Below are 115,343 nucleotides of genomic sequence, written 5' to 3'. Positions count from 1 at the left end.
TTCGATCGCCTTGCGCACGTAGCGGTCGTCGACCAGGTCGCGGGCGACATGGGCGGGATCCAGGTTCTTCAGGAAGGCGTTTTCGCCCAGGACGTAGGTGTCCTTCAGCAGCGACACCAGTTTCTCGGTGTAGCTGGGGTAGGGATAGGGACGGAAATCGATGCGCAGTTCGTTCCAGTCGGCGTGGCGGATGGCGCCGCTCTTCGCGTAGGCGGCGTCGCGCTCGGCCGAGGGCAGCAGCACGCGCGCCAGGGTCGAGGCCTCGTGCGGCGTGTAGGCGGCCGGGTTGTTGCGCGCCAGGATCTTGACCGTGTCCTCGCGGTGGCCGCGCACCCAGGCCTGGGCCTGGACGATGCCGTTGACCACTTTCTGCGACCATTCCGGGCGTTCCTGCAGGTCGCGTTCGTGCATGGTGACCACGCAGCAGGCGTGGTTGCGCCAGACGTCGCCGGTAAAGCGCCAGACCTTGCCCACGCCCAGCTCTTCGGCCTTGGCGTTGAAGGGTTCGGCCACGATGTAGCCGGAAATCCGCTTGCTGCCCAGGGCGGGCAGCATGTCGCCGGGCGACATGACGACCAGTTTCACCTGCTTCTTCGTCGGCTCGCCTTCGTTGATGAATTCCAGTCCGGCCTGGCGCAGGATCGCCTGCAGCACGATGTTGTGCACCGAATACCAGAAGGGGATGGCCACCGTGGTGCCGCCCAGGTCTTCCAGCGTGTTGACGTCGGGCAGGACGGTCAGGCAGGAGCCTTCCGTGTGGTTCCAGGCGACGACTTTGGCGGGCGACTTGCTGCCGTAGCGCGACCAGATGGTCATGGGCATCAGCAGGTGGACCACGTTGACCTGGCCGCTCAGGAAGGCTTCGACGATCTGCGACCAGCTGCGAAAGCGCCGGGGCTGCTCGACCTTGAGCCCCTGCTTTTCGAACAGGCCGTTGTGATGGGCGACCAGCAGCGGCGTGGCGTCGGTGATCGGCAGGTAGCCGATGCGCACGGGCGCGTCGGGTTCGGCGGCGTGGGCCGCGCGGCCGGCCTGCAGCAGCGGCAGCGCGCCGGCGGCGGTGAACATGGCCGACAGCTTCAGGAACTGGCGCCGGCGGGCCAGGGTATTGTCGGCGTCGCCGCAGCAGGAATCGAGCAGTTTGAATCGTGTCATTGGGGTCTCGGTGGGCGGGCGCTGCGCAGGGTCTGCAGGATCCGGACGCGCAGGCTGGTCAGTTCGTCGGTGGTTTCGTCCCGGGGGTGGGGCTGATCGACGGACCATTGGCCGATCAGGCGGCCGGGCTGGCCGCCGATCAGCAGGATGCGGTCGGCCAGCAGCAGGGCCTCGTCGATGTCGTGCGTCACCAGGATGGCGGCCGCCTGATGCTGGGATCGGATCTGCAGCAGCAGCGACTGCATTTCGTGGCGGGTGACTTCATCCAGGGCGCTGAAGGGCTCGTCCAGCAGCAGGATGCGGGGCGCGCGGGCCAGCGTGCGGGCGAGAGACGCCCGTTGCGCCATGCCGCCCGACAGTTGGTCTGGGTAGCGGGACCGGGCGGATTGCAGCCCGACTTCGCTGATGGCCTGCTGGACGCGCTGCCGGCGGGTGTCGTCGTCCAGCTTGGGCTGGTGGCGGAAATCCAGGCCGAAGGCCACGTTTTCTTCCAGGGTCAACCAGGGCAGCAGGCTGGGATCCTGGAAGACCATGCCCAGGGCGGGCGACGGGCCGGTCAGGCGCTGGCCGCCCAGCCGGATTTCGCCCGCCTGGGAAGGCTGCAGACCGGCCAGGACCCGCAGCAGCGATGATTTTCCCACGCCGCTGGGGCCCAGCAGGGCGATGATCTCGCCGGCCCGCAGGTCCAGGGAAAAGTCGGCCAGCACGGGGGCGGCGGCCCGCTGGCCGGCCGCCGCGTAGCCCAGGGTGATGTCCTGGATGCTGAGCACGCAGGCAGGTGTCGCGGCTTCGGCTCGGGGCAGGGAGGCTTCGGCGCGCATGGTTCAGGCCGCCTGGCGCTGTTCCAGCGCGTGGATTTCCTTGCGCAGGTGTTTCAGGGCGGGGGTGACGATGGCCACGAACAGGGCCTCGCGCAGACGGCGCTGGGCCGGGCTGCTCATCAGGTAGCCGGCGGCCCCCGCGTGCAGGGCGGCCGACTGGGTGGCCCGCAGGCTCAATTCGGATCCCAGGGCGCGGGCGCGCAGGACGTTGAGCAGCGGCGCGGCGGGGCCCTGGCGGGCCAGGTCGCGCGTCTGCGCCAACAGTTTTTGCAGGGCCGCTTGCAGATCGTCTTCCTGGTCGTCCAGGTAGCAGTTCACGTGGGGCAGGCGCTGGTTGGTGGCGTGGATGGTGTCCAGACTGGCCTGGACCAGGCCCGCGCCCATGCCGATCTGCATCAGCAGGAAGCCGGGTTTGAAGCCCTGCACGTAATCGTCGAAATGTTCCGGGCCGGACAGCACGTCCTGGGGAGGCACGAAGACGTCTTTCAGGCGGACGCCGTAGGTGCCGCTGCCTTCCAGTCCCGCGAACGTCGGGCAGGCGCGCAGCGTCAGGCCCTCGGCGCCGGGCGGGATGGCGAACATGACGTAGCCGCCGTCATCCAGGGCCGCCGCCACGATCAGCAGGTGATCTGGCCCCAGGTTCGAGACCCAGGGCAGGGCTCCGCTGATGCGATAGCCCTCGCCTTCCCGGCGGCCGCGCAGATTGATGCGTTCGATGCCGGCCAGGTGCTTGACGGCGTTGGACATGCCGGTGCCCGCCAGCAGGCTGCCGCTGGCGACCGCCTGCAGGTAGCGGTCCTTGGCTGCGGCATTGTCGCTGCGATGCAGGTACCAGGCGCAGGTGGCCTGGCACCAGGCCAGAAACGCGGTCGATCCGCAGGTGCGCGCGACCCGGGCGATGATGTCGATCTGGGCGGGCAGATCGCCGCCCAGGCCGCCGGCCTCGACCGGCAGGGCGGCGCCAAAGCCGCCCAGACGGCCCAGGGCCTGCAGGAATTCGCCGGGGTACAGGCCCTTGTCGATGGCTTCGACGTGGGGGTCCAGCGAGTCGCGGATCAGTTGATCGATCCTGCCGTCCGTGTCGGCAGGCAGCACTGCGTGTGTCATGGTGCGTCCCTGTCGTTCAGGCGTAGGCCTGGAGTTCCGGGTTGATGGGGGTGCGGGCCAGATTGTTGGCGTAGTTGCACAGGGTGGCCAGGCTGACGCCCAGGACCACGTCCAGGGCCTGGGCGTCGGTGTAGCCCGCGGCCCGCAGGTCGGCCAGGGCCCGGTCGTCGACCTGGCCGCGGTGTTCCAGCACCTGCAGGGTGAACTGGGCCAGGGCGTTCAGTTTGGGATCGGACAGGGCCTGGGTGCCGCGCAGGGCGTCGATGAATTCCTGGGGCAGCTGCAGTTTCTTGGCGGCGATCTTGGTGTGGCCGGCGACGCAGAAGCCGCAGCCGTTATAGGTGGCGGCAGTGATCTGGACGATTTCGCGTTCGGTGGGGGTGAGGCTGTTGCGGCCGTTGATGGCGCCGACGACCTGGTAGGTTTCCAGGGCGGTGGGGGCGTTGGCGAGGACGCCCAGGAGGTTGGGCAGGAAGCCGCTGGCTTTTTCGGCGGAGCGCAGGCGTTCCTGGGCTTCGGCGGGGGCGGATTCGACGGACTGGATGGGGAGACGGCTCATGGTGAATGAAGTGGGCTAGGTTTAGACCTGTTCATTCTATGGAGCCGGGTTCTAATAGCGAACGACTATAAGAATATTAAATTATTCAGATTTGGAATATAGAGGGCGTGTGGGGGAGCTCGTGGGTGGGAGCTCGTGGGTGGGAGCTCATGGGTGGGAGCTCATGGGTGGGAGCTCATCGCCGTGGCGAGGGGGCTGCGGGGACCGGTCGCGATTTGGCGGCTGCGCCGGAGGTGGACGAGTGAGCTCCAACAGCCCCCGCAGCCCCCTCGCTACGGCGATTGACGAGGATTGTGGCGGTGCTCTGGCTGCGCTTTGGCGGGCGGCTCCCGATGGCGGCGTTTGCCTCAAGGACAGTCATGTCCTTGACGCTGGCAGAGCGCTTAGAGCGCTTCGATTTCCGTCTGGATGTCCAGCCATTCCTCTTCGGCGGACTGCAGGGTCTTGCTGAGTTCGCCGTGTTCGGCCAAGAGGGCGGGGCGCGTGTCCTTATGCGCATCCGTGTAGAAGGCGGGGTCGGCGATCAGGGCGTCCAGTTCGGCCAGCCGGGTCTGGGCGCGGGCCATGGCGTCCTCGACTTTTTTCAGGCGGGTTTCCAGCGGCTTGCGGCGGGCGGCCAGTTGCTGGCGGGCCTGGGCTTCTTCGCGGCGCTGGGTCTTGCGGTCGGTGGTCGGGGCGGCGGTGGCGCGGGCGGCCTGGTTCTGCTGGGTCTGGCGCTGCTGCAGCCAGTCGCGGTAGTCTTCCAGGTCGCCGTCGAAGGGCTGGATGCCGCCGTCCGCGACGATCCAGAAGGTGTCGACGGTGGTGCGCAGCAGGTGGCGGTCGTGCGAGACCAGCAGGACGCTGCCGGGGAATTCGGCCAGGGCGCGGGCCAGGGCTTCGCGGGTGTCCACGTCCAGGTGGTTGCTGGGTTCGTCCAACAGCAGCAGGTTGGGCTTGCGCCAGACGATCAGGGCCAGGGCCAGCCGCGCTTTTTCGCCGCCCGAGAAGGGGGCCACGGGCTGGTTGACCATGTCGCCGCCGAAGCCGAAGCCGCCCAGCATGTTGCGCAGTTCCTGTTCCCGGGTGTCGGGGGCGATGCGGGCGAAGTGCTGCAGCGGGCTGGATTCGGGGTCCAGGACGTCCAGCTGCTGTTGGGCGAAATAGCCGATTTCCAGGCCCTTGGCGGGCTGGACCTGGCCGGCCAGCGGGGCCAGTTCCCGGGCCAGGGTCTTGACCAGGGTGCTCTTGCCCGCGCCGTTCACGCCCAGGATGCCGATGCGGCTGCCGCCGCGCACCATCAGGCTGACGTCTTTCAGGATGGTGCGCGGTTCGCCGCCGGTCGGGCCGGCGTAGCCCAGGGCGGCGTCTTCCAGGCGCAGCAGCACGTCCGGGGTCTGCACGGGATCGGGCAGGCGGATGTCGATGCCGGATTCCACGGCCAGGGGGGCCAGGGTCTGCATGCGGGCCAGGGCCTTGACGCGGCTTTGCGCCTGTTTGGCCTTGCTGGCCTTGGCCTTGAAGCGGTCGATGAAGGACTGGAGGTGGGCGGTTTCCCGGGCCTGTTTCTGGCGGGCCAACTGGTTCTGGCGCAGGCGTTCGGCCCGCTGTTCCAGGAAGTCTTCGTAGCCGCCCTTGTAGCGGACCAGCTTGCCGTTCTCGAAGTGCAGGATGACGCGGGCGACCGCGTTCAGGAACTCCGTGTCGTGGGAAATCAGCAGGACGGTGCCCGGGTAGCCGCCCAGCCAGCGTTCCAGCCACAGCATGGCGTCCAGGTCCAGGTGGTTGGTGGGCTCGTCCAGCAACAGCAGGTCCGACGGCGCCATCAGCGCGCGGGCCAGTGCGATGCGCATCTGCCAGCCGCCGGAAAAACTGGCCACCGGCCGCGCCCATTCGTCGGGTGCGAAGCCCAGGCCGGCCAGCAGTTGTTCGGCGCGCGACGGGGCGCTCCAGGCCTCGGCTTCGACCAGGGCGGATTCCAGCTCGGCGATCTGCTGGCCCTGGTCGGGATCCAGGGCGGCCCGCCGCGCCTGCAGGTCGCGCAGGTGGCGGTCGCCGTCGATGACGAATTCGCGGGCGGCGCGGTCCGTGTCGTGCAGGATCTGCTCGACGCTGGCCAGCCGCCAGGCAGCGGGAATGTCCAACGATCCGGAGTCCGGGTCGATCTGGCCTTGCAGCAGCGCGAAGAGCGACGATTTCCCGGCGCCGTTCTTGCCGACGAAGCCCACGCGCTCGCCCGGATGCACGACGAATTCGGCGTCTTCCAGCAGGACCTTGACGCCGCGCCGCAGGGTCAGGCCGGATGCGCGGATCACGCCGCCAGCTGCGCGCGGCGCAGCAGCAGGATCTGGTCGCTGGCGGTCTCGGTGCTCAGCCAGATGGGATCCAGATCCGGGAACGCCGCCTGGAAGTGCGCCTGTTCGTGGCCGATTTCCAGGACCAGCAGGCCGTCGGGCGTCAGATGGTCGGGGGCCTTGTCCAGGATGCGGCGCACCAGGTCCATGCCGTCCGCGCCGCCGGCCAGGGCCATGCGCGGCTCGTGCCGGTATTCGGGCGGCAGGGCCGTCATCGCCTGGCTGTTGACGTAGGGCGGGTTGCAGACGATCAGGTCGTAGCGGCGATCGGCCGGGATCTGCGCGAACAGGTCGCTGCGCAGCGCCTGCACGCGACCCTGCAGTTCGTGCAGGGCGATGTTGGACTGGGCCACCGCCAGGGCGTCGGGCGAGAGGTCGACCGCGTCGACCTGGGCGGAATCGAAGGCCAGGGCCGCCAGGATCGCCAGGCAACCCGAGCCGGTGCACAGGTCCAGCACGTATGTCACGGCGTCGGGATCTTCGATCCAGGGCGTCAGCTGTTCGGCCAGCAGTTCGGCGATCGGGGAGCGCGGCACGATGACGCGCTCGTCCACCAGGAAGCGCTCGCCCTGCAGCCAGGCCTCGCCCGTCAGGTAGGCGGCGGGCTTGCGCGAGGTGACGCGTTCGTGGATCAGGTCGACGCAGCGCAGACGCTCGCGCTCCAGCAGCCGGGCATCCAGGAAGGGCTCCAGGGTGTCCAGCGGCAGGTGCAGGGTGTGCAGCAGCAGGTAGACGGCTTCGTCCCAGGCATTGTCGCTGCCATGGCCGAAGACCAGGTTGGCGCCGCGAAAGCGGGTCACGGCCCAGCGCAGCAGATCGCGCAGGGTCAGCAGTTCGGTGTGGGGAGAAGCCATGGTTGGACGGGTGCGTTCCGGTGGAGCAGGGGCCGGGCCGGCGCGGCGCGGATCAGCCGCGTTCCGTGTCGGGCAGCAGCGTTTCCAGGACCCTGCGGTAAATGTTCTTCAAGGGGACCAGATTGTCCAGGGGCAGGCATTCGCCCACCTGGTGGATGGTCCGGTTCAGGGGGCCGAATTCGACGACCTGAGGGCACAGGCGGGCGATGAAGCGGCCATCGGACGTGCCGCCGGTGGTCGACAGTTCCGCCCGCGCGCCGGTCTCGTCCGAGATGGCCGATTGTAGCGCAGCGCACAGGGGGCCCTGCGGCGTCAGGAAGGGCAGTCCGCTGATGGTCCAGGCGATGTCGTAGTCCAGGCCGTGGCGGTCCAGGACGGCGATGAGCCGGGCCTGCAGGTCGTCCGGGGTGCTGGCCGTCGAGAAGCGGAAATTGCAGTCGATGGCGGCGATGCCGGGAATCACGTTGCCGGCGCCCGTGCCCGCGTGCAGGTTCGAGACCTGGAAGGTCGTGGGGGGAAAATAGTCGTTGCCTTCGTCCCAGCGGATCGCGGTCAGTTCCGCCAGGGCGGGGGCCAGTTCGTGAATCGGGTTGCGGGCCAGGTGCGGGTAGGCGACGTGCCCCTGGACGCCGCGCACGGTGATGCGGGCCGACATCGAGCCTCGGCGCCCGTTCTTGATCGTGTCGCCCAGGCGGTTGGCCGAGGTGGGCTCGCCGACGATGCAGTAGTCCGGCTTTTCGTCCCGGGCTTCCAGCACGCGGCAGACGTGCACGGTGCCGTCGGTGGCGGGGCCTTCCTCGTCCGAAGTCAGCAGCAGGGCGATGGAGCCGGCATGCTTCGGGTGGGCGGCGATGAATTCCTCGGCGGCCACCACGAACGCCGCCACGGACGTCTTCATGTCGGCGGCGCCGCGGCCCACCAGCATGCCTTCGGTTTCGGTCGGTTCGAACGGGGGGCTGGGCCAGGCGGCCTCGGGGCCGGGCGGTACGACGTCGGTGTGGCCGGCGAAGACCAGCAGGGGCCTCGCCGCGCCGCGCCGCGCCCACAGATTGCTGACGCCGCCGCTGGGCAGGGCTTCGCAGGAGAATCCCAGGGGCCGCAGCCGCTCGGCGATCAGGTCCTGGCAGCCGGCGTCGTCCGGCGTGACCGAGGGGCGGGCGATCAGGGCGCGGGTCAGCGCGCGGACGTCGGCATCGGCCATGGCTCAGGCCCTCAGCAGCTCGTTGATGCTGGTCTTGGCGCGCGTGCGGGCGTCGACGCGCTTGACGATCACCGCGCAGGCCAGGCTGTGGCTGCCGTCCGCGGAGGGCAGGGAGCCCGGCACCACGACGGAGCCGGACGGCACCCGGCCGTAATGGACCTCGCCCGTGGCGCGGTCGTAGATCTTCGTGCTCTGCGAGATGAAGACGCCCATGGCCAGGACGGAATTCTCCTCGATGATCACGCCTTCGACGATTTCCGAACGGGCGCCGATGAAGCAGTTGTCCTCGATGATGGTCGGACCGGCCTGCAGGGGTTCCAGCACGCCGCCGATGCCCACGCCGCCCGACAGGTGCACGTGGCTGCCGATCTGGGCGCACGATCCCACCGTAGCCCAGGTGTCCACCATCGTGCCTTCGCCTACGCGGGCGCCGATGTTCACGTAGGACGGCATCAGGACCACGTCGGGGCCGATGTAGGCGCCGCGCCGCACCGTGGCCGTGGGGACGACCCGGAAACCCGCCTGCTGGAAGTCGGCCGGGGAATAGTCCTGGAATTTCAGGGGCACCTTGTCGTAGTACAGCTGGGGGGACTGGCCCATCACCCGGTTGTCCGACAGCCGGAAGGACAGCAGCACGGCCTTCTTGACCCACTGGTGGACCTGCCATTGGCCGTCGATCTTTTCCGCGACGCGCAGGGATCCGTCGTCCAGGCCCGCCAGGGTCTGTTCGATGGCCTGGCTCAGGTCGGCGGGCGGCTGGCCGGGACGCAGGGATGCCCGGTCTTCCCAGGCGGATTCGATGAGGTTCTGGTGGGCGGTGTGCATGATGGCGGGGCGGGTTCCGGGTCGCGGGGAAAAGTCGAACCGACGATTTTATCAGTGTGTCCCTTGCGCGTCGGCCTCGCGTTCAATTGGCTGTCAGGCGGCGTCCAGCCCCATCTGCCAGAAATCGATTTCCAGGCGGGTGGCGTCATGGAAGAGGCGAGCCAGTTCGTCCAGCCGGCGCGGGGACTGCTCCGCCAGGCGCGCGTCCAGCCAGCGGCGCTCTTGGTCGGCGGCCGCCTGGAATTCTTCGCCGGCGTACATGTCCAGCCAGGAGGCGTAGGGATTCCCGGCCCCCTGGACCGTGAAGGGCTGGTCGCGCAGCCACAGGGCGATGTCCGCATAGCCGATCAGGCAGGGCGCCAGCGCCACGTGCAGGTCCAGGAGGTCGCCGCGCAGGCCGGCGTCCAGCACGTAGCGGGTGTAGGCCATGGTCTGGGTCGCTTCGGGCAGTTCCGCCAGTTCCGTTTCGGGGATGCCCCATTGCCGGCAGTAGTCCACGTGCAGCTGCATTTCCAGGTCGACGATGGCTTTCAGGCTGTCGCAGCCCTGGCGCAGTTCGCCGATGTCGCGGCTCTTGTAGACCGCCAGCCCCCAGGCGCGGGCGAAATGGATCAGGAACAGGTAATCCTGCTTCAGGTAGTGGCGGAACGCCGCGGCCGGCAGGGCGCCCGCCGCCAGCTGGCGCACGAAATCATGCCGGCAGTATGCCAGCCAGCTGGCTTCGTGGCGCCGGATCAGGGTGTCGAGCGAGGCGGGGGTATGGCTGTGTCGTGTCATGGCGTCAATCCGATGTCGGGGGTTGGGCGGCAGCAGTACACTAACGCATCCTGGACCGGCCTGCATTTCCCGCACGACGGTTTCGTTGCGGATCCCCGCGGCCCCATGTGCGCGGGCGCGGATTCAAAGGCCATTTCCACCATGACTTCGGCGACGTTCTCGCTCTTTCTGCTGACCTTTTTTCTGGTGTCGCTGACGCCGGGCATGTGCATGATGCTCTCGCTCAGCCTGGGGATGACCGTCGGCGTGCGGCGCACCGCCTGGATGTGGGTGGGGGAACTGGTCGGCGTGGGCACCGTCGCGGCGGCGTCCGTGCTGGGCGTGGCCACCGTGCTGCTGCAGTACCCGCCGCTCTTCACCGCCTTCAAATTGGGCGGCGGCGCCTATCTGGTGTGGCTGGGCATCGAGATGTGGCGCTCCAGGGGTTCGCTGGCCATTCCCGAAGTGGCCGATGGTGCGCGTGCCCCGCGCCGCCTGCAACTGGCCACGCAGGGGCTGGTGACGGCCATCGCCAATCCCAAGGGCTGGGCCTTTTTCATCGCCCTGTTGCCGCCCTTCCTGAATTTCGACCAGCCGATGGCCCCGCAGCTGAGCCTGCTGCTGGCCATCATCCTCAGCATGGAACTGTGCTGCCTGATCCTGTATGCCATGGGCGGCTCGGTCGCCCGCGCCCTGCTGGCCCGCCGCTCCAACGTACAACTGATGAACCGCGTCTCCGGCGTGTTGATCGCCGGCATCGGCGTCTGGCTGATGCTGGACTGACGCCCGGGCCGGCGGCCGGCCTATGAGGCCGGGTGCTGCTGGTGCAGGTCGCGCAGCGCCTTGCGGATCACCTTGCCGGTGGTCGTCATGGGCAGCGCGTCCATGAACTCGATCAGGCGCGGGTATTCGTGGGCGGCGGCGCGCCGCCGGACGTGGTCCTGAATTTCGGCGATCAGCGCGGCGCTGGGCTGGAAGCCTTCCTTCAGCACGATGCAGGCCTTGACGATTTCGGTGCGCTCGGGGTCGGGAACCCCGATGACGGCGGCCATCCGCACGGCCGGGTGGCTGATCAGGCAGTCTTCGATCGGTCCCGGGCCGATGCGGTAGCCCGCGCTGGTGATGACGTCGTCGCCCCGGCCCTTGAACCAGAGATAGCCGTCCGCGTCGCGCATGCCGCGATCCCCGGTGACCAGGAACTCGCCGATGAAGGCATCGGCGGTGGCGCGCGGATTGGCCCAGTATTGCAGGAACATCACCGGGTCCGGGCGGCGCACGGCGATGTGGCCTTCGGTGCCGTCGGGCACGACTTGGCCGCGCTCGTCGATGATCCGCACGTCGTGGCCGGGCACCGGCCGGCCCATGGCCCCCGCGCGCGGCTCGAACAGGGCCGAGCATGAGGACACGATCATGTTGCACTCGGTCTGCCCGTAGAATTCGTTGATCGTGACCCCCAGGGTCTTGCGTCCCCAGTCGATCAACTGGGCGCCCAGCGTTTCGCCGCCGCTGGCGACCGAAACCAGCCGCAAGGCGCCGTATCGTTCCGGCGCGTCCAGCGCGCGCAGCATCTTGAGGGCGGTGGGCGGCAGGAACGTATGGCTGACCTGGTGCCTGGCCATCAGCCGCCAGGCCTGTTCGGCGTCGAATTTGCCGAAGCGGTGCGCCAGGACGGCGACACCGTGGTGCCATGAGGGCATCAGGACGTCCATCAGGCCGCCGATCCAGGCCCAGTCGGCCGGCGTCCACATGAGGCGCGCCCGGTCGGGGAAGAAATTGTGCGAGATCTCGACCCCCGGCAGGTGCCCCAGCAGCATGCGGTGGGCGTGCAGCGCGCCCTTGGGTTTGCCGGTCGTGCCCGAGGTGTAGATGATCACCGCCGGGTCGTCGGCCAGGGTGTCGTGCGGCGTCAGGACATTGCCCTGCTGGGATTCGATGGCGCCCCAGAAGGCGTTCTCGTCCTGCCGCGCGGCGTCGATGTTCAGCACGCAGCGCAGTTCCGGCAATGCGTCCCGGATGGCCGCGATCTTGCCCATGCCTTCCGTGTGGGTGACCAGCGCCCGCGCGCCGGAATTGCCCAGCCGGTATTGCAGGGCATCGGTGCCGAACAGCGTGAACAGGGGCACGGCGATGGCCCCGAGCTTGTAGACGGCCAGGTGGGACAGGGCCGTTTCCAGCGACTGGGGCAGCAGGATGCCGACCCGATCGCCGGGCTCCACGCCCCGCGCCCGCAGCGCCAGGGCCAGTTCGTCGGACCAGCGTTTCAGCTGATCGAAAGTGTATCGGTCGGGCGGCGAGTCGCCGCGGTCCACGATCAGGGCGAGACGACCGCTGCCGTCGGCCCATCGGTCACAGACGTCCGTGCCGATGTTGTAGTGCGCCGGGATGGTCCAGGAAAAATCCTGGCAGGTCCGGGCATAGTCCTCTCGCGCCTGAAGCATGTCGGTCTCCGGTCAGCCTTTCAGCAGGGCGCAGGTCGATTCGGATTCGGGTCCATAGACCGATTCGGCCGGCAGCGTGCGCACGATGTTGTAGTAATCCCACGGGGCCTTGGACTGGTCGGGTTTCTTCACTTGGGCCAGGTACATGTCGTGCATCATCAGGCCGTCCTTGCGCACGTAGCCGTTCTTGACGAACATGTCGTTGATCTTGTGGGACTTCAGGTACTGCATGATGGCGTCGCCATCGTCAGTGCCCGTGGCCTTGACGGCTTCCAGATAGTTCTTGGCCACCGAATAATCGCCCGCCTGCAGGAACGAGGGCGCGCGCTTGTGCTGGTCGAAGAAGCGCTTGGACCACGCGCGGGAATCGTCGGACTGGTTCCAGTACCAGGGCGTGGTCAGGTACAGCCCCGCGGTGTTCTCCAGCCCCAGCGAATGGATGTCGTTGATGAACACCAGCAGGCCGGCCAGCTTCATGGTCTTGGTGATGCCGAATTCCTTGGCGGCCTTGGCGGAATTGATGAAGTCGCCGCCCGCGTTGGCCAGGCCCAGCACTTGGGCACCCGAGCTTTGCGCCTGCAGCAGGAAGGAAGAAAAGTCGGAGGTGGCGATCGGCGCGCGCACGGCGCCCAGGACCTTGCCGCCGTCCTTCTTCACGACCTTGGCGGTGTCCTGTTCCAGGGAATGGCCGAAGGCGTAGTCGGCCGTCAGGAAGAACCAGGTCTTGCCGCCTTCGCGCACCACGGCGGAACCGGTGCCGTTGGCCAGCGCCATCGTGTTGTAGGCGTAGTGCACGGTGTAGGGCGTGCATTTTTCATTGGTCAGCTGGGACGAGCCTGCGCCGATGGCGATGAAGGGTTTTTTCTTTTCAGCGGCTACGCCGGCCATGGCCAGGGCCGTGGCGGAATTGGTGCCGCCGATCAGCATGTCCATGTGCTGGGTGTCGAACCAGTCGCGGGCGCGGGCCGAGGCGATGTCGGCCTTGTTCTGGTGGTCGGCGGTCAGCAGTTCGATCTTTTTCCCGTTGATCTCGCCCCCCATGTCGGCGATGGCCATGCGGATGGCGTCGGCCCCCGCCTGCCCGTCGATGTCGGCGTACACGCCGGACATGTCGGCGATGAAGCCGATGCGGATGACGTCATCCGAGATGCCTGCGGCGTGGGAAGGCAGGCTGACGCCAAGGCCGAAGACGGCCATCGCGGCCGCCAATGCGGTCTTTTTCATGTGTTTGTCTCCTGAGTTTGCTGTTTTTTTCCGCTTGCGCGGCGCAAATCACAATACCAGAGGCGTGGCGGCGCTGTCGAGAATTCCGGCGATCCGGCGCACAATGCCCATATGGATCGACGAGAACAGAACGACGCAATGGATAGGCCCTTGGACGTTGCCGACCTGGAGGCCCTGAAGGCGGCCCGTCGGCTGCTGGAAAACCCCGGCCTGGCGGCCCGCATGACCGACCTGATCGGCGCTCCCATCGAAAAGGGCCTGGGCATGCTGCCCGCCAGTTGGCATGGGCGGATCGCCGATCTGACCAGGACGGCGCTGAGCAAGGCGGCCGATGCGGCCATCTTCACCTTGGAGGATGTCCCGGGCGGGGGCAGCAGCGACAAGTGGCACAAATGGGGCGCGGCGCTCAGCGGCGGGGTGGGGGGATTCTTCGGCATCGCCGGCCTGGCCGTGGAGCTGCCCGTTTCGACGACCTTGATGATGCGCTCCATCGCGGCCATCGCCCGCAGCGAGGGCGAATCGCTGCGGGACGCCGATACCCGGCGGGCCTGCCTGATGGTCTTCGCCATGGGCGGCCGGGCGGATGCCGATGACGCCGCCGAAAGCGGCTACTACGCCGTGCGCGTGGCCCTGGCCCGGGCCGTCGGCCAGGCCGCCGATTATCTGGGCGCCAAAGTGGCGGCGGACAAGGCGGCCGCGCCCGCCATGGTCCGCCTGATCTCCATCGTCGCCGACCGCTTTGGCATCCAGGTCACGGAAAAGGTCGCCGCCCAGGCCGTCCCGGCGCTGGGCGCCGCCGGGGGCGCGGTGATCAATACGCTGTTCATCGACCACTTCCAGGACGTGGCGCGTGGACATTTCATCGTCCGCCGGCTGGAACGCAAGTACGGAGAGGACGCGGTGCATGCGGCCTACCTGGCTCTGGAAAGCCGCTGAAACAGGCGATATTGTCTATGTTCGATTTCAAAGAAACATCGGAAAACTTCGGCAGGGCCCTGGAAACCACGGTCCAGGGCCTTGTCGACGAGTACCGGCCCCAGCTGAAGCAGGACGTCGATGATGCGATCAAGAGCGCCGAGCGGTCCTTCGAGGCGGCCGCGGCCGCCGGCATCGACAGGCTTTCCGGCGAATTGAACCGGCAGATCGACCATCTGAAGCGGCAGACCGACGATTCGATCCTGTTGGCCAGGTCGGAGATGGCCGCGCTGGTGTCCGATTCCCTGAGTCAGTTCAAGCGGCGCATCGTCGGGCCGGCCGTATGGCTGGTGTGTTTTCTGCTGATGGCCCTCGCAGGGACGGTCGGGTTCCTGTTGGGCGCCGCCTGGTGAGCTTTCAGATCGGTCTTGTTCACGTGTTTGTCTCCTGAGTTTGCTGTTTCTTGCCGCTTGCGCAGCGCGAATCGCAATGCCGAAGGCATGTCGGCGCCGTCGAGCGGGCGATCTTGCGAGGACATCTGTATTTCCCTGTAACCGCAGCCTTCTCTCCAGAGTGATGCATCGCGGGGCTGGCACCACGGCCAGGGTCGAATTGGCACTACCGGCGGGTACTTCCGACACTTATCATCAACGAGAGCCGCCTGGTTGGTTTTGCGAGCGGTGCGAAGATCATGAGACAGGATGCCCCGGACGGAGCCCCGACGTCCGGCAGGCATAAGGAGACAAGGAAATGATTGGAAGCAAATGGGCCATCCTGATCGCCACCGTCATACCTGCTATCGCCATATTGGTGGGAATCCCGGTAATCAGCGGCTACGAATATACCGTGCTGGGAATACCGTTGGTATTTTTCTGGCTATTTTGCTGGTTGCCATTGACGACGCTTTGCATGTGGTTGTCATGGCATTATTTCGAGCGGGCGCACTACCGCAAGATCGAGGGGGATGAAAAATGATTGCCCTCCTGTTTGGACTGATCATTGCGGGATCGGTGCTCGTCGCGTATGTTGGCAGATCCGGCGCGGCCGATGGCACGCCGCTGGGCACGCTGATTGCGGGAAGGTCCCTGCCGAGCTGGCTGATATTCTTCCTGGCGGTCGGCGAAATCTACAGTATCGGCACGATGCTCGGCTTCCCCGGCGGCATATATGCGAAAGGCGCATCATATGGGATATGGTTCATCGGATATATCCTGATGGGCTATATATTCGGTTATTTTCTGGCGCCTCTGGTATGGCGGGCGGGGAAGGCCTATGGCGCGGTGACTGTGCCGGATGTCATGTATGGGCATTACCGGAGCCGTTTTCTTGAGAAACTTTCCGCAGCCACCTTCGTGCTTGCGTTGTTCCCGTGGGCGATCTTTCAGTTCATAGGGCTGCAGGTCGTCCTGAGCGAGCTTGGGCTTCAGCTCACGCGCCTGGAAATTGTCGTGGGGACGGCGATCATTGCGTTCCTCTACGTGTTCGCATCTGGAATGCGCTCGACGGCCCTGGTGACCGTGGTCAAGGACACGTTCATGTTTCTTGGCATCGTCCTGGCCGGGATCGCAGTCGTCATCGCGGCGGGCGGCCTCCATGGCGTGTTCGAGGTCTCGCAACATAAGCCCGAGCTCGGGACTGTGACCAGCGGCGCGCTCGTGTTCGCCATGACGACGATCTTCGTGCAGTCCGTGCAGTTCTACATGACGCTTCCTGCGCAATTCCTGTTTTCCGCCAAGTCCGAGTCTTCGATCAAGAAGTCCGTGATATGGATGCCGTTGTACATGCTGATGTATCCGCTGCTGGTCTTCGTCGCTTATTACGGCGTGGGCCATGCTCCGAACTTGGCGAAAGCGGATCGCGTGTTCCTGGTCGTGGTGAGGGATCTCGCTCCGCCCTGGATCGTCGGCCTGATCGCGGCCGGGGCCGGCCTGGCGGCGCTGATTGTTCTGGCTGGAAATTCCTTGATGTTTGCCGGCGTCTTCAGCCGGAACCTGTGCCCGTCCATGAAAGAGGCGGAGACCTCTCGTAGTCTCAATATGGTCATGGCGGCATTTCTGATCATCACCGCCGCGTTATCGACGTTTGCTTCGTCGATCATGCTGACGTTTCTCACGCTTGCGCTGGCGTTGACGACACAGCTGGTGCCCGCCTGGTTTGGCGTCATGTTCTTCCGCGGCCTCAAGTCGGGCGCATTGTGCGTCGGCATGATCGTGGGATGCGCGATCGTTGCCTGGTTTTATTTCAGCGACACGAATATTGGAAACATCAACTCGGGTCTGGTGGCGCTCGTTGCCAACTTCGCAATATCTTGCTTGCTCAGCGTCGTCATGGAGAAGGGCGGGGCTGTGGAACGTCCGGTGAATATGCGCGGGGTGGAAATTCTTTCCGGCCGGTTGAAGTAGCGTCGCTTTGCATGCTGGCCGCGATAAAACGCGATATAGATGAAGGATGGGAATTCATATGAGTGTTTCAGGGGATGAAATGGATTTTGTCCTGAGCAATGTCCGCCTCGATGGACATCGCGATGCGCTGGATGTCAGGGTGGGTGGCGGAGTCATCCAGTCCATAGGCAAGCATTCCGCCATTGATCCAGGCGTGCCGAGGATCGACGGGAAAGGGGAGTTGCTCCTGCCGGGTCTTGTCGACAGCCATTGCCACGTCGACAAGACGCTCTGGGGCGGCGAGTGGGTTCCACACTCTGCGGGCCCCTCCGTCGCCGAGCGAATCGCCAACGAGCGCGACCGCCGTTTTGAGGTCGGTTATCCTTCCATGGAAAGGACCCTTGCGCTGCTCAGGCAAATGTCCAGTTGCGGGACGACGCACATCAGAACGCACACGGATGTGGATCCGGACATTGGTTTGCGTGGCATCGAAATGGTGCGGGAAGCAACGCGACTGCTGGAGGGCGCCATTGATGTCCAGCAGGTGGCGTTCCCGCAGCAAGGGATTGTCGCGAGGCCCGGAACCGAAGAACTGCTCAGGGAAGCCGCCAGAAGCGGAATGGTCTCGGCGATCGGAGGCGTGGATCCGGCGGGGCTGGATCGCGATCCCGGCGGCCATCTCGATGCCATCTTCCGAATCGCGTGTGAGGCGAATATCGGGGTGGACATCCACCTGCATGATCCGGGCGACCTGGGCATATGGGAAATGTGGCGGATTATCGAAAGGACACGCAGCTTCGGCATGTCCGGAAGGGTCGCAATCAGCCACGCCTTCTGCTGGTCGGGAATGTCGGGGCCCGTGCAATCCGCCGTTCTTGACGCTCTGGCCGAATTGGATATTTCCATTGTCACGTCCGCCCTCTTCAGCTTGCCCGTTCCGCCCGTTCGCGCTTTTCATGATCGCGGGGTGACGCTTGCGTGCGGGAATGACGGCATTCGGGATCTCTGGTCTCCATATGGCACGGGCGACATGCTCGAGCGCGCCATGCACGTCGCATTCCGTTCCGACCTCAGGAGGGACGAGGATATAGGCCTGGCGTTGGACTGCGCGACTCGCAATGGTGCGCGGATGCTGGGAATCGACCATTACGGGCTCGATGTCGGCTGCAATGCGGACATGGTCCTGGTCCCGGCGGACCGTGCCGCGGAAGCGGTGGTCATGCGTCCCGCGCGTTCCCTGGTCTTCAAGGGCGGCAGGATCGTGGCGGGCAAGGATAAGGATGATCGCCGAATCGAGGGAGACCCGAGATGACTTTGCTGTTGGGACGCGGGGATATCAGCAGGCTTTTGGACATGCCGGACGTGATCGAGGCTGTCCGCCAGGCCCATATGGAGCATGCTCGCGGACACGCGATGCAGGACCTATGTCCGACGTTTTCCGTCGAAGGGTCCAAGGCGGCGCTGCTGCCCATGATCGCCGCGAGCGACTCGGGCGGCATGGCCGTGGCCAAGCTGCTGGTGGACAATCCCGGCAACGGGAAAAATGGCTTGCCGGTCCAGCAATCGACGATCATGGTCATTGACATGATCACCGGCAAGTGCGACGCGATACTTCACGGCGGCACCCTGACGGCCTTCCGGACGGCGGCGGCGTCCGCGGTCGCCAGCAGCGTGCTGTCCCGGCCGGATAGCCATGCGCTGGGATTGATCGGGGCGGGGAATCTGGCGAGAACGCATCTCGAGGCGATTTCCCTGGTGCGAGACATCCGCGAGGTTTTCGTCTGGAGCCGCACGGCTGACACCTCGGCGCGCTTTGCCGCGGATGCCCGGGCGCAAGGATTCAGCGTGGCCGTGTGCGACAGTCCGCGCGATGTCGTTCGCCGTTCTGACATTCTGTGCACATTGACGCCGTCGCTGGAGCCGGTGGTGCAAGGAGAGTGGTTTTCCGAAGGCCTGCACGTGAACGCGGTGGGCGCGCCGCCGCGGTCCGATCATCGCGAGATCGATTCGGCGGGCATGAAGCGAGCAAGAATCGTCGTGGATGATTTGGCGTCGGTGCTGGCCCATTCCGGGGAAATCCTGATTCCATTGGCGCAACGCGAGATTTCGGAGGCCGACATTTCCGCCGAGCTTGGCGAGATCCTGATCGGTGAGAAACCGGGCAGGGAGCGCGCCGACGAGATCACCGTGTTTGATTCGGTCGGCGTCCCGATTCAGGATATCGCCACCGTCAGGCTTATCCTGGAAAAGGCCCGCAACACGGGCTGCGGAGTGGAAATCGACCTCAACAAGGCATGATCCGGCATGCTCGAAGGCCTTGAGCATATTGTGTCGGTATCGGGCCTGATCCTCTTCGCGGCCGGAGGGACGAGACTGATCGGCATGCCGATCGAAAAGGGGCTGGATATGCTGCCCGCCGGCTGGCGCGGCCGGATTGCCGGCGTGGCCCGGGTGGCATTGAGCAAGGTGGCCGATGCGGCCATCTTCACCTTGGAGGATGTCCCGGGCGGCAGCAGCAGCGACCGGTGGCACAAATGGGGCGCGGCGCTCAGTGGCGGAGTGGGGGGCTTCTTCGGGATCGCCGGCCTGACCGTGGAACTGCCGATTTCGACGACCTTGATGATGCGCTCCATTGCGGCCATCGCCCGCGGAGAGGGCGAATCGCTGCGGGATGCCGGCACGCGCCAAGCCTGCCTGATGGCCTTCGCCATGGGCGGCCGGGCGGATGCCGACGATGCCGCCGAAAGCGGCTACTACGCCGTACGCGTGGCCCTGGCGCGGGCCGTCGGCCAGGCGGCCGATTAATTACCTGGGCGCCAAGGTGGCGGCTGACAAGGCGGCGGCGCCCGCCATGGTCCGCCTGATTGCCGTTATCGCCGACCGCTTCGGCATCCAGGTCGCTGAAAAGGTCGCCGCCCAGGCAGTTCCTGCGCTGGGCACCGCCGGGGGCGCGCTGATCAATACACTGTTCATCGACCACTTCCAGGATGTGGCGCGTGGACATTTCATCGTCCGCCGACTGGAACGCAGATATGGAAAAGAGGCCGTCCATGCGGTCTACATGGCCTTGTGAAATGAGTGATGTGCGGTCAAAAGTGATTGAGTACACCTCTGTTCGTTCCCATCAATTCCCCAGTGGCCGCCGATATCCCGCCCCTTGATTGCCGCCGCACTCCGTCCTTCGCTGTCTTGAGCAGGATCCTGAGTGTCCGCGTGGCGGCGTGTCGCGCCGCAATATAAGCCCCAATAGCCAATTCGGATTGTATCAGTGTAAACACCTATAGCTGCATTAGTGTCAACAACAGTGTCCACGACTACAATCGGAATCGTTGTCTATGAGAAATTACATGACGGTATACGAAATTTTCAGATTTTCGTAATCCGCCTCTTGCTATCGATCCGCTTCGTCGACGTGCCGACGAAGCCAGTAGATGAAGGAGCTCATATGAAAACCACGTCCAGCTGGGCTAGGAAATTGCTTGTAATCTCCTGCCTGAGCGCAGCACCGATCATGGTGTCTCTCTGCCCTGCGACCAGTGTGGCAACAACGATTACAGTCGTGCCCGAATCACCGCTGAAATCGCTGGATCCAATCATCACGCCGGCGTATTTCATCAGAAATTTCGGCTACATGATCTATGACACGCTGCTCGCGCTGGACGCGGACGGCAAGATACAGCCGCAGATGCTTGATCACTGGAAAGTTTCCGATGATGGTCGGACATACACAATGACCTTGCGTAAAGGCCTTCTGTGGACGGACGATACTCCGGTGACTTCAGATGACTGCATTGCCTCAATCAAAAGATGGGCCATACTGGACAAGACCGGCCAGATCATGGACAGCTTGATGGAGAGCATGACGAAGCTTGATGGGCAATCATGGCAAATGCGGTTCAAGGTCCCGACTGACATCGCCTTGCGCGGCTTGTCCAAGCCAAGCGGCGTGCCTGCCTTCATGATGCCGGAAAGAGTAGCCAAAACACCGGCAGACAAGCAGATCACTGAAACCATAGGTTCAGGACCCTTCAAGTTCGTCAAAGAAGAGTTTTGCCCCGGGATACAGGCGGTATTCGCTAAAAACAAGAAATATGTGCCCAGGCCGGAAAAGCCGAGCGGATTGGCGGGCGGTAAGGTGGTCTACGTTGATGAAGTGAAGTGGATTGGGATGCCTGACAGCATGACAGCCATAAATGCACTGGTCAACAAGGAAGTGGACCTGATAGAACGGACAGATTACGATTTTCTTCCGATGCTGGAGCAAAACAAAGACATCAAGGTCATAACGGCCCACCAGCTGGACCAGCAGCCGATTGCACGATTCAATTTCCTACAGCCGCCATTTGACAACAATAAGGTGCGTCAAGCTGCAATGATGGCCGTGAATCAGAAAGATGTTCTGCAGGCCATGGTGGGAAATCCAAAATATTATGAAACCTGCTATACCGTCTACGGTTGCGGCAACCAATACGCGAGTACTGCTGGCAGCGGCGAGTTCGGAAGGGGAAACATTGCGAAGGCCAAGGAAATTCTCGCGAGCTCCGGGTATGACGGGACACCGATTGTTCTGTTGCATCCTACGGATGTGGGCGCCTTTTCGAAATCGGCTCCGGTCATTGCTCAGGAATTACGCCAGGCAGGTTTCAAGGTCGACATGCAATCCATGGATTGGCAAAGTGTGAACAATCGCAGAACGTCCAAGGCCAGTCCGGCTGACGGTGGGTGGAACATGTTCACGACGGGTATCGGAGTTGTGGATGCTCGTTCTCCATTAAGCGCCTTCACGATACCTGCGAATGGAAGCAAATCTTGGTTTGGTTGGCCGGATATTCCAGAAATAGAACAGTTGCGTAATAAATTCGCGAGGTCGTCGGACCCAGCCGAGCAAAAGGCGCTCGCGGATGAAATTCAGGAGAAAGTGTTGAGCAACGGGGTCATCTTGCCTCTTGGCCAGATTTCACTGCCCCTTGCCGTATCGGCCAAGCTGCAGGGCGTTCTTGAAACCTATGCACTGGTCTTCTGGAACATCAAGAAATCAGATTGATACGATCCAATGTATCGCTTCATAATCAGAAAACTCATCAGTACGGTAAGCGTAATTCTTATCGTGTCGATCATCGTTTTCGCCATGCTCAGGGTGGCTCCGGGGGATCCCGCGACGATCATTGCAGGAGATGGGGCCACCGTTGAGCAAATCGAGCAAATACGAAAGTCACTGGGGCTCGACAGGCCCATGCTCGAACAGTTTACGATCTGGTCGGGTTCTGTGCTGCATGGCGATTTTGGCAAGTCATTGATTTCAAACCAACCCGTGGCAGGCCTGATCCTCGATCGGTTTGGCGCAACGGTGGCAATATGCGTCACCACGATCCTGTTTTCGATCCTGCTTGCCATACCAATTGGCGCACTCGCGGCATGGAAGCAGGGTGCCATAATTGACCGATTGATAATGGCAGCGTCGGTTACTGGGTTCTCAGTCCCTGTATTCATTACAGAATACTTGTTGATATTGCTGTTCTCGATGACTCTTCGGTGGCTCCCGGTGCAGGGATACGTGCCGCTTGGTGATGGCCTGCTCCCTTTTCTGAAGCATATAATCTTGCCGGTGGCAGGGTTGAGCACCATTTATATTGCGCTCATTGCGCGCATAGTGCGCACCAGTATTCTGGAAGTGCTGAATGAGGATTATATAAGAACCGCCCGTGCAAAGGGATTGCCCGAAAGTGTGATACTGTTCAAGCACGCGATGGGAAATGCAGCGGTGCCAATTGTCACTATAATCGGTGTCACAGTGGGCTTACTGCTTGGCGGGGTTGTAATCACAGAGAGTGTTTTCAATATACCAGGGCTCGGGCGCCTGGTGGTCGATGCAGTGCTGGCTCGGGATTATCCAGTCATTCAGGCCGTATTGATTCTTTCTTCGATGGTATATGTCCTGATCAATCTGGTGACGGATGTGATCTATTCCTTAATCGACCCAAGAATTCAATACTGACGAACTTCGTGAATTTCGAGAGCATGGCGGTACAGGATGAACGGCATGGCTGAATTACAACTAGCAGAACAATCTCAGTTGCGAAAGGCCTTTCGAGGCGTGCCAACTTTCCTGGCCGTGATGACTCTGTTGGTGCTGGTCGCGGTTGCGGTTTTTTCACCAGCCATTGCTCGATTCGACCCCAAGTTCATTGACCCGTTCGCCAGGCTGATGCCGGTCGGTAGTGAACATTGGTTCGGCACGGATGGCTATGGAAGAGACTTGTTTTCCAGAGTGGTCTACGGATCACGTATCTCGCTGTCGATCGGTTTTATCGCTGCAGCCATGGCCATCTGCACGGGGCTGACACTAGGCGTCTTGGCTGGATATTTCAGGAGGCTGGACGGTTTGATCATGAGCGTCATGGATGGGATCATGGCCATACCCGGAATTCTTCTGGCTATCGCTTTGGTGGCTCTGTCGGGCGCCAGCCTAGTGACGGTATTGGTCGCCGTAACTATACCTGAAGTCCCGCGAGTCACCAGATTGGCACGCAGCATAATGCTCAGCGTACGTTCGGAGCCTTACGTGGAGGTTGCGGAGACTCTGGGGACCAGGGCGTTTACCATTATGTATCGGCATATGATTCCGAACGCTATTCCTGCACTGATAGTGCAGGGCACGTATATATTCGCCACCGCGATGCTTACGGAGGCAGCGCTGAGTTTTCTCGGTGCAGGCATACCACCCGAAGTCGCTTCGTGGGGAAATATCATGGCCGATGGTCGTGCGTATTTCATGCTGCGCCCTGGGCTGATACTGTTTCCAGGGGTTTTTCTTTCATTGGCTGTATTAAGTATCAATATATTGGGGGATATACTGCGTGATGGACTCGACCCAAAGATGGCTAGAAAGATCTGATGCTGGTGATGCATCAGAAATATGAAATCTCACGTTGGTGCCAATTCCAATGACCCATGATCTCATCCTCGGGGTAGAGAATCTCCATATAGCAACTACGCGTCATGCCGCGCGTAGCCTCGTGGATGGGACGTCCTTCAGTGTCAGTGCCGGTGAGACGCTGTGTATCGTCGGCGAATCTGGGTCGGGAAAATCCCTTACCGCCCTTGCAATCATGGGCCTGCTGCCGCGAGGGGCGCTGGAAGTGACGGGCGGGGAAATCCGGGTCGTGGGAGAAAGTGTAATTAAGGCTCCTGCACCCACATTGCGCAAGATGCGCTCGACGGTCATGTCGATGATCTTTCAGGAACCAATGACCGCTCTGAACCCTGTGCAACGCATAGGATCGCAGGTTGAGGAAGTGCTGGCACGAAACACCGGACTCGACAGGCGTCAACGTAGGGCGCAGGTACTCGCGATGCTGGAGTCTGTCCACCTGCCGGATCCAGTGCTGATCTTTAATTCATATCCGCATCAACTCTCTGGTGGCCAAAGGCAGCGTGTCATGATTGCCATGGCCTTGATCCTGAAGCCCAAGCTGCTGATCGCCGATGAGCCTACGACAGCGCTTGATGTCACGACTCAAAAACAAATTCTGTCCCTTATCAAGGAATTGCAACACGATCAAGGTACTTGCGTCTTGTTCATCACCCATGATTTTGGCGTGGTTTCCGATGTCGCCGATAACATTCTGGTAATGTGTAAAGGGCGCCAGGTCGAGATGGGCTCGCGATTGTCGATACTTTCGTCACCTACTGACGGCTATACCAAAATGCTGCTGGAGTCGGTGCCCGGCCTCGTTGCCAAGGGCCGTACAATTACATCCGAGAGCGTTCGGTTGCGTGTTTCCGAGCTGTCGAAGACATATCGTTCTGTGTCTCTCTTTGGCGCAGGCCGATCGGTAAGAGCCGTTTCGGAGGTCTCCCTGACCTTGCATAGCAATGAAATAATGGGAATAGTTGGTGAGTCCGGTTCGGGGAAATCCACGGTTGCGCGTTGTCTTGTCCGACTGCTGGATCCCAGTAAAGGTGATATTTTTGTGAAATCCACGAATATTGCCCGCTTGCCCAAATCGCGCTTGCGAGCAATACGGCCGGATATCCAGATCGTCTTTCAGGATCCATATCGGTCTCTGAATCCGAGACAGAGAATCGGCAAGTCTTTGATAGAAGGCTTGCTGAATTACGGTGTTTCTAGGCAGGACGCACTGTCGAAAATATCCGATGTTCTGAAACTGGTCGGCTTGGACGATTCTATCCTGAATCGGTTTCCACATGAATTTTCCGGAGGACAAAGGCAACGGCTGTGCCTGGCGAGGGCCGTAGTCATGGAACCTAGTATTCTCATCGCAGATGAGGCAGTGTCAGCGCTTGATGTATCCGTCCAGGCGCAAGTGCTGCAACTATTGAAACAGGTCAGGGAGCGCACTGGAATCGCAATACTCTTCATAACCCATGACCTCAGAGTTGCGGCGGAAATTTGCGACTCAATCATTGTCATGCAAAATGGCCGAATCGTAGAGGCGGGGAAGTCTGATGCAGTCCTCTCGGTTCCAAGGCATGAATATACGAAAAATTTACTTTCCTCTGTGCCGGGCCGTGATTGGGATTTCCAAAATTTTCGCCCCTTTGGCGAGAAAAGGGCGGCTCACTCTGCGCTCGGGGACTTGCGCGCGTGAGTTTTCTTGCTTGTCAATGAATCTTGCCTTGATTCGGTGCGGACTGAAGAGGTCATGTCACAGTTCGCACACGCGGGTTTGAGCACTCACGTGAGGTTTTACAGATGTCAGAACTGAACCTGGACACGATCACCATCGAATCCGCCGCTCGGGCTCTGAGGGAACGTTCTATCAGCGCCGTGGAATTGACAGAGGCTGTGCTGCAACGAGCGCGGAATTCAGAGAAGGACGTCAATGCGTATGCATATCTCTGCCCGGAAATTGCCTTGGCGGCAGCACGCAAGGCCGATGAGCTGATTCGGAGCGAGCGGTTTCTGGGGCCGTGCCATGGCATACCAATTGGTGTTAAAGACCTGATCAGCACATTCGACATGCCGACTGAAGCCGGTTCCGAGTTGTTCAAGGGGCACATGGCGCTTCGGGATGCGCGGATCGTCAAGTGTTTGCGTGATTCGGGAGCGATAATCCTGGGAAAACACCGCACGCACGAGTTTGGGTTTGGCATGAATGAGCCGATCACCCGATCCGCCTGGGCGCCTGAGTATTACGCGGGTGGCTCGACGGTCGGCGGTGCCGTTTCCGTGTCAGTCGGCAGCTCGTTGGCCGCCATCGGGACGGATGGTGCGGGGTCAATACGAAAACCGGCGGCGATCAACGGCTTGGTCGGACTGAAACCCACCTACAAACTGCTCGACAATGAGGGCGTCTTCCCTGGCGCCGGGTCGTTCACTCATCTGGGCTGGATCACGCGTTCCGTCTACGACGCCCAGTTGATTTTTTCGGTGACGACAAACCAGCCGGTCCCGCCACGCCTGGATGACATCAAGGGTTTGAGGGTTGGGTGCCCGTCCTACTTTTTTAAGGATATTCAGGCAGACATCGGGAAACTCGTTAAGCGCTGCCTGGACATCTTCGCAGATGCCGGAGCCGTAATCGTGGAATTTGATATTCCCGAACTCTATCGCAGCGCGTCGATTCACCACATGCTGGGACTTTACGAAGCCTATGGAGGACACAAGCGCTGGATTGAGGAGTCTCCAATGTTGTATCACCCGGACTCTCTGAAGTTCCTGAAGGGTGGGGCGGATGTGGGGAGCGAGCTTGCCGAGACCATGCGCACGGAGCGCGCAGGGATGCTGCACCTTATTGATGCTGTATTCGATACGCATGGCATTGATGTGATATGTTCTCCCACGCTGGCCTTGTCCCCCGTCAAGATGGTAGACATGGTGCCGGAAAGGCACCTGGCTGCCTATACGCGATTGACCGTGCCATTCAACGTGTCCGGCCAGCCTGCCATCAGCATACCGTGTGGCCTTGATGACTTGGGAATTCCGGTGGGCTGTCAACTGGCCACAAGGTCCCACACGGACAGCAGGCTGCTCGAGATTGCCTCTTTCCTGGAGGCTCGCCTGGGCTGGAAGCCTCCCGCTTTTGCTTACTGATTGGTTCCCGCGATTTATGGTGGGCCATAGCGGACTTTATTATCATCATTCAGAAAACTAACCTGTTTCAGCGGCCCCAGAGGAAGCGAAGAAGTGATGAATTCGAGCTCTACTGTGCTTGGGGCTGGCGTCTCCAGGCAAAAAATCGCGGCGAAACAGCGTGCGCGAACCGAGCAGCAGAACTCTTTATCTACCGACGAAATCTACCAGAAGGTCTATGTGGCTGTTTTGGAATACAGGCTGCGCCCTGGCACCAAGCTCGCGGAGAGCCGGCTGGCTGCGATCTTTGGATGCAGTCGAACACGTGTGCGTGAAGCGCTTGCCAGGCTCGCTAATGAAATGGTCGTCGAACAGATATCGCAACGAGGCGCCTTTATCGCGCAACCCTCGGTCGAGCAGGCCAGAGATGTTTTCGAGTTGCGCCGCATCATGGAGCCTGCAATACTCAAGCGCCTCATCGAAACCTTGACGGCGGAAAAAATTGCAATTCTGCGCGCCCATCAGCAGCTTGAAATTCAAGCGCGCGCACTCGGTGATAACCCGAAAGTCATACGTCTGGCGGGAGATTTTCATCGGTTGCTCGCGGAATTGGCCGGCAATTCGGTGATGGCGAGCAACATGCGTCAGCTGACCGTACTGACCTGTCTGGCCATCTGCCTTTACAACGCTCCCGTGCCCACCAGCTGCCGCGCGGATGAGCACGGCCAGATGATCGATGCGATCGAGTCGCGCGACCTGGAAGGCGCCCAGTTACTCATGGCTAACCATTTGGATCACATCGAAGAAAGTCTCAGGCTCGATACCGACTTGGCCGAGCCCGATCTGGAAGCGATCTTCCGCATGTAGAGAATCGGCCGGGAGAGAGACGTGTGCGCGTTACATGCTCGAAGACGCGCATCAGAAGCTTGAAAATTGGGGACAGGATTACAATCATTTTCGACCCCATTCGGCCCTGGCAGATGTCGCGCCAGCCGTGTTCGCACGTCAGTTCGCTGGCGTGTACGACATGCCGGATTCTCCACGTTAGGCCTGCCCATGTCGTGGGAGGTGGTCACAGCCTTCAACAAGGGGGCCTGCTGGAGTATGGGTTTTAGGCGGAGGGGAGGACCGTCCCCGCGCCGCCGGCCAATTTCTTGATCTTGGCCATGGGGCTCAAGGCGAACCAGGCATCGAAGGTGCCTGCAAGCCGCTTGTCGCCCGTGAGGGCCAGGCGGCCCGTCTTGCGCGCCTGGGCGATGCTTGTATAGCCGAGCCATACTTCGGTCAGCGTGCGCAGGTCCGTGGATATATAGAGATCCACTTCGTATCCCGGGTCAATGGTGCACAGATCGGCCTCCCGGCCCTTTTCGGCGACCAGCCAGTAGCAGCGTCGCCTCGGTCGTCACCCAACGCTGCCCCCATGCGCCAGCCGCCTCCACAATGGGCCGCAACTCTTTGCCGGCGGCGGTCAGGCGGTATTCGCAGGCGTTGATGTCGGTGGCAACGGGACTGCGGACCAGGATGCCGCCGGACTGACGCGCGTCGTAGTCCCCGGCGGGAGCATCGGCTTGGCGAACTGGACCCCCAGGGGGCTGATACTGTTCAGGGTCGCGCGTCGGTTCCTCCCCTCAAATATCCCCCCAGCCGCCGCCGATGGCGCGGATCAGCTGCACGGCCGCGTGCGCGCGCAGGCCGTCCAGTTCCACGACGGCGCGCTTGCGCTGCAGCACGTTGCGGTCGGCGTCGATGACTTCCAGGTAGCTGACCGACCCGGCTTCGTACTGGGCCTTCGACAGCTCCGCCGCGCGGGCGGCGGACGCCACGGCGGAGTCCTGCACCTCGGTCTGCTCGCCCAGCAGGCGCAGCGCGGACAAGCCATCCTCGACTTCCCCGAAAGCCTTGAGCACGCTTTGCCGGTACAGGGCCAGGTCCTCTTCGTAGCGGGCGCGGGCGCGGTCCACGCCGACCTGGCGCCGGCCGCCGTCGAAGATCGGCAGCGACAGCGCCGTTCCCAGCAGCGGGCCGAGCACGAAGCTGCGGCTCGACCAGCGCAGCAACTCGTCCAGTTCGGAAGACTCGAAGCCGAACGTCCCGGTCAGGGCGAGCTGCGGGAACAGAGCGGCCTTCGCCGCGCCGATCCGGGCATTGGCGGCCGCCAGCGCCCTTTCCGCGGCGGCGATGTCCGGGCGCCGTTCGAGCAGGGAAGAGGGCAGGCCGGCCGGAATGGCCACCGGGATCCTGGCCAGGGGCTGCCTGGGCAGCGAGAAGTCGGCGGGCGGCTGTCCCAGCAGCAGCGCCAGTCCATGCTCGGCGGCGGCGCGCTGCCGCTGGACGCCGAGCGCTTCGGCGCGCGCGGCCGCGAGTTCCGAGCGGGCTCGCGCGACGTCGAGTTCGCTGATGTCGCCTTCGCGAAAGCGGGTCTCGACCAGGTCCAGGCTCATGCGGCGCAGGGAGATCGTGTGCTCGTAGAGCAGGGCTTCGCCATCCAGTTGCCGGATCAGGAAATAGTTCTGGGCGACGTCGGCCTGCAGCGCCAGCAGCACGGACTGGTACAGGGCCCGGGCCCGCTGGGTGTCGGCGCCGGCCGCATCGACTTCCGAGGCCACGCGGCCGAAGAGATCGACCTCGTAGGACAGGCCGGCCTGGGCGCGCCAGAGCGTGGCTGTCCCGCCCGCGCCGGCGGCGCCTCCGGCCGCCTCGGAGGCGCGTTGACGGCTGGCGCCCAGCCCGGCCGTCAGTTCCGGAAACCGTCCGGCGCGCGCGCCCTTTTGCATGGCGCGCGCCTGTTTCACGCGCGCGGCGGCGGCCTGCAGATCCTGGTTCGCCTTCATGGCCTGTGTTTCCAGGGAGTCCAGCGCCGGGTCCCTGAAGATGGCCCACCAGCGTCCGCGCGCCAGATCGTCGGCCGGCTGGGCCTGTTTCCAGCGCTGTCGTTCGGCCGCGCTCAGGCGGGCCTCCTTGAAGGCGGCGGGTGTTTCGACGGCGGGCCGTTCGTACTTGGGGCCGACGGCGCAACCGGCGAGCAGGGCGGCCAGCAGGCCCGAGGCGGCGGCGAGAGAGATGCGTGTGATCATGAGCGGAGTTCCACGGTGGGGTTCGCGGCGGGGACAAGGGGGGCGGGGCCAGCGAACGCGGCGCGCCGGGCCGTGAACCGGCCGGCGAGCGTGCGCAGCAGCACATAGAACACCGGAGTCAGGTACAGGCCGAACACGGTGACGCCCAGCATGCCGAAGAAGACGGCGATACCCATCGCGTGACGCATTTCCGCGCCGGCGCCCGTGGACAGCACCAGAGGCACGATCCCCATGATGAAGGCGATGGAGGTCATCAGGATGGGACGCAGGCGCAGGCGGCTGGCTTCCCGGGCGGCCTGCGCCGCGGACATGCCCTGCGCTTCCAGTTCGCGCGCGAACTCGACGATCAGGATGGCGTTCTTGCAGGCCAGTCCCACCAGCACCATGAGCCCGATCTGTGTGAAGATGTTGTTGTCGCCCTGGGTCAGCCAGACGCCGGCCAGGGCCGCCAGCGCGCTCATGGGCACGATCAGGATGACCGCCAGCGGCAGGGTCAGGCTTTCGTACAGCGCGGCCAGCACCAGGAAGACCAGCAGGACGCTGATGGGAAACACCCAGATTCCGGCGTTGCCGGCCAGGATCTGCTGGTAGGTCAGGTCCGTCCATTCGAACTTGATGCCCTTGGGCAGCGTCGATGCCGCGATGCGCTCGGCGCTGGCCTGGGCTTCCCCGGAGGAATAGCCGGGCGCGGGGCCGCTGTTGATGTCGGCGGCCGTGTAGCCGTTGTAGCGCACCACCATCTCGGGCCCGTAGGTCGGCGTGAGCGACACCAGGGAGCCCAGCGGCACCATGGCGCCGGAATCGCTGCGCGTCTTCAGCCGGAGAATGTCCTCGGGGCTGGACCGGAAGGGCGCATCGGCCTGGGCCTTGACCTGGTAGACGCGTCCGAAGCGGTTGAAGTCGTTGACGTAGAGCGAACCCAGGTAGATCTGCATGGTGTCGAACACGTTCGTGACAGGGACGCCCAGCTGCTTGGCCTGGACCCGGTCGAGATCCACGTCCAGCTGCGGCACATTGATCTGGTAGCTGGAGAATGCCGGCCCCAGCTCGGGCGTTTGCGCCGCCTTGGCCAGGAAGGCCTGGACCGCGTCGTTCAGGCGGTCGTAGCCCAGTCCGGCCGTATCCTCGACCTGCAGCTTGAATCCGCCGACCGTTCCCAGGCCCATCACCGGCGGCGGGGGGAAGACCGCGGTGAAGGCTTCCTTGATGCCGGAAAACTTCTGGCTCAGCGCGGCCGTGATGGCCTGGGCGGACGTCGCCGCGTCCCGGCGCTTGTCGAAGTCGTCGAGCGTCATGAAGACGACAGCCGCGCTCGAACTGTTGGTGAAGCCGTTGATCGACAGGCCCGGGAATGCGACGACGTTCTTGACGCCCGGCTGGGCCAGCGCGATGTCGCTCATGCGCCGGACCACGGCGTCCGTGCGTTCCAGCGATGCGCCGCTGGGCAGTTGCGCGAAGCTGACCAGGTACTGCTTGTCCTGTCCGGGCACGAAACCGCCCGGGACGACATAGGCGACCCCCGCCGTCAGCGCGAGCAGGACCAGATAGACGCCCAGGGTCGCGCCCTTGCGCCGCACGACCGCGCCCACGCCTTGCGCATAGCCGTCGGAGGCCCGCCCGAACGCGCGGTTGAAGACGCGGAAGAAGCCGCCCAGGACGCGATCCATGCCCCGCGTGAGCGCGTCGGGCCGGGCCCCGTGAGGTTTCAGCAGCAGGGCCGCGAGCGCCGGCGACAGCGTCAGCGAGTTGAATGCCGAGATGACCGTCGAGATGGCGATCGTCATGGCGAACTGCTTGAAAAACTGTCCGCTCAGACCCGTCATGAAGGCCAGCGGCACGAACACGGCGACCAGCGTCAGGGCGATGGCGATGATCGGCCCGCTCACTTCGCGCATGGCGCGGTAGGTGGCGTCGCGGGGACTGAGGCCGGCCTCGATGTTGCGCTCGACGTTCTCGACGACCACGATGGCGTCGTCCACGACGATGCCGATCGCCAGCACCAGGCCGAACAGGGACAGCGCGTTGATGGTGTAGCCGAAAGCCAGCATCAGGGAGAATGTGCCGATGATGGAGATGGGCACCGCGAGCAGCGGAATGATGGACGCGCGCCAGGTCTGCAGGAAGACGATGACGACGAGCACGACCAGGGCGATGGCCTCGAGCAGCGTCGATATCACCGCCTCGATGCTGGATCGGACGAACTGCGTGGGATCGTAGACGATGCGGCTTTCGAGCGAGGCCGGGAAATCGGCCGACAGTTCCCGCATGGTTGCGCGCACGGCGTCGGAGATCGCCAGCGCGTTGGCGCCCGGAGCCTCCATGATCGCCATGGCGACCGCCGGTTTGTTGTCCAGCAGCGATCGCAGGGCGTACTCGGATGCCGCGAGCTCGATGCGCGCCACGTCGCGCAGCCGGGTGACGCCGCCGTCCGGGGAAGACTTCAGGACGATGTCGCCGAATTCCTCTTCGGTCCGCAGGCGGCCCTGCGCGTTGACCGAAAACTGCATCGCGACGTCGGGACCGCTGGGCGCCGCGCCGATGACGCCCGCGGCCACCTGCACGTTCTGCTCCCGGATCGCGGCGACGACGTCGCTGGCGGTCAGGCCGCGCTCGGCGATCTTGGTGGGGTTCAGCCAGACGCGCATGGCGTAGTTGCCGGCCCCCCAGAGCTGCACCTCGCCCACGCCCGGGATGCGCGCCAGCTTGTCCTTGACGTTGAGGACGGCATAGTTGCGCAGGTAGGTCAGGTCGTAGCGCTGGTCGGGCGAGACCAGATGCACGACCATGGTCAGGGTGGGAGTCGCCTTGATCGTCGTCACGCCCAGGCGCTGGACGTCCTCGGGCAGGCGCGGCAGGGCTTGCGCGACCCGGTTTTGCACGAGCTGCTGGGCCTTGTCGGGGTCCATGCCCAGGTGGAAATTGACCGTGACCGTCAGGTTGCCGTCGCTGTTGGCCTGCGACTGCATGTACAGCATGTTCTCGACCCCGTTGATGGCCTCCTCGAGCGGCGCCGCCACCGTTTCGGCGATCACCTTGGGGTTGGCGCCGGGGAACTGCGCCCGCACGACGACCGAGGGCGGCACGACTTCCGGGTATTCGGAGATCGGCAGGCGGAAGACGGCGAGCAGGCCGGCCAGCAGGATCAGCACGGAGATGACCGCCGCGAAGATCGGCCGGTCGATGAAGAATTTGGAAATGTTCATGGGGCCGCTCAGGATTGGTGCTGTCCGTCCGGCGCCGAGCCGGGCAGGGAGATAGCGCCGCCCGCCGCGAGCGCGCCGTCGTCGGCGCTGACCGGCTTGGGCGCCACGGTGTCGCCCGGCCGGATGCGCTGCAGGCCGTTCACGACGACCCGGTCGCCCGCCGCCAGGCCGCTGCGGACCACGCGCCAGCCTTCCCGGCCGGCGCCCAGGGTCACTTCCCGGTAGGCCGCCTTGTTGGCGTCGTCCACGACCATGACGAAGCGCTTGGCCTGGTCGGTGCCGATCGCCTTTTCCTGCAGGAGAACGGCTTCGTGGGGCGCGCCCGCGTCCAGGCGGACCCTGGCATAGAGGCCGGGCCTCAGGAGGCCGTCCGGATTGTCGAACAGCGCCCGCACCCGGATCGTCCCGGTCCGGGGATCCAGGCTGTTGTCCAGGAACGCCAGCCTGCCGCGGCGGGGGTAGCCCTGTTCATTGGCCAGGCCCATGGACACGGGGACGGCCGCCCCGGCGCCCGCGGCGGCCGCGCCGTTCATCTGCAGGAAGGTCTGCTCGTCCACTTCGAAGGAGGCGTAGAGCTGCGACACGGAGACCATGGTGGTCAGGGGACGCGCGCCGCCGAGGCCGACGACATTGCCTTCGGTCGCCTCGGCCTTGGAGACGCGCCCGCTGATGGGCGCGACGATGCGGGTGTGCTCCAGGTCGAGGCGCGCCGACTGCAGCGCAGCCCGGGCGGCCTGCACGCGGGCGGCCGCTTCACGGGCCGCATTGCGCTTTTCCTCGAAATCCCGGCGGGCGATCGCGTTGCCGGCGAGCAGCCGCTGGCCCCGGGCCAGGTCCGCGCCGGTGTAGGCGGCCTTCGCCGTGGCCGCCGTCAGCTGCGCCTGCGCCTCGTCGACGGCGGCCTGGTAGGGACGCGGGTCGATGGTGAAGAGCGGGTCGCCGCGCCGGACCAGCGCGCCGTCCTTGAAGTGGACCTGGGTCAGGGTGCCGGACACCAGGGGTCGGATCTCGACCCGGTCCACGGCTTCCAGGCGGCCGGAATATTCGTGCCAGTCCGTGATCGCCTGGTAGCGGATCGTGGCGACGTCCACCTGGATCGCGGGCGCAGGGGATGGCTGGCCTGCGTCGGCGAGCGTGCCGGCGCTCTCGCGCATGAGCAGGAAGCCGCTGGCGAGCAGCAGTCCGGCCAGCGCGAGGGCGGCGTGTCGTGCGTGGAAAGAAAACATGACGGGATTCCTTTTGAAGAGTGCGCTATTATTTGTTATTCGCAAATTTGGATAAATATCCAGTTTTTGTCATCACTATTCAAAAGAAACAAACAATGGCGCGCGGCGGACCCCGCATCGCGCCGGGAGTACGGATATGGATCATCTTCAGGCCATGCGGGTCTTCACGCGGGTCGTCGACGCCAACAGCTTCACCCTGGCCGCCGACAGCCTGGACATGCCCAGGGCCACCGTCAGCACGATCATCCGCAAGCTTGAAAAGCACCTGGGGGCGCGGCTGCTGAACCGCAGCACCCGCCGCCTGAGCCTGACCCCGGACGGCGCGTCCTACTACGAACGCTGCGCCGGCATCCTGGCCGACGTCGAAGAGGCCGAATCGGTCTTTCGCGATCGCGCCCGGGGCCCGCGCGGCCGCCTGCGCATCGATGCGCCGCCCTCCCTGGGCCGGCTGGTGCTGATTCCCAAGCTGTGCGATTTCCACCAGCGCTACCCGGACATCGAGCTGGTCGTCGGCCTGAGCGACCGGCCGGTCGACATGGTGCAGGATGCCGTCGACTGCGTGCTGCGGATCGGCGACCTGCAGGATTCCTCGCTGATCGCCAAGCGCATCGGCGTCTTCAAGAGCGTGACCTGCGCGGCGCCGTCCTATATCGAACGCTACGGAAAGCCGGCGGCCATCGAGGATCTGGACCGTCACCGGGCGGTCAACTATTTCGTGGCGCGGACCGGGCGCAACATCGACTGGAGCTTCAAGGTCGGAGACGGGATCGTGAACGTTCCGGTCAAGGGCTCGCTGTCCGTGAACGATGCCGACGCGTACGTCAGCGCCGGGCTCGCGGGGTTCGGCATGATCCAGCCGCCGCGCTACATGGTCGCGCCGCATCTGGATTCCGGCGAACTGGTCGAGGTCCTGGAGGCCTGGTCGCCGCCGCCGATGCCGATTTCCGTCGTCTACCAGCAAAGCCGCCACCTGTCCTCCAAGGTCCACGTGTTCGTCGACTGGATCACGGAAGTCTTCCAGGGATGCGTGCTGATGAAGAAATGCGCGGACGGCTATCCGCTGGACCAGGATTGCCGGTTCGCGGCCGATCTGGCGGCGTCGCACGGGCTGCAGGAGATGATGGAGCGGCGCAATCTGCTGGAAAGCGCGCTTTAGCCGGCGGGCGAAGCGCCCGCGGATGTATGATGGAGTCGCGTGGTGCGAACGGAGAGACTTGAACTCTCACGCCTTGCGGCGCCAGAACCTAAATCTGGTGCGTCTACCAATTCCGCCACGTTCGCTAGGTTAGCCGGACATTATAGCTTGAAACCCCAGGCGCCCCGGCGCTTCTACGCCGGGCCCGACTTTCCGCTAAAATACCCCGTTTACTGTCCATTACTATCAATAGGTTCCGAATGCAGCCCGTGGTTGAAAAACTGTCCGGCCTGGAGCGCCGTGTCGATCTGAGCGTTTCTGTCGCCGACGTTGAAAAAGAAGTCCAGGCACAACTCAAACGCGTCGCCCGCACGGCCAAGGTCCACGGGTTTCGTCCCGGCAAGGCTCCGCTGTCCGTGATCGAGCGCAGCCATGGCCCCTCGGTGCGCTATGACGTGATCAATTCCCAGATCGGCAAGTCCCTGGACAAGGTCATCGCCGACGCCAACCTGCGCGTGGCCGGCTCTCCCAGCCTGGAACCCAAGCTGGACGGCGCCGCGGAAGGCGTGATGGAATTTTCCGCCACGTTCGAGGTCTACCCGGAAGTCGAACTCCCCGATCTGTCCACCCTGAAGATCACCCGCAGCGCCGTGCAGGTGGGCGATGCCGAAGTGCAGAAGACCATCGACATTCTGCGCCGCCAGCGCACCATCTTCCGGGCCGCCGCCGACCGCGCCGCCCAGGACGGCGACCGCGTCACGCTGGATTTCGCCGGCACCATCGACGGCGTGGCCTTTGACGGCGGCACCGCCAAGGACTTCCCCTTCGTGCTGGGTCAGGGCCGCATGCTGCCCGAATTCGAAGCCGCCGCCACGGGCCTGAAGGCCGGCGAAAGCAAGACCTTCCCGCTGAATTTCCCGGCGGACTACGGCAGCGCCGCCGTGGCCGGCAAGCAGGCTGAATTCACCATCACGGTGAAGGAAGTCGCCGAACCCGAACTGCCCGAGATCGACGCCGATTTCGCCAAGTCCCTGGGCCAGGCCGAAGGCGACGTCGACGCCTTGCTGGCCGAAGTGCGCGGCAACGTCGAACGCGAAGCCCAGGCCCGCGCGAAAAGCCGCACCAAGGGCAGCGTGATGGACGCCCTGGCCGCCGCCTGCGCCTTCGATCTGCCCAAGGCGCTGGTCGACAGCGAAGTCGCCAGCCGCACCGCCGCCGCGCGCGAGGAACTGAAGCAGCGCGGTCTGCCCAATGCCGATTCCATTCCCATCCCGGAAGACACCTTCCGTCCGGAAGCCGAACGCCGCGTGCGTCTGGGCCTGCTGGTGGGCGAACTGATCAAGGCGGCCGATCTGAAGGCCAAGCCCGAACAGGTCCGCGCCCGCATCGAGGAATTCGCCAAAAGCTACGAACAGCCCGCCCAGGTCGTGGCCTACTACCTGTCCGATCGCCAGCGCCGCGCTGAAATCGAATCGCTGGTGCTCGAAGACAATGTCGTCGATCACGTGCTGGCCGCCGCCCAGGTGACGGACGAAACCGTCGACTTTGATACCTTGATGGGAACGCGTTGATGTCCAGGTTCACCGATTTCTATGCATCGATGTATGGGGGCGAATCCGTCACCCCCACCGGTCTGGGCTACGTGCCCATCGTGATCGAGCAGTCCGGTCGGGGTGAACGGTCCTACGACATCTATTCGCGCCTGCTGCGCGAACGGGTGATCTTCTTCGTGGGGCCGGTCAACGACCAGTCGGCCAATCTGGTCGTCGCCCAGCTGCTGTTCCTGGAATCGGAGAACCCCGACAAAGACATTTCCCTGTACATCAACTCGCCGGGCGGGTCGGTGTACGCGGGCATGGCCATCTACGACACCATGCAGTTCGTCAAGCCGGCCGTCTCCACCCTGTGCACCGGCCTGGCGGCCAGCATGGGGGCGTTCCTGCTGGCAGCCGGCGAAAAGGGCAAGCGCTATGCCTTGCCCAATTCCCGCATCATGATCCACCAGCCTTCCGGCGGCGCCCAGGGGCAGGCGTCCGACATCCAGATCCAGGCCAAGGAAATCCTCAGCCTGCGTGAACGGCTGAACAACATTCTGGCGGAGCGCACCGGGCAGGACATCGAACGCATCGGCGTCGACACGGAACGCGACAATTTCATGTCCGCCGATGACGCGCAGGCCTACGGCCTGATCGACAAGGTCTTGGTTTCGCGCACGAACGAAACCAAATAAGTATGGGTTTGCCATGACCGAGAAAAAAGGATCCAGCGAGGACAAAGCCTTGCATTGTTCCTTCTGCAACAAAAGCCAGAGCGAAGTCCACAAGCTGATCGCGGGTCCCTCCGTGTTCATCTGCGATGAATGCATCAGCCTGTGCAACGACATCATCCGCGACGAAAAGCAGGAAGCCGCGCGCGATGCCGTGCGCAACGAACTGCCCACTCCGCAGGAAATCAAGACCTTCCTGGACGGCTATGTGATCGGTCAGGAAACGCCCAAGCGCAATCTGGCCGTGGCGGTGTACAACCACTACAAGCGCATCCGGTATTCCGACGCCAAGAGCGGCGACGTCGAACTGTCCAAGAGCAACATCCTGCTGATCGGCCCGACCGGCTCGGGCAAGACGCTGCTGGCGCAGACGCTGGCCCGCATGCTGGACGTGCCTTTCGTCATGGCCGACGCGACCACGCTGACGGAAGCCGGCTATGTCGGCGAGGACGTCGAGAACATCATCCAGAAGCTGCTGCAGAACTGCAACTACGAAGTCGAGAAGGCCCAGCGCGCCATCGTCTACATCGACGAAATCGACAAGATCTCGCGCAAGTCCGACAACCCGTCGATCACGCGCGACGTGTCCGGCGAAGGCGTGCAGCAGGCTCTGCTCAAGCTCATCGAGGGCACGGTGGCTTCCGTGCCGCCGCAAGGCGGGCGCAAGCATCCCAACCAGGATTTCGTCCAGGTGGACACCACCAACATCCTGTTCATCGTGGGCGGGGCCTTCGACGGTCTGGAAAAGATCATCCGCGACCGCAGCGAACGCTCCGGCATCGGGTTTTCCGCCACGGTGCGGGCGCGCTCCGAGCGCGGCGTGGGCGAACTGTTCGCCGAGGTCGAGCCCGAGGACCTGATCAAGTTCGGCCTGATTCCCGAACTGGTCGGCCGCCTGCCGGTGGTCGCCACCCTGGAAGAACTGAAGGAAGACACGCTGGTGCGGATCCTGACCGAGCCGCGCAACGCCGTCGTCAAGCAATTCCAGAAACTGCTTGAAATGGAAGACGTGGACCTCGACGTCACGCCCGAGGCCCTGACGGCCATCGCCAAGCGCGCCATCAAGCGGCGCACCGGCGCGCGCGGCCTGCGGTCCATCATGGAACAATCCCTGCTGGCGACCATGTTCGATCTGCCGACCCGCCAGGACATCAACCGCGTCGTGCTGGACGCGGACGCCGTCGAAGGCCGCGGCGAACCCCAGCTCATCAAGGGGCCCCGGGGGACGCATCACACGGAAGACGAAAAGCCCCTGCGCACGGCGGCCGCCTGACCATCGCTTCAGGCGGACCGGTGTTGCCTTTATACTGAAACCAGGCTTGGGGCCTTGAAAGCCCCGCACCTGGCACCATATGGGTAGGCAGGCAACATACAAAAAAGGAAGCCTGCGCTTCCTTTTTTATTGGACTCAACCGTTTTAGGAAGCAACCATGTCTGCTAGTCAGATTCTGACCCAGGAACCTGCGGATCTGCCGCTGCTGCCGCTGCGCGATGTCGTGGTCTTTCCGCATATGGTCATCCCGCTGTTCGTGGGCCGTCCGCGTTCGATCAAGGCGCTGGAACTGGCCATGGAAGGCGGCAACAACATCATGCTGGTTGCGCAGAAATCCGCCGGCAAGGACGACCCCACGCCCGACGATCTGTACGACATCGGCTGCGCCGCCAGCATCCTGCAGATGCTCAAGCTGCCCGACGGGACCGTCAAGGTCCTGGTCGAAGGCCAGCAGCGGGCGCGCATCCATGCCGTGTCGGATGCGGAAACGCATTTCACGGCCCGGGTCACGGGCATCGTCGAGGACGCCTCCGACCAGGCCGAAGCCGAGGCCCTGCGCCGCGCCGTGCTGGCTCAGTTCGAGCAGTACGTCAAGCTGAACAAGAAGATCCCCCAGGAAATCCTGACCTCGCTGACCGGCATCGAAGACGCCGGTCGCCTGGCGGACACCATCGCGGCCCATCTGCCGCTGAAGATCGAGCAGAAGCAATCCCTGCTCGACATGGAAGGCGCCGTGCAGCGTCTGGAAGCCCTGCTGGCGCAGCTGGAATCCGAAATCGACATCCTGCAGGTCGAAAAGCGCATTCGCGGCCGTGTCAAGAAGCAGATGGAAAAGAGCCAGCGCGACTACTATCTGAACGAGCAGGTCAAGGCCATCCAGAAGGAACTGGGCGAGGGCGAAGAAGGCGCCGACATCGAGGAACTCGAACGCAAGATCGAAGCGGCCCGGATGTCCAAGGAAGCCCGCAAGAAAGCCGACGGCGAACTGAAGAAGTTGAAGCTGATGTCGCCCATGTCGGCCGAGGCCACGGTGGTGCGCAACTACATCGACACCTTGATCAGCTTGCCCTGGCATAAGAAGAGCCGGGTCAACAATGCTCTGAAGAATGCTGAAGAAGTCCTGGACGCCGACCACTACGGCCTGGAAAAGGTCAAGGAACGCATCGTCGAGTACCTGGCCGTGCAACAGCGCGTCGAGAAGCTCAAGGCCCCCATCCTGTGCCTGGTGGGACCTCCGGGCGTGGGCAAGACGTCCCTGGGCCAGTCCGTGGCGCGGGCGACCAATCGCAAGTTCGTGCGCATGGCCCTGGGCGGCGTGCGCGACGAGGCCGAGATCCGCGGCCACCGGCGCACCTACATCGGCTCCATGCCCGGCAAGATCCTGCAGAACATGAGCAAGGTCGGCGTGCGCAATCCCTTGTTCCTGCTGGACGAGATCGACAAGCTGGGCGCCGATTTCCGGGGCGACCCGTCCTCGGCGTTGCTGGAAGTGCTCGATCCGGAACAGAACCACACCTTCCAGGACCACTACATCGAGGTCGATTTCGATCTGTCCGACGTGATGTTCGTGGCCACCAGCAACACGCTGAACATCCCGCCAGCCCTGCTGGACCGGATGGAGGTCATCCGCCTGTCCGGGTACACGGAAGATGAAAAGGTCCACATCGCCTTTGATCATCTGCTGCCCAAGCTGATGAAGAACAACGGCGTGCAGGAAGGCGAGCTGACGGTGACGGAAGCCGCCATCCGGGGCATCGTGCGTTACTACACGCGCGAAGCGGGGGTGCGGGCGCTGGAACGGGAGATCTCCAAGATCTGCCGCAAGGCCGTCAAGCGCCTGCTGTCGGCCAATCCGGTCGGCAAGGGCCGCAAGATCGAAAAGATCCAGGAATCCCTGATTGTGGATGCCGACAATCTGAACGACTACCTGGGTGTGCGCCGCTTCAGTTTCGGCGTGGCCGAAAAAGAAGACCGCGTCGGTCAGGTGACGGGTCTGGCCTGGACGGAAGTGGGCGGCGAACTGCTGACCATCGAAGTCGCCGACATGCCCGGCAAGGGCGTGGTCACGCGCACCGGCTCACTGGGCGACGTGATGAAGGAATCCGTCGAGGCGGCCCGCACCGTGGTGCGCGCCCGCGCCCGCCACTGGGGAATCGCCGATCAGGTCTTTGAAAAGCATGACCTGCACGTGCACTTTCCCGAAGGCGCGACGCCCAAGGATGGTCCTTCGGCCGGGGCCGCGATCACCACGGCCATGGTGTCGGCATTGACCGGCATTCCGGTGCGCGCCGACGTGGCCATGACGGGTGAAATCACCCTGCGCGGCGAAGTCCTGGAGATCGGCGGCCTGAAGGAAAAGCTGCTGGCGGCGCATCGCGGTGGCATCAAGACCGTGATGATTCCGGAGGAAAACGTCAAGGATCTGGCTGAAATCCCCGACAACGTGAAGAATCACCTGGAAATCATCCCGGTGCGCTGGATCGACCGGGTGCTGGAAGTCGCCTTGCAGCGCATGCCAACCCCGCTGTCGGACGAGGAAGTCGCCCGCCTGGCGGCCGAGGCCGTCGCCGCCGCCAAGCCCTCGGGTTCCGGGACGGGGGATGTGATCAAGCACTGATCCCCGAGCCCGGGTCCGGGATCGCGTTCGACTCCGGATGCGGTCGCGCGCGGGTGGGCATCATCCGCGCTTTGCGGCCGCATGCCGGACGCACGGCGGCATCGCTGCTCGAAGAACAGGCCTCGCTCCGAAAAGGGCGAGGCCTGTTTTTTTGCGGATCCGGGACCGGTTTCGCGGGTGCAGGCCGAAGCGAGGCCGCTTTCCGCGCCGGGGCGAGGAAGCGGGCGGGGCGGCGTCAGTGCAGGTTCGTCGTGCGGATCAGGCCCACCGCGATGCCTTCGATGGCGAAGTCGTCGCCCGCGTCCACCAGGATGGGGGCGAAGTCGGGGTTTTCCGGCAGCAGGCGGATGCGCTGGCCCTGGTGATCCAGGCGCTTGACGGTGACGTCGTCGCCCAGCCGGGCCACCACGATCTGGCCGTGGCGGGCGTCGGGGGTGCTGCGCACCGCCAGCAGGTCGCCGTCCAGGATGCCCGCGTCGCGCATGCTGCTGCCGCGCACCCGCAGCAGGTAGTCGGGGGCTGAATCGAACAGGTGCGGCGACAGCGGGATTTCGCGTTCGACGTGTTCGGCGGCCAGGATCGGATGGCCAGCGGCGACGCGGCCGATGAGCGGGATCAGGCGCGGATCCGGGGCCGCCGTCCAGATCGGGGCCCCCGGCGGCGCCTGGAGCGGCCGCGCCGGCATGATCAGGCCGGCGTCGTCCAGGGCCGGCGCTGCGGGCGGGGCGGGCGGCTGCGCCAGCGCCGTCAGCTGGATGCCGCGCGAGGTGCCCGCCGTCAGCAGGATGTAGCCTTTGCGTTCCAGGGCGCGCAGATGATCTTCGGCGGCATTGGCGGAACGAAAGCCCAGCGCCCGGGCGATTTCGGCCCGGGTGGGCGGACGCCCGGTCTGGGTGATGTCCTGGATGATCAGGTCCAGGATCTGGGATTGGCGGGCAGTAAGCTTCAGGGACATGGGGCGCTACTGGATGAAAACACAGCCTGTATTTTGTCGGAAACCCCTGGATAAGGCAAGCCTGCCGCGCATGCTGGAGGACGCGGTCCGATTCGAAGGCGCGGCCGCGCCTGCGGACCTGCGGCCAGGGCGCCCGGCGCTTTCACAAAAAGGCCCGCTCGGTGGCGGGCCTTTGGAAAAACGATCGGCGGGAGCGCGCCGATCAGCCTTTGAGCACCTGGGCGATGGCCCGGGCCACGTAGTCGACGTTGGCGCTGTTCAGGGCCGCCACGCAGATGCGGCCGCTGCCCACGGCGTAGATGCCGAAGTCCTCGCGCAGGCGTTCGACCTGGGGCTTGGTCAGGCCGGAATAGGAGAACATGCCGCGCTGCGTCTTGACGAAGCTGAAGTCCTGGTCGACGCCGTTGGCGTGGATCTGTTCCACCAGCTGGTGGCGCATGGCGCGGATGCGGTCGCGCATGCCGGCCAGTTCCTCGGCCCACAGGGAGAACAGTTCCGGCGTGTTCAGCACCGTGGACACCAGGGCGCCGCCGTGGGTGGGCGGGTTGGAATAGTTGGTGCGGATCACGCGCTTCAACTGGCTGAGCACGCGGGCGCTTTCTTCATCGCCGCCCGTGACCAGGGTCAGGGCGCCGACGCGTTCGCCGTACAGCGAGAAGGATTTCGAGAACGACGAGCTGATGAACATCGTCATGCCCAGTTCGGCGAACAGGCGCACGACGGCGGCGTCCTCTTCCAGCCCGGCGCCGAAGCCCTGATAGGCGATGTCCAGGAACGGCACCAGTTGGCCGGCCTGCAGCGTCTGGGCGATGTCGCGCCATTGCTCGGGGCTGGGGTCCACGCCGGTGGGGTTGTGGCAGCAGGCATGCAGCACGACGATGGTGCCGGCGGGCAGCGCCTTGAGCGAGGCCAGCATGCCGTCGAAGTTCAGGCCGTGGGTCGCGGCGTCGTAGTAGTCATAGCTGACGACCGGGAAGCCGGCGGCGGAGAACAGGGCTTCGTGGTTGGCCCAGCTGGGGTTGCTGATGGCGACCTTGGCGTCGGGCAGGATGCGTTTCAGGAAGTCGGCGCCGACCTTCAGGGCTCCGGTGCCGCCCAGGGTCTGGACGGTGACCGAGCGGTGCGCGGCCAGCAGCGGCGATTTCGCGCCCAGCAGCAGGGCGGCGGCGCCCTGGTTGTAGCCGGGGATGCCGTCGATGGGCAGATAGTTGCGCGGCGCAGCCTGTTCGAACAGCTTGGCTTCGGCTTCGCGCACGGCCTTCAGCAGCGGGATGCGGCCCGTGTCGTCGGTGTAGACGCCCACGCCCAGGTTGACCTTGGTGGACCGGGTGTCGGCCTTGAATTGTTCGTTCAGACCCAGAATGGGGTCGCGAGGGGCGAGTTCGACGGAAGCGAAGATAGAGGACATGGGATACCGTGGGGGACGAGGAAAAAGTAGTCTTGGTCGCAGAGGCCAACGATGGGATAATAAGGGGTTTACCCGAATAGTGTCCAGACGAACCATGAATAGTGGTCAAAATCGCGGCGAGGGGCGTGGCAAAGGCAGTCGTGACGAAGACAGTCGTGCCACGGACGGCCCGGGCTTCGTGCACTTCCCCGACAGCCCGTTTCAGCTGTATCAGCCTTATCCGCCGGCAGGCGATCAGCCCGGGGCCATCGACGCCCTGGAGGCCGGCGTGCGCGACGGCCTGATGTGCCAGACCCTGCTGGGGGTGACGGGATCGGGCAAGACCTACACCATGGCCAACCTGATCGCCCGCACCGGGCGGCCGGCCATCGTGCTGGCGCCCAACAAGACCCTGGCCGCCCAGCTGTACGCCGAAATGCGCGAATTCTTTCCCCGCAACGCGGTGGAATATTTCGTGTCCTATTACGATTACTACCAGCCCGAGGCCTACGTGCCTTCGCGCGACCTGTTCATCGAAAAGGACTCGTCCATCAACGAGCACATCGAGCAGATGCGGCTGTCGGCCACCAAGAGCCTGCTGGAGCGCCCCGACACCATCATCGTGGGCACGGTGTCGTGCATCTACGGGATCGGCAACCCGGCGGACTATCATGCCATGGTGCTGACCCTGCGCGCGGGCGACCGCATCGGCCGCCAGGAGATCCTGGCGCGGCTGGTGTCCATGCAGTACGAACGCAACGACATGGACTTCGCCCGGGGCACGTTCCGCGCCCGCGGCGAGATCATCGACGTGTTCCCGGCCGAACACGCCGAACAGGCCCTGCGCATCACGCTCTTCGATGACGAGATCGAATCCCTGGACCTGTTCGACCCGCTGACCGGCAAGCTGGTGCAGAACCTGGTGCGCTTCACGATCTTTCCCAGTTCGCACTACGTCACGCCGCGCGAAACGGTGCTGCGCGCCATCGACACCATCAAGGACGAACTGCGCGAGCGCCTGGCGCATCTGACCGCCGACGGCCGCCTGGTCGAGGCCCAGCGCCTGGAACAGCGCACCCGCTTCGATCTGGAAATGCTGCAGGAACTGGGGTTCTGCAAGGGCATCGAGAACTATTCCCGCCATCTCTCCGGGGCGGCGCCGGGCGAACCGCCGCCGACCCTGATCGACTATCTGCCCGCCCGCGCCCTGATGTTCATCGACGAGAGCCACGTCACCATCGGCCAGCTGGGCGGCATGTACCGGGGCGACCGGTCGCGCAAGGAAACCCTGGTGCAGTTCGGTTTCCGGCTGCCCTCGGCGCTGGACAACCGGCCGCTGCGCCTGGAGGAATTCGAGGCCCGCATGCCGCAGTGCGTGTTCGTCTCCGCCACGCCGGGACCGTACGAGGCCGACCATGCCGACGAGATCGTCGAGCAGGTGGTGCGCCCGACGGGCCTGGTGGACCCGGAGGTCGAACTGCGTCCGGCCGCCACCCAGGTCGACGACCTGCTGGGCGAGGCCAAGCTGCGCATCGCCGCGCACGAACGCGTGCTGGTGACGACGCTGACCAAGCGCATGGCGGAGGACCTGACCGAATATCTCCAGGAAAACGGCCTGAAGGTGCGCTACCTGCACTCGGACATCGACACGGTCGAGCGGGTGGAGATCATCCGCGACCTGCGGCTGGGCGCGTTCGACGTGCTGGTGGGCATCAACCTGCTGCGCGAAGGGCTGGACATCCCCGAAGTCTCCCTGGTGGCCATCCTGGACGCCGACAAGGAAGGCTTCCTGCGGTCCGAGCGCAGTCTCATCCAGACCATCGGCCGGGCCGCCCGCAATCTGAACGGGCGCGCCATCCTGTATGCCGACCGGGTGACGGATTCCATGCGCCGCGCCATGGACGAAACCGCCCGGCGCCGGGAAAAGCAGCAGGCCTTCAATGTGGAGCACGGCATCACGGCGCGCGGGGTCAGCAAGGCCGTGCGCGATCTGATCGATGGCGTGTCGGTGGCGGCCGGTCCGCTGACGGAAGCGCCCGCCTTCGACGCCAGCGTGCTGGGCAACGAGAAGGCGCTGGCGCGCGAGATCAAGCGCCTGGAACAGCGGATGAACGAGCACGCCCGCAATCTGGAGTTCGAGCAGGCGGCCGCGGCGCGGGACGCCTTGCGCGCCCTGAAGGACCAGGCCCTGCTGTCCTGAGGGCGGAAAACGGGGGGCGGGCGGGGGCGGCGCCCGCCCGCCGCAAAGTTCTGACGCCACAGGTTTTTTTTATGGATTTCCCAGGAAAAAGCTTGCCAATTTCCGGGTTTTCCCTCACACTTTCACCTATCATGCATAAGGTACTTTTTGTCTGCACGGGCAATATCTGCCGTTCTCCCTCCGCCCAGGGAGTCTTCCAGCACCTGATCGATGAAGCCGGTCTGTCCGATGCCATCTGCGTCGATTCCGCGGCCACCCATCAATTCCATGTGGGCGAGGCCCCGGATGCGCGTGCGCAGACGGCGGCCCGCAAGCGCGGTTACGATCTGTCTTCCTACGTGGCGCGCCAGATCGACGCGGACGACTTCCGCGATGCCGATCTGATCCTGGCCATGGACTGGGAAAACCTGTCCGCGCTGCAACAGCGTTGCCCCAAGATCTATCAGCACAAGCTGATGCTGCTGATGCGCTTTTCCAACGAATACGAAGAAGCCACCGTGCCCGATCCCTATTACGGCGGTCCCGAAGGCTTCAACAAGGTTCTGGACTACATCGAAGACGCCTGCCAGGGCGTCCTGGAACTCGTTCGCAAGCGCGCGCTGCAATATCAGGCGGCCTGATCGCCCGACCGGCGGTCCGGACCGCATCCGCGCTTCCTTCCCGTCCCGCTGAACGCCCCGGTCTTCGGGGCGTTTTCCATCCGGCGGCCCGGCCGTCTCGCCGGGCTGGAGGCCGGACTTGATATTGATCAAGATACATAAGCGGCGTTCCCCTAAAGCTGAGTATTTTAGTCAGGTACTAGGCTATACTTGACTTGAACAGTCGGGTATCTGCTGCCCGCGGGATTGGATTCAGATCAAAGGGGTTTCATCATGCGTTTGACGACCAAAGGACGTTTTGCCGTGACGGCAATGATCGATCTGGGATTGCGTCATCACAGCGGGCCGGTGACGCTGGCCGCCATCAGCGAGCGCCAGAACATTTCCTTGTCCTACCTGGAACAGCTCTTCGGCAAGCTGCGCCGCCACGAACTCGTGGACAGCGTGCGCGGGCCGGGCGGGGGATATACGCTGGCCCGCCATGCCCGGGACATTTCCGTGGCCGACATCATCTTCGCGGTGGACGAGCCGCTGGACGCGACCAGCTGCGGCGGCAAGGAAAACTGCGACATCGGGCGCAATGGCCATTCCGGGAAATGCATGACCCATGACCTGTGGGCCACCTTGAGTCGTAAAATGCTGGAATACCTGGATTCGGTGTCGCTGCAGGATCTGGTGGATCAGCAGCGTTTGCGGGAATGGCAGGAATCCGGGCATCTGCGCAGCGGCCGCCAGACGATTCCCATCACTCCGGTGGCCGACGCCAGCAAGGAAGCCGTTTCCGCCTGATCGTTCGTTCTGGAGTCTCAATGTCGCAGGGTCTGTCCCCGGATCTCCCCATCTACCTGGATTATTCGGCCACCACGCCGGTGGACGAGCGGGTCGTGCAGGCCATGCTGCCCTGGCTGGCCCAGCGCTTCGGCAACCCGGCCTCGCGCAGCCACGCCTGGGGCTGGGATGCCGAAGAGGCCGTCGATCAGGCCCGCGCCCAGGTGGCCGGTCTGATCCACGCCGATTCGCGCGAAATCGTCTGGACGTCCGGGGCGACCGAATCCGACAACCTTGCGATCAAGGGCGTCGCGGAATTCCACGCGGCCCGGGGGCGCCACATCGTGACCGCGCGCACCGAACACAAGGCCGTGCTCGATACCTGCCAGGCGCTGGAACAGCGCGGCTTCCAGGTGAGCTACCTGGACGTGGACGAGGGCGGCCTGATCGATCCCCAGGTCTTGCGGGCGGCCTTGCGGCCCGACACCATCCTGGCTTCGATCATGCTGGTGAACAACGAGATCGGCGTCATCCAGGACATCGCCGCGCTGGCGGCCGTCTGCCGCGAACAGGGCGTGCTGTTCCACACGGATGCGGCCCAGGCCACCGGCAAGGTCGACATCGACGTCGATGCGCTGGGCGTCGATCTGATGTCCCTGTCCGCCCACAAGACCTATGGTCCCAAGGGCGTTGGGGCGCTGTACGTGCGGCGCAAGCCGCGCGCGCGCCTGGAAGCCCAGATCCACGGCGGCGGCCACGAGCGCGGCCTGCGATCCGGCACCCTGCCCACGCATCAGATCGTCGGCATGGGCCAGGCCTACGCCCTGGCCGCCGAACTGATGAACGATGAAATTCCCCGGATCCGCGCCTTGCGGGATCGTTTGTGGGACGGCCTGAAGGACCTGCCCGACATCTACCTGAACGGCGCGCCCGATCGCCGCGTGGCGCATACCCTGAACGTCAGCATCGCCCACATCGAAGGCGAAGCCCTGCTGATGTCGATCCCCGAGCTGGCCGTCTCCAGCGGCTCGGCCTGCACCTCCGCCAGCCTGGAGCCTTCCTACGTGTTGCGGGCGCTGGGGCGCAGCGATCCCCTGGCGCACAGCTCCCTGCGCCTGACCCTGGGCCGCTACACCACGCCCGAACAGATCGACCGGGCGGTGGCCCTGCTGCGCGCCCAGATCCAGCGCCTGCGGGACGTCTCGCCCTTGTGGGAAATGCGCCAGCAGGGCACACTGGCTGCGTGGGAAGGCGCTCTGTGATGGCCGGGCCGAGCTACGGGCCGCAGGTCCTGGATCACTACCTGCATCCGCGCCACGTCGGGTCCTTCGATCCGCAGGACCCCCGTGTGGGGACGGCGCTGGTGGGTTCGCCCGCGCTGGGACAGGTGCTGAAGCTGCAGATCCGCGTGCAGGGGTCGTCCATCGAATCCGCCTGCTTCCGCGCTTTCGGCTGCGGCGCGGCGATCGCGGCCGGGTCGCTGGCGGCGGACTGGCTGCAGGGCCGCAGCCTGGACCAGGCGCTGGACATCCGCAGCCAGGACATCGTCCAGGCGCTGGACCTGCCGCCCGCCAAGCTGCACTGCGCCTTGCTGGCGCAGGACGCCATCCGCGCAGTCGTGGCAGACTATGCGCATAAGCGTTCCTGAAACACCGATTTTCATTGTCGAGGTCATCATGGCAATCACACTGACACAACAGGCCGCCGATCACATCCGGCGCCATCTGGACAAGCGGGGCAAGGGCCTGGGCCTGCGCCTGGGCGTGAAGCCGTCGGGCTGTTCCGGCATGTCCTATCAACTGGAATACGTGGACGATCCGGCGACGGACGATCAGGTCTTCGAGCAGTTCGGCGCCCGGCTGTACGTCGCGCCCGACAGCCTGCCCTATCTGCAGGGCACGGAACTGGACTATGTCCGCGAGGGCCTGAACGAAGGCTTCCGCTTCCGCAATCCCAATGAAAAGGCGGCGTGCGGCTGCGGGGAATCCTTCACCGTCTGACGCCGGCCCGCATCGCGGGCATGAAAAAGGCCGGGGCATGCCCCGGCCTTTTTTGTGGAACGCCGGGCGCAATCAGTCTTCGCGGCGCAGGTGCGGGAACAGGATCACGTCGCGGATGTTGGGGCTGTCGGTCAGCATCATGACCAGACGGTCGATGCCGATGCCGCAGCCGCCGGTGGGCGGCATGCCGTATTCCAGCGCCCGCACGTAATCGGCGTCGTAGTACATGGCTTCCTCGTCGCCGGCGTCCTTGGCGGCCACCTGGGCCTGGAACCGGGCGGCTTGATCTTCCGGATCGTTCAGTTCGGAAAAGCCGTTGGCGATTTCACGGCCGCAGGCGAACAGCTCGAAGCGTTCCGTGATGCCGGGCTGGGTGTCGGACGCCCGGGCCAGCGGCGAGACCTCGACCGGGTAGTCGATGATGAAGGTCGGGTGCCAGAGCAGGGCTTCGGCCGTTTCCTCGAACAGGGCCAGCTGCAGGGCGCCCAGGCCCGCATGGGCCAGCACGGGGCCGTCGATGTCGGCGCCCAGGCGGCGCAGGTCCCGGCGCAGGAAGTCGATGTCCTGCAGTTGTTCGGCCGTATAGGCCGGCGCGTATTTCAGGATGGCTTCGGTGATGGTCAGACGGTCGAAGGCGCGGCCCAGGTCCAGGGGCTGGCCCTGGTAGACGAGGTCGGTCGTGCCGCAGACGCGCAGCGCCGTGTCGCGGATCAGGGATTCCGTGTAGTCCATCAGCCAGCGGTAGTCGGTGTACGCCGCATAGAATTCCATCATCGTGAATTCGGGATTGTGGCGCGGGCTGACCCCTTCGTTGCGGAAGTTGCGGTTGATCTCGAAGACCCGCTCGAAGCCGCCGACGATCAGGCGCTTCAGATACAGTTCCGGAGCGATGCGCAGGTACATGTCCATGTCCAGCGCGTTGTGGTGCGTGATGAAGGGCTTGGCGGCGGCGCCCCCGGGGATCGGATGCAGCATCGGGGTTTCGACTTCCAGGAAGTCGGCGTCCGACATGATCTGGCGGATGGCGGTGACGATCCGGCTGCGGGCCACGAAGGTCTGGCGCGTTTCCTGGGTCATGACCAGATCGACGTAGCGCTGGCGGTAGCGCAGTTCCTGGTCGGCGACGCCGTGGAACTTGTCGGGCAGGGGGCGCAGGGATTTCGACAGCAGGCGCAGCGATTCCACGCGTAGCGACAGTTCGCCCTTGTGGGTCTTGAAGACCTGGCCCTCGGCGCCCACGATGTCGCCGATGTCCCAGGACTTGAAGGCCGCGTAGGTCTCGTCGCCCAGCACGCTCCGGTCCAGGTACAGCTGCAGGCGGCCGCTGGCGTCCTGGATCGTGGCGAAGCTGGCCTTGCCCATGACGCGCTTGAGCATCATGCGCCCGGCCACGCAGGCGCGGCGGTTCAGGGCCAGCAGGGCGTCCGCGTCCAGCGCATCGCAGTCCTCGCGCAGGGTGGCGGCATGGCTGTCGGGGCGGAAGTCGTTGGGATAGGCGGGGCCGGCCTCGCGCAGGCTGGCCAGCTTGGCGCGCCGTTCGGCGATCAGGCGGTTTTCGTCGGAGGTTTGGGATTCGGTCTGCGCGGTCATGTCGGGTGATCTGTGATTCGTGGGATGGGAGGCGGGCGCGGCCCGCCCCCGGCGGGGCCGGGGTCTCAGACCCCTTGTTTCAGGCTGGCGGTGATGAACGGATCCAGATCGCCGTCCAGGACCTTCTGCGTATTGGAGATTTCCACTCCGGTGCGCAGGTCCTTGATGCGGCTCTGGTCCAGCACGTAGGAGCGGATCTGGTGGCCCCAGCCCACGTCGCTCTTGGAGTCTTCCAGTTTCTGCTGTTCGGCCATGCGGTTGCGCATTTCCAGCTCGTACAGGCGGGACTTCAGCATCTGCATGGCTTCGGCCCGGTTGCGATGCTGGGACCGGTCGTTCTGGCACTGCACGACGATGCCGGTGGGATTGTGCGTGATCCGCACGGCCGAGTCGGTCTTGTTGATGTGCTGGCCGCCGGCGCCGCTGGCGCGGTAGGTGTCGATGCGCAGGTCCGCCGGATTGATGTCGACTTCGAAGGAGTCGTCGATTTCCGGGTAGACGAAGACGCTGGCGAAGGACGTGTGCCGGCCGTTGGACGAATCGAAGGGGCTCTTGCGCACCAGGCGGTGCACGCCGGTTTCGGTGCGCAGCAGACCGTAGGCGTATTCGCCTTCGAACTTGATGGTGGCGGACTTGATGCCGGCGACTTCGCCCTCGGATTCTTCCAGGACCTCGACCTTGAAGTCCTTGCGTTCGCCGTAGTGCAGGTACTGGCGCAGCAGCATGGAGGCCCAGTCCTGGGCTTCGGTGCCGCCGGCGCCGGCCTGGATGTCCACGAAGCAGTTCAGCGGATCGGCCGGATTGTCGAACATGCGGCGGAATTCCAGGGCTTCCAGGCTTTCGCGCAGGGCCTCGCAGTCGGATTCGATGGCGATCAGGGTGTCGTCGTCATCGTCGGCGCTGGCCAGTTCGAACAGGTCGCGGGCGTCGAGCAGGCCGCGTTCCAGGCTGCTCAGCGTCCCGACGACGTTTTCCAGGGTTTTCTTTTCGCGTCCCAGATCCTGGGCGTGCTGCGGGTCGTTCCAGACGTCGGGGCTTTCCAGTTCGGCATTGACGACGAGCAGGCGTTCGGCCTTGGCATCGTAGTCAAAGATACCTCCGGAGAATGGCCTGGCGCTCCAGATAGTCCTCGATGTGGGTGCTGATCTGGTTCTGGCGTTCGGCTTCCATATGGGTTTCCTTTTTTCTTACACTGCGAAGATAATCGAGCATTTTAACGCGCCGGGACACCCGGCAGGGAACGCCGCCGTCCGACGGTCCGGTCCGCCGGCCCTCCGGGGGGATGGACGACGCGCCACAGCAAGGAGAGCTGCATGGGCAAGGGGGAATTGCAGGAGCGGGCGCCGCTGCCGGCGCCGGTCGCGGGGTCCGCGCTGCTGGGCGATGCGCCGGGCGGGGGCGGGGGGCTGAGCGCGCGCCTGGCCGATCTGTCGCCCGCCTATTTCGGCCTGGTGATGGCCACGGGGATCGTCTCCCTGGGGGCCGACATGATGGAGCGGCCGCTGATCGCCCGGGCGCTGTTCCTGCTGAACATCCTGCAGTACGGCATCCTGTGCGTGCTGTATGTCCTGCGGGCGCTGCGCTACCCCCGCCGCTTCTTCGGCGACATGGTCAGCCATCTGCGCGGGCCTGGATATTTCACGGCGGTGGCGGCCACCGGCATCCTGGCCAGCCAGTTCATCGTGCAGGCCGACGACCTGTCCGTCGGCTTCGCCCTGTGGCTGCTGGCGGTCGTCTTGTGGATCAGCCTGACCTACACGATCTTCACCGCGTTCACGGTGAAGGCGGACAAGCCCACGCTGGACAAGGGCATCAGCGGCGGCTGGCTGCTGTCCGTGGTGGCGACGCAGTCGCTGGCGGTGTCCAGCGCCCTGCTGGCCGCGCGCATCGGCCAGCCCTATCGGCTGGAACTGAACCTGATGGCCCTGTCCATGTGGCTGTGGGGCGGCATGCTGTACATCTGGATGATGTCGCTGATCTTCTACCGCTACGTGTTCTTCCGCTTTTCCCCGGGCGATCTGTCGCCGCCGTACTGGATCAACATGGGCGCCATGGCGATCTCGACCCTGGCCGGCTCGCTGCTGATCCTGAACGCCCCGCACGCCCCTTTTCTGGTGTCCCTGCTGCCGTTCCTGAAGGGGTTCACGGTGTTCTACTGGGCCACCGGGTCCTGGTGGATCCCGATGCTTCTGCTGCTGGGCGTCTGGCGCTACGGCTTCCAGCGCTTCCCCTTCCAGTACGACCCTCTGTACTGGGGCGCCGTGTTTCCGCTGGGCATGTATGCCGCCAGCACCTGGCAGATGGACCGCGCCATGGAATTCGGGTTCCTCGCGGGCATGCCGCGCGTCTTCCTGCACATCGCCCTGTTCGCCTGGCTGGTGACGTTCACGGGCATGGTGCGTTCGGTCCTGCGCCTGGGGCGCGGGGCCCCGGGGCGGCCCTAGTCGGCGTATTCGATGGCGATGCCCGCGCCGGCCGGCGCTGCGGCATCCAGCTGGAAGCGCGCCAGCGTGCGGCGCAGCCTGCTCATGCCCGAATCCTGCTCCGCCACGGCCTGGGCCGTGTCCTCGGCGTGGACGCTGCTGCGGGCGCCCATGGCTTCCAGCGCGCGGGCGGCCTGGGCCGTCTCGTGGATCGCCTGGGCCTGCTGGTCCGTGGCGGCGGCGACCTCGTCCATGATCTGCCGGCTGCGGTGGGTGGCCTGCACGACGTTGTCCATGGCCTGTTGCGCGGCGGCGGCCAGCCGGGCGCCCTGGCGGCTGTTGCCGACGGCTTGCGCGATGGCCGCGTGGATGGTGTCGGCGGCGGCGTGGCAGCGCTGGGCCAGCGACCGCACTTCGGCGGCGACGATCGCGAATCCCCGGCCATGGGGGCCGGCATGGGCGGCCTCGACGGCCGCATTGAGGGCGAGCAGATTGGTCTGAAAGGCGATTTCCCCGATCTGCCGGGTGGCCGTCTCGATGCGCAGCCCGTCTTCGGTGATGTCCGAGACGGCCCGCGCCAGCCGGGTGACGCTCTCCGAGCCCATCCTGGCCTGCTGGTCGCCGCTTTCGCTCAGGCGCCGCGCTTCCAGGGCGCGGTCGTGATTCTGGCGGACGGCGTCGTCCAGGTAGTGCATGGCCGCCGATACCTGCCCGGCCATCTGGCGCTGCGTGTGGCTGTTTCGCAGCGCGGTGTCCTGGCTGCTGGTCAGGATGCCGGCGTTCGTGTCCACCCGGGCGAAGTGGTCGCTTACCTCGCAGAGCGTTTCGTTCAGGCCGGTGCGGATGTTTTCCAGCGCCGCCATCATCCGGCCCATCTCGTCGCGGCCCGCCCGGTCGATGCCGACGGTGAGGTTGCCCGCGGACAGGCGGCCGGCCAGGGCGAGGCCCTGCTCCAGGGGGCGCTTGATGGACCGGTACAGGCTGAGCAGCGCCGCCGTGCTGAACAGCAGCAGCGCCAGAATGGCGGCGATGGCCGTGTAGCCCGCGGAGCGGCCGTCCGCCGTCGCCGCCTCGACGCGGCGCGCCATGCGCTGCGCCTGCAGAGCGTCGAAGTCCTTGATCAGCGCCCTGATGGCGGCCTCGGTGTCCGTGTATTGCTGGCTGAAGATCAAGGCCTTGGCCAGCATGGCGTTGGGCAGGGCGATCCGCACGCCTCCCTTGCCGTCGTCCAGTTCGCCCTTGGCGGTGCCGATGGCCTCGCTCTGGATCCGGGCGAGCGCCAGGAGCCGGCCGTGCGCGTCCTCGACCAGCTTCAGTTCCCGCGCGTCGAAATCGGCGCTGCGGAAGCGCTCCAACGCATCGGCCCGGATGCCTTGGGCATCGGCCGCGCGTCCCGTCAGGATGGCCAGATCGAGCTGGTGCCGCTGTTCGAATTCCGGCTGTTCGCTGGCGACGAAGGCCATGGTGTTGCGGGTCAGGGCGTCGAGCCGGGCCTGGTATCGCGTGGCCATCTGGGTGGCCAGGTAGCGCGCGGATTCCGCGCGCCGCAGGACGTCCGCCGTGTGCAGCAGATGCAGCACCGCGCCCAGCACCAGGGCGGTGCAGACGGCCAGCAGCGAAAGAAACAGGATGAATCGGCTTTTCAGTGTGAACGCAGGCCGCATGCGTGGGTCCCCCGGCGATGAAAGCCCGGGCCGGAGGGCCCGGGCAGCGCGGGGATTATGGGTGCCGCGTGTGACACCCGTGTGTCAGAGGCCTACGAGAACAGTCCCGGCAGCCAGAGGCTGACGATGGGGACGTAGGTGATGAACACCAGGTAGACCAGCAGCAGCGCCAGCCAGGGCATCGCGGCGCGGATGACCTGGCCGATGCTCATCTTGGTGATGCCCGCCGTCACGAACAGGTTCAGACCCACGGGGGGCGTGACCATGCCGATCTCCAGGTTGACCACCATGAGCACGCCCAGGTGCACCGGATCGATGCCCAGCTGCGTGGCGATCGGAAACAGGATCGGCGCCAGGATCAGGATGATGCCGGTCGGCTCCATGAAGGCGCCGGCCACCAGCAGCAGGATGTTGACCACGATCAGGAACTGCCAGCTGCTCATGTCCCAGGCGATGATCTGCTCGGCGATGGCCTGGGGGATGCGCTCGGTGGTCAGCACGTGGGCGAACAGCAGCGCGTTGGCGATGATGAACATCAGCATGATGGTCACCTTGGCCGCGTCGATCAGGACCTCGGGGACCTGCTTCATGCCGATGTCGCGGTACACGAACACGGCGATGAAGAAGGCGTAGACCGCGGCCACGGCCGCCGCCTCGGTGGGCGTGAAGATCCCGCCGTAGATGCCGCCCAGGATGATGACGATCAGCAGCAGCCCCCAGATCGAGTCGCGCGCGGCCGAGAGCACTTCGGCCAGGCTGGCGCGCGGCTGGCGGGGCATGTTGCGCATGCGCGCCACCACGTAGATGGCCACCATCAGCACCAGGCCCAGCAGCAGCCCCGGGATGACGCCGGCCATGAACAGCGCGCCCACGGACGTTTCCGTGACCGCGCCGTAGACCACCATGACGATGGACGGCGGGATCAGGATGCCCAGGGTGCCGGCGTTGCAGATCACGCCCGCGGCAAAGCTCTGGCTGTAGCCGGCGCGCACCATGCCGGCGATCACGATCGAGCCCACCGCCACCACCGTGGCCGGGGACGAGCCCGAGACCGCAGCAAACAGCACGCAGGCCATCACCGAGGCGATCGCCAGCCCGCCGTGCAGGTGGCCCACCGAGGCGATGGCAAAGCGGATCATGCGCTTGGCCACCCCGCCCGTGGTCATGAAGGCCCCGGCCAGGATGAAGAAGGGAATGGCCATGAGCGTGAAGTGCTCGGAGGTCTCGTAGAGCTTGAGCGAGAGCGAGGCCAGCGAGTCGGTGCCAAAGGCCATGATCGTCAGCAGCGACGACAGGCCCAGGGCCACGGCCACGGGCAGGCCCATGAACATGAACAGGAACAGCAGGATGAACAGGGCGATGGTGGTCATTTTTGGTCTCCGGCGTCGTCGCTGCGGTATTTCATGGCGTCGGCGACCTCATCGCCCAGCAGGGAGGCGTGATCGCCCTTGAACAGGTGCCAGAGCACCTCGCCGAAGCGGTAGATCAGCAGCAGAAAGCCCAGGGGCATGACCAGGCGCGGCACCCACTGCGGGATGGGCAGGTCCTGGGCCATGATGCCGATCAGGTGGATCTTGCTGACGTAGATCCAGCTGCCGTAGAGCACGATGGCGGCGTAGACGATGCACAGCAGCGTGCTGGCCACGGCCATGACGCGCGCCGGGCGCGGCGCGAGCAGGCGCACGAAGGCGTCCACGCCGATGTGCGCGCCCACGCGCACGCCGTAGGAGATGCCCAGGAAGATCAGGGCGCCGAAGAAGTACATCGTCAGTTCGAGCGCCCAGACGAAGCTGTAGTTGAAGACGTAGCGGGCGACGACCTGGGCGAAAGTCACCACGGTCATCGCCGCCAGCAGAAAGGCGATCAGGCCTTCCTCGATGTGTTCCAGCCAGTTTCTCAACATGGGTGCGCTCCTGTCGGAATGTGAAACGGCCGCTGTGAGCGGCCGTGTGCAAGCATCAGGGTGCCGGCCAGCCTTACGAGGGCTGGTTCGAAGCCTGCGCCGCGTCGATCAGATCCTTGCCGATGCCGTCCTGGAATTTTTCCCAGACCGGGTGCATGGCGGTGCGCCATGCGGCGATGTCTTCCTTGGACAAGGTCTGGATCTTGGCCTTGCCGGCCTCGGCGATGCGCTTCTGGTCGCGATCGTTGATCTGGGCGGCCAGCTTGTTGGCGTGTTCCGTGGCGCCCGCCATGGCTTTCTTCAGCGCTTCGCGGACGTTCTCGGGCAGGCCGTCCCACCAGCCGGCGTTGGTGATGACCATGTAGTCCAGCGCGCCGTGATTGGTGACGGCGATGGTCTTCTGCACTTCATGGAGCTTTTGCGAGTAGATGTTCGACCAGGGGTTCTCGGCCCCGTCCACCACGCCGGTCTGCAAGGCCTGGTAGACCTCGGAGAAGGCGAGCTTCTGCGGGTTGGCGCCCAGCTGGCGGAATTGCGCCTCCAGCACGTCGGACGACTGAATGCGGAACTTCAAGCCCTTGATGTCTTCCGGACGGACCAGCTGGTCCTTGTTGGTGGACATCTGCTTCATGCCGTTGTGCCAGTAGGCCAGGCCCTGGATGCCCTTGGACTTCATGGAATCCAGCAGTTCCTGTCCGGCCGGGCTGGCCTGGAAGCGGTCCAGGGCGGCCACGTCGTCGAACATGAAGGGCAGATCGAAGACCTGCAGCTTCTTGGTGTAGCGGTCGAACTTGGCCAGGGACGGGGCGATGATCTGGACGTCGCCCAGCAGCAGGGCTTCCATTTCCTTGCCGTCGCCGAACAGCTGCGAATTGGGGAACACCTGGACTTCGATCTGGCCGGGCAGGGCGGCTTCGGCGAGTTCCTTGAACTTCAGGGCGCCCTGGCCTTTCGGGGTGGATTCGGCGACGACGTGGCTGAACTTGATGACGGTGGGGGCGGCCTGGGCGGTCATGGCGGCCAGGCCCAGGGTCAGGGACAGACCCAGCGATGCGGCGAGACGGGTGGTCGAGAATTTCATTGGGGGGATGCTCCGGATGGCGATGCGCCCCGATGCGAAGGGGCGCCTGGCTGACTGACAGGCCGCTGACTGAATGACGGCTGAATGTGCGGAGTGTAGTGGAATTGCCCGGATCTGGCGAGGCGGGGAAACCACTATCCCGGGGCGCGCTATCCCAGGGCGCGGCGCAAGTGATCCAGCGCGTCGTCGTCCAGCAGCCGGGCGGCCATGGGCAGCAGTTCCTCGTCGGCGCGTTGCAGGTAGCCCAGGTAGTCGTCGATCCAGGGCTGCAGGGTGTCGGGCAGGGGAGACGCGCCGCCCAGGCTGGCGCGGATGGCGTCCCAGCGGCGGCGTAGTTCCTCGCCCTGGTCCGTCAGCCCGCGGGTCATGCCTTTCAGGCAGACCGCGTCCGATCCCGCCATGGATTCGATCAGGGCGGGAAACAGCGCATCCCGCAGGACCTGGCGCTGGGCGGCGGCCGGGCCGTCGAGCCAGGCGATGGCCTGGTCCTGAAGGGCCGGCTCGGCCAGCTGCGTCAGGCTCAGGCGGGTGTGGTCGTGGCCGGCCAGCAGCAGGGCGATGGGGTCGACAGCGGCGGCGCCGGACATGAATGTTCCTGTAGCGGAGAGGCTTTCATCGTAGCGCATTTGATTTATTTCTTAAAGAAATAAAGAAATCATTAATTTATCGTTGTGGGGCATTAAGCGAAATCGGTAAAGTTCTTCTTGTCCAATCAATTCACAGTTATAAGACCCGGCCGGACAAGCGGCCGGGCAGGCGGGAAACAGCGATGAATCTTTCCTTCAGTCAGGTTGAAAAGCAGTTCGGCGATCTGCGCGTGGTCAATCGCTTCGACAGCGAGATCGCGCCGGGCGAGCTGGTGGCGCTGGTCGGGCCTTCGGGCTGCGGCAAGTCGACCCTGCTGCACATGGCGGCCGGGCTGGAGAAACCCAGCGCCGGCCAGGTGCTGGCCGACGGGCAGCCGATCCGCCGCCCCGATCCCAGCCGCATGTTGATGTTCCAGGAAAATGCGCTCTATCCCTGGCTGACCTTGTCGCAGAACGTCGCCATGGCGCTCGAGCTGCAGAAGGTGCCGCGCGCCCGGGCCCGCGAGCAGGCCGTCGTCTGGCTGGACAAGGTCCGCCTGAAGGGCTTCGAGGACTATTTCCCGCATCAGGTGTCGGGCGGCATGCGCCAGCGCTGCGCCCTGGCGCGGGCCTTCATCACGCATCCCGAGGTCCTGCTGCTCGACGAGCCCTTCGGCGCGCTGGACGCCCTGACCCGCATGACGCTGCAGGATGCCTTGCGCACCCTGATCCGCGAAACGCGCCCGACGGTGCTGCTGGTCACGCACGACGTCGACGAGGCCCTGTTCCTGGCCGACCGCATCCTGGTGTTCAGCGCCCGGCCGTCGAACCTGCTGAAGGAATTCCATCTGTCGGACAGCGACAAGACCCACGATCTGTCCAATTTCGCCGACATGCGCCGGGAAATCCTGGGCCTGCTGGGCATCGTCGGCGACGCCGAAACTTCCACCCAATCCATCCCCGAGGAACTTGCAGCATGAAATTCAGCAGAGTGTTGATTCCGGTCCTGGCCGCCCTGACGCTGGCGTCCCAGGCCGCCCTGGCGAACGAACCTTTCAAGGTCGGCTACATCCGCGTCATGGACGACGCCCAGGCCATCACCGCCTATGAAGGCAAGTTCTATGAAAAGCAGGGCCTGGACGTGCAGCTGGTGGAGTTCAAGTCGGGAACGGACCTGATCAAGGCCATCGTCGGCGGCCAGCTGGACACCGGGGTGCTGGGCTTCACCAACGCCGCATCCTGGTCTTCGCGGGGCGCCGACCTAAAGGTGGTCGCCGGCGCGCAGCGGGGCTACCACGCCCTGGTCGCGCGCGACGACGCCAACATCAAGACCGTCGCCGACCTGAAGGGCCACACCCTGGCTTCGCAGAAGGAAGGCAGCACGGCCGACACGGTGCTGCGCGGCGTGGTGCTGAAGGACGCCGGCCTGCAGGCTTCGGACGTGAACATCCTGGGGGTCAGCCCGCAGGTCGCCGTGCAGTCGCTGGTGGGCAAGCGCGTGGACGCCGCCTTCCTGTTCGAGCCGCAGGCAAGCATTGCGCAGCTGATCGCGCCCGTCAAGCAGATCTATGAAATCGGCGAAGTCTGGCCTTTCCCCTGCATGGTGACGATCACCTCGGGCAAGACGCTCGAGTCCAAGAAGGACCTGGTCTGGAAGTCGCTGGACGCCCAGCGCCAGGCGATCGAGCTGCTGCAGCAGAAGCCCGACGAGGCCGCCAAGCTGATCGCCGGCTACTTCATCGCCGAGCCGACGCTCAAGACCCTGCATGAGGGCGACGTGCCGCGCGAGAAGATCATCAGCAAGGCCATCCAGACGCAGACGTTCAGCCCCGCGCTGACGCCCAAGGACCTGAGCCGCATGCAGGAAGTCGCCGACATCATGCAGGCCCAGGGCGCGCTCAAGACCCAGGACGGCAAACCCTTCGACGTCAAATCGATCGTCGATCTGGACTGGCAGCAGACCCGCAAACTGTAAGCCGGATGGGTGCGATAATCGCACCCATTCCCTCTTTTTCCGAATGGCCGGATCTGTCCGGCCATCTTCTTGAGCATGAGCAAAAAAAGACGCGTTTCCCCCACCGCCCGCAAGCTGGCCATGCTGGTGGCCATCGCCGCCATCCTGCTGGTCTGGCAATGCGCCGCCTGGACTCTGCCCGATTTCCTGATGCCCGGGGTCCCGGTGGTGCTGGAACGCGTCTGGCACGATCTGCAGACGGCCGAATTCCGCGCCATCCTGGCCGGCAGCATGGGGCGCCTGGGGGTGGGCTACGGCTTCGCCCTGCTGTTCGGCATCGGTTTCGGGCTGGCGGGCGGCCTGCTGCTGTTCTTCCGCGAGATCCTGAAGTCCGCCATCATCGTGCTGCAGTCCATCCCGTCGATCGCCTGGGTGCCGCTGTTCCTGATCCTGATGGGGTTCGGCAACGTGCCCATCATCGTGGTGATCGCGCTGGCGGCGTTCTTCCCGGCGGCGCTGTCGGTCATGAACGCCACGGAAAGCGTTCTGCAGACGCACGTCTCGGCGGCGCGCGTGATGGGCGCCAGCCACTGGGACATGGTGCGCCGGGTCTACCTGCCGGCCGTCATGCCCGAACTGATCACGGGCGCCCAGTTGGCCTTCGGCAACGCATGGCGCGCCCTGATCTCGGCGGAGATGCTGATCGGCTTCGGCCAGGGCCTGGGCCGTTCGCTGGCCTATGCCGGTGAAACCGCCGACATGGTGGGGGTCATGGCCAATATCCTGACGATCGCCATCCTGGCGACGCTCATCGACCAGGTCTTCCTGGAAAACATCAAACGCCGGGTGCTGCGCTACCAATATGTCTAATGCATCGTGGCGGCGCCGCGCGGGCGCCGCGATCATCGGCTGCGGAATCGCCGTCGGCCTGGCATGGCCGTCGGCGGGGGCGCTCGCCCAGGAGGCGGAAGGCTGGCGCCTGGGCGTGGCGCAGGTGCCCGCCGCTCCGGTGCCGGGCGCCAAGCCCCGCACGCCGGTGCGCATCGAGGTGCTGGCCATGCAGGCGACGCAGGGCGGCGCGCCCGTGCAGGCCGTGGCCCTGGATCAGGCCCTGACGCGGCTGAGGGATGGCGAACTGGACGCCTGGACGGGCGTCGCGCCGGCGGATGCCGCGCTGCCCGATGGCGTCCGGCGCCAGGATGTGGGCTGGTCGGCCAGCCCGTTGGCGATCATGCGCACCGACACCGATATCCATGACTGGACCGCGCTGTCCGGACGCACGGTCTGCCTGAGCGCCGACGGGCGTTATGTGGGTGAATTGAGCGCCCGGTTCGCGGCCATCGAGCAGGTGTATCCGGCCGCGGCCGATGCCTTGCTGGCCCTGCGCACGGGGCAGTGCGATGCGGCGGTGGCGGACGAGGATTTTCTGCGCGAGCTGCTGAAATATCCCGAATGGCGAAAATTTTCAGCGCAGCTGGCGCCGTATCGGAAGGAAAAGCTGACGCAGTTGCGGCGGGCCGATCTGTCCGCCGCGGGCCGCGAGGCCTTGAGCCGGGCGCTGAGCCCGGCCGCCTTGCGGGGCGAGGCCCGGGAACAGGCCCGGGCCATTGCATTCGAGGTCTATCTGGATCAGACCGTCCCGGACTGTCACTAAAAGAAATCGCGCCCCTGGGCAGGGGCGCGGCGGGATGATCAGTTGCGGCGACGCGGAGCGGAGGGAGCGGAGCCGGGGCCGCGGTTCAGGTGGCGGAAGGTGATGCGGCCCTTGCTGAGGTCGTAGGGGGACATTTCCAGCGTGACCTGATCGCCCGCCAGGATGCGGATGTGATGCTTGCGCATCTTGCCGCCGGTGTAGGCGATGACCGGGTGCCCATTGTCCAGCGTGACGCGGAAGCGGGAGTCCGGCAGGACCTCGGTCACCGATCCGTGCATTTCGAGTAGTTCTTCTTTGGCCATAGCGTGTGCTCCCGTAAATTCATCAAATCATCAGCGGACAAACACAGGGCCGGTCCATCCGCGGTCGGAAGGACGACAGGATCGTAGGGGCGATCAGAAACCAGACAGGGGCCAGGCCCCAGAGAGGCGGCAGGCGCCAGGGACACTGGACCCGCCAAGGCAGCCGGCGAGCCGGCGAACACTGAAAACCGCTGATGAAACAAGCTCTTATGTTAAGGCTTGAAGCGGTATTATGTCAAGAAATAAAGCGACGGTTAGAATTGCCGCTGACCGACTCGAACAAACCAGACGCATGAACGACAGATTGACCCCCGGCACAGTGGCCCTGCTGCTGATTCCTCCCACGCTGTGGGCCGGCAATGCCGTGGTGGGTCGCGTCGCCGTGGATCTGGTGCCGCCCCTGACCCTGAATTTCCTGCGCTGGGCGGTGGCCCTGCTGCTGCTTCTGCCGCTGGGCCATCGGGTCCTGCGGGCCGGCAGCGACATCTGGCGGCAGTGGCCGCGCTACGCCTTGCTGGGGCTGCTGGGAGTGGGGCTGTACAACTCTCTGCAGTATCTGGCCCTGCACACGTCCACGCCGGTGAACGTCACCCTGGTGGCGGCCAGCATGCCGGTCTGGATGCTGATCGTTGGGCGGGTCTTTCACGGGGTGGCGATCCGCCCCTCGCAGATCCTTGGGTCCGTGCTGTCCCTGGTCGGGGTCGCGCTGGTGCTGTCCCATGGCGAATGGGCGCAGTTGCGGGCCTTGCGTTTCGTGGCCGGGGACCTGCTGATGGTGCTGGCCACCATCTTCTGGGCCTTTTACAGCTGGCAGCTGACGCGGGTGCCGGCCGATGCCCCGATCCGCGCCCATTGGGCGGGGTTCCTGCTGGGGCAGGTCGTGTACGGGGCCGCCTGGTCGGGCCTGTTCGCCGCCCTCGAATGGGGGATGGGCGGGCAGCGGGTCGTCTGGGGCTGGCCCCTGGCGGCGACGGTGGCCTTCGTCGCCATCGGGCCGGCGGTGATCGCCTTTCGCTGCTGGGGCGCCGGGGTCCAGCGCGTCGGGCCGACCCTGGCGGGCTTCTTCAACAATCTGACCCCCCTGATCGCCGCGCTGCTGTCCCTGGGGCTGCTGGGCGAGTACCCGCACGGCTATCACGCCCTGGCTTTCCTGCTGATCATCGGCGGCATCGTGCTGTCGTCGCGCCGGGGCCCCGCATGACGCGCGGCGGCGCGGACCTGCATCCGGGCCTGGCGTACCTCTGTCTCGGTTCCAGCATGTTCGTGGTCGGGGCCTATGTGGCCCTGAGCAAGCCGCTGGCGGTGATCTTTCCCGTCTTCCTGCTTGGGTGCCTGCGGTTCGGCATCGGGGGGCTGGCGGTCCTGCACTGGCTGCGCAAGCCGACCACGGAAGCGCCCCTGACCCCGCGCGTGCGCTGGCTGGTCTTCCTGGAATCCTTCATCGGCAGCTTTCTGTTCACGGTGTTCATGGTGCTGGGCGTCAGCTACAGCAGCGCCGTGGCGGCCGGGATCATCATGTCGGCCATCCCGGCCGCCATCGCGGTGCTTAGCCGCCTGGTGCTGCGCGAGGCGATCCGGCCGCAGGTGCTGGCCGCCATCGCCTGCGCCGTGTGCGGCATCGCGCTGCTGGCCTTGACCCGGCCCGCCGACGAGGGGCTGGCGCCTGAATCGGCGACCCGGTGGCTGGGCTACGGCCTGCTGGGAGGCGCGGTCCTGTGCGAAGCCGCCTACGCCGTCATCGGCAAGCAACTGACCGGGACGCTGTCGGCCAAGCGGATCAGCGCGCTGATGAACGTGTGGGGCTTCGCCCTGATGCTGCCGGCCGGCGCCTACGCGGCCTGGCATTTCGATTTCGCGGCGGTCACCGGCCCGACCTGGGGTCTGCTGCTGTTCTACGGCCTGGCGGCCAGCGGCACCATCTGGCTCTGGATGACGGGGCTGCGCCGGGTGCCGGCGTCGCGGGCGGGCGTGTTCACCGTGCTGCTGCCCGTGGGGGCGGCCTGCGTCGGCGTGCTCGCGCTGGGGGAATCCTTCAGTCGGCTGCATGCCCTGGCCTTTGCGGCCGCCCTGCTGGGCCTGATGCTGGCCGTCTGGCCCGGACGCGCCCCTCGGGCCTGATCGGCGTCCGGACGCCTTGCGCGGCCGGGCGGGGCGGGGCGCCGCCGATCGGATCGCTAGGCGGCCTGGGCGTGTTCGATCAGCAGCTGCACGGTGGTCTGCCCCCCCCAGGTGTTGCTGTCCAGGCGGTAGACCGCCATGATCCGTTCGGGCAGGGGGTCGGCGTGGTTGAACCAGATGGCGTCGATGCGCCGGCCGTCCCGTTCCAGGAAAAGCTTCAGGTGGCGCTCTTTCAGCACCCGCTGGTGCACGACCTGGAAATGGTCCTGGAACAGCGGCGCCGGGAATCCCGCCCCCCAGATCTGTTCGGCCAGCAGCGCGGCCGTGTCGGCCGTGGCGTACAGAGGCTCCAGAGAGCCGTCCGTCTCCAGGCAGGGCTCGAAGCCGTCGCGGCCGCTGATCGTGCGCACGGCGTCGTCGAACTGCCGCGCGAAATCGTCGAATGCCGCCTGATGCAGCGTCAGGCCGGCGGCCATGGCGTGGCCGCCGAACTGCAGGATGGCGCCGGGCAGGCGCTTGCTGACCAGGTCCAGCGCATCGCGCAGGTGGACTTCGGGAACCGAGCGGCCCGAACCGCGCAGCGTGCCGGCTTCGTCCGGCGCGAAAGCCAGGGCCGGGCGCCAGTAGGTTTCCTTCAGGCGCGACGCCACCAGGCCGATGACGCCCTGGTGCCAGCCCGCCTGCCAGACGCAGACGCTGGCGGCCTGGGCCAGGGGCTGGCCGTCCAGGTGCGCCAGCGCTTCGTCGCGCATTTCCGTTTCGCGGCTGCGCCGTTCGCGGTTGATGTCGTCCAGGGCCCGCGCCAGGGCGCGGGCGCGGGCGGGGTCGTCTTCCAGCAGGCAGTGGATGCCCAGGCTCATGTCGGCCATGCGGCCGGCCGCGTTGATGCGCGGCCCGAGGGCGAAGCCCAGGTCGTTCGTGCCCGCCTGCCCGGGATCGCGTCCGGCCACTTCGAACAGCGCCGCGATCCCGGCCTGCATGCGGCCTTGGCGGATGCGCTTGAGACCCTGCGCGACCAGCAGTCGATTGTTGGCGTCCAGGCGGACCACGTCCGCCACGGTGCCCAGGGCCACCAGATCGCTCAGGCCGTCTAGGCGGGGGCCGCCCTGGGCGGGCAGGGCGCCGCGCTCGCGCAGCACGGCCCGCAGGGCCAGCAGCACGTAGAAGATCACGCCCACGCCGGCCAGGTGCTTGGAGGGAAAGCCGCAGCCCGCCTGGTTCGGATTGACGATGGCCAGCGCGGCCGGCAGTTCGTCGCCCGGCAGGTGATGGTCGGTGACGATGACCTGCATGCCCGCGGCCCGGGCGGCCGCCACGCCGTCGATGCTGGCGATGCCGTTGTCGACGGTGATCAGCAGGTCCGGCTGGCCGGCGGGGTGCCGGCGGGCGAGTTCCACCACGGCGGGCGACAGGCCGTAGCCGGTTTCGAAGCGGTTGGGCACCAGGAAGTCCACCCGGGCGCCGAAGGCCCGCAGCCCGCGCACCGCGACGGCGCAGGCGGTGGCGCCGTCGCAGTCGTAGTCGGCCACGATCAGCAGCTTCCGGTCCGCCGCGATGGCATCGGCCAGCAGCCGGGCGGCGTCGGTGACGTGCGTCAGTTGGGCAGGCGGGATCAGGGCCGACCAGTCCGTCGGCGTGGACTGCGCCAGGCCCCGGGCGGCCCAGAGCCGGGCCAGCAGGGGATGGATGCCGGCTTCGGCCAGGGCCTGGGCGCGCTGCCGGTTCGCGCTGCGGGGACGGATCAGCGGCTGCACCACCAGCTCCTCCAGTCCCGGGCGCGCAGCCGCGCGAGCCAGCCGCCTGCAGCGGTCACGGTGACGTAGCGGTCGAGCCCGGTCAGCACCAGTGTCGGCTGCCGGCCGGCCAGCGGGGCGAAGCAATGCTGTTCCAGCGCGGCCAGCGCCTCGATCCAGTCGCCCCAGTTCTGCGTGACGGCCGCGTTCTGCAGCGAGGTGTCGATGCGCAGGTCGGCGGGCTCGGGGCGGGTCAGCTGCGAGGGCCGGGCGCCGCCGTACAGCCAGAGGCTGTTGAGCGGGGGCAGGCCGCTTTCCTGGCGGGCCTGGTTGACGGGATGCTCGAACCAGGCCATTTGCAGCGTATTGACCAGGCGGCGCCAGGGGCGCGCCGCCGGATCCTGCGGCCACCAGTCGTTGACCGCGCTGGTCGCCACCAGCGCCGGGCTGGCGCAGGCCAGCCGGACGGCCCCGGGCCAGCGCACGCGCCAGGTGTCCGGGCCGATGGATTCCAGTTGCAGGCCGCTGTCGTCCAGGTGTTCCCGGGCCGTGCTCAGCAGGGCGGCGGACTGTTCCTCCGTGATGTCCAGCGTGGCGGCGGGCAGCAGCGCGGCGCCGTCGCGCGAGGGCGCCATGTGGATCAATTCGGCCAGCCAGACGGGGTCGTCGCCGGCCGCGTCGGCGCGCAGGGGACCCAGACCTGCGCTAATATGCTCGGCTTGTGCTGCAACAAAACCCCGCGCCTGCAAACGCCAGTGTTCCAGGGGCGTGCACCAGGTCTCGGCGGCCGGGCTGGGGGTCTGGACGGCCTTGCCGCGGTCCAGCCAGCGGGCCAGTGTGGGGGCGCGCTGCGCCAGATGGGGCGCCAGTTCGGCGGCCACTTCAGGATCGGGCCAAGCCCCGGAAATCACGATATGCATGTCGGAATTGTAGAGTCAAACAGATCGAAAGGCGGTGCTCATGGCCTATGAATGGTGGATCGGGGCGCGGTACGCCGGCCTGGCCCGCATCGGGCGTGGCGGACGCCGGGGGGACCGCTTCGTGTCCTTCGTGGCGGCCAGTTCCATGGCGGGGATCGGCCTGGGGGTGGCGGCCCTGATCATCGTCCTGTCCGTCATGAACGGCTTCCAGACGCAGGTGCGCGATCGCATGCTGTCGGTGCTGCCGCACATCGAACTTTATGTGCCGGGCGTGGATCACCAGCAGGTTCTGGAACGCTGGCAGGACCTGGCCAAGGACGCCGAGGCCGATCCCGAGGTCCGGGGCGCGGCGCCTTTCGTCGCGGCCCAGGCCATGCTGGCGCGCGGGCAGTCGCTCAGCGGCGTGCAGGTCCGCGGCATCGATCCGGCCATCGAGCCGCAGGTCTCCGACCTGAAAGGGCAGCTGGAATCCGGTTCGCTGGACAGCCTGTCGCCCGGTTCCTTCCACGTCATCATCGGCAGCCAGATCGCCCAGTCCCTGGGCCTGTCCACCGGCGACACCGTGCTGATGCTCGCGCCCCAGGGCTCGATCTCCCCAGCCGGCTTCGCGCCGCGCATGCGGCAGTTCACGGTGTCCGGCGTCTTCGCGACCGGCTATTACGAATACGACGCCACCCTGGCCTTCGTGAACGTGCAGGATGCCGCCCGGGTCTTCCGCGACAGCGGCGTCAGCGGGGTGCGCCTGCGGATCGCCGACATGCAGAAGGCGCCGCAGGTGGCCCGGCAACTGCTGGGCCTGATGCCGCAGGGGATCCGCGCCATGGACTGGACGCAGAACAACCGCACCTGGTTTGCGGCGGTGCAGACGGAAAAGCGCATGATGTTCCTGATCCTGACCCTGATCGTGGCCGTGGCGGCCTTCAATCTGCTGTCGTCCCTGGTGATGGCGGTCAAGGACAAGCAGTCCGACATCGCCATCCTGCGCACCCTGGGGGCGACGCCGGCGGAAGTCGCGCGGATCTTCCTGGTGCAGGGGGCGCTGATCGGCGTGGTCGGCACGGCGGCCGGGGTGCTGCTGGGAACGCTGGCCGCCTACAACATCGACGTCATCGTGCCTTGGATCGAGCGGCTGCTCGGCATTCATTTCCTGCCTCAGCAGATCTACTTCATCAGCGAACTGCCTTCCAACCCGCAGGTCGGCGACATCACCGTCATCGGCGTGACTTCGCTGGTCCTGTCGCTGCTGGCGACCCTCTATCCCAGCTGGCGGGCCTCCCGCCTGCAACCTGCCCAGGTGCTGCGCCATGACTGATGCGGTGAACGACGTCAAGACGGTGCTGCGCGCCGAGCATCTCGTCAAGACCTACGACGAGGGCGCGGGCCGGGTGGAAGTCCTGCAGGACGTGAGCCTGGCCGTGCGGGCCCATGAAATGGTGGCCATCGTGGGCGCCTCCGGCTCGGGCAAGAGCACGCTGTTGCACGTGCTGGGCCTGCTCGACCAGCCCGACCACGGGCAGCTCTGGGTTGGCGGCGAGTCCGCCAACGGCCTGAGCGAGCGCAAGCGCAGCCAGCTGCGCAACCGGGCGCTGGGCTTCGTCTATCAGTTCCATCATCTCCTGCCGGAATTTTCCGCCCTGGACAATGTGGCCATGCCGCTGATCGTGCGCCGCCTGGGACGCGCCCAGGCCCGCGAACAGGCGCGCGGCTTGCTGGAGCAGGTCGGCCTGGGGAACCGCGCCGCCCACTTTCCGGGGCAGCTGTCCGGCGGCGAGCGCCAGCGGGTCGCCCTGGCGCGCGCCCTGGTGACGCAGCCGGCCTGCGTGCTGGCCGACGAGCCCACGGGCAATCTGGATCGCCACACGGCCGATGCCATGTTTGACCTGCTGCGCAGCATCAACCAGAATCTGGGCACGGCCTTCATCATCGTGACGCACGATCCGGCCCTGGCGGCGCTGGCCCACCGGCAGCTGCACATGCAGGCGGGCCACTTGGCCGAGGGCTGAGGACGCTGGTCTTCAATACGCTGCGGCCCGCGCTGGACGGAGACGCGAATGCTCATTGACACGCATTGCCACCTGGATGCCGCCGAATTCGATGCGGATCGGGCGGACGTCGTCCATCGGGCCAGGCACGCCGGCGTCCACGGGATCGTCATCCCGGCCGTCTGCCGGGACAATTTCGAAACCGTGCGCGACCTGGCGGCATCCCTGCCGGGCGGCGCCTATGCGCTGGGCATCCATCCCCTGTACGTGCCGCGGGCGGGTGAAGACGACCTGGTGTTTCTGGAAGATCGCCTGCATGCCTGGCGGGACGATCCCCGCCTGGTGGCCGTCGGCGAGATCGGCCTGGATTTCTTCGTGCCCGAAGCCGGCACGCCCGAGCTGCGGGCGCGGCAGGAACGGTTCTACACCCGCCAGCTGGATCTGGCGCGGCGGTTCGATCTGCCCGTGCTGCTGCACGTGCGCAAGTCCCAGGACGTGCTGCTGAAGCATCTGCGCCGGCGCCCGTCGATCGGCGGCATCGCCCATGCCTTCAACGGCAGCGTCCAGCAGGCCGAGCAGTTCCTGGGACAGGGGTTCGCCCTGGGGGTGGGCGGCGCCATGACCTTCGATCGCGCCCTGCAGATCCGCCGCCTGGCTGCGCGGCTGCCGGCGACGGCGCTGGTGCTGGAAACCGACGCCCCCGACATTCCGCCCGCCTGGCTGGGGCGCGATGCGGACGGTCGGCCGCGGCCGGCCCGCAACGAGCCCGGCGAGGTCGCCCGGATCGCCGACAGCCTGGCCGCGCTGCGCTCGGAGGCCCGGGATGCGGTGGTCGCGCAATGCGGCCGCAATGCGATGCGGGTCCTGCCGAAGCTGGAGGCGCTGCTGGCGTCTCCTTGAGCGGGCCGGTGGCGGCATGACCCGCGCCGTTCGGCGCGCCGCCCGTCTTCCGCGCCCCGGACGGGGCCGCGATGCATAATGAGTTCCGGAGCGTGTTTCGCGGCGCCCGCCGCGACAGGCTCCGGATGCTCATGCCGAGAGGAAGACATGCCAAAACATACTTTGAGCCTGGCCGCCGCCGTCGCGGCCGCCGCCTGCGCCGCCGCGCCCGCCCTGGCCAGCGAGATCGTGCAGGCTTCGTTCGCCTCGCCCACGCTGGGCCGGGATCTCAAGATGCAGGTCTATCTGCCCGACGAGTATGAGGACGCCCAGGAGAAACTGCCGGTGATCTACATGCTGCACGGCGCCGGTTCCAACGAGACTGCCTGGGTCCTCAAGGGCGGCATCCAGGTGACGGCCGACCAGTTGATCGCCCGGCGCGAGCTGCGCCGCTCCGTCATCGTGATGCCGACCACCGGCCCCGAGTCCTGGTACGCGGACGCCAATGCGGTCAAGGCCGAGACCGCCTTCATCAAGGACGTCATCCCCTATGCCGAGCAGCACTACAAGATCCGCACCGACCGCGCCGGGCGCTCGATCGGCGGCCTGTCGATGGGGGGGTACGGCGCCCTGAACCTGAGCCTGTCCCATCCGGACCTGTTCTGCGCCGCGGGGGTCCTGAGCCCCGCCATCTACGATCCGTTCCCGCCGCCCACGTCGGCGTCGCGCAAGACGCCGCAATTCGCCAGGGACGGGAAGTTCGACGAAGCCGCCTGGACGAATTCGCTGTATCCCGCCAGATTGCCGGCTTACCGCAAGGCGAACACCATCGTGCCGATGTGGATCGAGTCCGGCGACCATGACCGCTTCGGCATCGTGCTGGCGGCCGCCAAGCTGTATTGGACGCTGCACGCGACCCAGCCCAAGGACGTGGAATACCGGGTGATCGACGGGGATCATGACTGGCTCGTATTCCGGGAATCCTCCGTGCGCGCCTTGCCTTACATGAGCAAAAAATGCGAAGCGCTGGATCGGAAATCCTGATGTGAAGCGCCCGGCCGCCGGCCTGCATGGCATGCCCGCGGCCTGACGAGCGTGACAAAAGCGGCCCGAGGGCCTGGTTTTGTCACGCTCGCGCCCCTTAGCCTGTCCTGTCGAAGGCATTCGGAGGCAGGGGATGATCGGTCGGCTGGCGGTGGCGGCGGGGCTGTTGGGGGCGGGGGCCGCGCATCAACTGGCCCGGTTGCCGGCGTGGCCCTGGCTGGCGGCCACGGTGCTGGTTCCGGCGGCCATGCTGGGCCTGGCCGGGTTCCTGCGCCGCCGGACCGGGGTCCGCGCGACGGACGCGTCGCTCCCGGATGACGCCGCTTTCAGGGAAAACGGGTCGCAGCGGGATCGGACGCCGCCGCTGGCCCGCGCAGCATGCATCCTGGCGCTGTGGCTGCTGGCCGCGGGCCTGGCGTTTTCTGCCACCGTCTTCTGGGCGCAGCAGCGGCTCGCCCAGGTCCTGGAGGACGGCAATGTGGACCGGGTGTCGCGGGTCACGCTGCGCGTCCAGGGGCTGCCGCGCCTGCAGCCGGACCGGATCCGCTTCGAGGCGGACGTGCTGGATTCGCACCCGGCGGGGGTGCCGCGACGGATCCTGGTCAACTGGCCGGCGTCGGGCTGGCGCAGCCCTTATGCGGCGGCGCGGCCCGCCGACCCGCCGTTTCCGATCGTGCGTGCGGGCCAGGTGTGGCGCATGGCGCTGGTCCTGAGGCCCGTCCAGGCGGCGCGAAACGCCGCCGCCTTCGATTACGAGGGCCATGTGTTCGCCGCCGGCATCCGGGCGAGCGGCACGGTGCGCGGCGTGCCGGAGCATCTGCGGGACGAGGACTGGCACGGCATCTCCGTCGTGGCCGACCGGGCGCGGCACCGGATCCGCCAGGCCATGGCCCCGCATCTGGACGGCAAGCGCTACGGCGCCGTGCTGCGGGCCCTGGCCATTGGCGATCAGGATGGGATGGACGATGCCGACTGGCGCATCTTCAACCGCACCGGCCTGACGCACCTCGTGTCGATCTCCGGGTCCCACATCACGATGCTGGCGGGCGTGGCGGCGCTGGCCGCGCGCTGGCTGTGGTGCCGCCTGTCCTGGCGCGGCCGCGTGCTGGCCGAATACTGGCCGGCCCGGCGGGCGGCCGCCTGCGCCGCCCTGATCACGGCCTGGCTGTATTGCCTGCTGGCGGGCTGGGGCGTGCCCGCCCGCCGCACCTTCATGATGCTGGCGGTGGTGGCGGGCGCCCAGGCCCTGCAGCTGCGCCTGAGCGCATCCCGGGTGCTGGCGCTGGCCGCCGCCGTCGTCGTGGCGCTGGACCCCTGGTCCCTGCTGGCCAGCGGCTTCTGGCTGTCCTTCGCCGCCGTGGCGGTGCTGCTGGCGGCGGGGCATGGTGCGTCTCAGCAGACGCAGCCAGCTTCGGGCTCTGTGTCGCGCACTGGCCGCTGGCTGCGGAGCCTGAAACTGGCGGCCCGCCTGCAGTGGGCCATCACCCTGGCGCTGGCGCCCGCGCTGGCCTGGGTGTTCCACGAGGTGTCCCTGGTGTCCCCGGCGGCCAATGCCTACGCCATTCCCCTGATCGAACTGTGCGTCACGCCGCTGTCGCTGATGCTGGCGGCCGTGTCCCTGGCGCCGGGCCTGGACTGGGCCGCCGCCGGCCTGGCGTGGCTGGCCCACGGCGTGCTGGCGCTGATGATGCGGCCGACCGAATGGCTGGCCGGTCTGCCGACCTGGCCGGTGGCGGCTGGCCCCGCCTGGCTGTACCTGCTGGCGGCGGCCGGGGCGGCCTGCGCTTTGTGGCCGGATGGCGCCCGGTCGGGGTGTCGTCGTTCGGGCGCGGGGTTTGGGGCATCCGGCTCTCCGGGCCGCGACGTTGCCCGGTGTGCGCCTTTCCCCGTTTCCGCCGGGTCCGGTCGAGCGCAAGCGGCATGGGCGTCGCGCGGCCGCCAGGCGGCCGCAATGCTGTGGCGCCGGCGCCGCTGGGCCTGGCTGGCCCTGCTGCCCATGGCGCTGTGGACGCCGCCGCGTCCGGGCGAGGGCGAATGGGACCTGCATGCCCTGGACGTGGGGCAGGGCAGCGCTTTGCTGCTGCGCACCGCCGGGCACGACATCGTCTTCGACGCCGGGGCCCGCCATGCGCGGGATGCGGACGAGGGCGCCCGGACGGTCGCGCCCGCCCTGCGGGCGCTGGGGGTGCGGCGCCTGGATGCCCTGGTCCTGTCCCATGCCGACCTGGATCATGCGGGCGGCGCGCGCAGCATCCTGGAAGCCGTGCGGGTGGAGCAGGCCTTCAGTTCCTTCGACCTGGACCGCTGGCTGGACCGGGAAGCCCGGCTGCTGCAGGCGCCGCCCGCTTCGCGTCCGCTGGCCGCCAGCCCCTGTCGGTTCGGCGGGCGCTGGCGGATCGACGGCGTCAGTTTCGAATTTCTCTGGCCCCTGGACGTGCGCCGTGAGCGCAAGGACGTCCAGGCCAATGCCGGCAGCTGTGTGCTGCGGGTGCGCGGCCAGTATCACAGCCTGCTGCTGACCGGCGACATCGAAGCCCGCACCGAGGCGGCCCTGGTGCGGCGCGGCCTGACCCCCGCCGACGTCGTGGTCGCCGCGCATCACGGTTCGCACACCTCTTCGTCGGCGCCCTTCGTCCAGGCCGTGGCCGCCCGGCACGTCATCGTGCAGGTGGGCCGCTGGAACCGCCACGGCCATCCGAACGAGGCCGTGCTGGACCGCTGGCGCCGGTCCGGCGCGACGATCTGGCGCACGGACTGGCAGGGCGGGGTAAATGCCCAGTCGCGCGGCACCGGCCTGTCGTTGTACAGTGTTCTTGAGTCGTCCCGTCGTTATTGGCACGGACGGCGCCCGTAGTGGTTTACGCGATCTTGCGCGGCATGGCGGGATCGGCGATGATGCGGCAGCCGTCCACAAGACGACTGTTGCCCGCCAACGGGTTAATGGCAAATCCAAAAGATTTCTGCGATCATGACACAGACACCGCTGAAGTTCTATGTCCCCGAACCCTCGGGGCGTCCCGGTCAGGCGACCGACTTTTCCTACCTGCGGCTGCAGCCGGCTGGCGCCGCTCGCAAACCTCCCATCGACACCATCCCCTACGACACGCGCGACCTGGCCCTGGGCCTGATCCGGGTGCTGGATGATGACGGCCAGGCGGTCGGTCCCTGGGCCGAAGACCTGCCCGACGACGCCATTCTTCGGCGGGGCATGCAGGCCATGATCAAGACGCGCATCTTCGATGCCCGCATGGTCATCGCCCAGCGCCAGAAAAAGACCTCTTTCTACATGCAGTGCCTGGGCGAGGAAGCCATCGCCATCGGCCAGTCGCTGGCGCTGCGGGACGGCGACATGCATTTTCCGTCCTATCGCCAGCAGGGGCTGCTGATCGCCCAGGACTATCCGCTGTTCGACATGATGTGCCAGATCTTCTCGAACGACAAAGATCCCCTGAAAGGCCGCCAGCTGCCGGTGCTGTATTCCGTGCCGGAAAAGGGCTTCTTCACCCTGTCGGGCAATCTGGGCACGCAGATGCCGCAGGCCGTGGGCTGGGCCATGGCCTCCGCCATCAAGGGCGACACCCGCATCGCCTGCGGCTGGATCGGCGACGGCGCCACCGCCGAATCCGATTACCAGACGGCGCTGCTGTTCGCCAACGTCTACCGCGCGCCGGTGATCCTGAACGTCATCAACAACCAATGGGCCATTTCCACCTTCCAGTCGGTGGCGGGCGGCGAGGGCATCACCCTGGCGGCGCGCGGCATCGGCTCCAACGTGGCGTCCCTGCGGGTGGACGGCAACGATTTCCTGGCGGTGTACGCCGCCTCGCGCTGGGCGGCCGATCGCGCCCGCGGCAACCATGGCGCCACGCTGATCGAATGGGTCAGCTACCGGGCGGGGCCGCATTCCACGTCCGACGATCCGTCGAAATACCGGCCGGCCGACGACTGGTCGCGCTTCCCGCTGGGCGACCCGATCGCCCGCCTGAAGCAGTACATGATCGGGCGCGGCATCTGGTCCGAACAGGAACACCAGGACGCCCAGAAAACCTGCGAGGCCGAGATCGTCGCGGCCCAGAAGAAGGCGGAAGCCCACGGCACGCTGGCCACGGGACGCACGTCCAGCGTGGCCACCATGTTCGAGGACGTCTACAAGGAAATGCCGGAACACCTGCGCCGGCAGCGCCAGGAACTGGGGGTGTGAGCATGGCACAGGACACGATGAAAACACGCCCCATGACCATGATCCAGGCCCTGCGATCGGCCATGGACATCATGCTGGACCGCGACGAGAACGTCGTCATCTTCGGCGAGGACGTGGGCTACTTCGGCGGCGTGTTCCGCTGCACCGAAGGCCTGCAGACCAAATACGGCCAGTCGCGGGTGTTCGACGCGCCCATTTCCGAGAGCGGCATCGTGGCGGCCGCCGTGGGCATGGGCGCCTATGGCCTGCGCCCCGTGGTCGAAATCCAGTTCGCGGACTATTTCTATCCGGCGGCCGACCAGATCTTTTCCGAGGCCGCCCGCCTGCGCTACCGCTCGGCGGGCGGTTTCACGGCGCCGCTGACGATCCGCATGCCCTGCGGCGGCGGCATCTTCGGCGGCCAGACCCACAGCCAGAGCCCCGAGGCCCTGTTCACGCACGTCTCGGGCCTGCGCACCGTCATGCCCTCCAATCCCTACGATGCCAAGGGCCTGCTGATCAGTTCCATCGAAAATGACGACCCCGTCATTTTCCTGGAGCCCAAGCGCCTGTACAACGGGCCGTTCGACGGTCATCACGACCAGCCGGTCGTGCCCTGGTCCAAGCATCCGCTGGGCAATGTCCCGGAAGGCTATTACAGCGTGCCGCTGGACAAGGCCGCGCTCTACCGCGAAGGCCGCGACCTGACCGTGCTGACCTACGGCACCATGGTCTATGTGGCGGAAGTCGCCGCCAAGGACGCCGGCATCGAGGCTGACATCATCGACCTGCGCAGCCTGTGGCCGCTGGATCTGGACACCATCCTGGCGTCGGTGCGCAAGACCGGCCGCTGCGTGGTGCTGCACGAAGCCACCCGCACCAGCGGTTTCGGCGCCGAGTTGTGCGCGCTGGTCCAGGAACACTGTTTCTATCATCTCGAAGCCCCGATCGAACGCATCACGGGGTGGGATACGCCGTATCCGCATTCCCATGAATGGGCGTATTTCCCCGGCCCCAAGCGGGTGGCCGAGGCATTCAAACGTGCGTTCCGGGAGGCATAATGGGTATTCACATCATCAAGATGCCTGACATCGGCGAAGGCATTGCGGAAGTCGAACTGGTCGAATGGCACGTCCAGCCGGGCGACGCGGTGGTCGAGGACCAGGTCCTGGCCGACGTCATGACCGACAAGGCCACCGTGCAGGTGCCGTCCCCCGTGCATGGGCAGGTCGTTTCGCTGGGCGGGCAGGTCGGCCAGGTCATGGCGGTGGGGTCCGAACTGATCCGCCTGGAAGTCGAGGGCGAGGGCAACGAGCACACCTTCAAGACCCGCGCCGCGCCTGCGGAACCGGCAGCATCCGCCTCGCCGTCCCCGGACGCTGCCCCGGCGCAGGCCGGCGGCGCGCGCGCCGAGGCAGCGCTTCGGGCCGGGACTGCGGATGCCGCCCCGGCGGCAGTCGCGCCGGCAGCGCCCCGCGCGGCGCCGGCTCCGATGGCTGAAATCGCTCCCGCGCCGGCCGCCCCTGCGGCCCGCACGCCGCATGCCGCCACCCACGCGCCCGCGCGGCCCGAGGGCCAGCGGCCCCTGGCTTCGCCCGCTGTGCGCCGCCGCGCCTGGGACCTGGGCATCACCTTGCAGTACGTGCCGGGCAGCGGCCCGGCGGGCCGCATCACCCAGGGGGACCTGGACGCCTGGCTGGCCCGCGACCGCAACGACACTTCGCATCGCACCACCGGGTCCCTGTACCAGTCCCACGACGACGAAACCGCCGTTCCCGTCATCGGGCTGCGGCGCAAGATCGCGCAGAAGATGCAGGAATCCAAGCGGCGCATCCCGCACTTCACGTACGTCGAGGAAATCGACGTCACCGAACTGGAGTCCCTGCGCGCCCGGCTCAATGCCCGCTACAGCACCGAACGCGGCAAACTGACCCTGCTGCCCTTCCTGGGGCGGGCCATGGTGCTGGCCCTGCGCGAATTCCCGCAGATCAACGCGCGCTTCGATGACGACGCCGGCGTGGTGACCCAGTTCGGCGCCGTGCACCTGGGGGTGGCGGCGCAGACGCCGTCGGGCCTGATGGTGCCTGTGGTCCGTCATGCCGAAACCCTGGACCTCTGGTCCTGCGCGGCGGAAATCGCCCGCCTGGCCGAGGCCGCCCGCCAGGGCAAGGCTGCGCGCGACGAATTGACGGGTTCCACCATCACCATCACCAGCCTGGGGCCGCTGGGCGGGATCGTCTCCACGCCGGTGATCAATCACCCGGAAGTCGCCATCGTGGGCGTCAACCGCGTGGTCGAGCGTCCGGTCTTCCAGGAGGGTCGGGTCGTGGCCCGCAAGCTCATGAACCTGTCCTCGTCCTTTGATCATCGCGTGGTCGACGGCATGCACGCCGCCGAGTTCATCCAGTGCATCCGGCGCTATCTGGAATGCCCGGCGCTTCTGTTCGTGGAGTAAGCATGTCCAATCCCATCAATACCACTTTGCTGATCGTTGGCGGCGGCCCCGGCGGCTACGTGGCCGCCATCCGGGCGGGCCAGCTGGGCATTCCCACCGTGCTGGTGGAAGGCGCCACCCTGGGCGGCACCTGCCTGAACATCGGCTGCATTCCCTCCAAGGCCCTGATCCACGTCGCGGAACAATTCCACGCCCTGCAGGGCTATGCGGGGGATTCTCCCCTGGGCATCCGCGCCCGCTCGCCGGAACTGGACCTGGACCGCAGCATCGCCTGGAAGGATGGCATCGTCAAGAAACTGACGGGCGGCATCGGGGCCCTGCTGAAAAAGCACAAGGTCACGGTCGTCCAGGGGTGGGCGCGCATCGTCGACGGCAAGACCGTGGACGTGGATCCGGTCGTCAAAGGCAAGGCGGGCGCGCCTCAGCGCATCCGCTGCGAACACCTGCTGCTGGCGACGGGGTCGGAACCCGCCGCTTTGCCCTTCATGCCCTTCGGCGGCCCGGTGATTTCCTCCACCGAGGCCCTGTCGCCGAAGAAGCTGCCCAAATCCCTGGCCATCGTGGGCGCGGGGTACATCGGCCTGGAACTGGGCACCGTCTACCGCAAACTGGGGGTCAAGGTCGACGTCGTCGAAGCCCAGGATCGCATCCTGCCCGCCTACGATGCGGAACTGGTCAAGCCCGTGCACAAGGCCCTGAAATCCCTGGGCGTCGACCTGCACCTGCAGACCCAGGTCCTGGGCCTGAGCGAGGACGGCAAGGGCCTGCGCATCCAGCCGCCCAAGGCGGAGGAACAGGTGCTGCCCGCCCAGCAGATCCTGGTGGCGGTGGGCCGCCGGCCCCGCAGCCGGGGCTTCGGCCTCAGTTCCCTGATGCTGGACATGGACGGCCTGGCCGTTCAGGTGGACGAGCGCTGCCGGACTTCCATGAGCGGCGTGTGGGCCATCGGCGACCTGACCGGAGAACCGATGCTGGCCCATCGCGCCATGGCGCAGGGCGAATGCGTGGCGGAACAGATCGCGGGCCATGTGCGGCGCTTCGTGCCCGCCGCCATTCCGGCCGTGTGCTTCACGGATCCGGAGGTCGTGACGGCCGGGCTGTCGCCGCAGCAGGCCGCGGCGGCCGGCATCGAGGCCCTGGAAGGCGTCTTCCCGCTGGCGGCCAACGGCCGGGCCATGACGCTGGAATCCACGGACGGCTTCGTGCGCGTCGTGGCGCGGCGCGACAACCATCTGATCCTGGGGTGGCAGGCGGTGGGGCGGGGCGTGTCCGAATTCGCCGCCGCTTTCGGCCAGTCCATCGAAATGGGGGCCCGCCTGGAAGACGTGGGGCACACGATCCACGCGCACCCGACCCAGGGCGAAGCCATCCAGGAAGCCGCGCTGCGGGCGCTGGGGCAGGCGCTGCACGTGTGAACGCGGCGGCGGCGCGCGCCCGGCCTCGGGGCGGGCGCGCGGGCATTCGTCGCTACAATCGACGTATCGCTCGTTTGCAAGAGGCTTCATCATGTCCCCGATTGCGCATTCAGACGCCGAACCCCGCTTGGATTTCGTCACCTGCGCCAGCCCGGCCGGCCTGCACCGCATGGCGTACTGGGAATGGGGCGATCCGGGCAATGACCGGGTGCTGCTGTGCGCGCATGGCCTGACGCGCACCGGCCGCGATTTCGATCCGCTGGCGCGGGCGCTGCGGGATGACTATCGGGTGGTCTGCCCGGACGTGGTCGGCCGCGGGCGGTCCGACTGGCTGATCGACCCGGCCGGCTACGTCGTGCCGCAGTACGTGGCCGACATGGTGGCCCTGATCGCCCGCCTGGCGCCCGCCCGGCTGGACTGGGTGGGCACGTCGATGGGCGGGCTGATCGGCCTGGGCCTGGCCGGCGCGGCGATGGTGTCGCCGGCGCTGCGTCCCGACCGGGGCGCCTGGGGGCTGGGCGCCGCGCCGGACGTTCCCCTGGGCCGCATGGTGTTCAACGATATCGGCCCCGCCCTGACGCAGGAAGGCCTAGAGCGCATCGGCGGCTATGTGGGCCAGGACATCCGGTTCGCGTCGTTTCAGCAGGCGGTGGATTACGTGCGGGCCGTGTCCGGCGGCTTCGGTCCGCACGATGCCGCCGGCTGGACGGCCCTGACCGAACACGTGTTCCACGAGCAGGGCGGGCAGTGGGTCAAGCATTACGATCTGCGCATCGCCCAGCCTTTCGCCCTGCAAACCCCTGAAGCCACCGCCGCCGCCGAGGCACTGCTGTGGCGGGCCTGGGACCACTTGCCCATGCCGGCCCTGGTCCTGCGGGGCGCTCAATCCGACATCCTCTCGGCCGAGACCGCGCAGCAGATGGTCAGGCGCAACGCCAACGCCCGTTGCGTGGAGTTCCTGGGCGTGGGGCATGCTCCCACGGTGCGCTCGGAGGACCAGATCGAAGCCGTGCGGCGGTTCCTGCTGGCGGAGTGAGGCGCGGCACGATGCCGCACGGTCGTGTACAGTCTGATGAATGAGCTTGAACATTGATTTGCACAGCCATTCCCGGCAGTCGGACGGCGTCCTGTCGCCGGCGGAAGTCGCGGCGCGGGCGCAGGCCAACGGCGTGGACTGGTGGGCGCTGTCGGACCACGATGAAACCAGCGGCCTGAGCGAGGCCGCGCAGGCCGCCCGCGATCTGGGCATGGGCTTCATCCCGGGGGTGGAGATCTCCGTCACCTTCTGCGGCAAGACCGTCCACATCGTGGGCCTGAACATCGACCCGGACAACGCCGACCTGGCGGCCGGCCTGGCGGAAATCCGCCTGGGCCGCTTCGATCGGGCGAAGCTCGTGGCCGAACGCCTGGCCGAATGCGGCGTCGCGGACGCCTTCGAGGGCGCCTTGCGCCACGTGGACAATCCCGACCTGATCAGCCGCGTGCATTTCGCCCGCCACCTGCTGGAGCAGGGGCATGTCAAATCCCTGCAGCAGGCTTTCGACCGCTATCTGGGCGAGAACAAGCGGGCGTTCGTGCCGACTCAATGGGCCAGTCTGGAACAGGCCGTGGGCTGGATACGCGGGGCGGGCGGCAAGGCCGTCATCGCCCATCCGGGGCGCTACAAATACACGCCCCAGCAGCGCGACGCCCTGTTCCAGGCCTTCAAGGACCTGGGCGGGCAGGGGGTCGAGGTCGTCACCGGCAGCCATACCCCGGCGCAGTATGAACAGTATGCCCGCCTGGCGCTGACGTACGGGTTCCAGGCATCCCGCGGTTCGGATTTCCACGCCCCGGGCGTGGGTCGCGTCGACCTGGGACGCATGCCGGACCTGCCGGACAGCCTGGTTCCCGTCTGGCGGGATTGGATTCAGGAGGAACACCGACCATGAACAAGGCCTTCGTCAAGGAATCGGACGCGGACGAGGACGATGACCTGCCCGAGGCGCGGGCATTGCCCGCCGGCACGAAGAACTACATGACCACGGGTGGCTATCGCGCCCTGAACGATGAACTGATGCATCTGATGAACGTGGAGCGGCCCGACGTGGTGCAGACCGTGTCCTGGGCGGCGTCCAACGGCGACCGCTCCGAGAACGGCGACTACATCTACGGCAAGAAGCGCCTGCGGGAGATCGACCGCCGCATCCGCTTCCTGACAAAGCGCCTGGAATCGGCCGAGGTGGTCGATCCCTCGCAGCAGCCCAATCGCGACCAGGTGTTCTTTGGCGCCACCGTGCAGTATTGCGACAGCCAGGGCCGGGAATTCAACGTCACCATCGTCGGCGTGGACGAAGCCGATCCCCTGAACGGACGCATCAGCTGGGTCTCGCCGGTGGCGCGCGCCCTGATCAAGGCGCGCGAAGGCGATGTCGTGACCCTGCGCACCCCGGCCGGCATCGAGGAACTGGACATCCTGGCCGTCAGCTACCCGCCTGCCGCTGGCTGAGGCCGTTCGGGCGGCCTTCCGTCAGGACCGGATGGGCGACCCTATCGGGCCGGGGCGGGCAATCCATCGGGATGGCGGCAGGGGCATGGACCTGTTGTCGGCCCGATCCCGGTAAAATGGAGGATTCTTCCTTCCGTTTGCCTTGGGCCTTCTGCCGTGACCACCGTATTGATCATTCCTGGTTCTGCCGCCTTGTCCGATTTCCGCCGCCAGCGCCTGCTGCGCGCCCTGACGGACCGGGGACTGCCGGTGGCGTCGGTCGCGGCGCATGCCTGCTATTTCGCAGGGGTGGACGGGACGCTGTCCGATGCCGACCGGGCGCGGCTCGACGCGCTGCTGGACGACGGCCGGCGCGAGCCCGCATCGACCGACCGGCATGCCGCGCAACTGCTGGTGGTGCCCCGCCTGGGCACGATTTCCCCCTGGGCCAGCAAGGCCACCGACATCGCCCGGCATTGCGGCCTGCCGCAGGTGCATCGCATCGAGCGCGGGGTGCGCTACGCCATCACGCCCGAACGCCGCCTGCTGGGCGCGCAGAAGTTCACCGAATCCCAGATCCGGGACATCGCCGCCTGCCTGCACGATCGCATGACCGAAACCGTGATGCCGGCTGATTTCGACGGCCAGGCCCTGTTCGCTCCGGTGTCCGGCCAACCGGTCCGGGCGGTGCCGGTCATGGCGCAGGGCCGCGCGGCCCTGGACGACTGCAACGCCAGCCTGGGCCTGGCGCTGTCGGCTGACGAAATCGATTATCTGCTGCGCGCCTACCGCGATCTGGGACGCGATCCCACCGACGTCGAACTGATGATGTTCGCCCAGGCCAACAGCGAACACTGCCGCCACAAGATCTTCAACGCCCATTGGACGCTGGACGGCCAGGCGCAGCCGCAGACGCTGTTCGACATGATCCGCGCCACCCATGCGGCCCAGCCCGAAGGCACCATCGTGGCCTATGCCGACAACGCCGCCGTCATGGCGGGCGGCCCGGCGTCGGCCTTCCACGCGGCGGATGCGGCCGATACCGTCTACCGCCGCCACGACATCACGTCGCACATCCTGATGAAGGTCGAAACCCACAACCACCCCACGGCGATCGCGCCGTTTCCCGGGGCGGCCACGGGGGCCGGCGGCGAGATCCGCGACGAGGGCGCCACGGGGCGCGGTTCCAAGCCCAAGGCGGGGCTCACGGGCTTCACGGTGTCCAACCTGCGGGTGGACGATGCCGTCGAACCCTGGGAAGGGCCGGCCGGCGCGCCGGGGCGCATCGCCACGCCGCTGGACATCATGATCGAGGGCCCCATCGGCGGGGCGGCGTTCAACAATGAATTCGGACGGCCCAATCTGCTGGGCTACTTCCGCAGCTTCGAACAGACCGCGGGCGGCGTGCGCTGGGGCTATCACAAGCCCATCATGCTGGCCGGCGGCCTGGGCCAGATCGATGCCCGCCTGACCCACAAAGACCCTCTGCCCCCCGGGGCGCTGCTGGTGCAGCTGGGCGGGCCGGGCATGCGCATCGGCATGGGCGGCGGCGCGGCGTCCAGCATGGGCGCCGGCACCAACCAGGCGGATCTGGATTTCGATTCCGTGCAGCGCGGCAATCCGGAAATGCAGCGCCGCGCCCAGGAAGTCATCGACCGCTGCTGGCAGCAGGGGGATGGCAATCCGGTCCTGGCCATCCACGACGTGGGCGCGGGCGGCCTGTCCAACGCCTTCCCCGAACTGGTCAACGACGCCGGGCGCGGCGCGGAATTCGAATTGCAGCGCGTGCCCCTGGAAGAATCCGGCCTTTCTCCCGCCGAGATCTGGAGCAACGAATCCCAGGAACGCTATGTCCTGGCCATCCTGCCGACGGATCTGGATCGTTTCGCCCGGATCGCCGATCGCGAGCGCTGCCCCTACGCCGTCGTCGGCGTGGCGACCGAGGAACGCCGCTTGCGCGTCACCCAGGGCGAGGGCCTGCCCGGCCTGGACCGCCCGGAGGGCGAAATCCCCGCCACGGCCCTGCGGCCGGTGGACGTGCCGGTGGACGTGATCCTGGGCAAGCCGCCACGCATGCAGCGTGACGCCGGCCGGGTCGCCGTGGACGGCGTCCCGCTGGACCTGGCCGACATCGAACTGCCGGACGCGGTGGAACGGGTGCTGCGCCATCCGACGGTGGCCAATAAATCCTTCCTGATCACCATCGGCGACCGCACGGTGGGCGGCCTGACGGCCCGCGACCAGATGGTGGGGCCGTGGCAGATCCCCGTCGCCGACTGCGCCGTCACCCTGCGCGACTACGAAGGCGTGGCCGGCGAGGCCATGGCGCTGGGCGAGCGCAGCCCGATCGCCGTGCTGAATCCGCCGGCCTCCGGCCGCATGGCCGTGACGGAAGCCCTGACCAATCTGGCCGCCGCCGGCGTGGCCCGCCTGGAAGACGTCAAGCTGTCTGCCAACTGGATGGCGGCCTGCGGCGCGCCCGGCCAGGACGCCGCCCTGTTCGATACCGTGGCGGCCGTCAGCGACTGGTGCCAGACGCTGGGCCTGTCGATTCCGGTGGGCAAGGATTCCCTGTCCATGCGCACCGCCTGGCAGGACGACGAGGGCGACCACCAGGTGGTCTCTCCGGTGTCGCTGGTGGTCACGGCCTTCGCGCCGGTGGCCGACGCGCGCGCCACCGTCACCCCGCAATTGCGCACTGACGCCGGCGATTCTGTGCTGCTGCTGATCGACCTGGGGGAAGGGCGCCAGCGCATGGGCGGCTCGGTCCTGGGCCAGGTCTACGGCGGCTTGGGCGCCGAGACCCCCGACATGCAGGACGGCAGCCTGCTGCGCACCGCCTTCCTGACCCTGCGCGAACTGGTGGCGCGCGGCTGGGTACTGGCCTGCCATGACCGCTCCGACGGCGGCCTGCTGGCCGCGGCGGCCGAAATGGCCTTCGCCGGCCATGTGGGCGTGTCCCTGAACCTGGACATGCTGACCATCGATCCGCACACGGCCGATGCGGGCGACTACAAGATCCGCAACGATCAGGTGGCGGTCCTGCACCACGAGCACAACCTGACGGCGCTCTTCAACGAAGAAGCCGGCTGGCTGCTGCAGGTGCCCCGCGCCCGCCGCGACGAGGCCCTGCAGTTCCTGCGCCAGGCGGGTCTGTCCGCCGTCACCCAGGTGATCGGCATGCTGAACGCCAAGCAGGAACTGCAGGTGTTCCGCGACGGCGCCATCCTGTATCACCGGCCCCTGGCCGAACTGGGACGGATCTGGAGCGAAACCACTCGCCGCATCATGGTGCGGCGCGATCACCCCGATTGCGCCCAGGCCGAATACGACACCTGGCTGGACACGGACAATCCGGGGCTGGCGCCGCGTGTGGATTTTGATCCGCAGGAAGACGTGGCGGCGCCCTTCATCGCCACCGGCGCCCGTCCCCGGGTCGCCATCCTGCGCGAGCAGGGCTGCAACAGCCAGGTGGAAATGGCCTGGGCCTTCGACGTGGCGGGTTTCCAGGCCGTGGACGTGCACATGACCGATCTGCTGGCCGGGCGCATCCGCCTGGACGACATGCGGGGGCTGGTCGCCGTGGGCGGCTTCAGCTATGGCGACGTGCTGGGCGCCGGCGAAGGCTGGGCCCGCACGATCCGCTTCAACGCGGCGCTGGCCGATCAGTTCGGCGGCTTCTTCGCCCGGCCGGACGTCTTCGCCCTGGGGGTGTGCAACGGCTGCCAGATGCTGGCCGCGCTGGCCGACATGATCCCGGGGGCGCAGCACTGGCCTCGCTTCACCCGCAACGTCTCGGAAAAATACGAGGCCCGGCTGTCCCTGGTGGAAATCCTGGATTCCCCCTCTCTGTTTTTCGCCGGCATGGCCGGGGCGAGGGCGCCCATCGCGGTGGCGCACGGCGAAGGCTACGCCAACTTCAGCCGGCAGGGCGATGCCCGGCAGGTGCTGGCGGCGGCCGCCTTCGTGGACAACCGCGGGACGCGCACACAGGTCTATCCGGCCAATCCCAACGGCAGCCCGGACGGCCTGACCGCCGTCACCACGGCCGACGGCCGCTTCACCGCCATGATGCCGCACCCGGAACGGGTCACGCGCAACGTCGCCATGTCCTGGCGGCCGACGCGCTGGGGGGCGGCGGACCGGGGCGGAGACGACACGGCCCACGGCGGCTACACCCCCTGGATGCGGATGTTCCGCAACGCGAGGGCCTGGATGAAATAGAACACAGGACAGCCCCCATGGGCGTCCTGTGCCTATCGGATCCGCCCGGCCTGCGCGCCGCGCCCCGGCGATTCCGGCGCAATCAGGCTGCAGCCCCCGACGGCCCCTGGAAATCGGGGGCGAAGTCGTCCACGGCGATCACCCGGTCGCGCAGGGCGTTGCGGGCCAGCAGGCGCTCGTATTCTTCGTCCGTCAGGCCCCCCGCCGCGTGGACGGCGTCGGCGATGTCGCGCACGTTGGCGCGCGGATCGCCGGCGGGTATCTTCCCTGATTTTTCGAATTCCCGTACGCGGGCGTCGAGCGACTGCGTGGCCAGCACGGCCTGCAGCGCCGCTTCCAGGGCGCCCACGGGTTCTTCCAGCCCGACGGGCACGTGGGCCAGCCGGGTCAGGCGGTCCCGGGCCGCGCCCGGGGTGCAGAGCGCCTCCGCCACGGCGGCGGACAGCTTGTCCGAAGGCGCCGAGAAACTGCGGCCCCAGGGAAACAGCAGCACCCGCAGGGCGCAGGCCAGGAAACGGTTGGGGAAATTGTCCAGCACGCCGGCGATGGCGTCCTGGGCGCGGCAGAACGCATCCTGGATGGCCCAGTGCGCCAGCGGCGCGTCGGCGGCCTGGCGGCCTTCGTCCTCGAAGCGCTTGAGCGTGGCCGAAATCAGGTAGAGCTGCGACAGCACGTCGCCCAGCCGCGCGGAAATCGACTCACGGCGCTTCAGCGAACCGCCCAGCACCAGCATGGAGGCATCCGCCAGGGTGGCGAACGCGGCGGAAAACCGCGTCAGCTGCCGGTAGTAGCGCGCCATGCCGGGGGCGACGTCGGTGTCGGGGCGGGCCAGCACGGCGCCCGTCCAGCCATGCCAGATCGCGCGCATCTTGTTGCACGCCGCATGGCGCATGTGGCCCCAGAACGCCGTGTCGAAATCCGCCAGCCCCTGTTCCGGGTCGTCGGCCTGCGCGGCGCGCATTTCCGCCAGCACGAAGGGATGGCTGCGGATGGCGCCCTGGCCGAAGATCATCAGGCTGCGCGTCAGGATGTTGGCGCCTTCGACGGTGATGCCCACGGGAATCTGCTGGTAGGCGCGTCCCAGGAAATTCTGCGGTCCCAGGATGATGCCCTTGCCGCCGATGATGTCCATGCCGTCGTTGACCACGTCGCGGCCACGTTCGGTGACGTGGTATTTGGCGATGGCGGAAATGACGGCGGGCTTTTCGCCCAGGTCGACCGCCCCGGCCGTCATGGATCGCGCCGCGTCCATCAGGTAGGTGTTCGCGCCGATGCGGGCCAATGGTTCGATGACGCCCTCGAAGCGGTGGATGCGGGTGTGGAACTGATCGCGGACCACGCTGTAGGCGCCGACCGCGCGGGCGGTCAGCTGCGCCATGCCGGCATAGGACGAAGGCAGCGAGATGGAGCGCCCGGCCGCCAGGCATTCCATCAGCATGCGCCAGCCCTGGCCCGCGCGTTCCGGGCCGCCGATGATGAAGTCCAGCGGCATGAACACCTCGCGTCCCCGCGTGGGGCCGTTCATGAACATGGCGTCCAGCGGGAAATGGCGCCGGCCGATCTCGACCCCCGGATGATCGCGCGGCACCAGGGCGCAGGTGATGCCGATGTCGGGTTCGTCGCCCAGCAGGCCGTCCGGATCGTAGAGCCGGAACGCCAGGCCCAGCACCGTGCAGACCGGCCCCAGCGTGATGTAGCGCTTGTCCCAGCTGACCCGCATGCCCAGGGTTTCCTCGCCCTGCCATTGGCCCCGGCACACGATGCCGTGGTCCGGGATGGCGGCGGCGTCCGAGCCCGCCCAGGGGCTGGTCAGGCCGAAGGCGGGGATGTCCTCGCCGCGCGCCAGCCGGGGCAGGTAGTGGTCCTTCTGGGCCTGCGTGCCGTAGCGCAGCAGCAGTTCCGCGGGGCCCAGCGAGTTCGGGACCATGACGGTGGCTGATAGCGCGGAATTGCGTGATGCCAGCCGGGTCACGACGGCCGAATGGGCGCTGGCGGAAAACCCCAGCCCGCCGTACTCCTTCGGAATGATCATGCCGAAGAAGCGGTGCGTCTTGATGTAGTCCCAGGCCTGCGGGGGCAGGTCCAGGTCCTGGCGCGTCACCTGCCAGTCGTGGACCATGGCGCACAGGGTCTCGACTTCCCGGTCCAGGAAGGATTGCTCTTCGTCCGACAGGCGCGGCGCGGGGATGGCGTGCAGGGCGCGGGCGCTGGGCTGTCCCGAAAACAAGGCGCCGTCCCACCAGACCGTGCCCGCTTCCAGGGCCTCGCGTTCGGTGTCCGACATACGGGGCAGGATGCGCCGGAACTGCTTGTACAGGGGGTGGCTCAGGTATTTCAGGCGCCAGTCCCGCTGCGTCAGCACGATGGCCGACACCGCCAGGACGAGCACGATCAGGATGAGCACAATCGTCATGACGCGACTCCAGATTCGGGTTTTCGTGTTCAGACCTTGTGTCCATGATACCGCCTGGGCGGGCGGCGGGGCGGTCCTGAACGGACAGCCCCCGGGCGGCATGGCGGCCGCCGCCGCTTCAGGCCGGGAAGATCCAGACCGCTTCCGGCGGCATGCTCAGATAGCAGGGGTCGGGGGTTCTTTCCTGGCGTCCGTAGGCCCGCAGGGTCAGGCTTTCCGGGTCGTGGGCGCCCGCCTGGCGGAACAGGTATTCCCACTTGTCGCCCAGGTACATGCTGGCCGACACTGGCATGCGAATGCTGTTGGGCGCGGCGTCCTGGCTGAGCGCCACCTGTTCCAGGCGAACGATGGCCACGGCTTCCTGGCCGCTGGACAGCGGCGCCATCGCCGTGCCCGACAGCGACCAGCCCGCGCCCTGCAGCGTCGCCCGCTGGCCGTCCGCCTGCGTGACCTTGCCTTGCAGGCTGTTGTTGCTGCCCATGAATTCCGCGCAGAAGCGGGTCCTGGGAGAGGCGTACATTTCCTGCGGCGTGCCCTGCTGCTCGATCCTGCCTTCGTGCAGCAGCAGGATGCGGTCGGCGATGGCCATGGCTTCGGACTGGTCGTGCGTCACCATGATGGCCGACAGGCCCAGGCGCAGGATCAGCTCGCGCAGGAAGGCGCGGGCTTCTTCCCTCAGCTTGGCGTCCAGGTTGGACAGCGGTTCGTCCAGCAGCAGCACGGGCGGGTTGTAGACCAGCGCCCGGCCGATGGCCACGCGCTGCTGCTGCCCGCCGGACAGCTCGTTGGGATAGCGCTTGCCCAGCTTGCCCATGCCCAGCTGGTCCAGGATCTCCTGGACACGGGTGTGCTGTTCGGCGGTTTTGACCTTGCGCAGTTTCAAGGGATAGGCGATGTTCTCTTCCACGGTCTTGTGCGGCCAGAGCGCGTAGGACTGGAAGACGATGCCCAGGTCGCGGTGCTCGGCCGGCATGTCCGTGCGGGCGTCGCCGTCGAACAGCACGCGATCGTTCATGGTGATGCGGCCTTTGGTGGCCTGCTCCAGCCCGGCGATGGCGCGCAGCAGCGTGGTCTTGCCGCTGCCCGACGATCCCAGCAGGGCCACGACTTCGCCGCGCTGCAGTTCCAGCGAGACGCCCTTGAGCACCGGATTGGTTCCGTAATTCAGGTACAGGTCCTGGACAGTGAGTTCAATCATGAAGCTTGACTCCGAAACGTAGTGCGACACCCATGCCGATGACGACCAGCAGGATATTGATGAAGGACAGCGCGGCGACGATGTCGATGGCGCCGGTGGCCCACAGGGACACCAGCATCGAGCCGATGGTCTCCGTGCCGGGTGTCAGCAGATAGACGCCGGTGGAATACTCGCGCTCGAAGATCAGGAACATCAGCAGCCAGGAGCCGATCAGGCCGTAGCGGGCCAGCGGCACCGTGATGTGGCGGGTGACCTGGGATTGCCGGGCGCCGGTGCTGCGGGCGGCCTCCTCGAGCTCGGGCGAGACCTGCAGCAGGGTGGCGGAAATCAGGCGCAGGCCGTAGGCCATCCAGACCACGGAATAGGCCAGCCAGACGCTGAAGATGGTGGACCGCAGGCCGCGCAGCGGTTCGACCAGGTGGTCCTGCATCCACAGGGCGCCGGGCAGCGCGGACAGCCAGCCGTCGGCCAGGGAATCCTTCAGCCACATCGGCACGAACAGGAAGATCCACAGGAAGGCCAGGCCGGCCAGCAGCCCGGGCACGGCGCGGGGAATCAGCACGCTGTAGTCCAGGAAGCGCGTCACGTGATCCTGCTTGCGGTGTCCGGCCAGGGCGATGGCGGTGTAGCAGGCCACGGCCAGCGCCCCGCCGATCACGCCGATCAGGATGGAATTCCAGATGGCGCGCATCAGGGTGGGCTGTTCCCAGATCGTCCGGAAGGCGTGGATGGACAGCACGTCGGTCAGCGAAATGCCGATGCCCCAGTTGGTGACGAAGGCCCGCAGCACCACGCCGGTCAGCGGCACGATGATGGCGACGAACAGCCACAGGCCGACGACGGCGCCGGCCGGGCCGCGCCACTTGCCCAGCGGCAGCACGCGGGGGCGGGTGACCTTGCCCTTGACGGTCGCGTAGCGGGCGGCGCTGGCCAGCAGGCGCCGTTGCAGCATCACCAGGGGAATCGTGAAGGCGATCAGCACGATGGCCACCGCCGCCATCAGGTGGTAGGACGGGATCCCCAGCTTGTTGGTCAGTTTGTACAGGTAAGTGGACAGCACCAGGTGGCCTTCCGGATCGCCCAGCACCAGCATCAGGCCGAAGACCTCCAGCCCCAGGAAGAAGAGCAGGACCGAGGCGTAGGACAGCGCCGGACGCACCATGGGCAGGCTGACGGCCGTCATCACCTGCAGGGGAGACGCCCCGGTGCTGCGGGCGGCTTCTTCGACGTCCGAGCCCAGGCTGTGCAGGGCCGAGGAGATGTACAGATAGGCGTAGGGCACGTGCGTCAGCCCGGCGATGACGATGATGGCCGGCAGCGAATAGATGTTCCAGGGCACGAAGCCCAGCAGGTCCTGCGCCCAGGTCGAGAAGAACCCCACCGGCCCGGCCGCCACTACGTAGCCGAAGCCCAGCACCATGGGCGAGACGAATACCGGCACCAGGATCAGCGGCTGGATCCAGCGGCGTCCGGGCAGATCGGTGCGCGACACCAGGAAGGCCAGGATGCCGCCCAGCGGCACGGCGATCACGACCAGGCCGCCGGCCAGCGCGAAGCCGCTTTTCAGCGCTTCATAGAAGTCGGGGTCGGCGAAGATGAAGCGGAAGGCGTCCAGCCCGACGTGCTTGTCGGGCATGAAGAAGGGTTCCGACAAGAAGCTCTGGACGATGATGAACGACAGCGGCAGATAGATCGCCAGCGCGGTCAGCGCCACCACCAGGCCGCGCGGCAGGGACTGCCGCCGTATGCGCAGGAACGACATGAGGGCATCCTGTTTCAGTGGATGGCCCCGGTCCGCGCCGCCCGGAGGCGGGCGCGGACCGGGGTCGGGGAGGCCGGCGGTTTACTTGCCGGTGTCCTTGCGCCACATCTTGATGAACTCCAGGCGCTTGGTCTGGTCCAGGTAGTCCAGCAGGGACTTGTTGACCGGGATGGGCTTGAGCGCCTTGCCCAGTTTCTTGGTCATGCCGTCGACGTCATTGTCGCCGTCGATGTCCGTGCGCACCGAGGCCAGGTCGGCCTTGTTGGCCATCACGTTCTGCCCGCGCCGGGACAGCAGGTAGTCCATCCAGAGCTTGGAGGCGTTGGGATGCTGGGCCGCCTTGCTGATGAAGGCCACGCGCGAGAGCACCAGGGCGTAGTCGGTCGGGTAGGCCACCCCCAGGCTGGGGTCGGCCTTCGCCCGGGTTTCCGCGTAGGAGCCCAGGATGTTGTAGCCCAGCAGGTTTTCGCCGGACGACACCCGTTCCATCATGGTGCCGGTCGAGGACTGCACCACCAGGCCCGCCTTGCTGGAGCCCGTCAGGAAGCTTTCGTAATTGGGGTCGTTGAGCTTGTCCTGCACGGCCAGCATGAAGCCCACGGCGGATTTCTCCACGTCGTAGGTCGTGACCTTGTTCTTGAACCGGGCGGTGTCGCCGGAGACCAGCTTGGCGAAGTCGGCGTGGGTCTTGGGGACCTCGCCGGACTTGACCAGGCGCTTGTTGTAGATGAAGACGGCGGGTTCGAATGTCGTGCCGTAGGCCTTCTTTTCCCAGACCGACCAGTCCGGCAGGTGGGAGATTTCGACCGAGGGGTAGGTCATGGCGTAGCTGACGGCCAGCTTCATGGTCGCGTCCATGGCGGAACTCCAGACCACGTCGCCGCTGTTGCTGCCCGAGGCCTGCTCGCTGAGGTAGCGGCTGTAGAGTTCGGTGCTGTTCATGTCGTTGTATTCGACCTTGACGCCCGGGTACAGCTTTTCGAAGTCCTGGATGACCGGATTGGCGGCCTTGGTGTCGGTCGTGGAATAGACGATGACCTTGCCTTCTTTCTTCGCCCCGTCGATGATCTGCTGGTAGCTGGCCGGGTAGCCTTGCGGTACGGCTTGCGCGATGGCCGTCGTGGCCATCATGCCCGACAGGATGGCGGTGGCCAGGGCGGTACGCGTGACTGAGTGTCGCATGACGGATGTCTCCTTTGTTGTGATGGACTGGCGCCGGTTGCGGGCCGGCCCATGGAGAACATCTTAGGCAGCGAAGCTGTCACCGTCCTGTCGTGGCGGCGGCCGAATTCGGGGTATCCGTGACCAGGCGCCGCCAGTTCTGCAGGAAGCGGGCATGGCGCTGCTGATCCAGGCCCACCAGCAGCGCCGGGTTCAGCGCGATCGGCTGGATGATGCTGGGCGCGTGGGCGGCGGCGTCGCCGTCCGGCTGGGCGTCGCCCGCATCCGCGTCCAGTTCGGGCAGGGCGCCCAGGCCCGCGTCCCGCTCGATGACGGCCTGGCCGTCGGGCGACAGCAGCCAGTCGATGAAGGCCTCGGCGGCACGGGGCTCCCGGGCCGTGCGCAGGATCAGCGCGGAGCGGGTCAGCATCAGCTGATAGTCGTCGGGGATGATGACGCCCAGCCGGGTGTAGCGCGAGCGGTAGGCCCGCACGTAGGAGCCCAGCACGTTGTATCCCAGGTCCAGCTGGCCGGCTTCGATCTGGTCCAGGATGTCCCGGGTGTCGGCCGACAGCCGCACGCCCACGCGTCCCAGCGCATTGGTCATGCCCCAGAAGTTCGAGGAAATCATCTCGTCCTGGGTGGCCAGCAGGTGGCCCACGCTGCTGCGCGTGATGTCGTAGGTGCCGATCCGGGCGTGGGGGCCCTGGCGTTCCAGGGTGCGCAGCAGCTCGGTGCGGGAACGGGGCGCGGTTTCCGCCGTGTAGTGGTCGGTGTTGTAGACCATCACGATGGGTTCGAAGGTGAAGCCGAAGACTTCGGAATGCCAGCTGGCCCAGGCCGGCAGCCGCTGCGTATCCGGGGAGTCGTAGCGCCGGGCGTAGCCGTCGTTGGCCAGGCGCAGCTGCAGGTCTTCGGCCGAACTGATCAGCAGGTCGCTGGGGGGCAGGGCGCCCGAGACCGTCTGCTCGTACAGCTCCAGGCTGCCGACTTCGTGGTAGACGATGGCCACGTCGGGGCGGCTGCGCTGGAAGGCGCGCGCCAGCACCGCGAAGACCGGCGTATCGGTCGGGCCTGCAATGGTCAGGGTGACGGTGGGCGTGTGCGGCGCCGGGTAGCGGGTGGTCTGCACCTGGGCTCGTGCGGGGGCGGGCAGGGCGCCGAGCAGCAGCCCCAGCATCAGGGCCGCCGCGCAGCAGGCGCCGAGCAGGGGCCTGGATCCGGATCCGGCGGGCCCGGATGGATCCAGGGGCAGGCTGACGCAGACCAGCAGGCCGCCGCCGGGGCGGTTGCGCAGGACCAGCGTGCCGTCGTGGCTGCGCACCACCGATTCGACGATGGCCAGGCCCAGGCCCGATCCGGGCGTGGCCTGGGCGGCGGCGCCGCGCACGAACCGTTTCAGCACGGCGTCTTTTTCGCTGTCCGGGATGCCGGGGCCCCGGTCGGCCACCTGCAGGATCAGGCGCTGTTCGGGGGCGGGGTCGATGCTGAGCTCCACCAGGCTGTCGGGCGCGTGGCGCAGGGCATTGTCGATCAGGTTGAGCAGCATTTCGCGCAGCGCCACCCGGTCGCCGCGCACGCGGGCGCGGCGCAGCCTGGGGGCCAGGGAAATCTTCAAGCGGGAGGCGTCCCCCAGGCTGATGCGCGGGCGGACTTCCTCGATCACGTCGCTCAACGCCACCGAGGCGCTGCTGCGCGCGCCCAGGCGGTGCGTGATGGTGGCGTCCATCAACAGCTGGTTGACCAGCAGGCTGGCGCTGCCGGCATTGCGCAGGATGCGCCGCAGCCGTTCGTTCAGCTTCCGGGGGTCGGTCTCTTCCAGGGCGACCTCAGCCTGCGCCCGCAGGGAAGCCAGGGGCGTGCGCACCTGGTGGGCCGCGTCGGCCACCAGGTTGTGCAGCATGTCCAGCATGGCCTGCAGGCGCTGCATGAAGTCGTTGACCGCTTCCACCAGGTGGGTGACTTCGCGCGGAGCGGGGCTGGTCAGCGGTTCCAGGTCCTCCGGCTGGCGGCCGCGCAGTTCCTGTTCCAGCCCGCGCAGCGGGGAAAAGGCGCGGCTGATGCCGAACCACAGCAGGATCAGCGCCACGGCGGCCATGATGGGCAGCGGCATGGCGCCGCGCTGCAGGATCTCCGCGGCCAGGGCGTCCCGGGATTCCCGGGTTTCCGCCACGCGGATCGTCACCCAGCGGGCCTGGCGGTTGAAGCTGATCAGCCGCCCCAGCGTGGCCACGCGCAGCATGTCGCCGTGGTAGGGGCGGTCGACGAAGGTGGGGGCGGCGGCGTCGGCCAGGGGCATGCCGGCGTCCAGGTCGTCGTAGCCGGTCACCAGGCGGCCCTGGGTGTCGCGCACGGTGTAGAACACCCGCTGCTGGCTCGACAGCATGGCCAGCGCGGCATAGGGCAGTTCCGCCGTGATGCGGTTGTCTTCCAGGCTGATGGCTCCGGCGATGGACAGGGCCGATGCGGCCAGGACCCGGTCGAAGGCCTGGTCCGAGGATCGGTGGGCGTAGTCCCGCAGGAACAGGAACAGGCCCAGGGACGAGAGCAGCAGCACCAGGATGGCCGCCGTGGTGATGCGCTGCCGGATCGAAAACGGCTTATGGGGCATCGCTGTCCGCCTGGTAGCCGATGCCGCGCACGGTGGTGATGCGGATGGGCGTGTGGGCGAGCTTTTTGCGCAGGCGCGAGATCTGCAGCTCCAGCGCGTTCAGGGACACGTCCTCGTCCAGGGAGAACAGCTGGTTCATCAGGCGTTCCTTGTCCACCGTGTGGCCCAGCCGCGACAGCAGGATTTCAAGCAGCCGGAATTCGCGCCGCCCCAGTTCCAGCGGGATGCCGTCCAGGGTCGCGCAGCGGCTGCCGCCGTCCAGGGCCAGGGGGCCGTAATGGGTCAGGTTGGAACTGTGGCCGGCCGCGCGGCGCAGCAGCGCGCGCAGGCGGGCCTCCAGTTCGCGCAGGTCGAAGGGCTTGACCATGTAGTCGTCCGCCCCCAGGTCCAGCATGCTGACCTTGTCCTCGATTTCGGCGCGGGCGGTGATGACCAGCACCTGCGTGTCGCAGTCGGCATCGCGCAGTTCGCGCAGGATGGCGAAACCATCCTTGCCGGGCAGCATGATGTCCAGCACCACGGCATCCCAGCCGTCGCCGCCGCCGTTCAGCCAGCGCGAAGCCGCCAGGCCGTCCCGCACCCATTCGACGCTGTGGCCGCTGGCCCGCAATTTCGTTTCGATCGCGTCGCCCAGATCGGGGTTGTCTTCAATCAGCAATATGCGCAAGCGTGTCTCCTGCCTGCCGTGCCTTCTAGGGGTTTATCCGGAGCCCCCTACAGCGTATAATCCTGCTTTGCCCGGAGTCTACACAGTTTATGCGTCTCATCAAAAAAGCGCTCACCTTCGACGACGTTCTCCTGGTGCCTGCCTTTTCCCAGGTTCTGCCGCGCGACACGCGCCTGACCACGCAGCTCACGCGTGGCATTCAGCTGAACATCCCCCTCGTGTCCGCCGCCATGGATACCGTGACCGAAGCCCGTCTGGCCATCGCCATGGCCCAGGAAGGCGGCATCGGCATCATCCACAAGAATCTCAGCGCCGACGAACAGGCCCGCGAAGTCTCCCGCGTCAAGCGCCATGAATTCGGCATCGTCATCGACCCCGTCACCGTGACCCCCACGATGAAGGTGCGCGACGCCATCGAACTGCAGCGCCTGCATGGCATCTCGGGCCTGCCGGTGGTCGAAAGCGGCAAGCTGGTGGGCATCGTCACCAATCGCGACCTGCGTTTCGAAGACCGCCTGGACGTCTCGCTGCGCGAGATCATGACGCCCCAGGAACGCCTGGTGACGCTGCATGAAGGCGCCACCCTGGAAGAAGCCCAGGCGCTGATGCACAAGCATCGCCTGGAACGCGTGCTGATCGTCAACGACAAGTTCCAGCTGCGCGGCCTGGCCACGGTCAAGGACATCGTCAAGAACACCGAACACCCCATGGCCAGCAAGGACGCCCAGGGCCAGCTGCGCGTGGGCGCCGCCGTGGGCGTGGGCGAAGGCACCGACGAACGCGTGGAGAAACTGGCGGCCGCCGGGGTCGACGTCATCGTCGTCGATACGGCGCACGGCCACTCGGCCGGCGTCATCGAACGCGTGCGCTGGGTCAAGAAACACTACCCCAACATCCAGGTCGTGGGCGGCAACATCGCCACGGCGGCCGCGGCGCGCGCCCTGGTCGAGGCCGGGGCCGATGCGGTCAAGGTCGGCATCGGCCCCGGCTCCATCTGCACCACCCGCATCGTGGCCGGCGTGGGCGTGCCCCAGATCACCGCGATCGCGGACGTGGCCCAGGCGCTGGAAGGCACGGGCGTGCCGCTGATCGCCGATGGCGGCATCCGCTATTCCGGCGACGTGTCCAAGGCCCTGGCGGCCGGCGCGTCCACCTGCATGATGGGCGGCATGTTCGCCGGCACTGAAGAAGCCCCCGGCGAGGTCGTCCTGTTCCAGGGGCGGTCCTACAAATCCTATCGGGGCATGGGCAGCCTGGGCGCCATGGCGGACGGCTCGGCCGACCGCTATTTCCAGGACCCGAACAACAACGTCGACAAGCTGGTCCCCGAAGGCATCGAGGCGCGCGTCCCCTACAAGGGCAGCGTCATCGCCATCATCTTCCAGCTGGTGGGCGGCATCCGGGCCTCCATGGGCTACTGCGGCAGCGCCACCATCGCCGACCTGCATGCCCAGGCCGAATTCGTCGAAATCACGGCGGCCGGGGTGCGTGAATCCCACGTCCACGACGTGCAGATCACGAAGGAAGCCCCCAACTACCGGGCCGACTGATCGGTGTCGGCCGCCGTCACGCCTGCGGCCGCCCTGGCCGGCGCGCGGATCAGCGATGATCTGGCGTAGGCCATGCGCGGCTGGCGCCGCGACTTCCACCAGCATCCGGAACTGGGCCACCGGGAACACCGCACGGCGGCCCGGGTGGCCGAACTGCTGCGCGGCTGGGGATTGGCGGTTCACGAAAGCTACGGCGGCGCCACCGGCGTGATCGGCGTCCTGGACGGCCGCCTGGGATCCGGCCCGACGCTGGGGCTGCGGGCGGACATGGATGCCCTGCCCATGCAGGATCTGGGCGGACATGCGCATCGGTCGCGCCGCGATGGCGTGGCCCATGCCTGCGGGCACGACGGCCACACCGCCATTCTGCTGGGCGCGGCCTGTCATCTGGCGGCCCGTCCGGATTTCGCCGGGCGCGTCGTGTTCATCTTCCAGCCCGCCGAAGAACCCCTGACCGGCGCCCGGGCGCTGGTGGATGCGGGTCTGTTCCGCGATTTTCCCTGCGACGAGCTGTACGGCCTGCACAATAACAATTGTATCGGTCCGGGGCAGGTGGGCGTGCGCGTCGGGGCCATCCTGTCGGCCTGCGACCTGTTCGAGATCCACATCCAGGGGGTGGGCGGCCATGCCGCTATGCCGCATCAGGCCAACGACCCCATCGTGGCCGGCGCGGCGCTGGTGCAGTCCCTGCAGTCCGTGGTCAGCCGCAACATCAGCCCCTTCGACACCGCCGTGCTCAGCATCTGCCAGTTCCAGGCGGGCAGCGCCATCAACGTCATCGCGGACCATGCCGTGCTGCGCGGCACCGTCCGCACGCTTTCGCGCGAGGCGCAGGCCCGCGCCCTGGAACGGCTGCGCGATCTGTGCGAAGGCGCGGCGCGCGGCTACGGCTGCCGCATCGAATTCCGCCATCTGCTCAGTTCCCCGCCGACCGTCAACCAGGCCGGGCCGGTGGATCATGTGAAGCGCGCGGCGGCCGCCGTGCTGGGGGCCGATCGCATCGTCGATCCGGTCACGCCGCTGATGGCCTCCGAGGACTTCGCCTATCTGCTGGACCAGTGTCCGGGGGCGTATTTCTTCCTGGGCCATGACGGCCTGACCTGCCATCATCCCGAGTTCGATTTCGATGATGCGCTGCTGGCCCAGGGGGCGGCGATCTTCGCTACCCTGGTGGTTCAGCGGCTGGCGGCTGCCACGTCCAGCAGGGCCTCGGCCACCTGATCCGGCGCGCTGATCATCGCGTCGTGGCCGCATTCCAGATCACGCCAGTCCCAGCGGTCGCCCTGCGTGGCGCGCGCCCAGTCATAAGCCTGGGCGACGGCCGGGAAGGGCGGCCGGACGCAGCGCAGGCAGGTGGCCGGCAGGCCGTTGCCCAGCGGATGATCCAGGTGCAACGGTTCGCGGTAGGTGCCGATCGGATGCGGCGTCAGCCGTTCCCGGACGTGGGCGATGTCCGCCGGGCTGCTCAGGCCCAGGCTTTCCGGCTTGGGCGGCGCGATGCCGCCGGTGCCGGCGGCGCTCTGTTCCAGCCGCTGGACGATGGCTTCGGGCAAAGTGTCGAAGGTTGATTTTCCAGGCGGCAGCAGAAAGGCGTCCAGATAGACCAGCCGCCGGATGCGTTCGGGCAGGCGGTCGGCCACGCCCGAGATCACCAGTCCGCCAAAGCTGTGACCCACCAGGATGACTTCGCGCAGATCCTGTTCGATCAGGCGCTGCGCCACGTCCTGGATGAAGGTTTCCAGCGTGATGTCCGGCCCCAGCAGGTGGCGGCGTTCCCCCAGGCCGGGCAGCGTGGGGGCATGGACGTCATGGCCCGCCTGCCGCAGCCGCTTCGCCACGGCGGACCAGCACCAGCCGCCGTGCCAGGCGCCATGCACGAGCAGGTAGGAACGCGGGGCGTTCATGGGCGGGAGCCCGTCGGGATGGAGGTTGCGCCGCCGGTTTGCAGCCGCAGGATGGGCAAGGCCCCGGCCAGCAGGCCCAGGGCGCCCAGCACCAGGGCGAATTCCAGCGGCGCGCCGAACCAGGCGTGGCTCAGGCTGAAGAACAGCGGCCCGATCAACTGGCCCAGGGCGAAGGACGCCGTCATCGCCGCCATCTGCCGCTTGGCGCCCGCCTGGCCGACGGCGGCCTGGGCTTCCTGCAGGCCGACCATGGTGATCACCATGAAGGTGCTGCCCACGCACAAGGCGGCCAGCAGAATGGCCGCCAGCGCATGCCACAGGGCCGGCAGCAGCACGCCGATGGCCATCAGGATCTGCGCGCCAGCCCAGACCTGCGGCCGGCTGAAGCGTCGCGCCAGGCGGCTGGCGATCAGGGTGGACACCGCGCCCGCCAGCCCGAAGACCGGCCATGCCAGGCTGAACAGCCAGGGGTCGGGCACCAGCAGCCGCGCCTGGGCGGGCAGGAAGGTCGCGGGCAGGATGTAGCCGAAGCCGTACACGCCGTAGCACAGGATCAGTCCCCAGTGCAGCGGCGGCAGGCCGGTGGGAACGTCCATCGCGACCGGGACCGCGTCGGGCTGCGCGGCGGCGGTTTGCGCCGATCCGGCCGGCGAATCCGCTGTCTGTGTCGGTGTGGCGGCGTTTGCTTTGAGCCCGGATTCAGCGGGCGAGTCCGCCTGATCCTGCGGCGCCCACAGCATGGAGGCCCCCAGCAAGCCCAGCAGGGCCGCGGCCGCCAGCCACAGCCAGGCGTGCGACGAGGTGGTGCCCAGCAGCGTCAGCCCCATGCAGGCCAGTCCCGCGAACGTGATTCCGCAGCCCACGCCGGCGAAGACGATGCCGCTGTGCCGTTCCTGCCCCCGGGCGTTCAGGCGGGCGATGCACAGCGATGCCGTCCCGATCAGCACCCAGGCGCTGGCCACGCCCGCCAGCAGGCGCCAGACCAGCCAGCCGGCCCAGTGGGTGTCCAGGCCCATGGCGGCCGTCGTCAGGACCACCAGCCACAGCCCGCGGCGCAGCAGCGCGGCGGGCGGCCAGCTCATGTGCGTGACCAGCAGGGCGCCCAGCAGGTAGCCCAGGTAATTGGCGCTGGCCAGCCATCCCCCCTGGGACAGCGACAGCCCCAGATCGGCCTGCATCATGGGCAGGACCGGCGTGAAGGCGAAGCGGCCGATCCCCATGGCGACGGCCAGGGCCAGCAGCCCGGCGATCGGCAGGGGGATGGTGCGGGGACGGGATCCCATCGGTTTTTCTCCTTGATCCCGTTAATGTAACCTTCCCGCAAGAACCAGGCCAAGCAGGGGGGCTGTCGGCCCGAATGGTTTTGCTTACTGCTTCAGCTTGCATTCTCCGGACGGTCCCGGCACCAGGGAGGCGGGGTAGGTGTGGGTGATGACGGGCCGCAGCACGCCGTCCACTTCCTGGACCTGGCCGATGTAGTTGGGGATGACGAGCTGATGGTCTTCCGCCCGCATGGTGGCTTGGCCGTAGATGGTGTCGTAGGTCAGCCCTTCCAGCGCCTTGGAGACGTCGCGCGCCTTGACGCTGTCGGCCTTCCTCACGCCGGCGAAGATGGCCTGCACGCCGTTGTACGCCGAGCCTTCGTTGTCCGTGGGCACACGACCGAACTTGGCCTGCCAGGCCGCGACCAGCGCCTTGTTCATGGGCGTGTCGATTTCAGCCCCATATTCCATATTGCCCTCTATGCCCTTGGTCGCTTTGTCCGTCGCGTTCACGACGAAGTTCATGATCATGGCGTGGCCCAGCGTGGTCTTGGAGTTCAGGCCGAAGCTTTCCGCTTGTTTGACGTAGGCGATCAGGTCGCGGCCAACCAGCGCCACCCAGATGCCTTCGATATCCGGGTTGGACTTGATCTGGGAAATATAGGGCGCGAAGTCCTTGGTTCCCAGGGGAGGGAACAAGGTGAGGGACACTTTCTTCCCCTGAGCCTCGGCGGCCTTGGTGAAGGCCTGGGCCGAATCATGCCCCCAGGTGTAGTCCGCCGCGATGATGGCGAAATTCTTGGGTTTGATGTCCTTCATCCATTCCTTGAACATGGCGATGTCCATGGTGTCGGAATGGTTCGTGCGGAACATCCCCGGCTTGCAGCTGTCGCCGGTGATCTTGTCGCTCTTGCTGACGACGGCCATCAGCATGGCGTTCCAGCGATTCAGGTTTCCGCCGACGGTCATGGTGATGGAGGATGCGATGGGGCCGATCAGCAGCTTGTATCCGTCGCGCGCGAGTTTTTCCGCCGCATGCAGGCCTTCCTTCGGCGTGCTTTCGTCGTCGCCCGTCTTCAGCAATACCTTGCGGCCGTCCACGCCGCCTTTGGCATTGGCTTCGTCCACCGCGAACTGGATGCCGCGCATCACTTCTTCGCCCTGCTGCGCGAAGACGCCGGAAATCGAGGTGACCGCGCCGATGCGGATGGGTTCTTTCTCGGCGGCCTGGCTGGCAGCCATTGCCAGGCATGAGGCGGTCAGCACCGCCATGCAGGAATGTTTGAGGGAGCGAGGGGCCATTGTTTGTCTCCTTGGTGGATGAAATTCGCTCAAGCGGCGATGTGGCGGTGCAGATCCGGGATGTTGTCTGGATCCACAGGGCCGGAAGCGGCTACCGCGCCTTTCTCGACGGCGTAGTAGCGGGTTGTGGTGCGGGCGACGAGCCCCAGATTCTGTTCGATCAGCAAAATGGCCGTGCCTTGCCGGCAGATCAGGTTCAGCGTGTCGGCAAGCTGGTCCACGATGACCGGCGCCAGGCCTTCGGTGGGCTCGTCCAGGATCATGAGCCTGGGGTTGGCCATCAGCGCCCGCCCGATGGCGAGCATCTGCTGCTGGCCGCCCGACAATGCCGTGCCCGGAGTATGGGCGCGCTCCTTCAGGATGGGGAACAGGCGGTAGATGGCCGCCAGATCCCACGGGCCGGAGCGCCTGACCGCCGAGCCGATGAGCAGGTTCTCTTCTATGGTCAGGTTCGGGATGATGCAGCGCCCTTGGGGAACAATCGCAAGGCCGGCCTGGGCGGGGGTATAGGCGGATGGCTTGGTGACCGGGCGGCCGTCCAGCAATATCCCGCCCGAGGCGACGCGGGCGATTCCCATCAGCGCGTTCACGGTCGTGGTCTTGCCCATGCCGTTGCGCCCGATCAGGGCGACTTGTTCTCCCTGCGAGATATCCAGGCTCAGGCCGTGCAGGATGTGAGCGGCGCCATAATAGGCGTGTATGTCGCGGATTTCGAGCAGCGGATTCATGCGGCGCTCCCCAGATAAGCTTGTTTCACCCGAGGGTGGGTCCTGACCGTCTCGGGGCTGCCGTTGGCGATGACGCGTCCCAGCTCGAAGACGGTGACGGTGTCGGAAATGTCGAACAGAATGTCCGTGTCGTGTTCCACCAGCAGGACGGACACGTTCCAGTCGCGGGCAAGCTGGAGCAGATGCTCGGCCAGTTCCCGGGATTCCTGGGGCGACAGGCCGGCCATGGGTTCATCAAGCAGCAGCACCATGGGCCGTCCAACCAGGGCCAGTGCGAGATCCAGGCGCCGTTGCTGTCCATAGCCCAGGTCTTTCGCGGGAACGTGGGCCACGCTCAGCAGATCCAGTTGTCCCATGACCTCGAGCGCTTCCTGCTCGGGCGCGTCGGCGCCCACTTTGTGGGCGGCCAGCACGACTTGTTCGCGCACGTCCAGATTGGCGAAGATGCTGGTGCGCTGGAAGGATCGGGCAAGCCCTCTGCGGCGCCGCTGGATGATGTCCAGCCCGCTGATGTCCCGGCCGTCCAGGCGGACCGAGCCGCGCGTCAGTTTTCTGCGGCCGGTGATCGCGTCGATGACGGTGGACTTGCCGGCGCCGTTGGGGCCGATCAGGCCATGGATTTCCCCTTTTTCGAGCTGGAACGACACGCCGTCCAGCGCTTTGACGCCGCCGTAGTGGATGGCGATGTCCCGGGCTTCGAGAATGATCGATTCGGCATTCATCTCGTTCTCCTAGTGAGTCGTGGCGTGCCGTTCGGCGCTTCGCGGCCGGCGCAGGCGGTCGATCAGGTTCTGGAGCGCGCCGCTCAGTCCGTTATCCGTGAAGACCACGGCGATGATGAGCACGAGCCCGAACAAGGACAACCAGTGCGTCGAGAAATCCCCGATCAGATCCTTGGCCACGATGAAGACGATCGCGCCCAGGGCGGGGCCCGAGATGCGCCAGTAGCCCCCCACCACGACCATCATCAGCGCCGTGCCCGACACGCTCCAGTGCATGCTCTCCGGAGAGATGAAGCCCGTGTTCAGGGCCGCCAGCACGCCGGCCAGCCCGGTCAGGACGGCCGACAGAGTGAAAATCAGGACGCGGGGCGCCATCGGGCGTATTCCGATGAACATGGCGCGTTCCGGGTTGTCGCGGATGGCCTCGGTCGTCCGGCCGAATCGGCTGCGCTGCAGCCAGGTCAGCAGGGCGATGCTGAGGATCAGGACGGTCCAGGTCGTCATGAACAGGGTGGCCGGTTCGAGCAAGGTTCCCAAGGGGATGCCGAAGAGCGTATCGGGCCAGTTGATGCTGATGCCGTCCGCGCCGCCGGTCAGGGCGCGGGATTGGAGCGCCACTTGATAGAACAATTGTCCGAGGGCGAGCGTCAGCATCGCGAAGGCAATGCCCGGGATGCGTACGATGACGAAGCCCAGCAGCAGGGCGAACGCCGCGATCCCCGCCAAGCTGATCAGGATGGCGGCCTCGGCTGAAATGCCGGTGTCCTGCAGCAGAATGGCGACGATGTAGCCGCTCAGGCCGAAAAAGGCGGCGTGGCCGAAACTCACCATGCCGTTCTGGCGCAGCAGGACGCCCAGGCCGGTGGCGAAGACGGCGTAGACGGCGGCCTGCGTCAGCAGGGACAGCGCGATTTCGGAGCGGATGAACTGGCTGGCGGCCAGAGCCAGCGCCAGCGCCGCCAGGGCGATCGGCGCGATTCGGCTGCGCCGTTGGGAAGTCATGGTGGTCATGTGCGGTTTCCGGCGATTCCGGCCGGCCTCCAGATCAGGATGGCTATCATCAGGAGAAACGGCAGGGAAGCCGATATGTCGGGGAGATACACGGCGCCCAGCGTCTGCACCTGTCCCAGGACGAGCGCTGCCAGGAACGCGCCGGGCAGGCTGCCGAGTCCGCCGATCACGACGACCATGAAGGAATCGATCAGGACGTCCCCGCCCATGGAAGGCGATAGCGACAGGAACGGGGCGGTGATGACGCCGGCAAAGCCGGCCAGGGCTGTGCCCAGGCCGACCACGATGGCGCTCAGCCTGTCGGTGTTGACGCCTTGCATCGCCGTGGTCGCCGGGTCCGTGCTGGCCGCCCGGACAAACAGGCCCATTCGGGTCTTGCGCAGCCAGAGCGACAGGCTGACGGCCACTGCGATGCCCACCAGGACGACGGCGATGCGGTAGGCCGGCAAGGTCATGCCCAGGATGCTGATGGAATGGCTCAGTTGCGCCGGTTCCGCCAGCGCCAGGTTGCTCTTGCCCCAGACCGTCTGGACGACGTCCTCGATGATCAGCAGCAGGCCGAAGGTCACGAGGATGATGCTCAGCGGATCGTAATGTTGCAGGAGCCGCAGGCCGTAGCGGTCGAGCAGGGCGCCCAGCACGAACATGATGGCGGATGCGGCTGCCAGCGCGATCCAGAAGTTCGTATGGACGGACAGCGTGTAGCCCAGGTAGGCGCCCAGCATGTAGAGCGAGCCGTGCGCGAAGTTGACGACGCGCCGCAGGCCGTAGATCAGCGCCAGGCCGGAAGCCACGATCGCCAGCAGCGCCCCGTAGACCAGTCCGTTGATGATATTGATAGTCAACATGGTATCGAGATCCTCGGTGACGTTTCAGCGCGGCGGCGCCAGCGAGCTTTCCGGCGCGCCGAACGCCGTCCAGCCGCCGTCGACAGGCACGGTTGCGCCGGTGATGTAGCTGGCGTGGTCGGACGCCAGGAAGGCGATGACCTGCGCGATTTCGTCCGGCTCCGCCAGGCGGCCCATGGGGGTTCGGGCCATGATCCCGGCGGTGTCGAGCGCGCCGCCGGCCTCGAGCTTTTCGATCAGTTCGGTGCGGGTATAACCGGGGGCGACCGCGTTGATGCGCACATGGCGGCGCGCCCATTCGCAGGCCATGGATCGAGTCATGGCCGAAATGCCCGCCTTGGCCGCCACGTACGCATTGCGCCCGGGGATGCCGCCGAAAGCCGCGATGGAGCTCAGGTTGACGATGGCGCCGCCGCCGCGTTCGATCATGTGCGCGCCGACGGCCTGGGACATCAGGAACGTGCCGCGCAGATGCGTGTCCAGGACTTTGCTGAAGAGGTCGGCGGTCTGTTCCAGCGTGGGGACAGGCTGGTCCCCCACGCCGGCGTTGTTCACCAGCACGTCGATCCGGCCCAGTCGGCGGATCGCTTCGCCGACCGCTTGCCGCACGGATGCTTCGTCGCCGACGTCGCAGCTCAGGCCGATATGCCGCGCGCCGAATTCTTGCGCGCGCGCTGCGGCGGATTCCGCATTCAGGTCGAGCAGACAAACGTCGTATTGCTGTCTGGCGAGCAGGCGAGCCGTGGCCAGCCCGATCCCCGCCGCCCCTCCGGTGATGAGGGCGGTTCCGATGGTTTTGGCGTTCATGCTTGGGAGCCTCCGCCATACAGCAGCTCGGCGCGGGTGAGCAAGCGGGTTTCCTGGGCGACGATCAGATGGCCGGAGGCCGCCAGATATGCCGGAAAGTCCGGGTGCGTGTCCCTGCGCCGACAGCGTTCCTGATAGTCGCTCAGGTCCTTGTAGGCCCATAGGTGCACGAACTGGTTCAGCGGGCCGACGTGGCTGGTATACAGGCCGATCGGGTTGCCCAGGGTCTCTCTCAGCACCGGCATCGCCAGTTCGTTGAAGACGCTTAGGAATTCCGGCATCTTGCGCAACGCGATGGTGTAGACGCGATGGTCGATCAAGGTCAATGAATCATCGATGAGCATGGGTTTCTCCTGAAGAGCGGATGATGGGCGCCGGGGCCGTCACCGCCGGGCTTTCGCGATGTGTCTGGCCGTGATGTAGCCGAAGGTCATGTTGGGCCCCAGGGTGATGCCCGCCGCGATGTAGTTGCCGCCGAAGATGCTGGCGCGGTCGTTGCCCACGGCATAGAGGCCGGGGATGGCTTGGCCGGCCCGGTCCAGCACTTCCCCAGTCACGGCGGTCCGCAAACCTTCGAATGTGCCCAGGTCGCCCATCAGCAGCTTCAAGGCGTAGAAAGGGCCTGTGGTGATGGGGGCGACGCAGGGGTTGGGTTGATGTTCCGCATCACCCAGATAGCGGTTGAACGCGGTCGATCCACGATGGAATGCCGGGTCCTCGCCGCGGATCGCGTGCTCGTTGAAGGCGCGGACCGTCTCTTCCAGCCCCTCGGGATCGATGCCGGCCGCCTGCGCGAGCGCCTTTAGCGTGGCGCCTTTCTTCAGGTAGCCGCGCTTGAGCATGGGTCCCAGAGGCATGGGGGCGGGTTTGGCATAGCCCAGGCCGTACTTGCGAATCGTCGGGTGGTCGCAGATCAGCCACATCGCCGTTTCCTTGCTCCCTTCGCATGCCTTGATCATGGCCTGGCCGACATCGTGGTACGAGTTGGATTCGTTGGTGAAGCGCCTGCCGTCGCTTGTCACGCCGATCATGCCGGGCTTGTACCGGTCGATGAGGTGGGGGAACACGCCGTACCGGCCTCCGCCCAAAGGTACGTGCGATACGGGAATCCAGGCGGAGGCATTGGGAAGGTCCAGCTCGAGGGAAGCGCCCAGCTGTTCCGCGATGCGTACGCCGTCGCCCGTGTTTTCGGTCGGCGTCGGCGAGAGATGCCGGCCGCCTCGCGCCACGTGGGGGTAGGTCTGCCTCAGACGGGCTTCGTCGTGCGGGAAACCGCCGGCAGCCAGCACGACGGCGCGGTCCGCGTGGATACGGATGTCGTTTTGCCGATTGCGCACGACCGCGCCGGCGATCCGCTCCCCGTCCCGGATCAGGCTGATGACCGGGCTCTCGGTGTAGATGGGAATATTCAGATCCAGGGCCGTTTTGGCCAGTCGGGCCATCAGGGCGTTGCCGCTGGTCACGTTGATGCCGCGGCGATACAGGAGCAGCTCCTTCAGGTGCTTGCTCAGCCGCCGGGTGACGTACAGGAACGAGGTCAGCGATTTCGTGACATTGAAGAAGTGCTTGATGTCCGGACTGGAAGAGTTGAACATCATCCCGATGAAGGTGATGGTCTTCAGCGGAGGGCGCAGCCGCTTCATGTCAGGGCCGAGGGCCCGGATGTCGAAGGGTTTCGCCAGAATCGAACGGCCTTGCAGGGCGGCGCCCACTTGGTCGGGGTGGTAGTCCGGGTACTGCGTGGGAATGAATTTGACTTCCGTTTCACGCTCGAAGAATTCCGCCATTTCGGGGCCTTTGTCCAGGAAGGCTTCGATGGCTTGCGGATCGAAATTCCCGCCGGTCTCGTGCTTGATATAGTCCAGCGCGGCTTCCCGGGAGTCTTGGATGCCCGACTGCCTGGCGACATGGTTGCCGGGGATCCACAGGACGCCGCCGGAGAACGCGGCGGTGCCGCCGAAAACGGGCGCCTTTTCCACGACGACGGGGCGCAGCCCCTGCTTGGCCGCCACGATGGCCGTGGTGAGTCCGGCGACGCCCGCGCCCACGATCAGCACGTCGCAGCGCATGTTGTCTTGTAAAGGTTGGGTATTCATGGCGTGACTCAATTTCCGTTGGACTGGTTGAAGCCTGGGCGGGGGACCATGTCCATCAACATGGCATCCATGCCGCCGTTCACGGCGATATCGGTCGCATTCACGTAGCTCGACCGGGGGCTCAGCAGAAAGGCCGCCGTATTGGCGATGTCTTCGGTTTCGCCCACGCGCCGGCTGGCCGTCATGGCCGCCCGCCGCGATTCGAGGCCGGGTTCGGCATAGAAGGCGGTGGTCAGCGGAGTGCGGATCATGCCGGGGGAGATCGTGTTGCTGCGGATGTTGTCGGCGCTCCATTCGACGGCGATCTGGCGGGACATCAGGCGCACGCCGGCCTTGCTGGCGCTGTAGGCGCCGCTTCGGGTCTGCGGAAAACTGCCGGCGATCGAAGCGATGTGCACGATGCTGCCGCCGCCGTTGGCCCGCATCTGCCCATGGAAGGCGCGGGACACGCTCAGGTAGCCGGTCAGATTCACGCTCAAGACCCGATTCCATTCCTCGAGGCTGACATCCTGCAGGGCGGCGGGGCGAAGAATGCCCGCATTGTTGACCAGGCCGAAGCAGGGGCCGAGGGCTGCCTCGGCCGTGCCGGCCGCCCGGGATACGCTGTCCGGATCGGATGTGTCGCAGAAGACGCCGATGGCGTCGAAGCCTTCCGCGCGCAGCGACGCGGCCGCCGCTTCGCAGCTTTCGCGGTCATGGTCCAGCAGGGCGACCCGGGCGCCGGCGGCAGCCAGCTGCCGTGCGATGCCCTGTCCGATCCCGTGTGCGGCTCCAGTGACGGCACAAGTTCGCCCCTGCAAGCCAAGCCAATGAGGCTCTTGCATGATGTTCTCCTGGGTTGCTGATTGGAAAGCCGATGAAGCGCTGTTTGCGGATCGGCTTGTCGCACCGTTGTGCTTGATTTGTGTCAAGGCTGGGGTGCTGTGTTGCTTGCCATTATCTGGAAGTTGTGCTGGACCGTCATTGACAATTCCAGCCGTCAACAGGACAATTCGTGCATTTCCACTGCAAGAACGCTCGGCATGCGAGAAAACCCTAAGTACGGTTTATATGCGACACAGGGCCTGGATCACTGGGTGGATTCGGTGCATATCGAAACCATACCTACGCGATCTTCATTGAATAACTGGGTAATTAAACCGCATCTGCATAAATCTTTCATACAGATCCTTTATCTGACCCGCGGCGGCGGTGTGATCGGGATGGATGACAAGGTGCTGACTGTCACAGCACCGTGTATCTTGTCAATTCCAGAACAGATAATGCATTCCTTCCATTTCTCCGAGGACGTGGATGGTCCTGTGATCACCGCTGTTCAACACGTGCTGGAGCGGGTGGTCGGCGCGGCGGATCCGAATATGCTGTCCGTGGTGCGCGAGCCTTTCGCCATGGAATTCGAACCCGGCGATCCTGCTTTGGCGCCGATCGCCCCTTTGTTCGATTCCATACAGGATGAATTCAGAAGCCATCGGGTGGGGCAGCCCGGGATCTGCGTGTCGCTGTTGGCGGCGCTGGCGCTGCGGATCGGGCGGATACGCTATAGTCGCGGGCTGCCCTTGCGCGCCGGCAGTTCCCGCAAGGCGGTCCAGATCCAGAAATTCCGGGAACTGGTGGACAAATATTATTGCGACCATGTGCCGCTCGGCGTCTATGCCAATGAGCTTGGCGTGACGGGCGGGCACCTGACGCGTCTGTGCCGCGATGTGCTCGGCATGTCGGCGACGGCGGTCATCAGCGAGCGCCTGGTCCATGAGGCGCAGCGGAACCTGGTGTATACGTCGGATCCCGTCAAATCGCTGGCGTGGCGGCTGGGTTTTGACGATGAAGTCTATTTCAGCCGGTTCTTCCGCAAGCATACGGGCGTGAGTCCCGTGAAATTCAGGGAACAGGCCAGGAACCACGTGGAACGCGCGCGTTGATGCACGAGCGCCACTGGACGCCCGTGCGATGCGGTAAAGTTACACCCTGAACGTTTCTTTCCTCATGAGCATCATGCATCAGCGCATCCTTATTCTGGACTACGGTTCACAGGTCACTCAACTCATCGCCCGCCGCGTGCGCGATGCCGGCGTCTACTGCGAGATCCACCCGGGCGACGTGGACGACGCCTTCGTGCGCGATCAGCTGGAACAGGGCCTGAAGGGCATCATCCTGTCGGGCAGCCATGCCTCGGCCTACGCCGAAGAATCCCTGAAGGTGCCCGGCGCGGTCTTCCAGGTGGGCGTGCCGGTGCTGGGCATCTGCTACGGCATGCAGTCCATGGCGATGCAACTGGGCGGCAAGGTCGAATTTTCCGATCACCGCGAATTCGGCTACGCCGAAGTCCGCGCCCACGGCCACACCCGGCTGCTGAGCGGTCTGCAGGATTTCGAAAGTCCCGAAGGCCACGGCATGCTGAAGGTCTGGATGAGCCACGGCGACCACGTCACGGAATTGCCGCCGGGCTTCATCCGCATGGCGTCCACGCCCTCGTGCGAGATCGCCGGCATGGCCGACGAAGCGCGCGGCTTCTACGCGCTGCAGTTCCACCCGGAAGTCACCCACACCGTCCAGGGCCAGGCCCTGCTGCAGCGCTTCGTCACCGAAATCTGCGGCTGCTCGCGCGACTGGAACATGCCCGACTACGTGACCGAGGCCGTCGCCCGCATCCGCGAGCAGATCGGTTCCGACGAGGTCATCCTGGGCCTGTCGGGCGGCGTGGATTCCTCCGTGGCCGCCGCCCTGATCCACAAGGCGATCGGCGACCAGCTGACCTGCGTGTTCGTCGATCACGGCCTGCTGCGCCTGAACGAAGCCAAGCAGGTGATGGACACCATGTCCCGCCACCTGGGCATCCGCGTCATCCACGTCGACGCCAGCGAACAGTTCCTGGGCAAGCTGGCCGGCGTCGCCGACCCCGAAGCCAAGCGCAAGATCATCGGCCGCGAATTCGTCGAGGTCTTCCAGGCCGAATCCGCGAAGCTGACGTCCGCCCGCTGGCTGGCCCAGGGCACCATCTACCCGGACGTCATCGAATCCGCCGCCTCCAAGACCGGCAAGGCCGTGGCCATCAAGTCCCACCACAATGTGGGCGGTCTGCCCGACACCCTGAACCTGAAGCTGCTGGAACCCCTGCGCGAACTGTTCAAGGACGAAGTCCGCCACCTGGGCCTGGCCCTGGGCCTGCCGCCCGAAATGGTCTTCCGCCATCCCTTCCCCGGCCCCGGCCTGGGCGTGCGCATCCTGGGCGAAGTCAAACAGGAATATGCCGACCTGCTGCGCCGCGCCGACGACATCTTCATCACCGAACTGCGCAACACCATCGAGCCGGAATCCGGCAAGTCCTGGTACGACCTGACTTCCCAGGCCTTCACGGTCTTCCTGCCGGTGAAATCCGTGGGCGTCATGGGCGACGGCCGCACCTACGACTACGTCGTGGCCCTGCGCGCCGTGCAGACCTCCGACTTCATGACGGCGGACTGGGCGGAACTGCCGTATTCGCTGCTGAAGAAGGTGTCGTCGCGGATCATCAACGAAGTGCGCGGGATCAATCGCGTCACGTATGACGTGTCGAGCAAGCCGCCGGCCACGATCGAGTGGGAATAATTTCCCGCCTGGCAGGCCACTGCAATAACTGGCATTAGATCCTTGGAGAGCCCCTGTTTTAGCGGCTCTCCATTTTTTTGTCTGGCTTTTGCTGGCAGTGTCAGGCACGTCCAAGCATGCGTTTCCAAGGGTATTTTTGCGGGTATCGAAGCTGGGCTATCATGGCGCGGCGATGGGTACCATCCGTTGATGATTGACATTTTGATGGTATTGAAATTCGTAATACCGTTGAATATCAATGTGTTGGGAGTAAATTTCAGTCTGATGCAAAGATGGTATTGAAAAGGTCGATCAATACCATCCTAGACGCGGCGGCCGCGGTTCAACTCATTGATTTTGAAAAGGATTCACATGCTGACCGATACCATGCTCCGTAATTTGAAGCCACGTGACAAGCAATACAAGGTGGCGGATCAAGAGGGCCTGTATGTGGCCGTCAGTGTGACCGGCGCAATTTCCTTTCGCTATAACTACCGCCTGAATGGCCGCAGCGAGACACTGACGTTTGGCCGCTATGGCCCCAGCGGGATCACTTTGGCTCAGGCGCGAACCCTGTTGCGTGAGGCCAAGCAGAAGATTGCAGCCGGTGTGTCACCCGCTCAAGAGAAGGCCCGCAGCAAAGACCTGCTGCGCGGTGAAAAACGTTTCGACACCTGGGCGCGCGACTGGCTGCACGGGCACGATATGGCCGATTCCACACGCGACATGCGCCGCGCCTTGTATGAGCGTGACCTGAAACCATTCTTTGGCAACCGCCTGCTGCACGAGATCACGGAAGAAGACGTGCGCAGCCGGGCCGACAGTATCCTGCAACGTGGGGCACCGGCAACGGCGGTGCTGGCCCGTGAAGTGCTGATGCTGGTGTTTCGCTGGGCCAATGCGCGGGGCTACAAGGGCAGCAATCCGGCCGATGGCGTGCCGCCGTCATCCATCGCGCGATTCAAAGCGCGGGATCGATCGTTGGGGCCGGATGAAATCCGGCTGGTGTATCAATACCTGAACCGAGTGGCCACGACGCCCGTGATCCGCCTGGCGGTGAAGCTGTTGCTGCTGACCATGGTGCGTAAATCTGAACTGATCGAAGCCACCTGGGATGAAGTCAACTTTAGCGAAGCGCTATGGACCATCCCCGCCGCCCGGATGAAGCGGCGCAATCCGCACAATATCTACCTGAGTACCCAGGCCCTGGATATCCTGATGGCCATGAAAGTGTGCGCCGGTGGATCGCGCTGGGTGTTGCCGGGCCGCTATGATCCCGACGTTTGCATGAGCAAGGCCACCTTGAATCAGGTGACCAAGTTGGTCTGGACCGCCGCCCAGGCCGACCAGCAGGACCTGCCGCAGTTTTCGCCTCATGATTTCCGGCGTACGGCCAGCACCTTGCTGAATGAGGCCGGGTATAACTCGGATTGGATCGAAAAGTGTCTGGCGCATGAGCAGCGCGGGGTGCGCAGCGTGTACAACAAGGCCGAATACGCGGAAGGTCGCCGCGCCATGATGCAGGACTGGGCCGATATGATCGACCGTTGGGCGCAGGGCCAACCAGAAGCGTGAGGCCCCGGTTGGCCGATTGTGGTTGGCGCCTAGCGGCCAGCCACTTGCATAGCAGGTGACAGCGCGGCGTCTTGCGAATTGCCGCGCGTATTCTTGCGGGACTCTAGCCAGGCGTTGACCTCGGCCAGATCCCAGGCCACGACGCGGTTAGACAGGCAGAAGCGTTGCGGGAATTCGCCCCGCTTTTCCATGTCGAAGATGGTGCGATCCGACAGAGGAACCTTATTGAGCAGTTCCTTGCGGTTGATGGCCACGACATTGGTCATGGGGACAGGGTGGGGGATGAGGTCGTTCATCGACCGGTTTTGTTCGTTCATGCGATAACCTCTTTCTGCGGGCATCTTTAACGTGATGTACCCGAATACGGAAGTGACCTGCCGACGCAGTGTCAGCAGGTCGAGAATACGGTTTCTTGGATTACGTCGCCATCCTTGATGTTGGGCGCCTTCAGGGCGCGCCGGGCGCTTCCGTGAGGGAAGTCCCCGCCCGATATAGTCGTTAATGCCCCACGCGAGGGGCCGACGGTATCAGGCGGATTTCATCGGTTTTACTTCAACCCCGATGCCTTGCAGGTTGCTGCGCAAACGCGTGCCACGTGATTGGGCAGGGCGCAGTATTTATCGATTATTTTTTGTTAAAGAGCCGTGCTGTGGTTAACAGCTTGAGGGTATTTTCAGCAAAATGATTGGTTCTGTCAATACCCTATTTGGCTCTTTTTATTTGTGCTTTCAAAATGCCCGATAGGCTCAAAAAGGGTAGCTGATTACCCTGGGCAAGGGCCTGTTTTCTCACGATAATTTGTATTTTGCTGTGTCAACTTAGAACCTATAGGTTTCAAGGTTTTCAGAGTTGGTCACATGGGAGTCCAGGGTTGCCGCCTTGGCCTCGCATTCGACAAGTAGCAAGTGCAAGGATGCCTTGTTACGGTTTAACGGTAATGTTTACCCTGTTGCCAGGTAATGCTATGCAGCTGCCAGGATTAGTCTTCATATTGATATATCAAAATGATCTTATAATCCATGTCATTAACATGGACATAGAAGCATATGCCGGATTTTGCACCTGTTCGTGCCGCTTGTGAGTTCGCGGGAGGCGTCACTGCGTTAGCCAGACGCCTAGGCCTTCCGCCGCAGGTCATCCACAGCTGGGCGATCGGCCAGCGGCCGATACCGATTATTCGCTGCGTAGAGATTGAGGAACTGACTGGGGGGGAAGTCACTCGGAAGCAGTTGCGCCCGGATGACTGGTGGCAGATTTGGCCGGAACTGCGGGGGGAGGGGTGATGCAGCCGCGATTCGCATTGATGCCGGTAGTGCCATGAACCCGACTCGCTCGGTGGGTACAGCGCTTGCGGCTGCGTTGCTGTTTGGGGCCAGCACGCCGTTTGCGAAACAGCTCGTGGGCGATATAGAGCCCGTGATGCTTGCGGGCCTGCTTTATCTGGGAAGTGGCGTTGGTCTGTGGGCGTTTCGCTTGGTCAAGTCCCGTCGGTTTGATATACCTCATCTGGCCGGTGCAGAGTGGTTGTGGCTTGCGTGTGCCATCGTCACAGGCGGAATTCTAGGCCCGGTACTTCTGATGATTGGGTTGACCCACACTTCGGCCTCGCAGGCTTCTTTGCTATTGAATCTTGAAGCCGTCCTCACTGCTGTACTCGCTTGGGTTGTGTTTCACGAAAATGCAGATCGACGCATTGTCATTGGCATGTGTCTTATTGTCGCGGGCGGCCTTTTGTTGGCGTTCCCACAGGGTGGGGGGATTGCATCAGGTGGTACGCTGGGCAATCTTGCAGTGGCGGCTGCCTGCCTGTGCTGGGCATTAGACAATAATCTAACTCGCAAGGTCTCGGCGATAGATGCGCTATTCCTGGCAGGCACCAAGGGGCTGGTGGCGGGTGTCACGAATACAGCGATTGCATTGGCGCTAGGCTATTCCCTGCCCGCGTGGCCATCGGTTGCCGAATCCATGGGAGTAGGTTTGGCGGGGTATGGCGTGAGTCTCGTGTTCTTCGTGCTGGCACTGCGCGGCTTGGGTTCTGCACGCACGGGAGCCTATTTCTCCACGGCTCCCTTCGTGGGTGCTGTCATTGCCATTGTGGGCTATGGTGAAACGACGTCCGCTGCGTTTTGGGCCGCTGCCCTGTTGATGGCGGCGGGTGTCTGGCTGCATCTCACCGAGCGCCACAGCCATATGCATACGCACGAACCCCTGCTGCACAGCCACCCGCATGTGCATGATGAACACCACCAGCATCAGCATGACTTCCCCTGGGACGGTGTGGAGCCTCACACCCACCTGCA

Annotated in this window: 99 protein-coding genes, 1 tRNA gene and 1 pseudogene (2 of these 101 cut by a window edge); 54 read left to right on the top strand and 47 right to left on the bottom strand. The window is 65.9% G+C overall.

The window, feature by feature from the left end:
* From Q0263_RS14175 to tenA, 9 genes are all read right to left on the bottom strand, one after another.
* Positions 1-1,155, bottom strand: partial view of an ABC transporter substrate-binding protein gene (locus Q0263_RS14175; RefSeq protein ID WP_298017447.1) — the 5' portion only. It extends 72 nt beyond the left edge of the window; the window shows 1,155 of its 1,227 coding nt (coding positions 1-1,155); its start codon is at positions 1,153-1,155; its stop codon lies off the left edge, out of view.
* Positions 1,152-1,976 carry an ABC transporter ATP-binding protein gene (locus tag Q0263_RS14170; protein WP_298017444.1) on the bottom strand — a complete coding sequence of 275 codons (825 nt, stop codon included), beginning with the start codon at positions 1,974-1,976 and terminating at the stop codon, positions 1,152-1,154. Before Q0263_RS14170 ends, Q0263_RS14175 begins: the two co-directional genes overlap by 4 nt.
* Before the next feature lie 3 nt (positions 1,977-1,979).
* Positions 1,980-3,083, bottom strand: coding sequence for an acyl-CoA dehydrogenase family protein (locus tag Q0263_RS14165; protein ID WP_298017441.1), 1,104 nt, complete (start codon positions 3,081-3,083; stop codon positions 1,980-1,982).
* A gap of 16 nt (positions 3,084-3,099) precedes the next feature.
* Complete coding sequence (locus Q0263_RS14160; protein WP_298017438.1) at positions 3,100-3,642, bottom strand: carboxymuconolactone decarboxylase family protein; 543 nt, start codon at positions 3,640-3,642, stop codon at positions 3,100-3,102.
* Positions 3,643-4,025: 383 nt separating this feature from the next.
* Positions 4,026-5,936, bottom strand: coding sequence for an ATP-binding cassette domain-containing protein (locus tag Q0263_RS14155; protein ID WP_298017435.1), 1,911 nt, complete (start codon positions 5,934-5,936; stop codon positions 4,026-4,028).
* Complete coding sequence (prmB, locus tag Q0263_RS14150) at positions 5,933-6,829, bottom strand: 50S ribosomal protein L3 N(5)-glutamine methyltransferase (protein ID WP_298017433.1); 897 nt, start codon at positions 6,827-6,829, stop codon at positions 5,933-5,935. Before prmB ends, Q0263_RS14155 begins: the two co-directional genes overlap by 4 nt.
* 52 nt (positions 6,830-6,881) lie before the next feature.
* Positions 6,882-8,030: a succinyl-diaminopimelate desuccinylase gene (dapE, locus tag Q0263_RS14145; RefSeq protein WP_298017430.1), complete on the bottom strand. Its 1,149-nt coding sequence runs from the start codon at positions 8,028-8,030 to the stop codon at positions 6,882-6,884.
* A 3-nt stretch (positions 8,031-8,033) separates the two neighbouring features.
* Entirely contained in the window at positions 8,034-8,855 is an 822-nt protein-coding gene (dapD, locus tag Q0263_RS14140; RefSeq protein WP_298017427.1) for a 2,3,4,5-tetrahydropyridine-2,6-dicarboxylate N-succinyltransferase, read from the bottom strand.
* A 93-nt stretch (positions 8,856-8,948) separates the two neighbouring features.
* Positions 8,949-9,632, bottom strand: a complete 684-nt coding sequence (gene tenA, locus Q0263_RS14135; protein WP_298017425.1) for a thiaminase II — start codon at positions 9,630-9,632, stop codon at positions 8,949-8,951.
* Positions 9,633-9,773: 141 nt separating this feature from the next.
* Between tenA and Q0263_RS14130 the strand changes: the two genes are divergently transcribed.
* The gene (locus Q0263_RS14130; protein ID WP_298017422.1) at positions 9,774-10,394 is read left to right on the top strand and encodes a LysE family translocator; all 621 of its coding nucleotides are present in this window, start codon (positions 9,774-9,776) and stop codon (positions 10,392-10,394) included.
* 20 nt (positions 10,395-10,414) lie between these two features.
* Here the strand turns inward: Q0263_RS14130 and Q0263_RS14125 are convergent, their stop codons facing one another.
* A complete protein-coding gene (locus Q0263_RS14125) occupies positions 10,415-12,049 on the bottom strand; it encodes an acyl-CoA synthetase (RefSeq protein ID WP_298017419.1) in 1,635 nt (544 codons plus the stop codon).
* 12 nt (positions 12,050-12,061) lie between these two features.
* A complete protein-coding gene (locus tag Q0263_RS14120) occupies positions 12,062-13,273 on the bottom strand; it encodes an ABC transporter substrate-binding protein (protein WP_298017416.1) in 1,212 nt (403 codons plus the stop codon).
* Between the two features lie 150 nt (positions 13,274-13,423).
* On the opposite strand from Q0263_RS14120, the gene Q0263_RS14115 reads away from it, so the two are divergent.
* The 15 genes and pseudogenes from Q0263_RS14115 to Q0263_RS14045 form a co-directional block, all read left to right on the top strand.
* Positions 13,424-14,209: an EcsC family protein gene (locus Q0263_RS14115; RefSeq protein ID WP_298017413.1), complete on the top strand. Its 786-nt coding sequence runs from the start codon at positions 13,424-13,426 to the stop codon at positions 14,207-14,209.
* Between the two features lie 17 nt (positions 14,210-14,226).
* Positions 14,227-14,601, top strand: a complete 375-nt coding sequence (locus Q0263_RS14110) for a hypothetical protein (protein ID WP_298017411.1) — start codon at positions 14,227-14,229, stop codon at positions 14,599-14,601.
* 337 nt (positions 14,602-14,938) lie between these two features.
* Entirely contained in the window at positions 14,939-15,163 is a 225-nt protein-coding gene (locus Q0263_RS14105) for a DUF3311 domain-containing protein (RefSeq protein ID WP_298017408.1), read from the top strand.
* Complete coding sequence (locus tag Q0263_RS14100) at positions 15,160-16,590, top strand: hypothetical protein (RefSeq protein WP_298017406.1); 1,431 nt, start codon at positions 15,160-15,162, stop codon at positions 16,588-16,590. Before Q0263_RS14105 ends, Q0263_RS14100 begins: the two co-directional genes overlap by 4 nt.
* Before the next feature lie 79 nt (positions 16,591-16,669).
* Positions 16,670-17,881: an amidohydrolase gene (locus Q0263_RS14095; RefSeq protein ID WP_298017403.1), complete on the top strand. Its 1,212-nt coding sequence runs from the start codon at positions 16,670-16,672 to the stop codon at positions 17,879-17,881.
* On the top strand, positions 17,878-18,867 hold the full coding sequence (locus tag Q0263_RS14090; RefSeq protein ID WP_298017400.1) for an ornithine cyclodeaminase family protein: 990 nt from the start codon (positions 17,878-17,880) through the stop codon (positions 18,865-18,867). Before Q0263_RS14095 ends, Q0263_RS14090 begins: the two co-directional genes overlap by 4 nt.
* A 6-nt stretch (positions 18,868-18,873) precedes the next feature.
* Entirely contained in the window at positions 18,874-19,374 is a 501-nt protein-coding gene (locus tag Q0263_RS14085; RefSeq protein WP_298017397.1) for an EcsC family protein, read from the top strand.
* Positions 19,295-19,642 (top strand): EcsC family protein, encoded by a 348-nt coding sequence (locus tag Q0263_RS14080; RefSeq protein WP_366140713.1) that lies wholly within the window; start codon positions 19,295-19,297, stop codon positions 19,640-19,642. Before Q0263_RS14085 ends, Q0263_RS14080 begins: the two co-directional genes overlap by 80 nt.
* 372 nt (positions 19,643-20,014) lie before the next feature.
* Positions 20,015-21,613: an ABC transporter substrate-binding protein gene (locus Q0263_RS14075; RefSeq protein ID WP_298017392.1), complete on the top strand. Its 1,599-nt coding sequence runs from the start codon at positions 20,015-20,017 to the stop codon at positions 21,611-21,613.
* A 9-nt stretch (positions 21,614-21,622) separates the two neighbouring features.
* Positions 21,623-22,564, top strand: a complete 942-nt coding sequence (locus Q0263_RS14070; RefSeq protein ID WP_298017388.1) for an ABC transporter permease — start codon at positions 21,623-21,625, stop codon at positions 22,562-22,564.
* Between the two features lie 45 nt (positions 22,565-22,609).
* Complete coding sequence (locus tag Q0263_RS14065; protein WP_298017385.1) at positions 22,610-23,464, top strand: ABC transporter permease; 855 nt, start codon at positions 22,610-22,612, stop codon at positions 23,462-23,464.
* A 49-nt stretch (positions 23,465-23,513) separates the two neighbouring features.
* A complete protein-coding gene (locus Q0263_RS14060; protein WP_298017382.1) occupies positions 23,514-25,181 on the top strand; it encodes an ABC transporter ATP-binding protein in 1,668 nt (555 codons plus the stop codon).
* A gap of 104 nt (positions 25,182-25,285) precedes the next feature.
* A complete protein-coding gene (locus tag Q0263_RS14055; RefSeq protein WP_298017379.1) occupies positions 25,286-26,626 on the top strand; it encodes an amidase in 1,341 nt (446 codons plus the stop codon).
* Positions 26,627-26,722: 96 nt separating this feature from the next.
* Positions 26,723-27,472, top strand: a complete 750-nt coding sequence (locus tag Q0263_RS14050; protein ID WP_298017377.1) for a GntR family transcriptional regulator — start codon at positions 26,723-26,725, stop codon at positions 27,470-27,472.
* Positions 27,473-27,509: 37 nt separating this feature from the next.
* Positions 27,510-27,653 (top strand): annotated as a pseudogene (locus Q0263_RS14045) (integrase core domain-containing protein); the annotation flags it as partial.
* 63 nt (positions 27,654-27,716) lie between these two features.
* Here Q0263_RS14045 and Q0263_RS14040 read toward each other — a convergent pair.
* The 5 genes from Q0263_RS14040 to Q0263_RS14020 all read right to left on the bottom strand — a co-directional run bounded on the left by Q0263_RS14040 (position 27,717) and on the right by Q0263_RS14020 (position 34,108).
* Positions 27,717-27,926, bottom strand: a complete 210-nt coding sequence (locus tag Q0263_RS14040; protein WP_298017375.1) for a hypothetical protein — start codon at positions 27,924-27,926, stop codon at positions 27,717-27,719.
* A gap of 13 nt (positions 27,927-27,939) precedes the next feature.
* On the bottom strand, positions 27,940-28,077 hold the full coding sequence (locus tag Q0263_RS14035; protein WP_298019119.1) for a hypothetical protein: 138 nt from the start codon (positions 28,075-28,077) through the stop codon (positions 27,940-27,942).
* Between the two features lie 156 nt (positions 28,078-28,233).
* Positions 28,234-29,679 carry an efflux transporter outer membrane subunit gene (locus Q0263_RS14030; RefSeq protein WP_298017372.1) on the bottom strand — a complete coding sequence of 482 codons (1,446 nt, stop codon included), beginning with the start codon at positions 29,677-29,679 and terminating at the stop codon, positions 28,234-28,236.
* The gene (locus Q0263_RS14025; protein WP_298017369.1) at positions 29,676-32,882 is read right to left on the bottom strand and encodes a multidrug efflux RND transporter permease subunit; all 3,207 of its coding nucleotides are present in this window, start codon (positions 32,880-32,882) and stop codon (positions 29,676-29,678) included. The genes Q0263_RS14030 and Q0263_RS14025 overlap by 4 nt, the downstream gene beginning before the upstream one ends.
* A gap of 8 nt (positions 32,883-32,890) precedes the next feature.
* Positions 32,891-34,108 carry an efflux RND transporter periplasmic adaptor subunit gene (locus Q0263_RS14020; protein ID WP_298017366.1) on the bottom strand — a complete coding sequence of 406 codons (1,218 nt, stop codon included), beginning with the start codon at positions 34,106-34,108 and terminating at the stop codon, positions 32,891-32,893.
* Between the two features lie 136 nt (positions 34,109-34,244).
* Here Q0263_RS14020 and Q0263_RS14015 point away from each other — a divergent pair, with 136 nt between their 5' ends.
* Complete coding sequence (locus Q0263_RS14015; protein WP_298017363.1) at positions 34,245-35,264, top strand: LysR family transcriptional regulator; 1,020 nt, start codon at positions 34,245-34,247, stop codon at positions 35,262-35,264.
* Between the two features lie 40 nt (positions 35,265-35,304).
* Here Q0263_RS14015 and Q0263_RS14010 read toward each other — a convergent pair.
* A tRNA-Leu gene (locus tag Q0263_RS14010) sits at positions 35,305-35,389 on the bottom strand.
* Positions 35,390-35,503: 114 nt separating this feature from the next.
* On the opposite strand from Q0263_RS14010, the gene tig reads away from it, so the two are divergent.
* The 4 genes from tig (at position 35,504) to lon (ending at position 41,399) form a co-directional block, all read left to right on the top strand.
* A complete protein-coding gene (gene tig / locus Q0263_RS14005) occupies positions 35,504-36,814 on the top strand; it encodes a trigger factor (RefSeq protein ID WP_298017360.1) in 1,311 nt (436 codons plus the stop codon).
* Positions 36,814-37,473 (top strand): ATP-dependent Clp endopeptidase proteolytic subunit ClpP, encoded by a 660-nt coding sequence (gene clpP / locus Q0263_RS14000; RefSeq protein WP_298017357.1) that lies wholly within the window; start codon positions 36,814-36,816, stop codon positions 37,471-37,473. The genes tig and clpP overlap by 1 nt, the downstream gene beginning before the upstream one ends.
* A 13-nt stretch (positions 37,474-37,486) precedes the next feature.
* Positions 37,487-38,782 carry an ATP-dependent Clp protease ATP-binding subunit ClpX gene (clpX, locus tag Q0263_RS13995; protein ID WP_298017350.1) on the top strand — a complete coding sequence of 432 codons (1,296 nt, stop codon included), beginning with the start codon at positions 37,487-37,489 and terminating at the stop codon, positions 38,780-38,782.
* Positions 38,783-38,939: 157 nt separating this feature from the next.
* Positions 38,940-41,399, top strand: coding sequence for an endopeptidase La (lon, locus tag Q0263_RS13990; RefSeq protein ID WP_298017344.1), 2,460 nt, complete (start codon positions 38,940-38,942; stop codon positions 41,397-41,399).
* Between the two features lie 235 nt (positions 41,400-41,634).
* On the opposite strand, the gene lexA is transcribed toward lon, so the two are convergent.
* A complete protein-coding gene (lexA, locus tag Q0263_RS13985) occupies positions 41,635-42,354 on the bottom strand; it encodes a transcriptional repressor LexA (protein WP_298017341.1) in 720 nt (239 codons plus the stop codon).
* Positions 42,355-42,556: 202 nt separating this feature from the next.
* A complete protein-coding gene (locus tag Q0263_RS13980; RefSeq protein WP_298017339.1) occupies positions 42,557-43,762 on the bottom strand; it encodes an amino acid aminotransferase in 1,206 nt (401 codons plus the stop codon).
* A gap of 94 nt (positions 43,763-43,856) precedes the next feature.
* Here Q0263_RS13980 and uvrB point away from each other — a divergent pair, with 94 nt between their 5' ends.
* The 6 genes from uvrB to iscA all read left to right on the top strand — a co-directional run bounded on the left by uvrB (position 43,857) and on the right by iscA (position 49,308).
* On the top strand, positions 43,857-45,941 hold the full coding sequence (gene uvrB / locus Q0263_RS13975; RefSeq protein ID WP_298017336.1) for an excinuclease ABC subunit UvrB: 2,085 nt from the start codon (positions 43,857-43,859) through the stop codon (positions 45,939-45,941).
* Between the two features lie 128 nt (positions 45,942-46,069).
* Positions 46,070-46,561 (top strand): low molecular weight protein-tyrosine-phosphatase, encoded by a 492-nt coding sequence (locus Q0263_RS13970; RefSeq protein WP_298019116.1) that lies wholly within the window; start codon positions 46,070-46,072, stop codon positions 46,559-46,561.
* A 252-nt stretch (positions 46,562-46,813) separates the two neighbouring features.
* Complete coding sequence (gene iscR, locus Q0263_RS13965) at positions 46,814-47,329, top strand: Fe-S cluster assembly transcriptional regulator IscR (protein WP_298017333.1); 516 nt, start codon at positions 46,814-46,816, stop codon at positions 47,327-47,329.
* A gap of 20 nt (positions 47,330-47,349) precedes the next feature.
* Complete coding sequence (locus Q0263_RS13960; protein WP_298017330.1) at positions 47,350-48,570, top strand: IscS subfamily cysteine desulfurase; 1,221 nt, start codon at positions 47,350-47,352, stop codon at positions 48,568-48,570.
* Complete coding sequence (locus Q0263_RS13955) at positions 48,570-48,956, top strand: iron-sulfur cluster assembly scaffold protein (RefSeq protein WP_298017327.1); 387 nt, start codon at positions 48,570-48,572, stop codon at positions 48,954-48,956. The genes Q0263_RS13960 and Q0263_RS13955 overlap by 1 nt, the downstream gene beginning before the upstream one ends.
* Positions 48,957-48,984: 28 nt before the next feature.
* Positions 48,985-49,308, top strand: coding sequence for an iron-sulfur cluster assembly protein IscA (iscA, locus tag Q0263_RS13950; protein WP_298017325.1), 324 nt, complete (start codon positions 48,985-48,987; stop codon positions 49,306-49,308).
* Between the two features lie 72 nt (positions 49,309-49,380).
* Here iscA and lysS read toward each other — a convergent pair whose 3' ends face one another.
* A complete protein-coding gene (lysS, locus tag Q0263_RS13945; RefSeq protein WP_298017323.1) occupies positions 49,381-50,898 on the bottom strand; it encodes a lysine--tRNA ligase in 1,518 nt (505 codons plus the stop codon).
* A gap of 65 nt (positions 50,899-50,963) precedes the next feature.
* Positions 50,964-52,068 (bottom strand): peptide chain release factor 2 gene (prfB, locus tag Q0263_RS13940; protein ID WP_298017320.1). Its coding sequence is split into 2 segments (ribosomal slippage): positions 50,964-51,986 and positions 51,988-52,068, totalling 1,104 coding nucleotides; the frame shifts between segments, so codons are not numbered across the junction.
* Between the two features lie 143 nt (positions 52,069-52,211).
* Between prfB and Q0263_RS13935 the strand changes: the two genes are divergently transcribed.
* Complete coding sequence (locus Q0263_RS13935) at positions 52,212-53,342, top strand: tellurite resistance/C4-dicarboxylate transporter family protein (RefSeq protein ID WP_298017317.1); 1,131 nt, start codon at positions 52,212-52,214, stop codon at positions 53,340-53,342.
* Here Q0263_RS13935 and Q0263_RS13930 read toward each other — a convergent pair.
* The 5 genes from Q0263_RS13930 to Q0263_RS13910 all read right to left on the bottom strand — a co-directional run bounded on the left by Q0263_RS13930 (position 53,339) and on the right by Q0263_RS13910 (position 58,556).
* On the bottom strand, positions 53,339-54,985 hold the full coding sequence (locus Q0263_RS13930) for a methyl-accepting chemotaxis protein (RefSeq protein WP_298017315.1): 1,647 nt from the start codon (positions 54,983-54,985) through the stop codon (positions 53,339-53,341). The two genes, Q0263_RS13935 and Q0263_RS13930, sit on opposite strands and share 4 nt — an antisense overlap.
* A gap of 92 nt (positions 54,986-55,077) precedes the next feature.
* A complete protein-coding gene (locus Q0263_RS13925; protein ID WP_298015979.1) occupies positions 55,078-56,355 on the bottom strand; it encodes a TRAP transporter large permease in 1,278 nt (425 codons plus the stop codon).
* The gene (locus tag Q0263_RS13920) at positions 56,352-56,888 is read right to left on the bottom strand and encodes a TRAP transporter small permease (protein ID WP_298015977.1); all 537 of its coding nucleotides are present in this window, start codon (positions 56,886-56,888) and stop codon (positions 56,352-56,354) included. Before Q0263_RS13920 ends, Q0263_RS13925 begins: the two co-directional genes overlap by 4 nt.
* A gap of 73 nt (positions 56,889-56,961) precedes the next feature.
* Positions 56,962-57,969 (bottom strand): TRAP transporter substrate-binding protein, encoded by a 1,008-nt coding sequence (locus tag Q0263_RS13915; protein WP_298017313.1) that lies wholly within the window; start codon positions 57,967-57,969, stop codon positions 56,962-56,964.
* 149 nt (positions 57,970-58,118) lie between these two features.
* On the bottom strand, positions 58,119-58,556 hold the full coding sequence (locus tag Q0263_RS13910) for a hypothetical protein (protein WP_298017311.1): 438 nt from the start codon (positions 58,554-58,556) through the stop codon (positions 58,119-58,121).
* 182 nt (positions 58,557-58,738) lie between these two features.
* On the opposite strand from Q0263_RS13910, the gene Q0263_RS13905 reads away from it, so the two are divergent.
* The 4 genes from Q0263_RS13905 to Q0263_RS13890 all read left to right on the top strand — a co-directional run bounded on the left by Q0263_RS13905 (position 58,739) and on the right by Q0263_RS13890 (position 62,143).
* Positions 58,739-59,515, top strand: coding sequence for an ABC transporter ATP-binding protein (locus Q0263_RS13905; protein WP_298017309.1), 777 nt, complete (start codon positions 58,739-58,741; stop codon positions 59,513-59,515).
* Positions 59,512-60,510, top strand: coding sequence for an ABC transporter substrate-binding protein (locus Q0263_RS13900; protein ID WP_298017307.1), 999 nt, complete (start codon positions 59,512-59,514; stop codon positions 60,508-60,510). Before Q0263_RS13905 ends, Q0263_RS13900 begins: the two co-directional genes overlap by 4 nt.
* 75 nt (positions 60,511-60,585) lie before the next feature.
* Positions 60,586-61,359 carry an ABC transporter permease subunit gene (locus Q0263_RS13895; protein ID WP_298017305.1) on the top strand — a complete coding sequence of 258 codons (774 nt, stop codon included), beginning with the start codon at positions 60,586-60,588 and terminating at the stop codon, positions 61,357-61,359.
* Positions 61,352-62,143 (top strand): transporter substrate-binding domain-containing protein, encoded by a 792-nt coding sequence (locus Q0263_RS13890; RefSeq protein ID WP_298017302.1) that lies wholly within the window; start codon positions 61,352-61,354, stop codon positions 62,141-62,143. Before Q0263_RS13895 ends, Q0263_RS13890 begins: the two co-directional genes overlap by 8 nt.
* A 38-nt stretch (positions 62,144-62,181) precedes the next feature.
* On the opposite strand, the gene infA is transcribed toward Q0263_RS13890, so the two are convergent.
* A complete protein-coding gene (infA, locus tag Q0263_RS13885) occupies positions 62,182-62,445 on the bottom strand; it encodes a translation initiation factor IF-1 (RefSeq protein WP_298017299.1) in 264 nt (87 codons plus the stop codon).
* A gap of 292 nt (positions 62,446-62,737) precedes the next feature.
* Between infA and Q0263_RS13880 the strand changes: the two genes are divergently transcribed.
* Positions 62,738-63,646 carry a DMT family transporter gene (locus Q0263_RS13880; protein ID WP_298017296.1) on the top strand — a complete coding sequence of 303 codons (909 nt, stop codon included), beginning with the start codon at positions 62,738-62,740 and terminating at the stop codon, positions 63,644-63,646.
* On the top strand, positions 63,643-64,563 hold the full coding sequence (locus tag Q0263_RS13875; protein ID WP_298017294.1) for a DMT family transporter: 921 nt from the start codon (positions 63,643-63,645) through the stop codon (positions 64,561-64,563). Before Q0263_RS13880 ends, Q0263_RS13875 begins: the two co-directional genes overlap by 4 nt.
* Before the next feature lie 56 nt (positions 64,564-64,619).
* On the opposite strand, the gene recJ is transcribed toward Q0263_RS13875, so the two are convergent.
* Positions 64,620-66,317: a single-stranded-DNA-specific exonuclease RecJ gene (gene recJ, locus Q0263_RS13870; RefSeq protein ID WP_298017291.1), complete on the bottom strand. Its 1,698-nt coding sequence runs from the start codon at positions 66,315-66,317 to the stop codon at positions 64,620-64,622.
* Positions 66,305-67,216, bottom strand: coding sequence for a hypothetical protein (locus Q0263_RS13865; RefSeq protein ID WP_298017289.1), 912 nt, complete (start codon positions 67,214-67,216; stop codon positions 66,305-66,307). The genes recJ and Q0263_RS13865 overlap by 13 nt, the downstream gene beginning before the upstream one ends.
* Positions 67,217-67,256: 40 nt before the next feature.
* On the opposite strand from Q0263_RS13865, the gene Q0263_RS13860 reads away from it, so the two are divergent.
* The 13 genes from Q0263_RS13860 to purL all read left to right on the top strand — a co-directional run bounded on the left by Q0263_RS13860 (position 67,257) and on the right by purL (position 85,862).
* Positions 67,257-68,528, top strand: a complete 1,272-nt coding sequence (locus tag Q0263_RS13860) for a lipoprotein-releasing ABC transporter permease subunit (protein WP_298017286.1) — start codon at positions 67,257-67,259, stop codon at positions 68,526-68,528.
* Positions 68,521-69,219 carry an ABC transporter ATP-binding protein gene (locus Q0263_RS13855; protein ID WP_298017283.1) on the top strand — a complete coding sequence of 233 codons (699 nt, stop codon included), beginning with the start codon at positions 68,521-68,523 and terminating at the stop codon, positions 69,217-69,219. Before Q0263_RS13860 ends, Q0263_RS13855 begins: the two co-directional genes overlap by 8 nt.
* A gap of 48 nt (positions 69,220-69,267) precedes the next feature.
* A complete protein-coding gene (locus tag Q0263_RS13850; protein WP_298017280.1) occupies positions 69,268-70,098 on the top strand; it encodes a TatD family hydrolase in 831 nt (276 codons plus the stop codon).
* Positions 70,099-70,245: 147 nt separating this feature from the next.
* Positions 70,246-71,121, top strand: coding sequence for an alpha/beta hydrolase family protein (locus Q0263_RS13845; RefSeq protein WP_298017277.1), 876 nt, complete (start codon positions 70,246-70,248; stop codon positions 71,119-71,121).
* A gap of 133 nt (positions 71,122-71,254) precedes the next feature.
* Positions 71,255-73,975: a ComEC/Rec2 family competence protein gene (locus Q0263_RS13840; protein WP_298017274.1), complete on the top strand. Its 2,721-nt coding sequence runs from the start codon at positions 71,255-71,257 to the stop codon at positions 73,973-73,975.
* Positions 73,976-74,089: 114 nt separating this feature from the next.
* Positions 74,090-75,322, top strand: a complete 1,233-nt coding sequence (locus Q0263_RS13835; RefSeq protein WP_298017271.1) for a 3-methyl-2-oxobutanoate dehydrogenase (2-methylpropanoyl-transferring) subunit alpha — start codon at positions 74,090-74,092, stop codon at positions 75,320-75,322.
* Positions 75,323-75,339: 17 nt separating this feature from the next.
* Positions 75,340-76,362 carry an alpha-ketoacid dehydrogenase subunit beta gene (locus Q0263_RS13830; protein WP_298017268.1) on the top strand — a complete coding sequence of 341 codons (1,023 nt, stop codon included), beginning with the start codon at positions 75,340-75,342 and terminating at the stop codon, positions 76,360-76,362.
* Positions 76,362-77,756: a dihydrolipoamide acetyltransferase family protein gene (locus Q0263_RS13825; RefSeq protein WP_298017265.1), complete on the top strand. Its 1,395-nt coding sequence runs from the start codon at positions 76,362-76,364 to the stop codon at positions 77,754-77,756. Before Q0263_RS13830 ends, Q0263_RS13825 begins: the two co-directional genes overlap by 1 nt.
* Positions 77,757-77,758: 2 nt before the next feature.
* Positions 77,759-79,171 (top strand): dihydrolipoyl dehydrogenase, encoded by a 1,413-nt coding sequence (gene lpdA / locus Q0263_RS13820; protein ID WP_298017262.1) that lies wholly within the window; start codon positions 77,759-77,761, stop codon positions 79,169-79,171.
* 91 nt (positions 79,172-79,262) lie between these two features.
* On the top strand, positions 79,263-80,207 hold the full coding sequence (locus Q0263_RS13815; protein WP_298017260.1) for an alpha/beta hydrolase: 945 nt from the start codon (positions 79,263-79,265) through the stop codon (positions 80,205-80,207).
* A gap of 40 nt (positions 80,208-80,247) precedes the next feature.
* Positions 80,248-81,102 (top strand): PHP domain-containing protein, encoded by an 855-nt coding sequence (locus Q0263_RS13810; RefSeq protein WP_298017257.1) that lies wholly within the window; start codon positions 80,248-80,250, stop codon positions 81,100-81,102.
* Positions 81,099-81,659 (top strand): transcription elongation factor GreB, encoded by a 561-nt coding sequence (greB, locus tag Q0263_RS13805; protein ID WP_298017254.1) that lies wholly within the window; start codon positions 81,099-81,101, stop codon positions 81,657-81,659. Before Q0263_RS13810 ends, greB begins: the two co-directional genes overlap by 4 nt.
* Positions 81,660-81,815: 156 nt before the next feature.
* Positions 81,816-85,862 carry a phosphoribosylformylglycinamidine synthase gene (gene purL, locus Q0263_RS13800; RefSeq protein ID WP_298017251.1) on the top strand — a complete coding sequence of 1,349 codons (4,047 nt, stop codon included), beginning with the start codon at positions 81,816-81,818 and terminating at the stop codon, positions 85,860-85,862.
* An 82-nt stretch (positions 85,863-85,944) separates the two neighbouring features.
* Here the strand turns inward: purL and Q0263_RS13795 are convergent, their stop codons facing one another.
* The 6 genes from Q0263_RS13795 to Q0263_RS13770 form a co-directional block, all read right to left on the bottom strand.
* Positions 85,945-88,275 carry an acyl-CoA dehydrogenase gene (locus tag Q0263_RS13795; protein ID WP_298017248.1) on the bottom strand — a complete coding sequence of 777 codons (2,331 nt, stop codon included), beginning with the start codon at positions 88,273-88,275 and terminating at the stop codon, positions 85,945-85,947.
* A 118-nt stretch (positions 88,276-88,393) separates the two neighbouring features.
* Complete coding sequence (locus Q0263_RS13790) at positions 88,394-89,473, bottom strand: ABC transporter ATP-binding protein (RefSeq protein WP_298017245.1); 1,080 nt, start codon at positions 89,471-89,473, stop codon at positions 88,394-88,396.
* Positions 89,466-91,235, bottom strand: a complete 1,770-nt coding sequence (locus Q0263_RS13785) for an iron ABC transporter permease (RefSeq protein ID WP_298017243.1) — start codon at positions 91,233-91,235, stop codon at positions 89,466-89,468. Before Q0263_RS13785 ends, Q0263_RS13790 begins: the two co-directional genes overlap by 8 nt.
* A gap of 81 nt (positions 91,236-91,316) precedes the next feature.
* The gene (locus Q0263_RS13780; protein ID WP_298019113.1) at positions 91,317-92,366 is read right to left on the bottom strand and encodes an ABC transporter substrate-binding protein; all 1,050 of its coding nucleotides are present in this window, start codon (positions 92,364-92,366) and stop codon (positions 91,317-91,319) included.
* A 130-nt stretch (positions 92,367-92,496) separates the two neighbouring features.
* Entirely contained in the window at positions 92,497-95,007 is a 2,511-nt protein-coding gene (locus Q0263_RS13775; protein WP_298017240.1) for an extracellular solute-binding protein, read from the bottom strand.
* Positions 94,997-95,674: a response regulator transcription factor gene (locus Q0263_RS13770; RefSeq protein WP_298017237.1), complete on the bottom strand. Its 678-nt coding sequence runs from the start codon at positions 95,672-95,674 to the stop codon at positions 94,997-94,999. Before Q0263_RS13770 ends, Q0263_RS13775 begins: the two co-directional genes overlap by 11 nt.
* A gap of 89 nt (positions 95,675-95,763) precedes the next feature.
* On the opposite strand from Q0263_RS13770, the gene guaB reads away from it, so the two are divergent.
* Positions 95,764-97,224, top strand: coding sequence for an IMP dehydrogenase (gene guaB / locus Q0263_RS13765; RefSeq protein WP_298017234.1), 1,461 nt, complete (start codon positions 95,764-95,766; stop codon positions 97,222-97,224).
* A 72-nt stretch (positions 97,225-97,296) separates the two neighbouring features.
* Positions 97,297-98,445, top strand: a complete 1,149-nt coding sequence (locus Q0263_RS13760) for an amidohydrolase (protein ID WP_298017232.1) — start codon at positions 97,297-97,299, stop codon at positions 98,443-98,445.
* Here Q0263_RS13760 and Q0263_RS13755 read toward each other — a convergent pair.
* From Q0263_RS13755 to Q0263_RS13705, 11 genes are all read right to left on the bottom strand, one after another.
* Positions 98,400-99,128 (bottom strand): alpha/beta hydrolase, encoded by a 729-nt coding sequence (locus Q0263_RS13755; protein WP_298017229.1) that lies wholly within the window; start codon positions 99,126-99,128, stop codon positions 98,400-98,402. The two genes, Q0263_RS13760 and Q0263_RS13755, sit on opposite strands and share 46 nt — an antisense overlap.
* Positions 99,125-100,411, bottom strand: a complete 1,287-nt coding sequence (locus Q0263_RS13750; protein WP_298017227.1) for a YbfB/YjiJ family MFS transporter — start codon at positions 100,409-100,411, stop codon at positions 99,125-99,127. The genes Q0263_RS13755 and Q0263_RS13750 overlap by 4 nt, the downstream gene beginning before the upstream one ends.
* A gap of 84 nt (positions 100,412-100,495) precedes the next feature.
* A complete protein-coding gene (locus Q0263_RS13745; RefSeq protein ID WP_298017224.1) occupies positions 100,496-101,692 on the bottom strand; it encodes an ABC transporter substrate-binding protein in 1,197 nt (398 codons plus the stop codon).
* Positions 101,693-101,721: 29 nt separating this feature from the next.
* On the bottom strand, positions 101,722-102,420 hold the full coding sequence (locus tag Q0263_RS13740) for an ABC transporter ATP-binding protein (protein ID WP_298017223.1): 699 nt from the start codon (positions 102,418-102,420) through the stop codon (positions 101,722-101,724).
* On the bottom strand, positions 102,417-103,142 hold the full coding sequence (locus tag Q0263_RS13735) for an ABC transporter ATP-binding protein (protein ID WP_298017220.1): 726 nt from the start codon (positions 103,140-103,142) through the stop codon (positions 102,417-102,419). The genes Q0263_RS13740 and Q0263_RS13735 overlap by 4 nt, the downstream gene beginning before the upstream one ends.
* A gap of 9 nt (positions 103,143-103,151) precedes the next feature.
* A complete protein-coding gene (locus Q0263_RS13730) occupies positions 103,152-104,153 on the bottom strand; it encodes a branched-chain amino acid ABC transporter permease (protein ID WP_298017218.1) in 1,002 nt (333 codons plus the stop codon).
* Positions 104,150-105,001: a branched-chain amino acid ABC transporter permease gene (locus Q0263_RS13725; RefSeq protein WP_298017215.1), complete on the bottom strand. Its 852-nt coding sequence runs from the start codon at positions 104,999-105,001 to the stop codon at positions 104,150-104,152. The genes Q0263_RS13730 and Q0263_RS13725 overlap by 4 nt, the downstream gene beginning before the upstream one ends.
* 24 nt (positions 105,002-105,025) lie before the next feature.
* Positions 105,026-105,808 carry an SDR family oxidoreductase gene (locus Q0263_RS13720; RefSeq protein WP_298017212.1) on the bottom strand — a complete coding sequence of 261 codons (783 nt, stop codon included), beginning with the start codon at positions 105,806-105,808 and terminating at the stop codon, positions 105,026-105,028.
* Positions 105,805-106,152 (bottom strand): NIPSNAP family protein, encoded by a 348-nt coding sequence (locus Q0263_RS13715; protein WP_298017209.1) that lies wholly within the window; start codon positions 106,150-106,152, stop codon positions 105,805-105,807. The genes Q0263_RS13720 and Q0263_RS13715 overlap by 4 nt, the downstream gene beginning before the upstream one ends.
* Before the next feature lie 39 nt (positions 106,153-106,191).
* The gene (locus Q0263_RS13710; RefSeq protein ID WP_298017207.1) at positions 106,192-107,904 is read right to left on the bottom strand and encodes an FAD-dependent oxidoreductase; all 1,713 of its coding nucleotides are present in this window, start codon (positions 107,902-107,904) and stop codon (positions 106,192-106,194) included.
* A gap of 8 nt (positions 107,905-107,912) precedes the next feature.
* Complete coding sequence (locus Q0263_RS13705; protein WP_298017203.1) at positions 107,913-108,728, bottom strand: SDR family oxidoreductase; 816 nt, start codon at positions 108,726-108,728, stop codon at positions 107,913-107,915.
* A gap of 198 nt (positions 108,729-108,926) precedes the next feature.
* Between Q0263_RS13705 and Q0263_RS13700 the strand changes: the two genes are divergently transcribed.
* The 3 genes from Q0263_RS13700 to Q0263_RS13690 all read left to right on the top strand — a co-directional run bounded on the left by Q0263_RS13700 (position 108,927) and on the right by Q0263_RS13690 (position 113,043).
* Positions 108,927-109,823, top strand: a complete 897-nt coding sequence (locus Q0263_RS13700; protein WP_298017200.1) for a helix-turn-helix domain-containing protein — start codon at positions 108,927-108,929, stop codon at positions 109,821-109,823.
* A 73-nt stretch (positions 109,824-109,896) separates the two neighbouring features.
* Positions 109,897-111,489: a glutamine-hydrolyzing GMP synthase gene (gene guaA / locus Q0263_RS13695; RefSeq protein WP_298019110.1), complete on the top strand. Its 1,593-nt coding sequence runs from the start codon at positions 109,897-109,899 to the stop codon at positions 111,487-111,489.
* 351 nt (positions 111,490-111,840) lie between these two features.
* The gene (locus tag Q0263_RS13690; RefSeq protein WP_298017198.1) at positions 111,841-113,043 is read left to right on the top strand and encodes a site-specific integrase; all 1,203 of its coding nucleotides are present in this window, start codon (positions 111,841-111,843) and stop codon (positions 113,041-113,043) included.
* A gap of 29 nt (positions 113,044-113,072) precedes the next feature.
* On the opposite strand, the gene Q0263_RS13685 is transcribed toward Q0263_RS13690, so the two are convergent.
* A complete protein-coding gene (locus Q0263_RS13685) occupies positions 113,073-113,309 on the bottom strand; it encodes an AlpA family phage regulatory protein (protein ID WP_298019107.1) in 237 nt (78 codons plus the stop codon).
* Positions 113,310-114,089: 780 nt separating this feature from the next.
* Between Q0263_RS13685 and Q0263_RS13680 the strand changes: the two genes are divergently transcribed.
* Entirely contained in the window at positions 114,090-114,326 is a 237-nt protein-coding gene (locus Q0263_RS13680) for a YdaS family helix-turn-helix protein (protein ID WP_298017196.1), read from the top strand.
* Positions 114,327-114,360: 34 nt separating this feature from the next.
* Positions 114,361-115,343, top strand: the 5' portion of a protein-coding gene (locus tag Q0263_RS13675) for a DMT family transporter (protein ID WP_298017193.1). The gene runs 73 nt beyond the window's last position; only the first 983 of its 1,056 coding nucleotides appear in the window; its start codon is at positions 114,361-114,363; the stop codon falls past the right edge of the window.

Origin of the sequence: uncultured Castellaniella sp. (assembly GCF_937988725.1) — a bacterium.
GTDB lineage: Bacteria > Pseudomonadota > Gammaproteobacteria > Burkholderiales > Burkholderiaceae_B > Castellaniella.
Note: the sequence above shows the minus strand (reverse complement) of the source record. Positions and strands in the feature narration are given on the sequence as shown.

Bases quoted from the DNA above. Each gene is read 5' to 3' on its own strand.
- Q0263_RS13895 (WP_298017305.1), top strand. From the start codon at position 60,586: ATGAGCAAAAAAAGACGCGTTTCCCCCACCGCCCGCAAGCTGGCCATG.
- dapD (WP_298017427.1), bottom strand. From the start codon at position 8,855: ATGCACACCGCCCACCAGAACCTCATCGAATCCGCCTGGGAAGACCGG.
- Q0263_RS14050 (WP_298017377.1), top strand. From the start codon at position 26,723: ATGAATTCGAGCTCTACTGTGCTTGGGGCTGGCGTCTCCAGGCAAAAA.
- Q0263_RS14160 (WP_298017438.1), bottom strand. From the start codon at position 3,642: ATGAGCCGTCTCCCCATCCAGTCCGTCGAATCCGCCCCCGCCGAAGCC.
- tig (WP_298017360.1), top strand. From the start codon at position 35,504: ATGCAGCCCGTGGTTGAAAAACTGTCCGGCCTGGAGCGCCGTGTCGAT.
- Q0263_RS13735 (WP_298017220.1), bottom strand. From the start codon at position 103,142: ATGAATGCCGAATCGATCATTCTCGAAGCCCGGGACATCGCCATCCAC.
- Q0263_RS13890 (WP_298017302.1), top strand. From the start codon at position 61,352: ATGTCTAATGCATCGTGGCGGCGCCGCGCGGGCGCCGCGATCATCGGC.
- Q0263_RS13700 (WP_298017200.1), top strand. From the start codon at position 108,927: ATGCGAGAAAACCCTAAGTACGGTTTATATGCGACACAGGGCCTGGAT.
- Q0263_RS13720 (WP_298017212.1), bottom strand. From the start codon at position 105,808: ATGAACGCCAAAACCATCGGAACCGCCCTCATCACCGGAGGGGCGGCG.
- Q0263_RS14015 (WP_298017363.1), top strand. From the start codon at position 34,245: ATGGATCATCTTCAGGCCATGCGGGTCTTCACGCGGGTCGTCGACGCC.
- Q0263_RS13880 (WP_298017296.1), top strand. From the start codon at position 62,738: ATGAACGACAGATTGACCCCCGGCACAGTGGCCCTGCTGCTGATTCCT.
- Q0263_RS13750 (WP_298017227.1), bottom strand. From the start codon at position 100,411: ATGGGATCCCGTCCCCGCACCATCCCCCTGCCGATCGCCGGGCTGCTG.
- Q0263_RS14075 (WP_298017392.1), top strand. From the start codon at position 20,015: ATGAAAACCACGTCCAGCTGGGCTAGGAAATTGCTTGTAATCTCCTGC.
- Q0263_RS13710 (WP_298017207.1), bottom strand. From the start codon at position 107,904: ATGAATACCCAACCTTTACAAGACAACATGCGCTGCGACGTGCTGATC.
- Q0263_RS13955 (WP_298017327.1), top strand. From the start codon at position 48,570: ATGGCCGGGCCGAGCTACGGGCCGCAGGTCCTGGATCACTACCTGCAT.
- uvrB (WP_298017336.1), top strand. From the start codon at position 43,857: ATGAATAGTGGTCAAAATCGCGGCGAGGGGCGTGGCAAAGGCAGTCGT.
- Q0263_RS13925 (WP_298015979.1), bottom strand. From the start codon at position 56,355: ATGACCACCATCGCCCTGTTCATCCTGCTGTTCCTGTTCATGTTCATG.
- Q0263_RS14080 (WP_366140713.1), top strand. From the start codon at position 19,295: ATGCCGACGATGCCGCCGAAAGCGGCTACTACGCCGTACGCGTGGCCC.
- Q0263_RS13860 (WP_298017286.1), top strand. From the start codon at position 67,257: ATGGCCTATGAATGGTGGATCGGGGCGCGGTACGCCGGCCTGGCCCGC.
- Q0263_RS14070 (WP_298017388.1), top strand. From the start codon at position 21,623: ATGTATCGCTTCATAATCAGAAAACTCATCAGTACGGTAAGCGTAATT.
- Q0263_RS13715 (WP_298017209.1), bottom strand. From the start codon at position 106,152: ATGCTCATCGATGATTCATTGACCTTGATCGACCATCGCGTCTACACC.
- clpX (WP_298017350.1), top strand. From the start codon at position 37,487: ATGACCGAGAAAAAAGGATCCAGCGAGGACAAAGCCTTGCATTGTTCC.
- clpP (WP_298017357.1), top strand. From the start codon at position 36,814: ATGTCCAGGTTCACCGATTTCTATGCATCGATGTATGGGGGCGAATCC.
- Q0263_RS13680 (WP_298017196.1), top strand. From the start codon at position 114,090: ATGCCGGATTTTGCACCTGTTCGTGCCGCTTGTGAGTTCGCGGGAGGC.
- Q0263_RS13875 (WP_298017294.1), top strand. From the start codon at position 63,643: ATGACGCGCGGCGGCGCGGACCTGCATCCGGGCCTGGCGTACCTCTGT.
- Q0263_RS14025 (WP_298017369.1), bottom strand. From the start codon at position 32,882: ATGAACATTTCCAAATTCTTCATCGACCGGCCGATCTTCGCGGCGGTC.
- Q0263_RS13775 (WP_298017240.1), bottom strand. From the start codon at position 95,007: ATGCCCCATAAGCCGTTTTCGATCCGGCAGCGCATCACCACGGCGGCC.
- Q0263_RS14055 (WP_298017379.1), top strand. From the start codon at position 25,286: ATGTCAGAACTGAACCTGGACACGATCACCATCGAATCCGCCGCTCGG.
- guaA (WP_298019110.1), top strand. From the start codon at position 109,897: ATGCATCAGCGCATCCTTATTCTGGACTACGGTTCACAGGTCACTCAA.
- Q0263_RS13840 (WP_298017274.1), top strand. From the start codon at position 71,255: ATGATCGGTCGGCTGGCGGTGGCGGCGGGGCTGTTGGGGGCGGGGGCC.
- Q0263_RS13690 (WP_298017198.1), top strand. From the start codon at position 111,841: ATGCTGACCGATACCATGCTCCGTAATTTGAAGCCACGTGACAAGCAA.
- Q0263_RS14165 (WP_298017441.1), bottom strand. From the start codon at position 3,083: ATGACACACGCAGTGCTGCCTGCCGACACGGACGGCAGGATCGATCAA.
- Q0263_RS14120 (WP_298017416.1), bottom strand. From the start codon at position 13,273: ATGAAAAAGACCGCATTGGCGGCCGCGATGGCCGTCTTCGGCCTTGGC.
- Q0263_RS14100 (WP_298017406.1), top strand. From the start codon at position 15,160: ATGATTGCCCTCCTGTTTGGACTGATCATTGCGGGATCGGTGCTCGTC.
- Q0263_RS13685 (WP_298019107.1), bottom strand. From the start codon at position 113,309: ATGACCAATGTCGTGGCCATCAACCGCAAGGAACTGCTCAATAAGGTT.
- Q0263_RS13810 (WP_298017257.1), top strand. From the start codon at position 80,248: ATGAGCTTGAACATTGATTTGCACAGCCATTCCCGGCAGTCGGACGGC.
- Q0263_RS14125 (WP_298017419.1), bottom strand. From the start codon at position 12,049: ATGCTTCAGGCGCGAGAGGACTATGCCCGGACCTGCCAGGATTTTTCC.
- Q0263_RS13755 (WP_298017229.1), bottom strand. From the start codon at position 99,128: ATGAACGCCCCGCGTTCCTACCTGCTCGTGCATGGCGCCTGGCACGGC.
- Q0263_RS13815 (WP_298017260.1), top strand. From the start codon at position 79,263: ATGTCCCCGATTGCGCATTCAGACGCCGAACCCCGCTTGGATTTCGTC.
- Q0263_RS13740 (WP_298017223.1), bottom strand. From the start codon at position 102,420: ATGAATCCGCTGCTCGAAATCCGCGACATACACGCCTATTATGGCGCC.
- iscA (WP_298017325.1), top strand. From the start codon at position 48,985: ATGGCAATCACACTGACACAACAGGCCGCCGATCACATCCGGCGCCAT.
- Q0263_RS13780 (WP_298019113.1), bottom strand. From the start codon at position 92,366: ATGATGGCCACGACGGCCATCGCGCAAGCCGTACCGCAAGGCTACCCG.
- Q0263_RS14130 (WP_298017422.1), top strand. From the start codon at position 9,774: ATGACTTCGGCGACGTTCTCGCTCTTTCTGCTGACCTTTTTTCTGGTG.
- Q0263_RS14065 (WP_298017385.1), top strand. From the start codon at position 22,610: ATGGCTGAATTACAACTAGCAGAACAATCTCAGTTGCGAAAGGCCTTT.
- dapE (WP_298017430.1), bottom strand. From the start codon at position 8,030: ATGGCCGATGCCGACGTCCGCGCGCTGACCCGCGCCCTGATCGCCCGC.
- lpdA (WP_298017262.1), top strand. From the start codon at position 77,759: ATGTCCAATCCCATCAATACCACTTTGCTGATCGTTGGCGGCGGCCCC.
- Q0263_RS14060 (WP_298017382.1), top strand. From the start codon at position 23,514: ATGACCCATGATCTCATCCTCGGGGTAGAGAATCTCCATATAGCAACT.
- Q0263_RS13845 (WP_298017277.1), top strand. From the start codon at position 70,246: ATGCCAAAACATACTTTGAGCCTGGCCGCCGCCGTCGCGGCCGCCGCC.
- Q0263_RS13935 (WP_298017317.1), top strand. From the start codon at position 52,212: ATGGGCAAGGGGGAATTGCAGGAGCGGGCGCCGCTGCCGGCGCCGGTC.
- lysS (WP_298017323.1), bottom strand. From the start codon at position 50,898: ATGACCGCGCAGACCGAATCCCAAACCTCCGACGAAAACCGCCTGATC.
- Q0263_RS13745 (WP_298017224.1), bottom strand. From the start codon at position 101,692: ATGGCCCCTCGCTCCCTCAAACATTCCTGCATGGCGGTGCTGACCGCC.
- Q0263_RS13785 (WP_298017243.1), bottom strand. From the start codon at position 91,235: ATGTCGTTCCTGCGCATACGGCGGCAGTCCCTGCCGCGCGGCCTGGTG.
- Q0263_RS13760 (WP_298017232.1), top strand. From the start codon at position 97,297: ATGCGCGGCTGGCGCCGCGACTTCCACCAGCATCCGGAACTGGGCCAC.
- Q0263_RS13825 (WP_298017265.1), top strand. From the start codon at position 76,362: ATGGGTATTCACATCATCAAGATGCCTGACATCGGCGAAGGCATTGCG.
- Q0263_RS13795 (WP_298017248.1), bottom strand. From the start codon at position 88,275: ATGACGATTGTGCTCATCCTGATCGTGCTCGTCCTGGCGGTGTCGGCC.
- Q0263_RS13790 (WP_298017245.1), bottom strand. From the start codon at position 89,473: ATGATTGAACTCACTGTCCAGGACCTGTACCTGAATTACGGAACCAAT.
- prmB (WP_298017433.1), bottom strand. From the start codon at position 6,829: ATGGCTTCTCCCCACACCGAACTGCTGACCCTGCGCGATCTGCTGCGC.
- Q0263_RS13980 (WP_298017339.1), bottom strand. From the start codon at position 43,762: ATGTCCTCTATCTTCGCTTCCGTCGAACTCGCCCCTCGCGACCCCATT.
- Q0263_RS14020 (WP_298017366.1), bottom strand. From the start codon at position 34,108: ATGTTTTCTTTCCACGCACGACACGCCGCCCTCGCGCTGGCCGGACTG.
- Q0263_RS13910 (WP_298017311.1), bottom strand. From the start codon at position 58,556: ATGTCCGGCGCCGCCGCTGTCGACCCCATCGCCCTGCTGCTGGCCGGC.
- Q0263_RS13725 (WP_298017215.1), bottom strand. From the start codon at position 105,001: ATGTTGACTATCAATATCATCAACGGACTGGTCTACGGGGCGCTGCTG.
- Q0263_RS13865 (WP_298017289.1), bottom strand. From the start codon at position 67,216: ATGCATATCGTGATTTCCGGGGCTTGGCCCGATCCTGAAGTGGCCGCC.
- Q0263_RS14105 (WP_298017408.1), top strand. From the start codon at position 14,939: ATGATTGGAAGCAAATGGGCCATCCTGATCGCCACCGTCATACCTGCT.
- Q0263_RS13920 (WP_298015977.1), bottom strand. From the start codon at position 56,888: ATGTTGAGAAACTGGCTGGAACACATCGAGGAAGGCCTGATCGCCTTT.
- Q0263_RS14170 (WP_298017444.1), bottom strand. From the start codon at position 1,976: ATGCGCGCCGAAGCCTCCCTGCCCCGAGCCGAAGCCGCGACACCTGCC.
- Q0263_RS13930 (WP_298017315.1), bottom strand. From the start codon at position 54,985: ATGCGGCCTGCGTTCACACTGAAAAGCCGATTCATCCTGTTTCTTTCG.
- Q0263_RS13835 (WP_298017271.1), top strand. From the start codon at position 74,090: ATGACACAGACACCGCTGAAGTTCTATGTCCCCGAACCCTCGGGGCGT.
- Q0263_RS14090 (WP_298017400.1), top strand. From the start codon at position 17,878: ATGACTTTGCTGTTGGGACGCGGGGATATCAGCAGGCTTTTGGACATG.
- lexA (WP_298017341.1), bottom strand. From the start codon at position 42,354: ATGTCCCTGAAGCTTACTGCCCGCCAATCCCAGATCCTGGACCTGATC.
- Q0263_RS13915 (WP_298017313.1), bottom strand. From the start codon at position 57,969: ATGAAATTCTCGACCACCCGTCTCGCCGCATCGCTGGGTCTGTCCCTG.
- Q0263_RS13900 (WP_298017307.1), top strand. From the start codon at position 59,512: ATGAAATTCAGCAGAGTGTTGATTCCGGTCCTGGCCGCCCTGACGCTG.
- Q0263_RS14095 (WP_298017403.1), top strand. From the start codon at position 16,670: ATGGATTTTGTCCTGAGCAATGTCCGCCTCGATGGACATCGCGATGCG.
- Q0263_RS14110 (WP_298017411.1), top strand. From the start codon at position 14,227: ATGTTCGATTTCAAAGAAACATCGGAAAACTTCGGCAGGGCCCTGGAA.
- guaB (WP_298017234.1), top strand. From the start codon at position 95,764: ATGCGTCTCATCAAAAAAGCGCTCACCTTCGACGACGTTCTCCTGGTG.
- Q0263_RS14085 (WP_298017397.1), top strand. From the start codon at position 18,874: ATGCTCGAAGGCCTTGAGCATATTGTGTCGGTATCGGGCCTGATCCTC.
- Q0263_RS13705 (WP_298017203.1), bottom strand. From the start codon at position 108,728: ATGCAAGAGCCTCATTGGCTTGGCTTGCAGGGGCGAACTTGTGCCGTC.
- greB (WP_298017254.1), top strand. From the start codon at position 81,099: ATGAACAAGGCCTTCGTCAAGGAATCGGACGCGGACGAGGACGATGAC.
- Q0263_RS13855 (WP_298017283.1), top strand. From the start codon at position 68,521: ATGACTGATGCGGTGAACGACGTCAAGACGGTGCTGCGCGCCGAGCAT.
- Q0263_RS13730 (WP_298017218.1), bottom strand. From the start codon at position 104,153: ATGACCACCATGACTTCCCAACGGCGCAGCCGAATCGCGCCGATCGCC.
- tenA (WP_298017425.1), bottom strand. From the start codon at position 9,632: ATGACACGACACAGCCATACCCCCGCCTCGCTCGACACCCTGATCCGG.
- iscR (WP_298017333.1), top strand. From the start codon at position 46,814: ATGCGTTTGACGACCAAAGGACGTTTTGCCGTGACGGCAATGATCGAT.
- Q0263_RS14030 (WP_298017372.1), bottom strand. From the start codon at position 29,679: ATGATCACACGCATCTCTCTCGCCGCCGCCTCGGGCCTGCTGGCCGCC.
- infA (WP_298017299.1), bottom strand. From the start codon at position 62,445: ATGGCCAAAGAAGAACTACTCGAAATGCACGGATCGGTGACCGAGGTC.
- Q0263_RS13830 (WP_298017268.1), top strand. From the start codon at position 75,340: ATGAAAACACGCCCCATGACCATGATCCAGGCCCTGCGATCGGCCATG.
- Q0263_RS13850 (WP_298017280.1), top strand. From the start codon at position 69,268: ATGCTCATTGACACGCATTGCCACCTGGATGCCGCCGAATTCGATGCG.
- lon (WP_298017344.1), top strand. From the start codon at position 38,940: ATGTCTGCTAGTCAGATTCTGACCCAGGAACCTGCGGATCTGCCGCTG.
- Q0263_RS13905 (WP_298017309.1), top strand. From the start codon at position 58,739: ATGAATCTTTCCTTCAGTCAGGTTGAAAAGCAGTTCGGCGATCTGCGC.
- Q0263_RS13960 (WP_298017330.1), top strand. From the start codon at position 47,350: ATGTCGCAGGGTCTGTCCCCGGATCTCCCCATCTACCTGGATTATTCG.